This is a genomic window from Rhizobium favelukesii, from assembly GCF_000577275.2.
Taxonomy (GTDB): Bacteria; Pseudomonadota; Alphaproteobacteria; order Rhizobiales; family Rhizobiaceae; genus Rhizobium; species Rhizobium favelukesii.
The window spans coordinates 1,768,396-1,882,064 of record NZ_HG916855.1 but is presented as its reverse complement, the minus strand read 5'-3'; the positions used below and the strand labels follow the sequence as shown (position 1 = coordinate 1,882,064).

Here is a 113,669-nt window from a genome sequence, read left to right as displayed (position 1 = left end):
GGGCTCAGGTCCAGTCCTGCCCGCCAGACGACCTGCGGTGCGGCCGCAGGCATCGGCGTTGTCTCACTGGCGGAACATCGGAAGACAGGCGGCTCCGCGGCCATCGCGGGTGCGCGGATCGCCTTGCGCCCGTAATCGTAGCTGTAGAGGTCGGGCATGAGGCACAGGCCTGCGGAAGTCCCGACCTCCAGGAGGGCCAGCGGCTGCGGCAAGCGCGCCAGTACGGGGAGTAATGTGGCGCACCTTCCCGGCTCGTTGGTTTGCGTCGAGCGCTCGAGCATTAGTGAGCGGATAGCGTCGGCATTAGCCTGAAGCACCTGGCGAAACTCGTTCCATCCTGTCGGCGTGCCGAACAGGTGACGCACCGCGGCGAGCAGAAGGTTCGGTTGCCGCTTCACGTCCGGGAGGGTCGACAGGAAGCCGAGTGTTTCCCGGTCCCCAGCGACCGCACGAGCCAACTCCTCGTATAGCGGCGACCGACCGTGAGCCTCCGTATCGGCGAAGCGAATATATCGGGCTGAGATTTCAGCCAAGCCCTCCTCGCCCATATCCGCTGATCTCCGATCCCGACGTCTCGTCACAGTACACGATCCACGGATCAGATTGGAGCCAGGCGCGGCGTTTTTACACAAGTTCGACCCATTCCGGTCGTCAAGACGGCGGGTGTTACGCTTTTGCGGCAGCCCAATGCCTCGTCACTTCCGGCTGCCCCTCGAAAGAGGCCTCGAAGGTTGGCGCGGCCAGTATGGCCTGCATGTGCAATGTCGCGCTTCCGGTATTACGAAAGCCATGCCAGCTGCCGGCCGGCACGATGACTGATTGTCCCGTCGATACTGTTTCTCGTTCATCATCCAACCACAGCTCGGCTTGGCCTTCCAGAACGGTCAAGACTTCCTCGACGGGATGGGTGTGAGTACGTGTGCCACTTCCTGGTGCGACCCACTGTTCGAATATGCAGAGCGTGGCTGCCTCGGTGACCGCAGAAACGCGCATTCTGGTCAACACGCCGGGACGCCACTCCTCTGTCGGCTGAAGGTTATGATCGATAATCTGCATGATTCCCTCTGTTGGCAGAGTAGCACGCCGCGTCCGCATGAAGCCGGCAACCGGTGGTTCATCAAGTTAGTAGAGCCGGTTACCCGTGTCGATGATCTTCCGCTTAGGGTCACGACTGCTGGTTCCGGCCCATGTCGGCTTCCCAGAAGAGAATTCGGCTCCGGAAGGTCTTGAAAGGGTCAGGTCACGACTATGCAAGCGGGGTGCCTCAAAAAACCGGCCGACCCATTAAATAACTATTTAGATACAAGTGTTTACTAAGCAATATCATTATCTTAAGAGGAATAACCGGGTATACAGCCATCCATCCAAGCTTGACAGCCTCCAGGTTTCGCTGTCTGTTCGACATCAGGAGATCGCCCAAAGACTCAAACGCGGGCGCGAGGAACTTCCGAGGAGGCATTGCTGTTATGTTGAGATTTGCGGTCGTCGGGATCGATCATGGACACACGTTCGATCACGTGAAGGGCCTGCTCGCGGCCGGTGCAGAATTCGTCGGCTATTGCCCGCAGACATCCGTGCCGGCGCTGTTGGAAGCTTTCCAGAGAACCTATCCGGGTGCGCCACAGATCGACCGCGAGACGATTTTCGCCGATCCGTCGATCGACGTCATCTGCATTGCTGCGATCCCTCGTGACCGCGCAGGCCTGGCCATTCGCGCCATGAAGGCCGGCAAGGACGTGATGACCGACAAGCCCGGTGTGACGACGTTTGCTCAGCTCGAAGAGGTGAAGCGGACTGTCACCGAGACCGGCCGCATCTTTTCGATCTGCTTTTCCGAGCGTCATTGCGTGCGGTCAGCCGTCAAGGCTGGCAAGCTCGTCAACGCCGGGGCGATCGGCACGGTCATCCAGACGCTCGGCATCGGACCCCACAGGCTGCAACTGCCGACGCGGCCGGACTGGTTCTTCGATCCGGAAAAATTCGGCGGCATCATTGTCGACATCGCTTCGCACCAGGTTGACCAGTTTCTCTTCTATACGGGTTCGACGAGCGGCGAGGTCGTGGCAAGCTCGGTCGGCAATTTCGGGATGCCCGACAGGCCCGCCTTCCAGGACTTCGGCGAAGTCCTGCTGCGTTCGGACAAGGCCTCGGGCTACGTGCGCGTCGACTGGTTCACGCCGGAAGCGCTGCCGACCTGGGGCGATGGCCGCCTGACTATTCTCGGTACCGACGGCTATATCGAATTGCGCAAGTATATCGACATCGCCGGACGCCCCGGCAAGGACCACCTGTTCCTCGTCAACGGCAAGGAGATGACGCACATCGATTGCAGCGGCGAGAGGCTCGACTATTTCGATGCCTTTGCTGCCGACGTGCGCGAGCGCAGCCAGACGGCGATGACCCAGGCTCATGTCTACGAGGTCTGCCGCCTTTCGCTCGCAGCACAATCAAGGGCCGCGCGCCTGGGTCATCGCTGAGGAAGCCACCATGTCCAAGAAGTTTCGCGTCGGCGTCATCGGAGCGGGAATCGCCTCGCGCCACCTGTCTGGCTTTTCCTGGAACAAGGAAATGTTTGACGTTGCTGTTGTCTGCTCTTTGGACGAGGACCGCGGCGCTGCGCTTTGCGAAGAGTTCGGTGTTCCAGAATACACGCAGGATGCCGAGACGATGATTGCTCGCTCCGATCTCGACATCATCGACATCTGCACGCCGCCAGGTTCGCACTTCGCACTGTGCCGCAAGGCGATCGAGGCCGGAAAGCACGTCATCTGCGAAAAGCCGCTGTTCGGTTCGATCGCCGAAGTGGACGAGATGGCCCGTATCGTCGCGCGCGCCGAGGGCCCCAGGCTCATGCCGATCTTCCAGTATCGCTATGGTTCCGGACTCCAGAAACTGAAGATGCTGATCGATCTCGGCCTAACCGGCACTCCGTTCCTGACCACGATCGAGACCCACTGGTGGCGCGGCGCGGATTATTATGCCGTCCCGTGGCGGGGAAAATGGGCGACCGAGTTCGGTGGCGGCCTGCTTGGCCACGCAATCCACGCGCACGACATGCTGAACTATGTGCATGGCGCATGTGCCGAGATCTTCTCCTACGGGGCGACGCTGGTAAATCCGATCCAGGTCGAGGATACGGCGGCATTGTCGGTGAAGATGAAGAACGGTTCGCTGGCGACGCTGTCGATGACGCTCGGCTCCCGCAAGGAGATCTCTCGTCTGCGGTTCTGCTTCTCCGATCTCGTCGTCGAGAGTATTGTCGAGCCCTACACGATGGGTCGCGACCCTTGGACCTTCATTGCCGGCACGGAGGCACATCAGAAGCGCGTGGATGACGCACTTGCCGGCTATGTCGTCAAGGAAGACGGCTATACCAGACAGTTCGAACTCTTCCACCATGCGCTGACGACCGGCGGCCAGCCGCCGGTGACGTTGGAAGATGCCCGCAACTCGCTTGAGCTTGTCACTGCCGCCTATCATTCGCAGCGCACCGGCGTGCCGACGAAACTGCCGATCCTCTCGGATCATCCGCTCTACCATTCCTGGCTGCCGGAAGAAGAGCGACGCCAGGCCGCTGGGGCCTGAGGCGAAAATGGTGAAAGGCTTCGAGCATGTCGGCATGGTGACCGGCGACATGGAGCGGTCGCTTGCCTTCTATTGCGACCTTCTCGGCCTGCGCCTTCATCTGCGCAAGACCATGGCCAATGGCACGGAAGTGGCTTTCCTCGATGCCGGCGGCGGCATGCTGGAGATCTTCGCCCCGCCCGCAGGCGCGGCGCGTGCCCCTGACCTGCCGCCGGCCACATCAGGCGTCCTGCATGTTACCTTCCTTGTCGAAAGCGTCGACGAAAGCTTTGCGACGTTGAAAGCGGCAGGCGTCGAGATCAGGGAGAGGCCACGCCCTGCGGTCAACTCGGAAATGCTTGACAGGGTCGCATTCCTTCGCGACCCCGACGGGATCATTGTCGAGATCGCCGAACGCCGCCGCGCGTTGAAGCGGTCCTGATCGGCGGAAAATATATCGAACAGCAGATCAAAATTTCCGCACTGCGGTAACCACTCGGTAATGCCGATTTGTCAGCCTGAAGAAGACGATACATTCCTTCACGGCTGGGGGTTGGCATGTCACGCAATAAGGACGACTGGATCAATCAGCGCGCTTATGGGCTCTGGGAAGCCGAAGGGCGGCCGGAGGGTCGCAGCGGCGACCATTGGCAGCAAGCGGCACGCGAATATCAGCAACTCGAGCTTGCCCGCGCCTCCGTTGACGGCAGCGACCTTGTCGAGCGCCTCCGGGCGATGGGCAAACTGATGCGTTCGATAGACGTTGAGGACGGCAACGATGTTGCCGCTGACAAACGAAAAGCGTCTGATCATTCCCGGACGAGAACCTTGTCTGACTGCAGCCAGAATGGTGGCAGATAAAGCGGCGTGGAAGAGAGCGGCAGGATGTCGTCGGAGAGCGCCACACCGAGCTTGTCTGACATGAAACGGCGCCGCGCGGCAATGCGCGCATGCATATCAGGATAGCGTTGGCGTATCTCTTCGCGCAGCTTGGCGTCCGCAAAGGCCACCATGTCTTCGCAGTTGAGGGCCCAACCGGCTGGCATCGGCACCGGGATGACATCGACCTGGAACGGCATGCCGGATCGCAAGCGCTCGATCGAGCCGGGCCGTACTGGCGAATGCAGCCATTCCTCGTGACTGCCAAGGTGGCCGGGGTTCAGCGCTGACTTGAGGCCCGCCGATTTCAGCTTCTCGGTGACCGCGGAAAACAGATCGCCGCCGGTCACGCCAATATGTGCCGTCTCATACCAGGTGATCAAGGCTTCGAAATAGGCCTTTGCGGGCGTCAGGAATGCCTCGTCATGATCGGTGAGGAGGCCGGCGCGGGAAGACAGCGCTCCCCAATAGCCGAGTGCCGTCGTTACGCCATCTCCCTTCTTCAGGCGGCGCGCGGTCGGGCTCCGCAGACCGATGATGTTCTCGCCTTCGCTGACGGAGGCAAACATCGTGTGGACGTTTACCGGGTCCCCTTCATAGCCGAGGCGACCCAGAGCCTCGAATTCCGTATCTCCCACCCGAACACCGGCAACGACCCTGAAGAGCGCCTGCGAGCAGCGCACGGCGGCCCATTCGAAGGCCGCGAGTTGATCGACGTCGACGATCGCGCGATGGCCGGTCTCCGGATGCATGAGCACGGGCGTCGCGTCGATCAGTTGCGCTGAATGACCAATCGATCGGCCCAGTGCGTTAACGATGAAATGCGGAACGAAGAAGCTCTGGGCGCACTCGTCGTCCTCCTCAGCCGAGAGATATTTCCAGCCGACCAGGCCGATAGAATCCCCGGCCTTGATTCCCGCATCGCGCAGCCGATCGCTTAGCCGCGGGTTTTGGCTGCGGTCCTGTCCCATGAGGCTGAAAGTCTGCGCGCGCAGCACCTCGATGCCGCCAAGACCGGCAATCGCCGTATAGCTCTCGGATTCGTTTCCGGTGATGATCACGCGACGACCGCCCGGACCAAGAAGCAGGAGGGCCTCCTCGAAACGCGGCTCGAAGCCGGAGAGATGCATGATGTTTCCGAAGTGCTCGCGATCGGCATAGACAACCAGCCAGTCGGTGCCGGCAGCTTGCAAGGCTGCGTCTGCTCGCGCTGCGTACGTCGCCGACGGGATTTGCGGCTGCGTCAAGAGGGGGCCTAAATCCGGCAAGGCAACAGGCGCAAGGGTGATGGGCATGCGGTTCCTCCAACCGAACGAAAGTCAAACAAAGATGAAAAGCACAAAAACCGTGTGTGGTAGTGGGCCAGCGGCCAGGAAGCGAAAGATTAGCATAGCCGAAAGACACGACACTGCGGTATCACACCTTCGAAGGTGGAAAGCTCACGATCATGAATCACGACCAAAGCAGCGGTGGTCCTCCCACGATTGCCGACGTGGCGCGCTTGGCCGGTGTCTCGCGCGCCGTCGCAAGCCGGGCGCTTTCCAACGAACCGCGCCCGGTGTCGTCCGAGAAGCGGGAGCGCGTGATCGCCGCCGCGACAAGCCTCGGCTACAAGCCGAACCTCTTGGCGCAGAGCCTGACCACCAAGACGGTCAATCTCGTCGCCGTCGTCGTCAACCACATTCACGATCTCTCAGACCTCGATCTTTTTGACCGGCTCATTGATCAAGTCCAGACGATCGGCAAGCAGGTCATCCTGATCCGCATTGGCTCGGTCGCACGCGTGGAGGAGTTCCTGCGCAATGGTGTCGCCTACCATGTGGATGCCGCGCTGGTGTTTTCCGATTTTGCCGACGCACCCACCGTCCGTCGCATGTTCCGCTCGGATCATGTGATCATGCTGAACGGCCTTCACGACGAGTTCTCGCCAGTGATCATCCCGGACGAGCATGCCGGCATCGCCGAAGCCGTCGCCGATGCCGCGTCGAAGACCGTGCGGACCGCCGGGCTCGTCACAGGGCGCGCGTCGTCTCTGGTCGAGCAGGCACGCATCCGCTCGTTTCACGAAGCCTTTTCGCGTTACGGGATCAATCTGCTTAAAACGGTCCAGGGTGATTATTCCTATGAAAGCGGACATGCCGCAGCCAAGGCGGTTGCCGATGCCGATTGTCCCGACGCCGTCTTCTGCACATCCGATGCGATGGCGATGGGCATTCTTGACGTATGCCGGACCGATTTTCCCGGCGGCCGGCCGTCGCGGTTCCGGCTCTATGGCTTTGACAATCTGTCGCTGACCGATTTCGACGCCTATCCGATATCGTCGATCGGCTACGATAAATCGCTCTATGTCCGATATATCGTCGAATCCGTTGCCAGTCCCGGCAATTTCAGGCCGGGTCAGCCGCCTGTCACCGTGCCGACGCGTTTCGTTCCACGCCTGACGGCCTAATGAAAACGGGCCGCCCGAAGGCAGCCCGCAATCATGTTACCACTGAGGGTTCAGGGCAGGGGGATTGGAGCCCGCACCCCACCACTTCGTGTAATTTGCGGCATAGGCCCCAGACTGGATGTAGTCGGAAACGAACATATCGAGCCAGCGCACGAATTCCGGGTCGCCCTTGGCAACGGCAATGCCGATCGGATCGTTGGAATAGAGGCCCGGCAGGGTGACAAGTGACGGGTTCTTGGTTGCGAGATAGTCGAGCAGTGACGAATCTTCGATTGCCGCGTCGACGCGCTTCTGCTGCAACTGCAGCACGCCATCGGGCGCAAACTGATCGACGTAGACGAGTTGCGCATCGGGAACTGCGATCTTCAGGAAGCTCTCACCCGTCGTGCCGCGACCGACGACGACCTTCTTTTCCTTCAGGTCCTTGATGCCTGCATTCTTTTGGACGATGACGCGCAGGCCGGCGCGATTGTAGGGAATGGTGAAGTTCACCGTCTTGGCACGCTCGAGCGTTGCCGAAGTGTTGGCGACGGCGACGTCGATCTGGCCCGAAACCAGCATCGAGATCCGGGCGTCACCCGACACGTCGACGAATTCGACCGGCACACCGAGCTTCTGGGCAAGCATCGTCGCGACATCGACGTCGTAACCGACTGGATTGTTCTGCGCGTCACGGAAGCCAATCGGCTCGCCACCGAGCGACACGCCGATGCGAACGGTGCCCCGCAAGCGGATATCGTCGATCATCCCGGCGAAGGACGGAAGTGCTGAGCCAGCCGTAATGGCCAAGGGTCACTAGAATGCGCTTCATGGTTCATTCCCTCTTTTGATTATGCCAGCTTCGCTGTCCGCAATTCCGGTTCGGGCATCGAGTCCTCCCAGAGCCAGTAGCGAATCTCGCCCTCGCATCTGAAATTCACGACCTCATGGTTTCCCTTGGCGTCGACCGCATGGATGACGACGCCGGCCAGGAACCCAGCGGAGAGTTCATTAAGCTCATCAACGGCGAGTTTCACCGCATCGCAGAGCGAATAGCCGAGCTTCATCGCCAGTACGACGGTACGCGCTGTCGAGCAGCGCATCGTCATCTCGCCGGTATGCGTGCAGGCGGCTGCGCCATAGCGGCTGTCGGCATAGAAGCCGGCGCCCGGGATCGGGCTGTCGCCAAGGCGACCCGGATATTTCCACGCCCAGCCTGACGTGGATGTCGCCGCATGGGTGCCGCGTCTCGGATCGGCTGACAGGAAGACGGTGGTATCGCGTACGCGCTCCGGATCGGTGATGGCGCGGCTGAGCGGTGCAAGCGCAATGTCAGGGAATTTCGCGAGGTCCTCCGGCGACAGCTCCTCTTCCAGCCGTTTCCACCAGACCCGCCTGCTGTCTTCGAACAGCACGTCATCCTCATCGAAACCGATTTCAGTGGCAAAACGGCGAGCGCCGTCACCAGTCAGCATGACGTGTGGAAGGCGTTTCATGACTTCGTGGGCAAGGCGTGCGACCGACAGTGTATTCGGAACGGCACCAACGGTACCGACCTCACGCGTGTTGCCGTCCATGACGGCGGCATCAAGCTCCATATTGCCAAGCATGTTCGGCCAGCCGCCATAACCGACGCTGCGCACCTTGACTTCCCTCTCCACCTTGCTGATCCCGGCGACCATCGCGTCAAGGCTGATTGCACCGTCGCGCAGCATCTCCACGCATGTCGGAAAGCCCGGCCAGGCTTCTTTATTGGCCAATAGCAGCATCTAGACCTCTATTCTTTGCGCATCTTGGAAAGGAACTGGGCAACGCGCGGGCGCGCCATGCCGCCTTCGGCGGCGAAGAATTCTTTGGTTGGCAGATCGACCAGCAACCTGCCGTTGTCGAGAAAGACAATGCGATCGGAAATCTGCCTGGCGAACTCGACCTCGTGCGTGACGAACAACATCGTCGTGCCGTCCTGCGCGAGCTTGGCAAGGATCGCCAGCACCTCCGCCGTCATCTCCGGGTCAAGCGCGCTGGTCACTTCGTCCAGCAGCAGATAGCGCGGCTGCATGGCAAGCGCCCGGCAGATGCCGACGCGCTGGCGCTGACCACCCGAGAGCTGCGCCGGATAGGCGTCGGCCCTGGAACCGAGACCAACGGACTTTAGCAGGGCACGCGCCGTCGCTTCCGCCTCGGCGCGTGGTTTCTTCAACACCTCGATCGGTGCGAGCGTGATGTTGCCGAGCACCGTCATGTGTGGATAGAGGTTGAAGAGCTGGAAGACCGTGCCGGAGCGCTTGCGAGCCTCCGCGAGCTCGCGAGGCTTGCCGACATCGAACTCGTCGACCATGATCCGGCCACTGTTCAGCTTCTCCAGGCCGTTGATGCACCGGATCAGCGTCGATTTGCCGGAGCCCGAGGAGCCGAGGATCGAGACGACCTCACCGGGCGCGATCGTCAGATCGACGCCGTCAAGCACAGTGGTATGGCCGAAGGCCTTTTTTACGTTTTCAACTTTGATCATGTCAGAGCCCCCTCCAGGCGCTGTGGGCGCGAAGGCGATTTTCGAAGCGCGACCCCAGCGAGGCGACCAGCTTGGCGGCGGCGTAATAGAGCAGACCGACGGCCACGTAGAGGAACGCAATCCGCCACAGGAGTGCAGACGAGGATGTTCGCGCGATCGCCACGAAAGCGCCCATGATGCCGCCGCCGGCGAGCGCAAGGGCACATGTCTCTGCCGTCAAAAGGGCGCCCTGCGCGAGAAGGCCGAGATGGGGCAAGAGAATCGACAGGTCGAGCCGCACGATCTCTCCAAAAATGAGAGTGAAACCGGTTTCATCATCTCCTCGTGACCCCTTATTGTCAAGAACGCAGCTGGGATCTCCTGATATATCTGGTCCGCATCGAGCCGATGGGTTAGCAAGCTTGTGCAAGAATTCTTGAAGACGGCTTCGAGCTGGAGTCGGCCAAGCCTCCGTATCTCGCAGACGCCGGTTAGCCCTAGCCACATCGAACGAGCATGCCATGAGCCATATCCCGCAGATCGACTACGCCACTGCTTCAGAAGAGATCCGTGCCGCACATGACGAGGAGGTGAGGGTACGCGGGCGCATGACGAACATGAAGCGGACGTTATTGCATTCACCCGCAGCCCATCGCATCTACGCCGAATGGTTCACGCTGCGCGCCGAACTCTCGGCAATCGCGGATCGGCCGATCTGGATCTTCTCGCATGCCATTTCGAAAGCGGCAAAATCGAAGATCGCCATCACCTTCTTTCGCCGGGCGCTGATCAATGCCGGGTTCAACCCGGACGCGATGCTGTACTCCGAAGAAGAGGCGCTGCTCGATGCCTTCGGCAAGGCAATCGTTGCCGATTCCAACGCGATTCCCGCCGAGATCTGGAAGAAGCTGAAGGAACGCTATGATGGCAAGACGCTCGTCGATCTCGTCGCCTTTGCAGGCATCATGCTCGCGACAGCCGTCTTCAACAATGTCGTCGAGGTCGACTTTGATCCCGAGCTCGAAGCCTTCGCCGAAAATGCCGGCCTGTCAGATGCGTGAGGTCAATCATGGCGCCAGCCCCAGCGGGCCTTCGCCCCTGCGGCGAAAGAAGTGATATGACTAAGCGCAGCGGCTCAGGGTCGCTACCTGCGCAGCTAGCTCGCCTGCCACGAAGACTGCATGTTCGGTGATCTGTGGCAGCCCCATGAGCTCTCCAAAGGTTCCGCGCGCCAGCGGGCCAGAAATCAGCAACGACGGGTCGGGCCGGCCATCGGCTGCGATCGCCTCTGCGCGCTCCGAACAAGCGATGCCGAGACCGGTCGGGTCAAGTTGCAAATGTGACTGATCGCGCAGAGCGGCTAGCCATGCCTGGCTTTCGAGAATGCCACCATGCGCGGGACCCGTTGTGACCACGACTGCATCATAGCTCTTCTTAAGCGGCAAGGCATGTCGGCGTTGCAGCTCCACGTGGATGGCCTCACCCTCGCGCTGCACCCGACCGACGGAGGCCGCCAGCACTTCCATCCTGCCCTGCGCGATCGCCCGCTCCAACACGTCTTCTACCTGCGGCGCGATGCGGAACCGATGAACGTCCCAGTAGGGCCTGATGTGGCGCACGATCCGGCAACGTTCGGCAATCGGCAGGTTCTGCCAGATCGCATGGCCGTGGCCGCGCACCTGGTCAATCACGGCGTGCCACGTCAACCCCGCCGTCTTGGCTTGCGCAATGGCGTGCCGAACGCTCTGCAGCAGTGCCGTCGCACTATGAGCCGGGGCCGTGTCAAACTCGCCGAACGGGTCCTGCGGGAAAGGCGCATGTCCCGTCGACCTCAGCCCGCGGCGCGAAATCGACGTGATCGGCCCGCGATGGCCAGTGCGCGCCAGCGAGGCGACGATGTCGGCTGCGGTCAGACCATTGCCGACAATCAGCAGCCGGTCGTCGGGACGCACGACGTCGAGCGCACCGGCAACGGTGGAATCGGCCACAAACCGGGGATGTCCTTCAAGAGCTCGCAGAGCCCCGGGCGCCGAGGGCGCGGGATGACTGGTGGCGATCACCAGGAAATCGGCAAATATCTGTCCGCCCTGGCTGTCGAAGATCTCCCAGAGCGCGCCGTCCCGGCACACAGCCGTAACGACCGCGCGACGATGGCGCACGGTGCCGCTTTGCACGAGAGGCGTGAGCGCCGAGGCGATGTAAGAGCCGAAGACATGGCGTCGGGGAAAGAGGCTGCCATCAAGCCGATGTGCTTCCGGATCGTCCGCAACGGCATCATTGCGCCCAATCCATTCCAGAAAATCCTCAGGCTGATCCGGAAGTAGGCTCATGCGGGCGGCGGGAACATTGATGCGATGCGCCGGATCAGTGGTATCATAGGCAAGCCCTCTGCCGAGCTCGCGCCGTGGCTCAAAAACGACGATTGCTGGCGGTCGGTCCGTGATGGAACGCGCCAGGTGGTACGCGACGCCCGCTCCGGAAACGCCCCCACCGATAATCGCCACCAGGGGTCGCCGCGTCCGGCGATCGGTGTCATGTCGTGATTTCGCGCTGTCCTGCTTCAATGCCCGCGGTCCAGATCACCTTGCTTGCGAGCGCAGGTTTGGTCTTCGCGCTCGGATGGTTTAGTTTAGGGTCAGGCAAGCATGCCGGCAACGCCAATATTCTACAAAATCAGTAGAATTTTTATCCCGCTATTGTGTTCAGGCGCCGAACAGTTTTTCCGTGCTGCAGCGCAATAGAGATCGGCTTGCTTGGTTTACCATCGGCAGTTTTGAAATTATCTGACCGTTCGAGGCAAGCCTCATCAATTCAAGACGGGAAACACCACAATGAACAAGAAGACGTCCGCCACATCAAGCCTGACGCGTCGTGCAAGCCTTGCCGCTATCGTCGCCTCGGCAATTGCCCTGGTTGCATTCACAGCGCCTGTTGCCTCCTTCGCGGACGACAAGTCGATCAAGGTCGGCATCATGAGCGGCGAGGATGAAGACGTGTGGCGCGTCGTGACCGCGGAAGCCGCCAAGAAGGGCCTGACGATCGAGACGGTCGTCTTCAACGATTACACACAGCCGAACGAGGCGCTTGAACGCGGCGAAATCGACGCCAACGCCTTCCAGCACAAGCCCTATCTCGACAATCAGGTCGAGCAGCACGGCTATCATATCGTGCCGGTCGGATATACCGCCGTCTGGCCGATCGGCCTTTATTCCAAGAAGCACAAGGCAGTCTCGGAAATCGCCGAAGGGGCCACCATCGGGGTTCCCAATGACCCCTCGAACGAGGGCCGCGCACTACGCGTTTTGCAGAACGAGGGCATCATCAAGCTCAAGGTCGGCACGGGCATTCTCGCCACCGTGACCGACATCTCGGACAATCCGAAGAATGTCGAGATCAAGGAACTGGACGCTGGCGTCGTCGGACGCGCTATCGAGGATCTGGACGCGGCCGTCGTCAACACCGACTGGGCCTTGAAAAGCGGACTGTCGGCCGCCGACCGCATTGCGCAGGAGCCGATCGCCGACAATCCCTATCGCAACTTCATCGCCGTCAAGCAGGGCAGCGAGAATGAGGCCTGGGTCAAGACCCTCGTCTCCTCCTACCAGAACGATGCGGTTAAGGCCGAGTTCGACAAGGTGTATAAGGGAACCGGCGTCAGCGCTTACTGATCGACATTCGCGCCACGCATTGGGCGCGGTTGAACAAGGCGGTCCGGGCGTTCCTTGCCCGGGCCGCCTTGGACGTTTCCGAAGGGAAAGAACATGAATTCAATCATATCGGCCTCGGCCATCGAGGCTCCGCCGCAGGCCACGGCACAAGAGGTGGTGCGCCTCGTCGACGTGCATCGGCATTTCGGTGCCACTGCCGCTCTCGACGGCACATCGCTCACCGTCCACAAAGGCGAGATCCTCGGCATTATCGGGCGCAGCGGCGCCGGCAAATCCACGCTGATCCGCTGTCTGAACGGCTTGGAGCGCCCCGATCGCGGCGAGATCGAAATCGAGGGCCGCAGCATTGTCGGTCTCGACGAACAGGAGCTGCAGCCGCTTCGCCGCCGCGTCGGCATGATCTTTCAGCACTTCAACCTACTGGCGTCGAAGACGGTCGAAGAAAATGTCGCACTGCCGCTGAAGATCGCCGGCGTCGCAAAGGCGGAACGCCTGAAGCGCGCGCATGAATTGCTGGAGCTTGTCGGCCTCGCTGGCAAGGCAAAAGCCTATCCATCGTCTCTGTCCGGTGGCCAGAAGCAACGGGTTGGCATTGCTAGAGCGCTCGCGGCGCGCCCGGCATTGCTGCTCTCGGATGAAGCGACATCGGCGCTCGATCCCGAAACGACCCGTTCGATCCTGACCCTTCTGAAGGACATCAACCGCAAGCTTGGCCTGACGATCCTGCTCATCACGCATGAGATGGAAGTCGTGCGCAACATTGCCGATCGCGTTGCCGTCATCGATGCCGGTCGTATTGTCGAGGAAGGACAGGTCTGGTCGGTGTTTGCCGATCCGCAGGCGCAGATCACCCAGAGCCTGCTTTCCGGAAGCCGCCCGCAATTGCCTGAGCACATCGCCGCCCGGCTGTCTCCCACCTCCGGCCAGGAGGCGATCCTGAGCATCGACATGGCGGGACCGGCCGCACAGGGGGCGGTTTTTGCCGACCTATCCACGGCGCTGCCGCAATCCTTCCGGCTTGTACACGGTGGTATCGACCATATCCAGAACCAGCCGGTGGCGCGGTTCTTCATTGCCGTCCCGATGCGCGATCCCGCCCTGAAGGACAAGGTTCTGCAATTTCTGAAGGCTCGCTCGGCGCGGGTGGAGGTTCTTGGCTATGACACCGATCATGTTTAATCTCTTGCTTCGCTCCTTGTGGGAGACGATCCTGATGACCGGCGCCTCAGGCCTGATCTCGCTCGTCTTCGGCCTGCCGCTCGGTCTCGCACTGGTGCTTACCAACAAGGGCGGTATCGCCGAGAATGCCTGGGTGAACGGCATCCTCGGTGCCATCATCAACGGCTTCCGCTCAGTCCCCTTCATCATCTTGCTGGTCGCTCTGATCCCGCTGACGCGCCTCATCGTCGGCACCGCGCTTGGCACGTGGGCGGCCATCGTGCCGCTCGCCATTGCCGCAACGCCCTACTATGCGCGCATCGCCGAAGTGTCGCTGCGCGAAGTAGACCGCGGCTTGATCGATGCCGTGCGCGCCATGGGTGGCGACCGCTGGACAATCATTCGCGAAGTGCTCGTTCCCGAAGCATTGCCCGGCATCGTCGCCGGATTCACGGTGACGCTGGTGACGCTGATCGGCGCATCTGCGATGGCCGGCGCGATCGGCGCAGGCGGTCTGGGCGACCTTGCCATCCGCTATGGCTACCAGCGCTTCGAGACGACCGTCATGGTGGCGGTCGTTGCCGTGCTGATCGTGCTGGTTTGTGGCATCCAGTGGCTCGGCGACCGGCTGGTCGCCAGGCTTGACCACAAGTAATCAATAACGAAACGCGGCGGCAGGGTGCGAGGATGGCAGCCTGCCGCTGCCGCCGAACAGCTTTTGCCTGAGCGGTCCCTCGGCGTAGTCCGCCTTAAACAGGCCGCGCTCCTGCAGCACCGGCACGACGAGGTCGACAAAGTCGCGCAGGCTTTCGGGTGCCACCGTGCGCGCCAGATTGAAGCCGTCCACACCAGCATCCAAGACCCATGCCCCCAGACGATCCGCCACCTGCTCGGCCGAGCCGACAATCGGCTGCATGCGACTGCCAAGCACCATCTGGTCGATGATCTGGCGGAGTGTGACCGGCTCACGAGCCTCCCTTGTGATTGCGGCGAGCGCAGACTGATTGGCATTGGTGGATTTCTGCTCGATCGGATCATCGAGGCCATATCTGGAGAGGTCGATGCCCGTTGAGGCGGAATAGTGCGCCAAGCAGGCCTCGACGCTTGCATGCCTGCGATAGTCCTCGAGCTTGTCTTTCGCCTCCTTCTGCGTGCGCCCAACGACCACCGTGACGAGACCGAGAACGCGCAAGGCATCGGCACCGCGCCCAACCAACAAGGCTTTGCGTCGCAGTGCCTCCACAGTCGGCCGTGCCGCCTGTGGGGTCGGCGCTGCGATGAAGACGCATTCGGCGTGGCGGGCCGCAAAAGCCTGTCCACGCGCAGAGGCCCCTGCCTGGAAGAGCAGCGGCGTGCGCTGCGGCGAGGGCTGTGCAAGGTGGATTGCCTCCATCTTGTAGTATGGACCCTCATGCCTGACGGCGCGCACTTTCGACGCGTCGGCGAAGACGGCCCGAGACTTGTCGCGAAGCACAGCCTCGTCGTCCCAGCTTCCCTCCCAAAGCTTGTAGAGGATTTCGAGGTATTCATCGGCCGCATCGTAACGCGCGTCATGCTCGGGCAACGCTTCAAAGCCCATCGCACGCGCGGCACTGTCAAGATAGCCGGTAACGATGTTCCAGCCAATCCGGCCCTTGGTCAGGTGATCGAGCGTCGACATCCGTCGCGCCAACAGAAAGGGCGGCTCGTAAGTCGTGTTAACTGTGACCCCGAAGCCGAGATGCTTGGTGACATAGGCCATTGCCGAGATCGGCATCAACGGATCGTTGACCGGAATCTGCGCGCCTGCCTCGATGACTGGCGCGGGGCTGCCCTTGTAGACATCATAGACACCAACGATATCGGCGAGGAATATCCCGTCCAGCTTGCCGCGCTCGGCGGTACGGGCAAGGTCAACCCAGTAGTCGAGGTCCGTGTAATGAAGGGACGTATCGCGCGGATGCGTCCACATTCCGTGGTTGATATGGCCGACGCTGTTCATGTCGAATGCGTAGATCTGCATCTGCTTCATGCCATCGTTCCCTATGCCGGCGGGCTGAAGCGTCGTGGACCCCGTGAAGGCACTTGTGCGTTAGCTCTTACCTTTCCACGGAACGAGGGTAGCTTCCAAGAGCCGAACGGCAGCGCTAAAGGCAAATGCACAGGCGGCGATAATGCCGATGCCGACGAAGACCACGTCCGTTGCCAGAAACTGGGAGGCGGACATGATCATGTAACCGATGCCGCGATTGGAAGCGATCAGCTCGGCAGCGACGAGCGTGCCCCAACCGATACCAAGCGCGATGCGGATACCCGTCAGAATTTCCGGCAAGGCCGATGGCAAAACGATACTGAGAAGAAGTTGCCAGGGTCTTCCACCAAGCGATCGCGCCGCATTGACACGCTCGATCGGCAGTGAGCGCACGCCAGCCTGGGCCGAAAGGCAGATCGGCGCGAACATGGCGAGGACGAGAAGCGTCACCTTCGAGGTTTCGCCGATACCGAGCCAGATGATCATCAACGGCAGATAGGCGAGCGGTGGCAGCGGCCAGTAGAATTCGATCGGTGTATCGAGTATCCCCTTTGCCCAGCGGTTGAGCCCCATGAGCAAGCCGAGCGGGATACCAACCGCGATAGCGATCGCTGCGGCCGTCGCGATCCTGAACAGACTTGCCGAGACGTGTTCGCCAAGCGAGGCCCCGGCATAGCCATCGCGATAGACGGCGACGATCTGTGTGACAACCTCCTGGGGTGTCGGCAGGAAGAGGCGCGGCACCACTCCCAGCTTGGCAACCAGCCACCAGGTGGCAATCAACACGACGGCTGTCGCGAGACTGATGACAAGCGTATTGCTTTGCCCGGCGCCATAACCCTGCAGGGAAACGGTCTTCGGCTGGTCGGCTTCGGTCTTGACGACAATGTCCCTCGTTTCGATGACGTCACTCATTCCGCCGCATCCCTGAACCCGTCGGAACCATGCAGAATGGTCCGGATTTCCTCACGTAAACTGCCGAACTCCGGCGCCGTCTTGATCGATCGCGCATTACTGGTCCGGGCGAACTCACGGACGAAATCGAGATCGAAGCGCGCAACGATGCGGCCGGGACGCGGCGACATCACCACGACCTGCGTGCCGAGGAAGAGAGCCTCCTCTATCGAGTGGGTAATGAAGAAGATGCGTTTGCCTGTCTCCTTCCAGATCGATACGAGCAATTCCTGCATCTGCTCGCGCGTCAAGCTGTCCAGGGCCCCGAACGGCTCGTCCATCAAAAGCACGTCGGGCTCGGCTGCGAGTGCCCGGGCAATGCCTACCCGCTGGCGCATGCCGCCCGACAATTCGTAGGGAAAGGCCCGCGCAAAGTCTTTGAGACCGACGAGGCAGAGAAGCTCCTCGGCGCGGGCGCGCCGCACCACTTTTGGAGTTCCGGCAAACTGCAATCCAAGCGCGACATTGTCGACAACCGTCTTCCACGGCAGCAGCGTGTCCTTCTGGAATACGACACCGCGATCGGCGCCGGGACCCCTAACCGCTCGGCCGTCCAGCGTGATCGTGCCTGCCGACAGCGGCAGGAAACCCGCAATCGCGTTGAGCAACGTCGACTTGCCACAACCCGAGGCACCGAGTGCGACGACGAAGCCGCTGTCGGGAATATCGAGGGAAACGCGATCGAGGGCCTGAACCGTTTGGCCGTCGCGCGTCCTGAAATAGACGCTTGCGTGATCGACTTTGAGCATGTGTCGTCTCTTCGTATTGTGACGCTGGCGCGATATCGCACCAGCGTGCCAGGATGGGAGGATTGTCGTGGTATTTCAGTTGCTTGCGTTGACGAGCGCATCCGGTGTCACAAAAGCCGCGTAGCTCGGCAGCACTTCGCTCACCTTGCCCTGGTCCTTCAGGAAGGCGGCGGTATCCTTGAGAATCTTAGCCGCGCCGGACTTTTCGCCACCGCCGAGCCAGGCTTCGGACGCCTGGACCTCAGGCGTCAGCAGGGTGAGGTTCTTGAGCGCGCCAGCCTGCTGCTCAGACGTTCCGCCAAGTGCCTTGGCAAGGAGCTTGGCATTGTCGCTGTCGGCGGCCCAAGCCTTCTTATCTGCTGCGAAGGAGGCGTAGTACTTGCTGATGACGCCGGCAAAGCTCTTCAGGAACGCCGGGTTTTCGTCGGCAAACTTCGATGCGGCGACCCAGGCGGAGAAGGTCGGAGCGCCTTTGTCCGCCACATCCTTGGAGGTGACGAGCACCTTGCCGTTCTTCTTGAGCTCGGTCAGCGCCGGATCCCAGACAAAGCCGCCATCGATGTCACCGCGATTGTAGCTGGCAACGATCTCTGGCTGCGGAATTGCAAAGACCTGAACCTCCTTTTCCGTCAGCCCCAGCGACTTTATCAGCGCCAGAAGCTGGTAGTGGTCGGTGGAAACGGGTGCCGCAGCAAGCTTCTTGCCCTTGAGGTCAGAGAGAGCCGCAATGCCGGAGCCGTTGCGAACGACGAGCGCCTCGTCGATGCCGGAGATCGAAGAGAGGTAGAAGGCCTTGACCTCCAATCCGCGCGAAGTCGCCGCGGCAAAGGGACTCGAACCGACATAGCCGACCTGCACATCGCCCGACGCGATGGCCGCGAAGATCTCGGCCCCGGAGTTGAACTTGCGGAAATCAATGTCATAGCCGGTTGCCTTGGCAAATTCGCCATTAGCGATCGCGACCGACGACGGCAGTGCATCGGTTTGATAGGCAACAACCACCTTCTTGTCGGCTGCCTGGGCAACAAAAGGTGCCAGCAGGCTGGCGGAACTGAGCGTAATCGCCGCCAATAGTGTTCTGATATTCATGTTTTGCCCCCTTGCGACTGAGCTTCAGCTGCAGCGCTTGAATGTGTTTCGACAGGAAAACACTAGGGCGGACAATCGTTCTCAGATAGGTAAAACCATCTATTTTATAGACTACAGTGATAATATTGTTTTGGACCTGATTTCCAGAACGCACGCTCTGGCGCCAGATCGCCGACCGCGAGGTTCAGGTGCTTTCGATGGTAATGAGATAGCAGAGCGCCCGGCCGCTCAGGACAACATCTGCACCTTCGCCACCCTCCAGCAAAAATGCATCGCCCGGCCCAAGATCGGTGCGATTGCCACCGCATTCGAGGATGACGTCGCCGCGATGGCACAACCCAACCCACGTCGTTGCATGCACTTTTAGCGTTGACGTAGCATCGACATCGATCCGCTCGACCCTATGGCGCAGGCTGGCGCGACGGCTCATGACATTCAGGTCCGTAATGGTTCCATCGGCAAGCGTTGCCGAAACCGAGACATCCGCGGGGAAGGCGAGGGGATCGCTGTCCTGCGTCAGCAGCACCGGCGCGCCGCCGTCGATTGAAAGCGACATACCGTTGCCTTCCAGGATCGAAAGCGTGCGGTCGATACCGGGAAAGACGGAGAACGGCCCATCCGTCGCCACCGTTGCCATGCTGACGCGCCAGTCGAAATCCGACAGTACCGCGCCCTTGGGCGAGACCGCAATTTCGACGGTCTCACCGCCACCGTTCTTCCATGGCATACGGCGATAGGTGCTGGCTCTAAGGACGGTGGCAAGGGTCATTTTGGTTCCATCTACGTTAGTGGATTAAGTCCATCGAGGCAGCCATGCAGACCGTAAACATTCACGAAGCAAGACGCATCCGTCGCGGCTCATCGAAAACGCTGCGAAAGGCGAGGCTTTCATCACAGCCAAGGCTGGAAAGCCCCTGGTGAAAGTCGTTCCCCTCGACGACACCGATGCCTTTCTCAGTCCCGCCAGCATCTGGGAAACCGCCATCAAGCATGCGCAGGCACGCCCAGATTTTCGCGCCGATCCCTCGATATTGAGAGAACGTCTCCTTCAAAACGGCTATATCGACATGCCCGTCAACGAAAGCACGCACTTGCTATCGCAGCACTCCCGCCCGTTCACAAAGATCCCTTCGACCGGATTCTGATTGCCCAGTCAAAGATCGAATGCATTCCTCTGGTTACGGTCGATAAGGCTGCGCTGCAGTATCCGGGCCTCATGGGATTTTGAGGCCCGGTCCAAGGGATCAATTCCCGAGGATCGCCGGAAGGCGCAGGCCCTGTTCCTTGGCGCAGTCGATGGCGATCTCGTAGCCGGCATCGGCATGCCGCATGACGCCGGTCGCCGGGTCGTTCCAGAGAACGCGCTCCAGCCTCCTTGCTGCGTCGTCCGTGCCATCAGCGCAAACCACCATGCCGGAGTGCTGGGAGAAGCCCATGCCGACGCCGCCGCCGTGATGGAGCGACACCCAGGTCGCGCCCGACGCAGTGTTGAGGAGCGCGTTCAGGAGCGGCCAGTCGGAGACGGCATCCGAGCCATCCTTCATCGCTTCGGTTTCGCGGTTCGGCGAGGCGACCGAGCCGGAGTCGAGGTGGTCGCGGCCGATGACGACCGGGGCCTTCAGCTCGCCGTTCTTCACCATCTCGTTGAAGGCAAGCCCGAGGCGATGACGATCCCCGAGACCGACCCAGCAAATGCGCGCCGGCAGGCCCTGGAAGGAGATGCGCTCGCGTGCCATGTCCAACCAGTTGTGCAGGTGCTTGTTGTCGGGCAGCAGTTCCTTCACCTTGGCGTCGGTCTTGTAGATATCCTCCGGATCCCCCGAAAGTGCTGCCCAGCGGAAGGGACCGATGCCGCGGCAGAAGAGCGGACGAATATAGGCCGGCACGAAGCCCGGGAAAGCGAAGGCGTTTTCGAGGCCTTCATCCTTGGCCACCTGGCGGATGTTGTTGCCGTAGTCGAAGGTCGGGATGCCCATGTCCTGGAAGGCGATCATCGCCTCGACATGTTCACGCATCGAGGCGCGGGCGGCCTTCTCGACCGCCTTCGGATCGGAAACGCGCTTGTCCTTCCACTCGCCCATCGTCCAACCCTTCGGCAGGTAGCCGTTGACCGGGTCGTGCGCGGAGGTCTGGTCGGTGACCATATCGGGGCGGATGCCGCGGCGGACCATCTCGGGTAGGATCTCGGCGGTGTTACCGAGCAGGCCGACCGACTTCGCCTCGCCGTTCTTGGTCCAGCGGGCGATCATCTCCATTGCCTCGTCCAGCGTCTCCGCCTTTTCGTCGACATAGCGGGTGCGCAGACGGAAATCGATCGAGTCCGGGTTGCACTCGACGGCAAGGCACGACGCGCCGGCCATGACGGCGGCCAGCGGCTGGGCGCCGCCCATGCCGCCGAGACCGCCGGTCAGCACCCACTTGCCCTTGAGGTTGCCGCCGTAGTGCTGGCGTCCGGCCTCGACGAAGGTCTCGTAGGTGCCCTGGACGATGCCCTGCGTGCCTATATAGATCCAAGAGCCAGCCGTCATCTGGCCGTACATGGCAAGGCCCTTCTTATCCAGCTCGTTGAAGTGATCCCACGTCGCCCAGTGCGGCACGAGGTTCGAGTTGGCGATCAAGACGCGCGGCGCATCCTTATGCGTGCGGAACACGCCGACCGGCTTGCCGGACTGCACGAGCAGCGTCTCATCCTCGTTCAGCGTCTTGAGCGTCGCGGCGATGCGGTCGAAGTCGTCCCAGGTGCGGGCGGCACGACCGATGCCACCATAGACCACGAGCTCGTTCGGGTTCTCGGCGACGTCCGGGTCGAGGTTGTTCATCAGCATACGCAACGGCGCTTCGGTCATCCAGCTCTTGGCATTGAGCTCGTTGCCGCGCGGTGCGCGGATCTCGCGAATGTTGTGGCGTGGGTTTGCGGTCATGCGGGTTCCCCCTGTCGAGTGATCGTTATCGTTTCAGGCCCGGTGCGATCTGCTCGATGCGCACCAGAATGTCTTTAAGATGGACGCGAAGGCGCTCTGCCTTGGCGGTGTCGTAGGCAAAAGGCGGCGCCTCGGTTTGAAGATGCGTCGATTGCGCAAGCTCCATCTGGACGGCATGCACACCCGTTTCCGGGCGGCCATAGTGGCGCGTTGTCCAGCCGCCCTTGAAGCGACCGTTGAGCACACTGTCGTAGCCCTCGGCGGCTTCGACGACGGTGAGTGTCGCCTGCTCGATAGCGCTGTCGCAGGTCTTGCCCATGTCCGTGCCGATATTGAAATCCGGTAACTTGCCTTCGAAGAGGAAAGGAATGTGTGAGCGGATCGAGTGGCAGTCGTAGAGGATCGCCACGCCGTGGATTGCTCTCACACGCTCGATCTCGGCTGCAAGTGCGGCGTGATAAGGCGCGTGAAAGTCCCGCAGCCGCGCTGCGATGTCGGCTTCACCAGGCGCCTGCCCATCCTTCCAGATCGCCTTTCCATCGAAATCCGTTTCCGGAATAAGACCGGTAGTGTTCTGGCCGGGATAGAGGCTGACGCCTGCTGGATCGCGGTTCGCATCGATGACGTAGCGGTGGAACGTCGCGCGCACCGTCGTTGGATCGGAAAGCAGGCCGTCATAGAGGTGATGGATATGCCAGTCGGTATCGGCAAGAATCTTGCCGTAGTCGTTCAGGCGCTCCCAGATGTCGGTGGGAACCTCGGTGCCGGTGTGCGGGAAGCCGAGGATAATGGGCGATGTGCCCTGCTTGACGTCGAAAACAGCCATGTCAGCCCTCCAGAACCGGCAAGATGCCGCGTGAGACGGATGCGTTCAGCGCGCCCGTGGCAACGAGGTCGCTTGCCGCCTTGAGGTCGTTTGCCATGTAGCGGTCAAGCTCCAGCGTCGGCACCGCATCGCGAATGGTGGTAATCGCCTTTTGCAGCTCGGGACTTGTTGTGAGCGGTGCGCGGAATTCCACACCCTGGGCCGCCGTCAGTGCTTCGATGCCGATAATGCTGAAGAGATTGTCAGTCATCTGCAGCAGCCGCCGGGCGCCGTGGCAGGCCATGGAGACGTGATCTTCCTGGTTGGCCGATGTTGGTGTCGAATCGACGGAAGCCGGATGTGACATCTGCTTGTTTTCCGACATCAGCGCCGCGGACGTGACTTCCGCGATCATCAGGCCGGAGTTAAGACCGGGCTTCTTTGCCAGGAAGGCCGGCAGTCCGTAGGAGAGCGCGGGATCGACAAGCAGGGCAATGCGCCGCTGGGCGATCGCGCCGATTTCACAGACGGCAAGGGCGAGCTGGTCGGCTGCGAAGGCAACCGGTTCGGCATGGAAGTTGCCGCCCGAGACAACGGAGTTGTCCGACAGCACCAACGGGTTGTCGGTAACGGCGTTCGCCTCGATCTCCAGCGTGCGTGCGACCGAACGCAGGAGGTCCAGGCAAGCGCCATCGACCTGCGGCTGACAACGAATGCAATAGGGATCCTGGACGCGCTCGTCGCCTTCGATATGGCTCTGGCGGATAACCGAGCTTTCGAGCAACGCGCGAAGCGCGGCTGCCGTATCGATCTGGCCCCTGTGGCCGCGCAGTGTGTGAATATCGGGATGGAAGGGGGCAGACGAGCCCATTGCCGCGTCCGTCGACATGGCGCCGGTGATCAGTGCCGCCTGTGCGGCCCGGTGTGCCCGGAAGAGGCCGGCGAGTGCCAGCGCCGTCGAGGTTTGCGTGCCGTTGATGAGCGCCAGGCCCTCCTTGGCAGCGAGCACGATCGGCTTCAAACCGGCTTTCGCAAGGGCTGTCGCGCCCGACAGGCGCTCGCCATCGAAGAAGGCTTCGGCTTCGCCCATCATCACGGCGGCCATATGGGCAAGTGGCGCGAGATCACCGGAGGCGCCGACGGAGCCCTTTTCCGGGATAACCGGGATCACACCTTTTTCCAGCATGCCTTCGATCAGCCGCACCAGCTCCAGCCGCACGCCCGACGCACCGCGGCCGAGCGAGACCAGCTTCAAGGCCATGATCAGGCGAACAACATTTTCGGCAAGCGGCGCGCCGACGCCGCAGCAGTGCGAAAGGATCAGATTGCGCTGCAGGGTTGCGACGTCGGCCGCGTCGATCTTGATCGAGGCGAGCTTTCCGAAGCCGGTATTGATGCCGTAGACGGGCGCGTTGCCAGCCGCGATCTCGGCGATGCGAGCAGCGGCCTTGGCGATGCCGGCATCGAAGGATGCATCGAGTTTCGCCGGCGTGCCGGTCCAGTAGATCGTCTCCAGATCCTTGAGCGAAACGGAGCCGGGATGAAGGATAATGGTCAACGGTCGATCCTTTCGCCCTTGAAGACATGTGCATGAAGCGGGTTGAAGCCGATGCGGTAGACGAGTTCAGCCAGGCTCTCGACGTCCCAGATCGCGAAATCGGCGCACTTGCCGTTCTCAAGCGTCCCGGTCTCGTCCAGCAGACCAAGGGCGCGCGCACCTTCACGCGTCGCACCGGCAATGCATTCCTCGACGGTCAGGCCGAAGAGGGTCGCAGACATGTTCATCGTCAGAAGCAGCGATGTCAGCGGCGAGGTGCCGGGATTGCAGTCGGTCGCAATGGCAATCCACGTGCCGGCCTCACGCAGTGCCTGGACGGGCGGCTTCTGCTTTTCATTGATGGCGTAGAAGGCGCCCGGCAACAAAACCGCGACCGTACCGGCCGCGGCCATGGCTGCGGCACCTTCGGCATCCAGATATTCGAGATGATCGGCAGAGAGCGCATCGTAGGAGGCGGCAAGTTTCGCGCCGCCGAGATTGGAGAGCTGCTCGGCATGCAGCTTGACTGGCAGACCGAGGGCTTCGGCCTTGTCGAAGACGCGGGCGATCTCGGCGGTCGAAAAGGCAATTCCCTCACAGAACCCATCGACGGCATCGACCAGGCCCTCGGCGTGGGCGTATTCAAGCCCCGGAATGACCACGTCGGTGATGTAGTCACCGTTGCGGCCCTTGTATTCGACCGGCGTTGCATGGGCGCCGAGATAGGAGGTGACGACGCGAACCGGGCGGACGCGCTCGAGCTGACGGGCAGCGCGCAGCATCTTCAATTCGCCGCCGACATTCAGGCCGTAGCCAGACTTGACCTCGATCGTCGTCACGCCTTCGCAAATAAGGGTATCCAGGCGGGGAAGGGCTGCTTCGACAAGGCCTTCAACCGAAAGCGCATTTGTCGCCTTGACGGAGGAGACGATGCCGCCACCGGCACGCGCAATCTCTTCATAGGTCGCGCCTTCGAGGCGCATTTCGAATTCGCGGGCGCGATTGCCGCCGTAGACGATGTGGGTGTGGCAATCGACGAGACCCGGGGTAACCCAGCGACCTTCGAGGTCCGTGATCTCTGCGCGCTCGATTGCGGACACCGGCAGTTCGGCCTCCGGGCCGACGAAGCGGATGCGGCCACCCTCGGTGACGATTGCGCCTTTGTCGACGATGCCGAGACCGCGCTTCTGCGGATCGAGTGTTGCCAGGCGCGCATTCCGCCAGAGATGCGGAGGCACGTCGCCAGGTCCCTCTTCGCTTGAAAATTTGTTCCCATTCATCAGCTTTGCGCCTTTCCTTATACGGAAACATGTATATACATAATAAACGGGTGACAAGTGGAATTTTGTGCGTCTCCATGGAAAAGAAAGATGCGCGGCGCCAAACAGGAGAAAAAGCGTTATGGCTCAGACGGCAGCGATCAGACTTCATGCGAGCGTGGCGCTCTTGCCGCAGGGTTGGCAACAGGATGTGCGCCTGACGATCGCGGACGGCCTTATCACAAACGTCGAAACAGGCGTCGCCGCTGAGGCGGCAGACGAGCATCATGATACGCTCGTCCCAGCGATAGGTAATCTGCATAGCCACGCTTTCCAGCGCGCCATGGCTGGCCTTGCCGAAGTGAGGGGCCCAGCAAACGACAGTTTCTGGAGCTGGCGCACCGTCATGTACAAGTTCGCATTGTCGATGACGCCCGACCATGTCGAGGCTGTCGCCGCCCAGCTCTACATGGAGATGCTGGAGGCCGGATTTTCCCGGGTCGGCGAGTTTCATTATTTGCACCACGACAGGGACGGCACGCCCTATGCCAATATTGCCGAACTGGCCGAGCGTATCGGCGCGGCAGCAAACACCAGCGGCATCGGCTTGACGCTGCTTCCGGTATTCTATGCCCATTCCGGATTCGGCGGTGCGGCGCCAATCGAGGGCCAGCGCCGCTTCATCAACACGCTGGACAGCTTCGCCAACCTGATGGACGGCTGCCGCAAGGTGACAGGCGCGCTTCGAGGTGCTGAGCTCGGCCTTGCCCCGCACAGCCTGCGTGCCGCAACACCCGAGGAACTGGCCAACGTCGTGCCGCTGGCCGGTGAGGGGCCGATCCATATCCACGTCGCCGAGCAGGCCAAAGAAGTCGAGGATTGCATCGCCTGGTCGCGCGCGCGCCCTGTCGAATGGTTGCTTGCCAATGCGCCCGTTGATAACCGCTGGTGCTTGATCCATGCGACGCATATGACGGACGAGGAAACACGCGGCATGGCGCGCAGCGGGGCAATCGCCGGCCTTTGCCCGATCACCGAAGCCAACCTCGGCGACGGCACCTTCCAGGCGCCACTCTTCATCGAAGAAGGCGGCCGTTTCGGCGTCGGCTCAGATTCCAACGTGCAAATCTCGCTTCCAGGCGAACTGCGCCAACTCGAATACTCCGAGCGTCTGGCGCTAGGGGCCCGCAATGTCCTTGCCACATCAGGCGGTTCGACCGCGCGCAGCCTTTTTGATCATGCGATCACCGGTGGCGGCGCCGCGCTGAAGGCGCCGGCGGGCATCGCAGTCGGCCATCACGCGGATCTCATCTCGCTCGACACGACAGTCGTGCCCTACCTTTCGGGCGACCAGTTGCTCGATCACTGGATCTTTGCCGGTGGCGTTGCCGTCGACAGCGTCTGGGCGCTCGGCCGCAAGCAAGTGGAAGGCGGCCGCCACGTGGCGCGCGATGCGATCAACCGCCGGTTCCTGAAGGCGATGGGCGAGCTTCTTTCGGCATAGGGCTTTCCAGGTCGCGACATTCACATTAGAGCGGGAGGAATTAACCGGAGCGTGACGATGAACCAAAGCAAGGATACAACCTTGCACCAGCGGATCGTGAGCGACATCGAAGGCCGCATCGTCTCGGGCGAGTGGCCGCCGGGTCATCGCATCCCGTTCGAAGTGGATCTCTCCAAGGAATACGACTGTTCGCGTATGACCGTGAACAAGGCGCTGACCCAGCTCGCCAAGGCGGGCCTCATCGAGCGCCGCAAGAAGTCCGGCAGCTTCGTCACGCAGCCGCAGGCGCAATCGGCCGTTCTTGAGATCCACGACATCAGGGCTGAGGTACAGTCACTCAATCTTGCCTATTCCTTCGCCGTGTCGAGACGCGAGCAACGCAAGGCGAAGCCCGACGACATCAGACGCCTCGATGTCGCGCCAGGATCTTCAGTTGTCGATTTGGCCTGCATCCATCAGGCAGGCGGACGACCGTTCTGCCTGGAGGAACGGCTAATCAGCCTGTCCACCGTACCCGAGGCGGCCGACGCCAATTTCTCAGAAACGGCGCCTGGCGCCTGGCTGATCAATCAGATCCCCTGGAGCAGCGCCGAGCACCGCATCCAAGCCGTCTCGGCCGGTTCGGACGAGGCCGCCGCCCTCGACATCCCGCGCAACACCGCCTGCCTGGTCGTCGAGCGCCGCACCTGGAGCAATGTCGGGCCGGTCACGCATGTGCGCTTCACCTATCCCGGCGACCGGCACGCGCTGGTGGCGCGCTTCACCCCCGCGTCGCAATAGCGGTCCTTGGCTTATCGGGCGGTCCAACTCACAAATCCGGTTCGCTCCCACATCCTGCCGCCGATCTGGGTGACATGGACATGATCTAGCTGGTGAACTCCACCACGAAACTTTAACGAAAGGCGTCTCGTTCTGGGAAAGAGAGGGCGCGCGAGGTCCGGATGCGGGAAGGCCCGAAAAGAACGCGCGTCATCGACATTCTCGGAGGCTACTTTGCAGATATCTCAATGGTCAAGGATGACTTTCGGTCGCTAGCAGGCGGCGTCGGTCGAAAAGGTGGAGGCCTCGACTGTAACCGGGTTGTCGGTCCTTAAGCTTCGGCCGGTCCACACCCACCAGCTTGCGTCGGGAGGGAGGTGTGCGGCCGACGCCAGCCCTTCATATGCAGCGGGTTCGGACGGCGAGACATGCGCCTCGCGGCAATGCTAATCGGTTGATTTACACATAGATATTCGCTTCGTGCATAGCGCATGGCTGACTTGCGCAAAATCGCATTCATTTTAGGCGAAATTCGAGTATCGTCTGTCGCAAGCTGCCAAACAAGGAGCCTTGAGACGAACTGAGATGCGGGCGTCCTTCCGTTCCTCCCGATGGGCGCTCGCGGGATGGTCATCCCCCATCAATGTGCGTGAGTGAAATGGCAGCCCCAAGCCTTAAAGCGCGATGAGGACGCTGCGAGCAGCAACGCGAGATTCACGAAGGGAATAACCTTGAGACAGGACGACCTTCAGCCGCTGCCAACTGGCGCTATTCTTGTGGTCGAGCCCGACGGCGATCTTTGTTCTCGCGTGTCCAGCCAAATTATATGCGCTGGCCTCTCTTCTATTTCTGCAACAAACGCCGAACAGGCCCTTACCGTCCTCGGCCAGCGAACCGATATCGCGCTCGTGTTCACGGCTGTAAACATGCCCGATGCCCGGTCCACTTGACGGCGTTGCGCTCGCTCTGCGCATTCATCGCGAGCGACCCGATCTAGCTATCGTCACAACATCAGCGGACGTAAGTCTGCGGCAGTCCTCGCTTCCCCGACGCTGTCGTTTCCTCAAGAAGCCCTATGAGCCCGAAGAAGCAATTAGATGCTTCAGGTTTCTGTTGGAACTAGAGGCGACATGATGGCCTTCGCAATACGAACGAAGGCCCGCTCAAATCACCGAACGATCTTAACCGTGATCCCCACGGGATGGGCACAGCATGAGCCTCATCACCAAGTCTTGAACTCCGCGTCCAGCCTGTGCCGGCGCGCCAATAGCGAACGGTGCCTGTGCACCACCTAAGCGATCACCCGGATTTGCGCTCGTAAACCTCGACGACGCCAGAGGAAATGACTGTGACTTCGTCGGGTTGGATGTTCTGATAGTTGCGCCGGGTACCGCAAACCGCACCGTCTTCTGCGAACACTTCAACAATCCCAGCGTCATGAATGATGCGCAAATTGCTGTCGGTGGCAATATCGTTGCGGTAATGGATTGAGCCATTGTCTTGAGGCAGGATGATCGAGAGAATGCCAGCCTCCACACTTACATCAAAGGCGGGCGAGCCTCCAGACGTTGCTTTGACGCGCGCTCCCTCAAGTTGTCCGTTGATTCTAATCTCAAATGGCGTACCGCTGAGCGCAAAGGCACCACTCGATCTGCCGGGGATAACAGTGCTGCCATAAGCGGCGTCGAATTCCGAGACCGGCAGCATCGTCAGGCGATTGCGTTCGTCCAGCCCGATTTCGCGAGGGAGAGCCAGCTCGCCGCTATATACGGAATTTCCGGGCTTTCGGGTTTCCCAGTTGAACACCCATGCCATAGCGAGCTGCCTTTCACCCGCCCTGAAGCTCTGCATCGCATAAAAATCGCTGCCGAAGTCGAGAAGTTGCAGCTGATCGGAGATGGGACGAAAGCAGTCATTCTCGAAGTCGCCGACAAGGGCGTAGAGCAAGTTGTGCCGTCCCGTGCCTGGTTCTGTATATCCGACAAAGCCCATTACCAGTGCCCACCGACCTTCGAGAGGGAAGAAATCCGGGCATTCCACGGCCCGCGCACCGCACTCCTGAAAATGTGCGGGCGCGTGGTAAAGCGGACCAATGTAGTTCCATGAAATACCATCGGGCGAACCGTAGAGTAGCACGGCAGGGCAGCCGTCGATGGACGCGCCAAGCACCATGCGAAACGCGTCTGCGGCATCATCCCACCAGACCTTCGGGTCGCGAAAATCGTGCTGCACGCCAGGTGGACGCTTTTCGAGGATTTCAGTTATGGTCTCGGCCTTTACCAAGCCACGACCGGGTACGGCGATCTTCTGAACCTCACGATATCCCTCAAACAGATCGTAGGCGGGCAGTCGCTCGGTGTAGTAAAGCTTCAGGCTGCCATCGCGGTCAAAAAACGCGTTGCCCGAGAACGCGCCTCCGGTCGCCCCAAGCCGCCAAAGGTTTTGTTCGGGGTGGAGAAAGACCGGCAGATGTGTCCAGTGGAAGAGATCCTTGCTGCTTGCATGACCCCAATGCATTGGACCCCAGTCAGTGCCGGCCGGATGAAACTGGTAGAACAGATGCCATGTGTCGCCAATTATGCACAGACCGTTGGGGTCGTTCATCCAGTTCCTGATCGGGGAGAAGTGCAGCTTCGGCCGGGCAGGATCGCTGCTGCACCAGGCATCGATTTCGAACCCGGTCATCCTTGAAAGCTGCTCGCCGAACGTCCAGATCGTGATACCCGTCTCCGCGACCGTTTCGGGCACGTAGCTGTATGCCCATGTGAACTCCGTAGTTCGCGGATCCCAACTGACCATTACCTCACAGGTCTCCCTGTGGTGGTAGCTGTAGTACTCCGGATGCTGCGAGAAGCAATCCACCGCCCAGAGGATCTTGCCATCCTTTTCAATCTGGAACTCGCGGGGTTGGTCGGAGTTCTCGATGACCTTGGCCCAGAACTCGAGTCGGGTCCCGGTGTCCAGTTCAATACGGCAACTCTGCATTCGTTTTTCCTCCAAAGCGGCTCAATCGTCCTCGCATCCGTTCCAGATAGCATTACTTGATGTCGACGTCGACATTACTTGTTGACAATAATGTCGACGTCGACATAGTGTCGCATCACGAAGCGATACAGGATGCGCTCTATGGGAGGGGACGCTGATGGCGCGGCTTACGCTGCATGAGATTCGAAAGTCATACGGTGCCGTCGAAGTGATCAAAGGGATCAATCTTGACGTGCCTGATGGTGAATTCGTTGTATTCGTCGGCCCCTCCGGGTGCGGAAAGTCCACGTTGCTGCGCATGGTCGCCGGGCTCGAGACCATCACCGGCGGTGAACTCGCGCTGGACGGGCGCGCGATGACCACTGCCAGTCCCTTCGAAAGGGGCGTCGCAATGGTTTTTCAAAGCTACGCGCTCTATCCTCACATGACAGTCGCGCAGAACCTGAGCTACGGCCTGCGTGTTGCCGGGACCCCTCGGGCTAGCATTGATCTGCGAGTACAAGAGGTCGCACGGTCCTTGCAGATTGGGCACCTTCTAGGTCGCCATCCGAAGGACCTCTCCGGCGGGCAGCGGCAGCGTGTCGCCATAGGTCGCGCGATCGTGCGCGAACCCAGAATATTCCTGTTCGATGAACCGCTTTCCAATCTTGATGCCGCGCTGCGTGTCCAAACCCGGATCGAGATCGCCAGACTTCAACAACGATTGAAGTCAACGACCATCTACGTGACGCACGATCAGACAGAAGCGATGACGCTCGCCGACAGGATCGTCGTACTGAACGCGGGCCGCATTGAGCAGGTCGGAACGCCCCTTGAACTCTACGGGAACCCGCAGAACATGTTCGTTGCCGGATTTATCGGCTCTCCAAAAATGAATTTTCTAAAAGTTCACGCCCGAGGAACCGAGGCCGGCGCAGAAATCCGGACAAGCCGGCACCTGGGCACGATCCCCTTCCACGTCCGAGGGGAGGCGGATCTAACGCTGGGAATCCGACCCGAAGACCTCATGCTCACGACCGACGGATCAGGGCCTTTGTCATTCCGACTCGACATCGAAGAGCACCTGGGGGAGTTCCGGCTTCTTTATCTTACTGCCGAGGATGGCAGTCCCGTCATCGCGAAGACCACGCTGCAGGACCGCTTCGCTGAGGGCGACGTCCTCCGTTTCACGTTCGACCCCGCAACAGCCCATCTCTTCGATGCGCAAGAGCGGCGTCTCGCCAACCTTAACAACAAAGTTGCCGCCTGAAAGGACGCACTAGATGAGTAATCCAGGTCATTCCATGCTTGCCGATCTGACCAGAACGAAGAGGGCCCGGACCCGCCGGCTCTCGAGTTGGGACCAGGAAGGGCGAAATCAGGACTATTGGCTGATCGGCCCCGGTGAAACGGTAACCCTTGCCGACATAACTGGGCCGGGGTGCATTACCCATATCTGGACAACCCAGTTCTGCCGCCGCACGCTCGGCCCAAGTGTAATCGATCCGGTGTTGGGGCAGTACATTGCCCCAGTCAACGAGATCCACAATGCGCTGGGCGTGACCTGGGAAGAAGCTGACCCGCACTATTACCGAAAGGTTCTGGTGCGGATCACCTGGGACAATGCGGATCGTCCAGCCGTCCTCGTACCGCTTGGCGACTTTTTCGGCGTTGGCCATTCAATGCCAGCGAGCTTCTCTTCCCTTCCGCTGTCGGTGTCGGCAAAGCCCGAAGAAAGCTACGTCCACGGCGGATCCGCATCGTTCAACAGCTACTTCCAGATGCCGTTTAACAAACGCGCTGTGATCGAACTCATCAACGAAAACGACGTGCCATACGGCCAGTACTTCTATGTCGACTACGAACTTTACGACCAGCCACTCGACGAGGATATCGCATACTTTCATGCAACGTGGCGGCGTGAGAACCCTTGCGACGGCTGGGGACCGCAGATCCAGACGAACTCGCCGGAGGCGAATACTGTCAACCTTGACGGCAAGGGGAACTACACCGTGCTCGAAACGCAGGGCCGCGGACAATATGTCGGATGCCTACTTTCAGTCGCCCATTTCCAGGGTAGCTGGTGGGGCGAAGGCGACGACATGATCTGGATCGACGATGATCCCGAGTGGCCTCCTTCCATTCACGGCACGGGTACGGAGGACTACTTCAATCATGCTTGGGGAATGCAGGACAAGAAGGATCTCTATAATGGAGCGCCGATCCATGAGAGCATCGTGCCGGGCTACGCGGTGTCCTACCGCTTTCATCTGACGGATCCGGTGCGCTTCGACAAGAAGATCAAGGTCACGATCGAACACGGCCATAATAATCATCTCAGCGACGACTGGGCCTCCACAGCGTACTGGTACCAGACGCTCCCGTCGCCCAAGTTGTCGGTGCCCACGCTAGAGGACCGAATTCCGACACCGCCTGGACGACGCAAGCCCATGGCCGTAGCTCGAGAGACGCTGACCGAGGAACAGAAGGCGATGGTCGATCGATCCGCCGTACGCCTCGAGGAGTATCTCCACCTGCGGAACCTGGAAATCCAAAAGAAGCTTGATCGTACCCGCAAGCGTGAGGCTTCCAACAAGGAATTCGGAAGACTCAAATAGTATCCACTGACGGAGGGAGGACACTGTCATGCAAATATCGAGACGTCGACTGCTTCAGACTTCGGCTATTTCCGCGGCGATCGTGACGTTGCCGCAATGGGCTCTTGCGCAAAGCCAGACCCTGACCACCTACAACTGGGGAACGCCGGAGGAGGGGGCCGCATATGCCAAGGCTTTTGCTCGCTTCAGCTCCCAATTTCCCGACGTAAAGGTGATCGACAACCTGATCCCGCTGACGACCTGGTCCGACTACGCGGACGGCCTCGTCACCCAGATAGCCGGAGGAAACGTTCCTGACATCATCAATATCGCCATTGAAGGCGTTCGGCTCGCGGTAAGCCGCGGCTTGCTGGAGCCACTCGACGACTACATTGCCGCCAGCCCGAAGGCGCAGGAACTCCTGGCGAAGATCCCGAAAGAGTTGAAAGATGCGCTGACGGTCGACGGCAAGCTTTACGAGATACCAAACGGTTGGCAGTGTATGGTCATCTACTACAATAAGCTCATCTTCGATGCCGCGGGAGTTAAATATCCCAGGGAAGATTGGACTTGGGACGACTTCTTGGAAACGAGCAAAGCACTAACCTCGGGAGAGGGTGCCAAGAAAGTCTACGGCTACGGTATGCCCTGGTTTAACTTCGCGCACTACCCGTGGTTTCTGACCAACGGTACATACCCGATCAGTAAGGACGGATCAGCGTCCAATCTCACGGATCCGAAACTGATAGAAGCGACCACGTTCCTGCATGATCTCGTGCATGTCCACAAGGTCTCGCCTGACCCGATCGGATTGACCGTCTATGACAAGTTTGCAGGCGGCGCGCTCGCGATGACTTCGGCTGGACGTTGGCCTGTGCCGGGATGGGTAAAATCGGGCTTCACCTCCTTCGATGTCGTCTCGTGGCCCAAAAAGAACGGTGGGGAGACGGTCTTTGGATGCGCTGGCTGGGGCATTTCGCCGGAGTCTAAAAACAAGCAGGCGGCATTCGATGCAATTCTTGAACTGATCAGCCTCGAAACGGTGACCGAGATCGTGGAAATCGGGCAACAGATCCCGATATACAAGGAGGCCGCTGAAAGCCCGACGTTCCGCTCCGCGCCGGCAAACGCAGCACTGTTCTACAACGTGATTGATGACACGCGTCCGGTTGCCGCTCCAACCTACTTTAGCGAACTTGACCGCATCCTCTCAAGGACCATGGACAGCATCATCACTCAGGCGGAGACGCCTGAGGATGCGCTCGCCAAGGCCGACAAGGAATTGAAGCGAGCAATCCGCAAGGGGTAACTGAAATGGCGCAGCGCCAATCCTTCACGCAAAAATGGTTCTCCCTGCAAACGCGCCAGGAAACATTTGCTGGTTTCCTCCTGATAGCCCCAGTGCTTTGCGGCTTTCTGTTTTTCATCGCTGCGCCAATGCTGAGCACGTTCTGGCTCAGCTTCCAGTATTACGACTTATTGTCCCCGCCAAAGTGGGCGGGGCTCGACAACTTTCTCTGGATGCTTGATGACGATCGCCTCCATACCGTACTTCGAAACACATTGTTCTTCGCCGTCTTCGCGGTATTGGGGAATACGGTTCTGGCAGTGGTGCTTGCGGCGATCCTTAATCAAAAGATGCCCAAGGCACTCCAGACAGTTTTCCGCGCGGCCTTCTTCTTTCCCTCACTGGTTGGCTTGGTCTTCGTCGCCGTGGTCTGGCAGTTCTTTTATCACAAGGATCTCGGCATCATTAACTACTACCTGTCGAAACTTGGGATAGGGAAGATTCCCTGGCTTTCGAGCGCCAGTACAGTTCTCTACTCCGTCATCATTCTGGATATCTGGAAGAACGTCGGCTTCGGAATGCTTATTGCTCTTGCCGGACTGCAGGGCATTTCGCCTGAATACTACGAGGCAGCGAAAATCGACAACGCCGGCAAGATACGTCAGTTCCTCGATATTACCCTGCCGCTCCTTTCCCCAACGATCCTTTTCCTCCTGGTGATGAATTCGATTGGAGCTTTCCGGGTGTTCGACTCGATTGTGGTTCTGACCAAAGGAGGTCCCGGCGACGCCTCGCGATCTATCGTCATGTACATACAGGAAGTCGGCTTCCGAGATTTGGAGATGGGCTATGCCTCTGCCGTTTCACTCTTACTCCTCGCCCTGGTCGGCATCGTTACGATCATCAACTTCGTGGCTTCGAAGTACTGGACCTTCTATGAATAACGCAGCCACGTCACGTTCCTCGCTACAAGGTGTCATCCGGACTCAGTTGGCGACTTATCTGCTGTGGGGGGTGCTTGCACTAGGCTCGCTGCTGATGGCTGCGCCGTTCATCTGGATGTTCACTGCAACGCTGTCGCCGCTGTCGGAAGCATTCACGCTACCCCCTCGGTGGTTACCGGGAAGCGACGTCACTATTGAGAGCTACCTTCGTGCAGTAAGGGACTACCCGCAGCTTATCCGGTATTTCTGGAATTCGGTTTATATCTCGACGCTGGTGACGGTCGGTTACGTCGCTGTCACGACAATGGCGGGCTACGCCTTTGCCCGCCTGGAGTTTCCGTTCAAGAAATTGCTGTTCGGGATGCTGCTCGTTTCCCTGATGGTGCCCATACAGACGATGATCGTTCCCCTATATATCATCATGCGGTCGATTGGACTCCTTGGAATGCCGGGCGCAATCATTCTGCCGGGCATGATCGGGGCTTTCGCTCCAGGGCTGTCGGGGGTTTTTGGAGTATTCCTGATGCGCCAGTTTTTCCTGACGGTCCCGAAAGACCTGATCGAAGCAGGAAAAGTTGATGGTGCCGGGCCCATCAGGATCTTTTGGACGATTGCTGCGCCCCTCGCAAAGCCGCAAATGGCCGCTCTCGCTATCATCGTTTTCACAACGACTTGGAACGACTACTTTATTCCACTGGTATTCATGCTTACGGGAAACAACCAAGTCCTTCCGCTGGCCGTTGTCGGGATCAGCGGCGGGCGCGGGGGCGAAGTGCCCGCAGCAGTCATTCTGGCTGCGGTTTCGATTTCCATACTTCCAATTTTGATCGCATTTGTGGCAATGCAGCGCTTGATTGTTGAAAGCTTCATGCGCGCCGGAGTTAAATGAGGACGCGATGGTCACCATAAAAGATATTGCTCTGCATGCGGGCGTGTCGGATCAGACTGTCAGTCGTGTGGTCCGCAATGACAAGCGTGTAGACGAACGCACGCGGGCTCGTGTCAACGAAGCCATTGACCGCCTCGGCTACGTTCCGAACCGGGCCGCCCTCATGATGCGCCAGAACAAGTCCGGTATCATCGGTGTCATGACCGATGTTATATCGACTACGCCCGACTCCACCGAGATCATCCGTGGCATTCAATCGGCAGTGGAGGGCGCTGGCTACTCGATGCTGATGGTGAATACGGGCGGCGACCTCGAGCGGACAAGGCAGTGTTGGCGCGAACTCAAGGGGCATCGTGTGGATGGTGTGATCTACGGCACCATGTTCCAACGTGGACTGGGGCCGGACGAACTTGATCCGGAGGTCAAGACGGTTCTGGTCAACTGCCACGAGCCACCAGGCCTGGAAGTGTCGAAAATCGTTCCGGGCGAGCCTCACGGCATGAGAGAAGCAATCGACGCGGCGATCGCCGAAGGTCATCGAAACTTTGGATACGTTCGTCTCAACCCGCTTATAATGGCTGCCGATATCCGGGAGGCCGCATTGCGGCTACGATTAAGTGAACATGGGTTGGCGTTACGGGACGAGTGGTGTGTTGCCGGGGTGACGGGCCCGATCTTCGGAGACAAGTTTGTGGCGTTTGAAAATGCGAGAGCATTGCTTGCAAATCTCGAACGCCCGAGCATCCTGTTTTGTGGAAACGACGAAATAGCTCTTCAGGTTTTCTGCGCCGCAAGCTCGCTGGGCATTCGCATTCCTAACGAGTTGAGCATTGTCGGCTTCGATGATTTCAAGGTTGTCACCGAAGTGATGAGGCCGAGTCTGACCACCGTCGCCTTGCCCTATTTCGAAATGGGGCAGGCAGCTGTCGCCGCCTTGGCGTCGATAATCAGCAGCGAGCCTGTTCCCCGTGTTCAGTCGGTGGCCTGCAGACTAATAAACCGTGAGTCCGTCGGAAAGGCTGGTTGATGGAATAAGCGCCGTCTCCGGAGACGATCGCGGCATCGGCGTAGAGACCACAACGAGTTCCGGCCACATAGCGCCATCGGCAACAAGGTGCGGATTTCGCTCATGAACGGCTCATCGGCCCCATGGCCGGGTTGAGCCACAACCCCGGAAAATTCCAGCTCCCGCTGGCCCAAAATCGGTTAGCACTTCAAAAAACCGTTGGAGCGAACTCAAAATTGGATAGAACTTGGGGGCAAGGTCATAGTCCCTGACAAACGAGCGATTTCCATTAAGCGGGCTCACCATCTAGCGTTCCGCTTGCCTCGCGCTCTAATTCGTAATAATTGAAGTTACATGAAACGCGATAGCCGACTCTCCTCAGTCCTTCACGCGCTGCTCCACATGACAGAGCATGGTGGCACCATGACGTCAGAAGCCCTCGCGCTCTGCATGAACACCAATCCCGTTGTCGTGCGACGGACGATGGCGCTCTTGCGCGACGCCGGGATCGTGGCTTCGGCGCGCGGACATTCCGGCGGCTGGAGCATCACGAAAGACCTGGGCGCCGTCACCCTTTTCCAGTTGCACGAGGTGTTGGGGGAACCCGCGATCTTCGCCATTGGCAATCGAAACGAAATGCCGGAGTGCCTCGTCGAGCAGTCGGTCAACGCTGCGCTGGACCAGGCCTTCGCCGAGGCTGAAGCGCTCCTGCTGGAACGTTTCGCCAGCGTCACCATTGCCGACCTCGCCACTGACTTCGCCCGTCGGCACACGCAGGTTCGCGCAGAAAGGAATGCGCCATGAAATATGACGTCATCATTGTCGGCGGCAGCTATGCTGGGATGGCTGCCGCGCTCCAGCTCATCCGTGCCCGCCGCTCCGTCCTCGTGATCGACGCCGGCCTGAGGCGCAACCGATCTGCCAGCCATTCGCACGGCTTTCTTGGGCAGGATGGTGCGGACCCGGCCGAAATCGCTGCGACGGCGAGGGCCCAATTGCACGCCTATCCGACACTGACGTGGATCGACGAAACCGCGCAGGCCGTAGCCGGCGTCAAGGACGCATTCGTCGTCACCACCGCGGACGGTCGTCGACATGAAGGACGACGACTTTTGTTCGCCGTCGGCGTGACAGACACACTGCCTGAAATCGAAGGAATGACTGAACGTTGGGGCAAGAGCATCTTTCATTGCCCCTACTGCCATGGCTACGAATTGAGCCAGGGCACGATCGGGGTGATTGCAGCAGGGCCGATGTCGATTCACCAGGCGCAACTGATCCCGGAATGGGGTGCCGTTACCTTCCTCACCAATGCTGCAGTGGCACTCGATGCCGACAGCCGCGCTGATCTCACTGCACGAGGAGTGACGACGGAGGCGACGCCAATCGCACGCATCGAGGGACATGCCGACGTCGTTCTCGTCGATGGGCGCACGCTGTCCTTCGCCGGTCTTTTCACTGTTTCGCGCAACGCCCCCGCCACACCGATCGCGGGCCTTCTGGGCTGCGAGCTGGAAGAGACGCCGTTCGGCAGCCAGATCCGCACCGACGCCACCAAGGAAACGACAGCACCCGGTGCCTTTGCTTGCGGCGACGCTGCGCGCGTGCCGCATTCGGTTTCGCTGGCTGTGGCCGATGGAGCGTGGGCAGGCGCACAGTTGCATCGATCACTGGTCTTTTAGCACCAGGTGCCCTGCTGCGGGCTAATTCACCACCTCTATGATCCTAGCGCCGGCAAACCGCTTCTTCTCGATACTCGTATATTCGATCCTGACCAGCTTTCCCGCGAGCGGCTTTAGAGGCACATTCTTGCCGTCGGGTCCAGTAGCATCCGCCAGAATCAGGTGGTGGCCGCGCAGAACAACGTCGCTTGCATCAACGATCTTGATTCTGTTGCGATCGTCGCCTTCGAGGCGCCCGATCACACAGCCGGCCACGGAGGAGCCACAGCTCAAAGGTTTGTCCCCCTTCTCGACCTTCTTCGCCATCTTGGTCTGATTTGTAGCGACCATCGATTTGGTCCGCAGGTCTGCCGTTGGCTTTGGTCCGTCGCATGGTCCGGTTGGGTGGAGCGTCTTCCCGATCGAATTGGTGCTGATCACCTTGTTGTCCTGAGAAATGTTTTCGCAGATTTTGCCCTGAGGCGCCCTTTGTGCCCGGATCAGCCCGACACCCACGTTGCGGAAGGTATTTCCGTAGACGTCATTGTTGATGCCGTCAGTCTCCTCATCGCCGCCGAGACGCACGCCTGCTCCGACCACGTCGTAGACCAGGTTGTAACGGAAGACGTTGCCGTTGCCGCGCGAGTCAAAGCCGCCAGAGTTGGGGTCTTTCTGTCCCGTGCAACTGTTCTTCTCGACGATGTTGCCGCTTGAGCCTTCCTTGATGTCGACGCATTCGTTGCCGGCGGTCGCGATGACATTGTCGTGGATACGATTCCCATCGGAGTGGTCGATCGCGCCGTCTGGCGCGCCACGCCCGCCCAACTGCTCCGGCGCGGTCCCTATATAAATACCCTCGCCATTCTTGCCGCCGTCATTAAAGGAGAAGTCGAAGCGGCCGCACGAACTTATTCTGGAATAAGCGATTTCATTCTGCCTCGCCTGATAGCGCAGGCGAACACACTCGCCGCCCGCGTTGCGGATATTCATCCCCAGCACTCGAAGGCCGGTCAACGCCTTTCCCGGCGTGTTTCCGATCACGTAGAGCAGTTTGTCCCGATAGCTCTTTTTGGTGTTCGCGCTCTCGAAATGGCCGTCGATGGTGAAATTCCGTAGCTCGATATAGCTGTGGTTGACTTCGACGATCCTTGCTTGACCACCGCCTTTGACGACAGATGCCAGCGATCCCTCGATCGTGATCGGATTTCCGAGTTCGCCATCGCGGACCGAGCGGAAATCCTGCATATAGGTTCCAGGCGCAAGCGCGATCGTGTCGCCCGGCCGTGCCAGACGGAGTGCTTGCTGGATTGTGAGCCCTTCATCTCGGCCCTCATTTTTCGGCGCAACGTTTATTGTTGCGCTGAAGGCCAGGCTGACAGTGCCGAGGAACCCGGCAAACCCCAGCATGATCGCCATCAGACGACGAGACACGCATGCCTTCCAGATCAAGCAGGTCATGGGAATCCCCCTGGTGGACGCAAGGTGCAATAAAAGCATGCCCTAATATTTGATTCAATTGCTGCATTTGACTTCGCCGGCTCCCTGATTTTCAAAACGCTCATGAGCTTCCGGCGCGAGGCACGTTGCAGCCAGCCCGCTCTCACTCCATGATGGTCCCCATCTGTTACCGGAAACCGCGGCGACCAATGCGTATCTTTCTCATCCGACATGGCGAATCGCTGGGCAATATCAATGAACAGGCATACCGGCAGTTCGGCGACCACAACGTTCCGTTGACCCTGTGGGGATATCGACAGACGCTGGCGGCTGCACGAGCGATCGCCGCTTATCTCTTCGAATTGCCACGCCCAGAGATCGAGCAACTTGACATCTGGTATTCGCCCTATCTGCGGACGCGGCAAAGCAAGGACGCATTGGTGGAGGTCCTGCCTCCTCACATGGTGGCGGCTGTCCGGGAAGACTATTTGTTGCGCGAGCAGGATTTCGGCCTCTTTACCGACATCTACGACCACGCCGAGCGCAAACAGAAATTTCCCGATGAGTTCGAGAAATGGGCAAGACTGCGCAGCAACAGTGGCAAATTCTATGCAAGGCCGCCGGATGGAGAGAGCAGGGCGGATGTGGCTCAGCGGCTTCGTTTGTTCCTACAAACCGTGACGCATGGCGATGGCAACAACGACCTCGTCATCGTCGGCCATGGCGTCACCAACAGAGCGTTCGAAATGAACTTTCTCCACCACGCCGTCGATTGGTTCGAGCGCTCCGACAATCCTGGAAATTCGGACGTGACATTGATCGAAGGAACGCGCCTCCAAGGCTATAGATCAATTCTCCTCCACAAGGCTGGCGATCGCAGGGCCGGGGAGGATGAGCTGCGCGATGCCTATGGGTCTGAACTCACATTCACATCGAAGGCCGAGACATAGCCAAACGCGCGTGCGGCACTTGCGAAATATCGGCTATTGCTGGACAGGCGCCAGACCGCACTCCATGACCTCCGGCTCGTCCTTGATGCTCGCCTTGATGCGAAGCGCCCAGTTCGGCCCCAGTTGGAAACCATGTGCCCGCAACATATCGACGACCTTTGGACAGTCGGCCGGACTGTCATACTGTCCGGCCAGAGAAACCTCGATGATCGTCTGGCCGGCATCGACGGAGCAATTGCCGTTCAAGCCAGTATTCTCGAGAAACGAACACACAGCCTGTGCGCGCTCAAAGCCCTTGCCATCGTCAGAAGCGACGGGTGACCCGGCCGCGACGACGGCTGCCTCGATCAGGGATATGAAGGATCTCATTACTTCCTCCATGGAGGGAGGCTCGCAACACCGGTTGCCACGATGCCTTAAAGCCTCCCTCGTCCTTCCAGGAGATGAAGGATGAAGGGGACATAGGTCTGAAATCGGGTCAGGAAAGAGGGGTAGAAGTCTGAGGTGAACGATTATCCAAGTGGCTGCAACGGGCGATAGCGATGCCTGAAAATATGCGCCCGCAAGGTGCCGCAGTCGTATTTTTTTGGCCATCGTGTCGAATTTCCCGGTCGTCAAACGTTCCTTGTCTGAGTGGCGGACATCTTCACGCATGCCGCCGCAAGTCCGATCAACAACGCTTCAGAGGAGGATCCTGCGATGGACGCAAATAACCTTGTTTCTGCAAGGGAACTGGCCAGAAGAAACGGCCTCAGTTTTCCGAACGAAAGTCCCGAGTACCGACAGGCACGCGATGATCTCCTCGCCGAGGAAATCGAATTGCGCCGGCATATCGAGCGCGTTGCCAAGCAACGCCGGGCATTGCCGCTTGGTGGCCCGGTGACGAAGGACTACCGCCTTCAGGGGCCGGACGGCCAGATGACGTTGAAAGACCTGTTTGCGGACAAGCCGACACTGGTGATCTACAATTACATGTACGGGCCACAGCGTGAGCGACCATGCCCGATGTGCACCTCAATGCTGTCGGCACTTGACGGTGAGATCCCTGATATTCGCCAGCAGGTCGCCTTCGCCGTCGTTGCGCGCTCGCCGATCGAGCGGCTATTGGCTTTCAAGAAGGAGCGCGGCTGGCATCATTTGCCGCTCTACTGCGATACGACCGACGAGTTTAGCCGCGACTACCATGCCATCGGCGCTGATGGCAGTGATGATGCCGCCTACAACGTCTTCACGATCCGGGATGGTCGTATCCATCACTTCTGGAACCCGGAAATGGGGCCCGCAACCGCCGATCCCGGCCAGGATCCACGCGGCGCGCCGGACTTCATGCCGCTCTGGACCGTGCTCGACACGACGCCTGAAGGGCGACCGCCGACCTGGTACCCAAGCCTCACCTACAACACCACGCGGTAGGGTATGGCCGGCCTTGGACGCGAGCGTTAGCGTTGCCTGCCAACGCTCGCATACATGCCTGTGGTGCGGAATTCGGTCGGATTCGTGCCGTAGACGCGCCGGAACACCTTCGAGAAATAGTTGGCGTCCGCAAAGCCGGAGCGGATAGCCACCTCCTTGACGGGCATGTTGTCCGTCTTGGTCAGAAGCTTCACGGCGCGTTTGAGCCGCTTTTCCAACACGAACTCTGCCGGCGGCAGCCCTTCATTGGCGGCAAACATCCGCGAAAAATGCGCTCGGCTGAGACCGGCGATCTTCGCCAGATCCTCCACCGGCAGCGGGTGTTCAAGATTGCTCATGATGTAATCGATCACATGCTGCATCGTCCGGTACTCCTCGCTGAAGACCGGATGAGACCCAAAGACATCGTCATAAAGCGCCATGGCCGCTTCGTAGGCGATTGCCGAGGCAAGTCCCGGCGTCTCGGCGCCGTTGATCAGTCGCAGGCTGCAATCGGCCAGATGCGCGATCGTCCTTGGCTGCAGCTTCAGGACCGGACCAGTCACCGAAAGGATCGACCGGTGGATGCGCAGTGCTTCCTCGCCATTCATCGAGATCCAAAAGAATTCCCAGCGCTCGCCATCCTCGAGCCAGTAGCGGTGATTGTGCGGTACCAGAACCAGCAGCGTCTCGCCCTCCTTCACCCGAAGCTGGCGATTCTCATATCGCAAATTCCCTGCACCGCTGATCGTATGCTGCAGGACGGTAAAGGGCGTTTGCCCGCGCTTGCGGCCATCCCAGTCATATGTCGCATTCTCGCGGATCTCGTAGCCAGTGCTGGTCGGCATAGTGTGCAGGCTCTGGCGGCCGCGCGGCAGCGAGACCGTCCGCATGACCGGGCCGTTGTCAATCAAATTCTGCAGCACAATATTACCCATCAAAGCATAATCCTTCTCTGGCGGCGTCGCCGAATTTGCGCATAATCCTGCCTCAAGAGAGAGAACACCGCCAGCACCGAGGAGCGGCGGGGAGGGGAATAGGCAGAGTTTTTGGCCTTTTTTGACGTCGTGCGCAAGCCCGCGTGCTATTCTTCTTCTCATCGTTCAGCGCCGGCAATTTGATCGCATTGAGGCAAGGATCATGAGTTTCAAAATCGCTATCATCGGCGCGGGCAGCGTCGGCTTCACGAAAAAACTGTTCACCGACATCCTCTGCGTTCCGGAGTTCAGGGATGTGGAATTCGCTCTTACGGACATGAGCGATCACAATCTTCAGATGATCAAGCAGATCCTCGACACCATCGTCTCCTCCAACAAGCTGCCGACCAAGGTGACGGCGACAACCAACCGTCGCGAAGCGTTGACGGGTGCGCGCTACATCATCAGCTGCGTGCGCGTTGGTGGTCTGGAAGCCTATGCGGACGACATCCGCATTCCGCTCAAGTATGGTATCGACCAGTGCGTCGGCGACACGATCTGCGCCGGCGGCATTCTCTACGGACAGCGAAACATTCCCGTCATCCTCGACTTCTGCAAGGACATCCGCGAGGTTGCCGAGCCGGGTGCCAAGTTCCTGAATTATGCCAACCCGATGGCGATGAACACCTGGGCCGCGATTGAATATGGCAAGGTCGACACGGTCGGTCTTTGCCACGGCGTTCAGCATGGGGCCGAACAGATCGCCGAAGTGCTTGGCGCAAAGTCGCCTTCCGAACTCGACTATGTCTGCTCGGGCATCAACCACCAGACCTGGTTCGTCGATCTGCGCTTGAACGGCCGCAAGATCGGCAAGGACGAGCTCGTCGCAGCCTTCGAGGCGCATCCGGTCTTCTCGCAGCAGGAAAAGCTGCGCATCGACGTGCTGAAGCGCTTCGGGGTCTACTCGACAGAAAGCAACGGCCACCTGTCGGAATACCTGCCCTGGTATCGCAAGCGGCCGGATGAGATTACCAAGTGGATCGACATGTCCGACTGGATCCACGGCGAAACCGGCGGCTATCTGCGCCACTCCACCGAAACCCGCAACTGGTTCGAGACCGAGTTCCCGCAATTCCTGGAATCGGCATCCAAGCCGATCGATCCGGCCAAGCGTTCGAACGAGCATGCGAGCCATATCCTCGAGGCCCTGGAAACGGGGCGTGTCTACCGCGGCCACTTCAACCTCAAGAACAATGGGGTGATCACCAACCTGCCGTCGGATGCGATCATAGAATCGCCCGGCTTCGTCGATCGCTTCGGCATCAACATGGTCTCCGGCATCACCATTCCGGAAGCCTGCGCTGCCACCTGCATTGCGTCGATCAACGTGCAGCGCATGTCGGTACATGCAGCCCTCAGCGGTGATATCGACCTCCTGAAGCTTGCCGTGCTGCATGACCCGCTGGTCGGGGCTGTCGCAACCCCAGAAGAGGTCTGGCAGATGGTCGACGAAATGGTCATCGCCCAGGCGCGCTGGTTGCCGCAATATGCTGATGCGGTTCCCGCCGCCAAGGAGCGGCTGGCGAAATCGACCGTCAAGACCCGCGAGTGGGCCGGGGCGGCTCGCCGCAACGTGCGCTCGATTGACGAGTTGCGTGCCGAAAAGGCGGCGCTCAAGCAGGCCGTCTGAGTTCCCCGGAGAACGGGTGGTGATGGGGCTCCGGGAGGGACCCCATCGCCGCAAGCCCGTCGCCGGGTCGTTTGAGGAGAACCGGGGCAGCCGCAAGCGCCTCGAAACAAAAAGGGAGAGACGATGAGAAATTACCGCAACCTTGGCATCCTTGCCGGACTGGCGCTGAGCGTCTCGGTCTCGGGTTTGAGCGCCTATGCTTCCGAGCCGACAGCACCGCCTGTTCCACCGCAGTTCCCGGCGGAAGGCAAGATCAAATACGTCGCGAGAGATTCGATCGAAGAGTTCAAGGCGCTGCCTGAATATCACGAGCCAGACTGGGTGACGAAGAAATTTGTCGGTACCGGCAAGCTGCCGCCCGTCAAGGATCGCCTGCCCAAGGAACCTCTTGTCTTCAAGACGGGAAACATGGTGGATGGCCCCGGCGTCTACGGCGACACTCTTCGGCACGTCATCGGCGGCCGGCCAGAAGGCTGGAACTATGGTGCTGGCCAGACACAGGGCTGGGGCGGCATCGATATCGGCCTTTCCGAATGCCTGACGCGCACCGCACCACTCTTCCAGGTTCAGGCAAAGGACACCGAGCCGCTTCCGAACCTCGCCAAGAGCTGGGATTGGTCCGAGGACGGCCACAAGCTGACCATGCACCTGATCGAAGGCGCGAAATGGTCGGATGGCGTGCCCTTCAACGCTGACGACATTATGTTCTATTGGGACGATGAGGTCATCGACCCGAATGTCTCACCGCTCGGCGGCGGCGCATCGCCGGAAGCCTTCGGTGTCGGAACGACGCTGAAGAAGATCGACGATTACACCGTCGAATGGACCTTCAAGGACGCCTTCCCGAAGCAATATCTCTATACGATGTCCTACCCGAGCTTCTGCCCCGGTCCGGCGCATATCCTGAAGCCGCAGCATCCGAAGTACTCGAAAAACACCTACGACCAGTTCAAGAATGCCTTCCCTCCGGAATTCATGAACATACCCGTCATGGGTGCATGGGTGCCGGTCGAGTACCGCCCGGATGACATCATCGTGCTGCGCCGTAATCCCTATTACTGGAAGGTCGACGAGAAGGGCAACCAACTGCCTTACCTCAACGAGCTGCACTACAAGCTGTCGACCTGGGCCGACCGTGACGTGCAGGCAGTTGCCGGTTCCGGCGACTTTTCCAACCTGGAGCAGCCCGAAAACTTCGTGGCGTCGCTGAAGCGCGCTGCCGAAAAGACGGCACCGGCGCGTCTGGCCTTCGGACCGCGCCTGATCGGCTACAATATGCGCATGAACCTGTCTGCCAACGGCTGGGGCGATCCCGATGCCCGCGGTCAGGCGATCCGTGAACTGAACCGCAATGAAGACTTCCGCAAGGCGATCACCATGGGTCTCGACCGCAAGGCGATCGGTGACTCGCTCGTCAAGGGTCCGTTCACGGCGATTTATCCCGGTGGCCTGTCGTCGGGCACAAGCTTCTACGATCGCAAGTCCGTCGTCTACTATCCTTTCGACCTCAAGGGTGCCAAGGAACTGCTTGCCAAGGTTGGCTTGAAGGACACGGATGGTGACGGCTTCGTCAATTTCCCCGCCGGCACCGAAGGCGGCAAGAACGTTGAGATCGTCCTTCTCGTCAACAACCAGTATACGACCGACAAGAGCCTTGCCGAAGGCGTCGTCGGACAAATGGAAAAGCTTGGCTTGAAGGTCATCCTCAATGCTTTGGACGGTACAAAGCGTGACGATGCCCATTACAGCGGCCGCTTCGACTGGCTGATCCAGCGCAGCTCGCCGGAGCTTGCATCAGTGGTGCAAAATACCGAGCAGCTTGCGCCCGTGGGCCCACGTACGAGCTGGCAGCATCGCGCTGGCACCGACGGCAAGGTTGACCTGATGCCCTACGAAGAAAAGCTCGTGGACATCGTCACGAAGTTCCAGACGAGCCAGGACAACAACGAGCGTGTCGATCTTATGAAGCAGTACCAGAAGGTAGCGACCGAGAATGTCGATACGGTCGGGCTCACGGAATATCCAGGTGCGCTGATCATCAACAAGCGCTTCTCGAACGTGCCGGAAGGGACCCCGATCTTCATGTTCAATTGGGCCGAAGACTCCGTCATCCGCGAACGTCTGTGGGTGGCTGCCGACAAGCAGGGCAAGTACGAGCTGTTCCCCGAGCAGCTGCCTGGCAAGCCCGGTGACAAGGGCCCGGTCAACTAAGAGTTCCCTCCCAACCGAGGACTCCGGTCGCGCGTGAAGCGCGGCCGGGCAACGTCAACAAGCCGGCCGCACCGACAGGCGCGACTTGCGGCAAGGAGAGCGAACCGTCCGATGTTACGATTCCTGCTCGTGCGCATAGCCTCTGCGATACCCGTCCTCATCATTTTGAGCGTCGTGACCTTCGCGATCATCCAGGCGCCGCCCGGTGACTATGCCGACTACATCCGTTCGCAGCTGATCAATCAGAGTGGGGCCTCTTTTGCCCAGGCTGAGGAACAGGCTCAAGCCTATCGCGTCGAGCACGGCCTCGATCAGCCGATGGTCGTCCAGTATTTCAACTGGATCAAGGGTATCGTGACCAAAGGGGATTTCGGCTACAGCATGTTCTATAACAAGCCGGTCGCTGATGTCGTCAGCGAACGCCTGCCGCGCACTCTGGCGCTTGCCCTGGTTTGCCACATCTTTGCATCCGTGCTTGGCATCGGTTTTGGTATCTGGGCGGCAACCCGGCAATATTCCTGGATCGACAGCATGCTCTCGGGCGTCTCCTTCCTCGGCATGACGGTGCCGCGCTTCCTGATGGCGCTGATCATAGTCTACCTGCTCGTGTTCCAGTTCAACGTCTCGGAGATCGGCAGCTTCTTCTCGCCGCAGTATGGCGGAGCGCCGTGGTCCTGGGCGAAATTCGTCGATCTCGTCAGCCATGTGTGGCCAGTCGTCGCCATCGCCACCTTCGGCGGGCTCGCCTACAACATGCGCGTCATGCGCGGCAATCTGCTCGATACGCTGAATGCGCAATATGTTGAGACGGCCCGCGCCAAAGGTCTGTCCGGCGCCGCGGTCGTCATGCGTCATGCGGTGCCGAACGCGCTCCATCCACTCGTCATGTACCAGGGCGTCGTTCTTCCCTACATGCTGACCGGGGAAATCGAGACCGCGATCATCTTCTCGCTTCCAACCGTCGGACCGGCGATCGTCGGCTCCATGGCGATCGGCGACGTCTACGTGACGGCCACCTTCATGATGGTGCTCTCTGCCACACTGATCGTCGGCAACATCATCGCCGACATGCTGCTTGCCATGCTGGACCCACGCGTCCGCCAGTACGGAGGAGCCTGATATGCTCGCCTTCGATTCCGCTCCCCCGCCGCCGCGTGAAGAAGCCGTCAACAATGCGCCGCACGGCAATGAGAGCTACCTGGCGCTCGTCTGGCGGCGGTTAAGACGCTCCTGGACGGGAGTGATGGGCCTCGTCCTCGTTGGCTTGTTGCTCATCATGGCGATCTTTGCCGATTTCTTTGCGCCCATGGACCCGAAGGCCACCGATGTTGGCTTCGCGCCGCCGCAGGTCATGAGCTTCCATGACAGGGACGGCAATCTCACCTATCCGCCGCGTGTCTATGCGCTTGGTGAATCCGAAGAGCTCGATCCCGTCACCTTCCAGCCAATCGTCGGTCCTGACTACGACAATCCGCGCCTCCTCGGCTTTTTCGTGAAGGGTGCGGAATACAGGCTCTTTGGTCTCATCCCGGCGAGCCGCCACTTCTTCGGTTCAGTGGACGGCCAGCCGGTGCACTTTCTCGGAACCGACAAGTTCGGCCGTGACGTCCTCTCACGCGCCATCATCGGTTCGCGCATTTCACTGACGATCGCGCTTACCGTCGTCTTCATCGTGACGATGATCGGCACGACGGTCGGCATGGTATCAGGCTATTTCGGCGGCACCTTCGACACCTGGGTTCAGCGCTTCGTCGAAGTGGTGCTCGCCTTCCCGCAGCTGCCTCTTTATCTCGCCCTGACCTCGCTGATCCCGGTGACGGCGCCGACCAATGTCTTCCTCGGCTTCGTGATCATCGTCATGTCGGCGCTCGGCTGGGCACAGATGTCGCGCGAAGTGCGCGGCAAGACACTGGCGCTCGCCCGCATCGATTATGTGCGTGCCGCCATGGCGGTTGGCGCCACCGACCGGCGCATCATCTTCCAGCACATATTCCCGAACGTGATGAGCCACGTCATCGTCGCTGTCACGCTGCATATCCCGAGCGTCGTGCTGCTCGAGTCCTTCCTCGGCTTCCTTGGTTTTGCCGTGAAGCCGCCGCTGATCTCCTGGGGCTTGATGCTGCAGGACACCGCGAATTACTCGGTGATCGGCACCTATCCCTGGATCCTGGCGCCCGTCGGTTTCGTGCTGATCACCGTCTTTGCCTTCAATGCGCTGGGCGATGGTCTGCGCGACGCCGTCGATCCTTATTGAGGTAAAGAACATGGCCCTTGCACTCGTCAACTCCTTCGCGCCGCCCGTTCGCCTCGATCACGAGGGCCGCACTGAAAGCCCGATCATCGACGCCCGCAACATCGCCGTGAATTTCAAGGTCGAGCATGGCACGGTCGAGGCCGTGAAGGATATCTCCTTTCAGCTTTATCGTGGCGAAACGATTGCGATCGTCGGTGAATCCGGTTCGGGTAAATCCGTGACGGCCCGCACCGTCATGGGGCTGTTATCCAAGCGGGCGGTGGTCGCGCCGAAATCGACCGTCGAATATGACGGTGCCAATATCCTTCAGTTTTCCGAGCGCCAACGCCGCAAGCTACGCGGTGACCGTATCTCGATGATCTTTCAGGAACCGATGAGCTCGTTGAACCCGATCTACACGATCGGCAGCCAGATCGTCGAGGCAATCCGTGTTCATCGCAGGATGAGCAAGAAGCAGGCGCAAGCCCGCGCCTTGGAACTGCTGAAGCACGTTCAGATCCCGGATCCGGAGGCACGGCTCAACCAGTATCCGCATCAGCTTTCCGGCGGCCAGCGTCAGCGCGTGATGATCGCCATGGCACTTGCCAACGACCCCGATGTGCTGATCGCCGACGAGCCGACCACGGCGCTCGACGTTACTGTGCAGGCACAGATCCTCAACCTCATCCGCAACCTCCAGCAAGAGCTGCGCATGGCGGTGATCCTGATCACCCACGACCTGACGGTGGTGCGGCAGTTCTCCGACTATGTCTACGTGATGCAGCATGGCGAGATGCGCGAGCACAACACCACGGAAAAGCTCTTTGCCAATCCTCAGCACGCCTATACCAAGCACCTCCTCGGCTCCGAGCCTCGCGGTCAGGCCAATCCACTGCCGGAAGGATCGGATGTCATCCTGGAGGCCAGGGACGTGCGCGTCTCCTTCATGATGCGCCACGGCAGCTTCTTCAAACCACAGTTGAAGGAACTCGTTGCCGTCGATAGCCTGAACCTCACGCTTCGTCGCCATGAGACGCTGGGTCTGGTCGGTGAATCCGGTTCCGGCAAGACCACGTTCGGCCAGGCACTGCTCAGGCTGAACGATCCGGATGGTGGCGAAATCTTCTTCGACAAGCTGCCGATCCATGGCAAGTCGCGTTCGCAAATGCGACCGCTACGCTCGCGCATGCAGGTCGTCTTTCAGGATCCGTTCTCCTCGCTCAATCCGCGCATGACGATCGGGCAGATCATCGAAGAAGGGCTTGTCGTCAACAAGCTCGGTGCAACCAAGGCCGAACGGCTCGATCGCGTCCGCCAGGCGCTGATTGCGGCGGGCATGCCCGGCAATATCCTATCTCGCTTTCCGCACGAGTTTTCCGGCGGCCAGCGTCAGCGAATCGCCATTGCCCGCGCCATCGCGCTCGAGCCGGAATTCATCCTGCTCGACGAGCCGACCTCGGCACTCGATCTGTCGGTCCAGGCGCAGATCATCGAACTGCTGCGCAGGCTGCAGGACGAACGGGGTCTCAGCTACCTCTTCATTTCGCACGATCTCAAGGTCGTGCGTGCCCTCTGCCACCGGGTGATTGTCATGCAGAATGGCAAGATCATGGAAGAGGGACCCGTCAACGACGTTCTCACCAATCCCAAGACCGCCTACACGGAACGGCTCGTCAAAGCCGCTTTCGAGGTCTCCTGATTGCACATGCCGGAGGTTATAATGGCAAGAAATCCCAAGATCACATTCATCGGCGCTGGCTCCACTGTCTTCATGAAGAACATCATCGGCGACGTGCTGCAGCGCCAGGCGCTGTCGGGTGCGACGATCGCACTGATGGACATCAATCCGCAGCGGCTTGACGAAAGCGCCATCGTCGTCAACAAGCTGATCTCGACGCTTGGGGCAAAGGCGAAGGCCGAGACCTATTCGGACCAGCGCAAGGCGCTTGCCGGTGCCGACTTCGTGGTCGTCGCCTTCCAGATCGGCGGCTACGAACCCTGCACCGTTACCGATTTCGAGATCCCGAAGAAGTACGGCCTGCGCCAGACGATCGCCGACACGCTCGGCGTCGGCGGCATCATGCGCGGCCTTCGCACCGTGCCGCATCTGTGGAAGATCTGCGAGGACATGCTTGCCGTCTGCCCTGAGGCGATCATGCTGCAATATGTCAATCCAATGGCGATCAACACATGGGCGATTGCGCAGAAGTATCCTGATATCAAGCAGGTTGGCCTTTGCCACTCGGTGCAGGGCACTGCGATGGAACTGGCGCACGACCTCGACATTCCCTACGAGGACATCCGTTACCGTTCCGCCGGCATCAACCACATGGCCTTCTACTTGAAGTTCGAACATCGCCAGCCGGATGGTTCCTACAAGGATCTTTATCCAGATCTGGTGCGCGCCTATCGCGACGGCCGCGCGCCGAAACCCGGCTGGAACCCGCGCTGCCCGAACAAGGTGCGCTACGAGATGTTGACGCGGCTTGGCTATTTCGTCACCGAGAGCTCGGAGCATTTTGCCGAGTACACGCCGTACTTCATCAAGGACGGGCGCGAGGATCTGATCGAGAAGTTCGGCATTCCGCTCGATGAATATCCAAAGCGCTGCATCGAACAGATCGAGCGCTGGAAGGGGCAGGCGGAAGCCTATCGTTCGGCCGACAAGATCGAGGTCAAGCAGTCGAAGGAATATGCCTCCTCGATCATCAACTCGGTCTGGACCGGCGAGCCCTCGGTGATCTATGGCAACGTCCGCAACAATGGCTGCATCACCTCGCTGCCCTACAACTGCGCCGCCGAAGTGCCGTGCCTGGTCGACGCGTCGGGCATCCAGCCAACCTTTATCGGCGACCTGCCGCCGCAGCTGACGGCGCTCATGCGCACCAACATCAACGTCCAGGAACTGACGGTCCAGGCGCTGATGACCGAGAACCGCGAGCATATCTACCACGCCGCAATGATGGACCCGCACACCGCAGCCGAACTCGACCTCGACCAGATCTGGTCCATGGTGGACGATCTGCTCGCCGCCCACGGCGACTGGTTGCCGGCATGGGCACGCACCGGCAAAAAGGTTCAGGCCGCCTGACCATCTCTCTCCCGGTCACGGCCCCAAGAGGTCCCGCGGCATCGTCGCGGGACTTTTGACGTCCGGGCGTCCCAGCGCTCAACGACCGTTGGTTCGCCGCGCAATTGATTAAATCAATATCTCTGATATAGAACGAGATTGTTCATTCTTAATCTTTGCCGATCGGAACCCCATGAGCCGCAATTTTCTTGTCGTCGACCCCGAAGAAGGTATGCCCATTCTCAAGGGCCTAGCCTCGCCGGCGCGGGTGGCGGTGCTGAAGCTTTTGCATGAGAAGGGGGCGCTTAACGTCAACGAAATCGCTGATATCCTTGATCTGCCGCAGTCCAGCGTCTCGACCAACGTGCAGATGCTGGAAGAGGCGGGGCTGATCCACACGGAAACCCTAAAGGCCCGCAAGGGCAATCAGAAGGTCTGCCGTAGCGTTTACGATGAAATCCTCGTCGTCTTCAAGAATGAAATCAAGGAAACCGAACCGGACGGGATCGAGGTGTCGATGCCGCTCGGGCTATATACGAGCTTCGAGGTGACGGCGCCTTGCGGGCTCTGTTCAGCCGATGGCATCATTGGGCTGCTCGATGTTCCCAATACCTTCCTTGATCCGGACCGCATGAAGACCGGGCTCATCTGGTTCACGCGGGGCTATGTCGAGTATCAGTTTCCCAACAATGCGCGACTGACGAATACCAGCATTCGTGAGATCGAATTCGTCATGGAGTTGAGCTCCGAAGTTCCTGGCACCAGTGCCGACTGGCCCTCCGACATCACGCTTTCGGTCAATGGTGCCGAGATTGGAACTTGGACATCTCCCGGCGATTTTGGCGACAAACGCGGGGTCTTCACCCCCGACTGGTGGAAGCTGAAGGGCTCACAATACGGCAAGCTGAAGAACTTTCGCATCAATGACGAGGGCGCTTTCGTTGACGGTTTGCGCATCTCCAACACGACGCTGAACGCTCTCAGACTATCGGAACATCACTCGATCCGGCTGCGCATCGGCGTCCACGACGACGCCAAACATCCGGGCGGCATCAACATCTTTGGCCGTGGCTTTGGCAACTACGATCAGGACATCGTGATGCGTCTCAAGACGCGGTGAACCTATTCGATATGAATTTTACGCTTGACCGCGCATCAGGCTTCCGCTTTATTCATCTTAAATTGTGATACAAATCACAAATAGCGATATAGTGGAGGATAGCATGAAGGCCGCGGTCACAGCGCACAGCAAATACACGATCTCTGACATCGATCCGCGCCTCTATGGTTCGTTCATCGAGCACCTCGGTCGCGCCGTCTACACCGGCATCTATGAACCCGACCACCCGACCGCCGACGAAAACGGCATGCGCAAGGACGTCATCGAGCTCGTTAAGGAGCTGAACGTCCCGATCGTACGTTATCCCGGCGGCAACTTCGTTTCTGCCTACAATTGGGAAGACGGCATCGGCCCGAAGGAGAGCCGCCCGACGCGCCTCGATCTTGCCTGGCATACCTGCGAAAGCAACAAGGTCGGCATCCATGAATTCGCCGATTGGTGCACCGCGGCCAACACCGAGATGATGCTTGCCGTCAACCTCGGTTCGCGTGGCCTCGATGAGGCGCGCAACTTCCTCGAATATGTCAATCATTCCGGCGGCAGCGAATGGAGCGACAAGCGCATCGCCAACGGCCGCGCCGAGCCTTGGGATGTCAAGCTATGGTGCCTCGGCAACGAGATGGACGGACCCTGGCAAATTGGCCACAAGACAGCCGACGAATATGGCCGGCTGGCGCATGAAACCGCCAAGGCCATGCGTGCCTTCGACAGCTCGCTCGAACTCGTCGTCTGCGGCTCGTCCAATGCTCATATGCCGACCTATCCGGAATGGGAAGCGACCGTCCTCGATCATACCTACAACGAGGTCGATTACATCTCGCTCCACATGTATTTCGAAAACCGCGCCAAGAACACGGCCAACTATCTCGCCCGCAGCATCGAACTCGACAATTACATCGGGACGGTCGCAGGTGTGATCGACTACATCAAGGCGAAGAAGCGCTCCTCCAAGAACGTCTACATCTCCTTCGATGAGTGGAATGTCTGGTATCACTCCAAGGAGCGCGACAAGGCGACGCTCGCCGGCGCGAACGGCTGGCCGCATGCGCCGGCACTGCTGGAAGACGACTACAATTTCGAGGACGTTCTGCAGGTCGGCTGCATCCTCAATACCTTCATCAATCGTGCCGATGTCGTGAAGATCGCCTGCCTGGCGCAGCTCATCAACGTGATTGCGCCGATCATGACGGTTCCGGGCGGTCCGGCGTGGCGCCAGACGATATTCTATCCCTACTATTTCGCCTCCGTCTACGGACGCGGCACAGCGCTGAAGCTGATGGTCGACAGCCCGACCTACAGGGTCGACGACCTCGGTGACGTTCCCTACCTTGACGTCTCAGCCGTGCATGATGCGGACAAGAAGACGGTGACCTTCTTCATCGTCAACCGCCATGGCGCCGAAACACTCGATCTCGACGTGAGCCTGCTCGAATTCGGCGCCTTGCGGGTCATCGACGATCAGGTCGTCTCTCATAGTGATCTTAACATCACCAACACCGCCGACGCGCCCGATAATGTGGTGGCGAAGGCGGTTACGGGGACGAGTGTCGTGGATGGCAAGCTCAGCGCAAGGATCGCGCCGCTCTCCTACCGGATGATCCGGCTTCACGCCTATTTCAAACCCGTATTTCCGATACATATCAAAAGATATGTTGACAATACAATTGTATGATTTAACGTCAGCGCACCGGTTTTGACGTGCCACTGGGAGGAAGAGATGGAAGCGAGCGCTTCTGTTTTGGCACTATCACTGACTGAGGGCAGCCCGTTTCTCAAGGCGGGCGCATTCTCGGCAGAAACATGCCAGCCACGTTTTCATATCGGCTTTTCGGGTCCTGACTGCACAGGAGCAGTCCGATGACGGCCAATATCGAAATTCAGAATGTGAGCAAGCGATACGGCTCGATAACTGTCCTTGATGGCTTGTCGCTGTCGATCAAGGCGAATGAGTTCATGGTCTTCCTCGGTCCATCCGGCTGCGGAAAGTCGACGCTACTGCGCATGATCGCAGGGCTGGAAAGCGTCGACGAGGGCACGATCTCGATCAATGGCGAGCGCATCGATACGCTGCCGCCTGGGCAGCGCGACATTGCCATGGTTTTCCAGTCCTACGCGCTCTATCCGCACATGACGGTGGCTGACAACATGGCCTTCGGACTACGCAACATCAACGTGTCTAGCGATGTGATCTCGGCACGCATTGCTGAAGCCGCCCGGATGCTGGAGATCAGCCACTTGCTCGAGCGCAAGCCGGGCCAGCTTTCCGGCGGTCAGCGCCAGCGCGTTGCCATCGGCCGCGCCATCGTCAAGGAACCGAAGGCGTTTCTCTTCGACGAGCCGCTGTCGAACCTTGATGCGGCGTTGCGCGTTCGTACCCGTGTCGAGCTCGCGCAGCTTCGCAATCGCGTCAGATCGACGATGATTTTCGTCACGCATGATCAGATCGAGGCGATGACGCTCGCCGACCGCATTGTCGTCATGAACAATCGCAAGATCGAGCAGATCGGCACGCCGATGGAGATCTATTCGCGTCCGGCAAGCCGTTTCGTCGCCACCTTCGTCGGATCCCCGACGATGAACTTCCTGTCGGCTGGCCTGTCGGAAGAGAACGGCTTCGTGCGCGCCAAGCTGGCTGATGGTAGCGAACTGCAGACAGCGATCCGTGCCAATGGGGTGAAGGCGGGCGAATATAGCCTCGGCATCCGCGCCGAAGCCGTCAAGCTTGCAAACGGCATCGCTGCGACGACGACTGGCAAGGTGGATGTACTCGAACGCCTTGGCGACCGCACGCTTCTCTATACCCGTCTCAAGGATGGCAGCGTCATCGTTGCCGAGGATATCGGCAACAGCCGCGTCGCGATCGGCGACGAGGTGGCACTGACGCTCGACGGGACGCGCACGCATCTCTTCGACGACGCCGGTCACGCCTGGCACAACGAGGAGGCTGGTCATGGCTGAGGCGGCGCTTTCCTCCGCCCGGCCTGCCGCCGGCATCGCCGCCCGGCAGACGGTGCAGAATATCAATGCGCCGCTCTGGCGCAACACTCTCTTCGTCGCGCCCTACCTCTGCTTTTTCGTGACCCTGCTTGTCGTGCCACTGTTCTGGGGCATCTGGCTCAGCCTCCACAAGGCGGATGCCTTCGGCATCGGCCGGTTTGTCGGGATTGATAACTATGCCAGGCTCTTCAGGGACAAGATCTTCATCCAGGCGGTCGGCAATACCTTCTACTTCGTGCTTTTGACGGTCCCGACGCTCGCCATCATCGGCCTGCTTCTGGCGCTTGCCCTGAACCGCAAGACGAAGGTGGCAGCGGCGCTGCGCGCCGTCTATTTCTCGTCTTCCGTCTTGTCAGTGACGATCGTCACGCTGATATGGCGCATCGTCTTCATCGGCAATTTCGGCCTGCTTGCCACCATCTATGGCTGGTTCGGCCTGCCGGCCCCCGCCTTCCTCTCCAATCCGAACCTTGCGATGATCGGCATCGCGGTTGCGACCGTCTGGTGGTGCATCGGCCTGCCGATGATGCTGTTCCTGTCGGCACTGCAGCAGGTGCCGGCCGAAATCTATGAAGCCGCTGCCCTCGACAATGCCAGCCGCTGGCGCACGCTGTGGTACATCACGCTGCCATCGATCCGGCGCACCTTCGTGCTCGTGCTCATCATTCAGGTCGTGCTGCAATTCCAACTGTTTGGCCAGGCGAAGCTGATGACACTCGGCGGCCCAAACAATGTGTCGAAGCCGATCGTGCTCTACATCTATGAAGCCGCCTTTACCAAGTGGGACCTCGGCCTCGGGGCCGCCGCCTCCGAAATTCTCTTCATACTGATCCTGATTGCTGCGATGGCGCAGTACTTCATTTCGCGCCGCAAAGGAGAGGAAGGATGAGTGCTGTTTCCGGTGGCAGCATGGTCGGTCGCTCGACCGGCGATCGCGTGATCCTCATCCTGGCAGTCGTCTGCGCGCTGATCATGATGGCGCCGGTGCTGTGGGTGATTGCGCTCTCGCTCAAGGACAACAAGGAACTGATGGCGGACATGAATTCCGTCTTCCGTGCGCCTTACACGATCAAAAACTATATCAATATCCTGGCGACTTCGTCGGTATTCCGCTGGATCTTGAACAGCGTCATCGTCGCCGGCGGCTTGACGATCTTCACACTGATCTTGTCGTCGCTTGCCGGCTACGGCTTCGCACGTCTGAACTTTCCGTTCCGCAACACGCTCTTCATCATCGTGTTGCTCGGCCTTGCGATCCCCGAGCAGGCGGTCCTCATCGCTCGCCACCAGATCTTCAGCTGGCTGAAGTTCCACAACACCTATCACGGGCTGATCCTCCCAGGATTGTCGGCGCCCTTCGGCGTGTTCTTAATGACGCAGTACTTCCGCGCCATCCCCAAGGAACTCGACGAGGCGGCGCTCTTGGACAATGCCAGCCGCTTCAAGATCTTCTGGAAAGTGCTCCTGCCGCTGACGATTCCCGCCCAGGCGACGCTTGGCATCTTCACCTTCCTCGGCGCCTGGAACGATTACTTCTGGCCGCTGATCTCCGGCACCAAGAAGGAAATGTATACGCTGACGATCGGGATCGCTTCATCGCAGACCAACTTTGCACAGTCGGAAGGTCTCGGCTTCCTGATGTCGCAGGCTGTCTTTGCCGGTGCCCCGGTCCTCGTTTTCTACCTGTTCTTCCAGAAATACATCGTGACGGCAGTGTCTGGCGCCGCCGTGCGCTGACGCTGACCTTGCGATGACGTCGCAACCGGCTCCCGGGGAGGGGGCTTAGCCAAGGGTCGAAGACCCAATGAGGAGGAGATGGAAATGACGCATACCTTGAGAAAATACATGCTGGCGGCGGCCTCGGTGATTGCCCTTGCCGGCACAAGCCCGGCTTATGCTGCCACCGAACTCACCGTGCAGCGCTTCTTCGGCGCCTGCGATGCAGATTTCGGCACCAATACCGACGTCAGCAAGGCGGTCGGCGAATGCGGCATCATCACCTCGCTCATCAACAAGTTCAACGCGGACAATCCGGATGTGCATGTGACGGTGACGACCGTCGAATGGCCGGGCTACGATCAGCTGACGGCGCAGTTCGCCGCCGGCGATCCGCCTGACATTGTCACCGTCCACCAGTCGGTGCTTGCCGATTATCAGTCCAAGGGCCTGCTGATGCCACTCGACGACGTGATGAAGTCTGTTGGTGTCGCCTCCACCGACTTTACCGACGCCAGCTTGAACGGCGTCACCAAGGACGGCAAGATCTACGGCCTGCCCATCGACAGCTGGACCATGCTGTACCACATTAATATGGACCTCTTCAAAAAGGCCGATCTGGTCAATGCCGACGGCACGCCGAAGTTGCCGACCAGCGTCGACGAGCTCTTGGCGCAGGCCAAGCAGTTCAAGGAAAAGACCGGCAAGCCTTACTTCGTCCAGAACCTGGCGAATGAAGTCGCGCTCTATACCCGCAATCTCTATACGTATCTGTTCCAGCAGGATTCCAACTTCTTTGCCGATCCGAAGCAGGTCAAGATCAATACGCCCGAGGCCAAGAAGGTCCTCGAGATGTACAAGGCGATCTACGACAACGGCTACACCACCAAGGATCTGGACTATGCGGCCGGCATCAATGCCTTTCTCGCAGGCGAGGGCGGTGTTCACCTGAACGGCACCTGGGTCATCGGTGACTACACGGCATCGTCCGAAAAGTCCGGTACCGCGCTCAACGCCGGCGGCTATGCCGTCTATCCCTATCCGCAGCTCTTCCCGGGCAAGAAGGCGCAATACGCCGACGGCCACAGCTGGGCCGTCTCGCAAAAGGACCGATCCGAGGATGAGACCGCGGCCATCGGGAAGTTCTTGAAGTTTTTCCATGACAACGATTTCGACTGGTCGCGCACCGGCCATTTGCCAGCTGTCAAGGCGGTGTTGGATTCCGATCAGTTCAAGGCCCTGCCGCATCGCGACACGATTTCGGCGATCGCCACGCTCGGCACGCCGCTTCCGTCTACCGTCCAGCGCCAGTTCGCGATCCAGGACATTATTGGCCAGGAAATGAGCGCGGCGATCACCGGCCAGAAGGAGATCGATGCAGCCCTTACCGACATGGAACAGCGCATCAACGAGCTGCTCGCCAACATCTGAGGCTCACACTCTCTCCCGAGCCTTTGAGCAGATGCCCGCCGCCGGTCTCGCGGCGGGCATTTTCGGTTACGTGGCTCGCCGTGAAAACATTGACCGTCTCAGCGCCGTCGTTTGGCGCCATCGAAGAAGAGCAGCAGGAAAAGACCCGAGAGGCCCGCCACAGCACCGATGATTGCCGTTCCGGAATAGCCGCTGACGCCGGTGCCGATCGCAAACAGAAGCGCGCTCAGTCCCGCACTCAGGAAAATGTTGACGGATATCAGCGCACTGCCGAGACCCGGCCGCTCGGCTATCAGATCCTGCAGATAGGTGATTGGGATGCTGATGAGGGCCGCGGCGCCGATTCCACTGATGAGGGTCAAGGCATAGACATGCCACGGCGCGGAGGCAAAGCCGAGCAACACGAGGTACACAACGTAGATGATCGTGCCGATCGCCAGGGCCGCGACGTGGTTCATGATCCGTTGGACACGCCCCCAGACGACGATAAAGACCACTTCGAGGAAAGCGACGATGCCGACCAGGATCCCGACATCGCCGACCGTGCCGTGCGCGGATCCAGTCACGATCAGCGGCAGGATGGCGCCGTTCACGTGAAGAGTACTGCTGATCAGCGACACTGCAATCACGCGGATGAAGACGCGCGGCGAGATGACTTCTGCAAGCGCGGCGAGATAGGAAAGATGGCGCGTTGCCGCCTTGTCGGTGCCGCTTTGGCGCGGCAGGAATGCCGCGATCAGGCCAAGACACACCATGCAGGCGAGGGTGGCCAAGAGATAGGCCGGCAGCATGCTGGTCGAGCGCGCCAGGAGGACACCGACAAACCCGGGCACGAGCACCCAGGAAAGCGAGATCATCGCCCTCACGCCTGAGTTGACCGTGGCAACGTCACCGCGCGGCATGCCGATGGTGGTCGCGCGCACATTGGCGAAGAGCAAGGAATTCAGTGCGTTATAGATCGGCAGCAGCACTAGCGCACTGAAGATGAACGTTGCCTGCGCGGGAAAGAGATAGACCGCGCCGTAACCGAAGATGCCAAAAACGGCAACCGAAAGCATCAGCGGACGATACTCGCCAAGTCGGTCGGCAAGATTGCCAAGCAGGATGCTGATGGTGACGTTGACGGCTGCAGCTGCGAATATCAGCGCCGAGTACAGGCTGTTGCTCAAACCGAGTTCGCGAATGCCAATGACGGATTGATATGGCGAGGTCGCCGCCCCCGCAAAGCCAAAGGCGAAGATCGCAAGCATGCTGACCCGGATTGTCGGGTTGCGGAATACATCAGGCAGGAATCGGGTCATGATTGGGATCAGGGTGGCAAACACCCGGTGGTGCGGATGAAGGGCGCCTTAGCAGGTTCGGCGCAACGCCGAAACCTGCCGGGACAAAAAATCAGTCTTGCCAGCGCGCAGAAAGGCGCGCCCGCGGTGCGTAGTCAAAGTCGCGATCGAACGGGAAGGCCGGTCGGGTGCGTCGCCTGCTGACCAGACCTTCGATATCCTGGTTGACGACGCCCTGCGTCAAAGCCATCAGGTTCGGATTGGCAATTGGCGCCAGCTCCGGAGAAAGATAGCCGGACTTCACCACCAGCATGCGCACCGATTTCGGATCGAGGCCAAGGCGTGTGAAATCGGTGATATTGTGATAGGGGCGCCGTCGCGCTGCGAGCACGACCGTAATGCCTGAAGTCCTCACCACTGCCTGGCGCTCGGCCGCAGCGCCAGGGTCGTCGAGGAAGACGACATCGGCTTCAATGTGGACAGGCACGCTCGACGGGTCGAGGGTTGCGCCGATGTCCAGCTCGATCCTTGCGCCCTTGCCGACGGCAAAGCATGCCGCGACGGCCGGCCGGTCGACAATGCCGGCAAGCAGCGCTCCGTCAAATCTACGGGCCAGCAATGCCTTGAGGACGTCAGCCCGATCGCCAACGCCGCCGCCGGTCGGATTGTCAGCAGAATCGGCAAGGACCACGGGCGCCGTCGACGCGTTCTCGGCAATGTCGAGCATGGCGTCAAGCACACCGGTCACTGGACCAAAGGCGAAGTCATCGCGCGCATTCCAGTAAGAAAGCGCGAGCTCTTCTGCAGCTTGCGCTGCCGCCCGCTTGTCGGTCGCTGTGACGATCGCGCAGGCAGTCGCCCGAGGCTCGTCCGCCCACACATAGCCGATCATCAGATTGGCATCGAGGATGCCGTCACGCTGATCGACGTCGGGCAACATCCCGTAGAGGCGCTTTGCAGGCTCGACCTCGGTTGATGTTCGCTCCCCCGGCCAGAGAACGGGCACTGGCGCCCAAGCTACACCCGGCCGCTTGCCTGTCCTCAAGGCGTCGACCAGCATCGACCAGGCACGCACCATCGTATCCCGAACATCGATATGCGGGGCGGTGCGATAGGCCGCGAATATGTCGAGTTGGTCGACGATCTTCTGGCTGACATTGCCGTGCAGATCGTAGCTTGCTGCGATCATGCAGTCCGGACCAACGACCAAACGGGCGGCCGCAATCCAGTCTCCCTCGGCGTCGTCCATTCCCTCGACATTGATGGCGCCATGCATGGCAAGGTAGAGACCGTCGACTGGCAAGGCACCTTGCAGACGATCGAGAAACTCCGCCTTGAATGTCTCGTAGGCGGCCCGTGACACCGGGCCACCGGGCACGCGCGTGCATGCAGAAGCGGAAGATGCTCAATCTCGTGCGCATTGAGAAAGCTGAAATAGTCCGAGCCAAGAAGGTCCTCTGCGCGAAGGACGCGGAAATCCTCGATTGTCACTAGCACCGGCGAATAAGTGCTGCATTCCGTGTGAATTCCGCCGACCGCGATCCGCATCGCCGACCTCACAGTTTCGGGCTCAGGGGCACGATTGCGGCGAAGCGATGCCAGTCCTTCATCGCCCGCGGCGTCCATGCGGCTTCCGCAATCGCAGGAAGGCGGGGGAAGACCAGCCGGTTGAAATAGCCGCGCGACAGGAAGTGCTCCGACCAGATGCAGGCCTGGACACCCTTCATCTTGTCCTTCAATTCCTCCGGAAAGTCGCCCTCCGCCTCATAGGCATAGGTGTGGGCCGGGGGCACGGTTCCGGCCCAGCTTGCGCCCGGCTCCTGAAACGCTTCCGCTTGGACCATATCGAGGTAATAGGCCTGGCCAGGGGTCATGACGACCTCGTAGCCTTGCTTGGCAAGATCGATGCCAACCTGCGGGTTCTCCCACGCCATGAGCAGCGTGTCCCTGGCGGCAACACCGCCGCCATGCGCCACCTCGTTCCAGCCCGCCAGCTTGCGGCCGCGCGCCGTCAGCATTTCCTTGACGCGCTTCAAGAAATAGGACTGCAACGCGAACGTGCCCGAAATTCCCTCCTTCTCCATCAGCGTCTTGGCAAGCGGAGACGCAAGCCACGAGCCATTCGCCACCTCATCGCCACCGATGTGCAGGTAGGACGAGGGGAAAAGTTCGACCATCTCGTCGAATAGTTTCTCGAGGAATTCATAGGTCAGTGGCACCGCCGGATTGAGGGCATTGTTCGGATATCCTTGCACCGAATGGTAGCTCTCCGGCGCCTCCTGGCCGTCTGCCAGATCAGGCAGCGCCGTCAAGGTCGCCGTGCTGTGGCCTGGAATATCGATCTCGGGGATGATCTCGACACTCAATTTCGCCGCGTGAGCGACGATCTCACGCACATCGTCCTGAGAGTAAAAGCCGCCAACCGGTTCGGCACTGTTGCCGAGTTGCGGCAGGAGTGGCTCATCGGGACCGCGCAGGACGCCTGTTGCCGTCAATTCCGGATACGCCTTGATCTCAAGGCGCCATGCCTCGTCGTCGGTCAGATGCCAATGGAAGATGTTGAGCTTCAACCAAGCGAGGATGTCGATCAGCCGCTTGATATCAGCTGTCGGATAGAACTGCCGCGAAACGTCGAGATGGCAGCCCCGCCAGCCATATCGGGGCCTGTCCGAAATCGAGCCGGCAACGGGGAAGCAAAACGTCTGCGGCTGACTGCGGGCGCCGTGCAGCAGCTGCGCAAGCGACGTCAGTCCATATTGGCGCCCGGCCGCATCAGCAAAGGACAATGTGATCTGCGAGGCAAAGAAGGCGAGCGTGTAGCCTTCCGGGGCGATCGTCGCGTCAACCAAGAATTGCAGGGCCCGGCCCTGCGGCGAGGCGACGAGATTGAAGGGCGTATGATCGCTTTCGAAGAGGCGCCGGCAGAGCGAAAGGACAGTCGAGACGGCACGCAGGTCGTCTCCCGATGATCCTTCCGCCGGATAGAGAACAACGGGAAAGTCATCACCTGGTTTGGCATCGATCTCTGCCGGCCAGGGCTGCAGCGAGAATGGAAGCTCGAGCCTGCCTTCCGGCAGAAGTACCGGCGGCGGTTCGTTGACGCGGCCTTCGAGGAGCAGATCGGAAACACCAATCGTCACATGCTTCCCATCCGCCAACGTCACGTAAGCTGACTTTGCGCCATCCGTGCAGTGGCGAGCGGGCCTGTGAAGGCCGCTGACGGTGAAGGTCCAGCTTTTGCCGGGTTCGAGGGAAAAGCCTTTTGGCGGAGCAAACTCATGGAAATTGGCATTGCGGCGCAGAAACGTTGCGTTCTCGCAGGCCTTCGGGTCGATGACGCGCGTCAGCGACGTATAGACCAGCGTAAAACCGGAAAGCGCGACGTCGCAGAGATTGAAAAGGGAAAAGGTAAAGCGGCCGTTCGGGCCGCCAAGAGGATGCCACGAGCTCTCCAGGCGATAAGGCGCCACAGTCATATCTGTTCCTCTCTAAGCGTGTCTTTCAATAGTGCTCGGACTGCGAAAAAGTGCGGGCAAGTTCCGCCTGGCCGGCGGTCAGACCACAATCCACCGGCAGGCAGACGCCGGTGATGGCCGCAGCCTGCGGTCCGGCCAGAAATGCGACGGCATTTGCAACATCCGCGGGGTCGACGACGCGCTGCAGCGGATACCAGCGGCGAGCTTCCTCGAAGACGTTCGGGTTGGCGGCAGCGCGCGCCTCCCATGCCTGCGTGCGCACCGTGCCGGGCGCAACAGCATTCGAACGAATACCGAACTTGCCATATTCCACCGCCACCAGTTTGGTGAGATGAAGCAGTCCCGCTTTTGCAGCGCTATAGGCCGGGTGGCCGAAGACGTTCATGGCATTGACGGATGCGATGTTGACGACAGAGCCTTTCGACGCCGCGAGCAGATCCTCCACGGCCCGGAAGCACAGGAAGGGAGCCTCGAGATTGAGGGCATTGTCCATGCGCCAGATTTCCGGGGTCGTATCATGCAGGCTGACGGCGCGCGCTGCACCGGCATTGTTGACCAGCGTCCTGACGGAACCGAGCGAGGCGGCCCGCTTTGCCATTTCGGCGACGCTTGTTTCGCTGGTCACATCGCAGCCGTAGGCGACAAAACGATCGGCCGAGCCCAGCGCGCGTGCCGCCTTCTCGGCGGCGGCAACGTCGATGTCGACCAAAAGTATGATGTCGTGATCCTGTGCCAGGCGCCCAGCAATGGTGCGCCCTATATCGCCCGCAGCACCGGTCACGATCGCTACCGTCTGTGTCATTGCGCATCCCCTTTTGGCATGGAATTCTCTAGTCCCCGAGCAATTGCCGGTCATCGCCATCGCGGTGGGCGACAAGCTGCTGCTTGATGCGGCGCAGGACCACTGCCGCCTTTGGCTGGATCGCGTAGGCAACAAGGCTGGCGAGAATATCGATGGCCGCCAGATAGGCGATGCGCGTCGAGGTCGGCCGGAAGATATTGTTTCCTTCCTGCAGATCGATCGGCACGACGATCTCTGCCACTTGCGCGACCGGGCTATTACTCTGGGTGAGCGCGATCGTCGTCACGCTGGACGCGCGCGCCAGGGTGAAGGCGCGCACGAGCTCGGCGTTGCGCCCGCTAAAGGACGAACCAATCAGCACGTCGGTCGGTTTGGCGGCGGCGGCCATCATCAACTGCATGCCGTGATCGGAACTTGCAGTCACATGCAGGCCGAAGCGAAACAGACGGTTCTGCAATTCGTTGGCAATCATCGACGAATTGCCGCCGGAGCCGAAGGCATAAATCATGTCGGCGCGCGAAAGCCGCTCGGCCGCAAGCTCGATTGCCGCAAGGTCAAGGGAACGATGAAGCAGGAAAAGCGCGTTCTGCGCCTTGGTGATGATATCCTGCGCGACATCCCCCGGATTGGTGCTTTTCGGCTCCGGTTTCAGGTAGCGCATCCCGACATAGGCTGTCCTGGCGAGCTGCACCTTGAAATCGGAAAAGCTCTCGCAACCGAGCCGGCGGCAGAAGCGGGTGACCGTGGGCGGTGATACATCTGCTTTTTCGGCAAGCTCGATGATCGAGGCATTCACCGCAAACTCGAAGTCGTTGAGAAGGATGTCGGCGATACGGTTTTCCGAGGGCGAAAGCCGGGCCTTTTCTTCCTGCAGTGTCGAGAAAATATCCATCCCACCCGCCGTCGTTTGCGCTATCGATCCTTCGGCTTAAATGCGACGCAGTCGATTTCAACCTTGCAGTCGACCATCATCGACGATTGCACGCAGGCCCGCGCCGGCGGGTGGTCGCCGAAATACTGCTGATAGATACCATTGAATGTCCAAAAATCGCGCGGATCATCGAGCCACACACCGCAACGAACCACGTTCTCGACGCCGTAGCCGGCCTCTTTGAGAATAGCCAGCACGTTCTCGATCGTCTTATGCGTCTGGGCGACAATATTTCCATCGATGATTTCGCCATTTTCCATGGCGACCTGGCCCGAGACATAAAGCCAGCCGTCGGCCTCGACGGCGCGCGCAAAGGGCAGGGGCTTGCCCCCGGCACCCTTTTGAACCGTGCCATAACGCTTGATGGACATTGATCGATCCTTGCAAATTATTTTCGTATTAAGTTGACAAGTGACCATAGAAAGCGGAATTTGACCAGTGAAAAACACCAATCATGAAAAGAATTTCAATCCGGGGGAGAGATAATGCGTAATCCTTTCAAAAACCCCTTTCCGGCCTCCGACGTTGCCCGGCATTCGATCTGGGAGATGCTGGTTCCCCGCGACATCGATGCATTCCTCGCCGCCGACTGGTCGATGGTCAAGCATGATTTCGTCGAAGACGGCTTCATCGGCATAGACGGGCGCAAGCAGGTGAGCCCCGACAACTGGCGTCTGGCATTTCCGACGCTATCGGCCTATCGCGACGAGTGGCTGCGCCAGGCGAAGGACTTTGCAACGCAATCTTTCGCTGAAGATGCCCGCACCGCGATCTTCACGACCACCACGCTTGAGGACATCGAGGTTGAGGGTGACATGGCGCTCGTGCGCAAGAAGTTCGACGGCGGGCTCGCCAAAGCTGATGGCACGCGTGATGTCATGCAGTGGCAAACGCTTTATTATTGCCGCCTGCATGAAGGCCGCTGGAAGATATGCGGCTTTACCGGCTACCTGCCGAACCCGATGGGCTGATCAACCACAAAGGCTGAACCCTTGCGCATTTTCACGGCGGCGCTCGCAACCGAGACGAATACCTTTTCTCCCATCTGCGTCGACCGGCGCGCCTTCGAGGCATCTCTTTATGCGCCCCCTGGCCAGCACCCGCAAACCCCGACACTCTGCTCGGCACCCATCACGGTTGGACGCCGCGTCTGCGCCGAGAAGGGATGGGTGTTGATCGAAGGAACGGCCGCCTGGGCCGATCCGGCCGGACTTGTGAGCCGCTCGACCTATGAAGGGCTGCGCGACGAGGTGCTGACCCAGCTCGAGGCTGCGATGCCGGTCGACGCCGTTGTCCTCGGCCTGCATGGCGCCATGGTCGCGGCCGGCTACGAGGATACGGAGGGTGACATACTCGTGCGCGTGCGCGAGATCGTTGGGCCGGACGTCCTTGTCTGTGCCGAGCTTGATCCGCATAGCCATCTGACCGCGAAGCGGCTAGGGGCAGCAGACTTCTTCATCTACTTCAAGGAGTTCCCGCACACGGACTTCGTCGATCGCGCCGAGGATCTCTGGCGGATTGCCGTAGAGACGCTGGAAGGTAGAGTGGCACCTGTCATGTCTGTCTTTGACTGCCGCATGATCGACGTTTATCCCACCTCGCGCGACCCGATGCGCTCCTTCGTCGACAAGATCATGCGCATGGAAAAGGACGATGCTGATATCCTGTCGATCTCGGTGATCCATGGGTTCATGGCGGGCGACGTACCGGAAATGGGCACCAAGATGCTTGTTGTCACCAACGACGAGCTGGAGAAGGGCAATACCTTGGCGCGCGAACTCGGCCTTGAGCTGTTTTCCAAGCGCGGCACCTTCATCATGCCACAGATCGACGAGATTGAGGCTGTTGGGCAGGCAATGGCAGCACAGTCATGGCCCGTCGTCATCGCCGACGTCTGGGACAATCCTGGCGGCGGTACCGCGGGAGATGCCACCGTTGTCTTGCAGGAACTCCTCGCCCGGGGCGCAACAGGTGTCGCGATCGGTACGATCTGGGATCCGATGGCCGTACAGATCTGCATGGCGGCCGGCGAGGGGGCCGAGATCCCACTGCGCTTCGGCGCCAAGTCCGCGCCCGGCACCGGCAATCCGGTCGATGGCGTCGTCAAGATCGTCAAGCTCGTCACCAATGCACAGATGCGTTTTGGGGAAAGCTTTGCGCCATTCGGGGACGCAGCCCATATCGTGCTTGACGGCATCGATATCATCCTGAATTCGACGCGCGCGCAAAGTTTCGATCCAAGCCTGTTTTCCGCAATGGGCATCGATCCGCTGTCGAAGAAGGTCCTGGTCATCAAATCGACCAATCATTTCTTCGCATCGTTCTCCAAAATCGCCGCGCAGATCATCTACTGCTCGGCCGGAACGCCTTATCCCAACAATCCGGCCAAGACACCCTATCGTTGGGCGCCGAAGAACATCTGGCCGATGGTCGAAAATCCCCACGGCCGCTAACGCGGAGCAGCGTCACACATGCAGGAAAATCCGTACGCCGTCGTCGCCAAACCGGGCGACAGGGTCGCTGATCTTGCGACGCCGCGGCCCATCATCGACGAGGATCGCCTGGCGGCGAACATTGCCCGCACGCAGGCCTACATGGACAAGCACAGGCTGAACTTTCGACCGCATATCAAGACGCATAAGATCCCAGCGCTTGCTGCCGAGCAGATCGCGGCGGGTGCGAAAGGCATCAACTGCCAGAAGATCAGCGAGGCGGAGGTTTTTGCTGCCGCTGGCTTCGACGATATCCTGATCACCTTCAACATTGTCGGCCCGCAAAAGCTCGAGGCCCTTGGCGCGCTCAACGACCGGATCTCTGCTCTCAAAGTCGTTGCCGACAGCACGGTGACCACCGATGGCCTGTCCTCCTACTTCGCATCCCGCAAACCGTTGACTGTTCTGGTTGAATGCGACACCGGCGGCGGACGCTGCGGCGTTCAGACACCTGAAGCAGCACGAAGCTTGGCAAAGCGGATTAACGATGCCCCCGGCCTTTCGTTCGGTGGTCTCCTCAACTACCCGAAGCCCGGCGCGGCCGATGCGGTGCAAGCCTTCCTCAGCGAAGCACTATTGCTCTTAGAGACTGATGGGATCGCTTGCCCGATCGTCAGCAACGGCGGCACGCCAAGCCTCTTCGAGGCGCATCTCGTCGGCGCCGCGACCGAGCACCGCGCAGGTACGTATATCTATAACGATCGCTCCATGGTCCGCGCTGGCCACTGCAGCGAAGCCGACTGCGCCATGCATGTGCTGGCAACGGTCGTGTCCCGCCCGACGGCGGATCGCGCCGTCATCGACGCCGGATCAAAGGCCCTGACCTCCGATCTGCTCGGCTTTACCGACTTCGGAACGGTGGTCGGTTACCCCGAGGCGGTGATCACCGGATTGTCTGAGGAGCACGGCGTCATTGACCTGGCGAAATGTGGCGATCGGCGCCCTGAGATCGGAGAGAAGATCCGGATCATTCCCAACCACACATGCGTTGTTTCCAATCTGTTTGACACGATGGTTTTTCATCGTAATGGCGTGGTAACGCGCGTCGAGGATGTAACCGCACGTGGCCTAGTGTGGTAGGGCCCCGTCGCCCTTAGCACCTTCCTTTGATGTACGCCTCTTGACCTTACGCGATTGAAAAGCATCTTCTTTTGCGCGGGCATTAGGCGCGCGGGAGGTCAAGTCGATGAGAGTCTCTGTTGCAATGGGAATAGCAGCAAGCCTATTGGCGATCTCGGCGGCTGAACCGCCGGCGCAATGGCAGACCTATCATGGCGTACGGATGGATTCCGATCCCGTGCTTCTAGCGCGGTTTGACAGGGCTTATCGCTATTGCGAGCCCGAGGCCGTCCACCGCGGCTCACCCTATCCGGCAAATCCTTGGCACGTCACAGCGCTCAGAAGCTGCATGTACCGGTTGGGGATCGTCGACCGCGGCGCCTATTCCTACCCCGCCAACAGGCTCTTCTATCCTCTGTATTGAGGCGGCGGCGCCGCTGATCAAGCGGCGGCTGTGGGATCGAGCAGGTTCATGTCGATGTCGGTCAGCTCGACATGGCGTTCAAACGATATGCCCGTCTGATCGAACAAATGGCAGTCGGCGACGTTGATCCCAGCTACAATCGGCTGATCTGGGCGCACGCCGGCGCTGCCCGGCAGCGTCGCACAGAAATTCTCGCCTTCGCCGTCAAGCGATGCGTATGCCACGGTCTGTGCGCCAAGTCGTTCGATGACCGTTGGCACAACGGTAAGCGCGATGTCGCCGGAACCGATCTGGATGTGCTCAGGACGCACGCCGAGCGTCAGCGCCTTGCCAACAGCGCCCTGACGGGGGGTGACCGGGATCACCGCCTTTTGCCCCTCATAGGCGACTTCGACACCGGCATCGCTGACAGAGGTGCAGGTGACGGGCAGGAAGTTCATCTTCGGATTGCCGATGAAGCTTGCGACGAAAATATTGGCGGGCTTGTGATAAAGCTCCAGGGGAGCGCCGGTCTGCGCGATCTCGCCGGCGTTCAGCACGACGATCCGGTCGGCCATGGTCATCGCCTCAATCTGGTCATGGGTGACGTAGATCATCGTCGCTTTCAGCTGCCGATGCAGCTTGGCAAGCTCAATACGCATGTCAGCGCGCAGCGCCGCGTCGAGGTTGGACAGCGGTTCGTCGAACAGGAAGATCTTCGGCTCGCGCACAATCGCACGACCGATTGCCACACGCTGGCGTTGACCTCCCGAGAGCATTCCAGGCCGCTGTTGCAGACGCTGATCGAGGTGAAGGATGCGCGCGACGTGCTCGACCTTGGCCTTTAGCTTCGCCTCTTCCATCTTTTCCACGCGCAGCGGGAAAGCGATGTTTTCAAAAACGCTCATGTGCGGGTAGAGCGCGTAGGACTGGAACACCATGGCGATACCGCGCTTAACCGGGGGCAGGTCATTGACCCTGAGGCGGTCGATGACGATGTCGCCCGCCGTCGTGGCATCGAGGCCGGCAATCATCCGCAGCAACGTTGACTTGCCGCAGCCGGACGGCCCGACGAAGACCACGAACTCGCCGTTTTTCACTTCGAGGTGGATGCCCTTGAGAACCTCGAAGTCGCCGTAGAACTTCTGAACATTGTTGAGAAGAAGCTGTCCCAAAACCTGTCTCCGGTCGCCGCCCCTGCGGCATGCATACTGTAAGTGGGGGATCGCGGTTGTTGCGCCCGCGATCCCGACAAAGGCTTACTTGAACGCTTCGATCTCGCCAGCAGCCTTCTTGATGGCATCGGCCGGCTGGGCCTTGCCCGTCACGACGGATTGGACCATCTCGATCATCGAATTCTGGAAGCCCTTGTAGTCGGTAAAGAGGGGCTCGGGGCCGCCAAAAGCGATTCCATCGATGAACGGCTTCCACGACGGATCAGCCTTGACGAACTCGTCAACCTTCGCAGACGGACGCAGCGGCGTGAGGCCTGCACCGCCCTGAAGCTCGTATTCGCCCTGCGGGCCCGGTGAGGTGATGAACTTGGCGAATTCGATTGCCTTGTCTTCCACACCCGTGCCCTTGAAGACGGCCAGGCTGTCGGTGATGAGCAGCGTACCTTCACCCTTGGCCGAAGGGCCGAGCGGCAACGGTGCAACGCCCCAGTTGATCTTGGTGTCCTTGAGGCGGGCAGCGGCACCCGAGCCTGCCTGGATCATGCCGACCTTGCCGTCGAGAAAGATGGCGCGGATTTCGTTCTGCTCGTAGGCGGTTGCGCCTTCGACGGAATAAGGCGTGATGTCCTTGTAGGCCTGGAGCGCTGCCAGCACTTCCGGGCTGTCGATAACGATCTTGTCGCCGTCGATGACCTTGCCGTTATTGGTGTAAACCCAATGCATAAACTGGTGCATCGTGTTGTCGAAAGTCTTTGCCGGGAGACCGTATCCAGCGATGCCGGTCTTTTCCTTGATCTGCTTGGCGGCGGCGATTTCTTCAGCCCAGGTCTTCGGCGGTGTTTCCGGGTCGAGGCCGGCCTGCTTGAAGATATCCTTGTTCCAGTAGAGAGCCTTGGTCGAGAAGGCGACCGGCACGCCCCACTGGGTGTTTTCGAAGGTGACGGTATCAACGATGTTCGGATAGTAGCTCTTCTTCTCCTCGTCGGTCATCGGCACCGGCACGATAAGGTCGTTCTGGGCAAATTCCTTGAGCGTGCGCGAGCCGACATAGGCCATGCCGACAGGCGTGCCCGCGGCGGCAAGCGTCGTGGCTTTGTCCTGGCACTGCTCCCAGCCGACGACCTCAGGCGTGACCTTCCAGCCTGGGTTCTTGCCTTCCCACTCCTTGATGTACTTCTCATGGATGGGGTCGATCTTGTCGCCGCAATAGATCCAGCTGATCTCCTGGTCAGCGGCGTGCGCGGTCATGGCGCCGAGCGCGGTGGAGCCGAGCAGGGCAAGGGCCATCAGCCCGGTCTTGAATTGAATCGTCACTTTGTTAGCTCCCGTTTTTTCTCTGGTGGTTGACTTACTGTTTCACCGCGCCCGCGGTTAGCCCGCTGACGAGATACCGTTGAAGGAAGAAAATCACGATCATGGCCGGCGCGATGCCGACGAAGCTGGCGGCCATCAGCTCATTCCAGACCACCTCCTGGCGGCCGAAATAGGCAAACAGCCCGACTGGCAAAGGCGCAAATTCGGTTTTGGAATTGAAGGTGAGCGCAAAGATGAACTGCTGGGCATAGGAGCCGATGAAGGTGGTGATTGCAACGACCATGATCCCGGGCATCGCGATCGGCAAGATGACGCGGCGAAGCGTGTAGAATTGGCTGGCGCCGTCGACAAAGGCCGCCTCATCCAACTCCCTGGGAATGCGCATCATGTAGGTTCTGAGCAGCCAGATCGCGGACGGAATGAGGAAGGCGACACCCGGAACCATGATGGCAAAATAGGTATTGAGCAGGCCGAGCGAGCGCATCAACCGGAAGAGCGGAATGAGCAGCACCGCTCCCGAAAACATGTTGACCGCCAGGAACGCAGCGAGCAACAGCCCAGCGCCTCTGAATTCAAACCGTGCGAACGCATAGGAGGCAGGGATGACGAGAACCAGAACGACAGCGGTCACGACCGTCGAGATGAAGAAGGAATTGAAGATGTAGCGGGCAAAGCCCGGCACGCTGATCCACATCGTCCGGTACGCCTCGAAGGAACCGTTCTCGGGAATGAAACGATAAGGCGAGGAGAAAAGCTGGCTGAGCGGTTTCAGCGAGACAAGGAAGCCCTCAACGAAGGGAGCGAGCACGAAGGTGAGGAACACCAGGATGCCGGCATAGATGCCGATGATCTCATACCATTTGTACCGATTGATCAGCAGATGGGGTTGTTTCATCGCTTGTCTCCGGAAGCAAGACGGCTGGTCAGTCGGAAGTAGCAAACACAGAAGATCGACAGGAAGATGCAGATCAGCACGGCGCGTGCAGCCCCTTCACCGTATTTGTTCGAACCAATCGCCGTGCGGTACGTGTCGATGATCATCGTCGTCGTTTCGCCGCTCGGACCGCCGCGCGTCAGGATCCAGATGATATCGAAGGAGTTGAAGGTGGCGATGAGTGACAGCATCGACATGGTAATCAGCGAAGGGACGATCAACGGCAGGGTAATGCGCCGGAAGCGGTAGAAACGGCCGGCTCCGTCCGTCCAGGCGGCCTCGTAAAGATCCTGCGGAATCGCCTGCATGGCCGCTAGCATATAGAGAGTGACGAGTGGGACGCCGATCCAGACGTCAGTGATAATCGTCGCCCAGAACGCCGTGGAACCCTGTGCGAGGAACGCAACCGGAGCGTCCACCAGACCAAAGCGCTGCAGCATGCCGGAAATCATCCCGAACTGGCCGTTATACATCCAGCCCCACATGAAGATGCCGATCGCCATGGGGACAATCCAGGGCGGCATAGTCAGCACGCGAAAGAGCGCCCTGCCTGGTACCGCCGAATTCAGCATCGTCGCGCCGAAGACGCCAATGATCATCTTGATGGAGACGGAAAAGAACGTCCAGATGAACGTCCGCAGGATGACTTCGGCGAAGGTCGCATTGAAGATCTTGCTGTAGTTGACCCAGCCGACCCAATTCGTCGTCTTTTTCAAAGACGCATCGGTGAAGGACAGGATAAAGGTATCGACCAGGGGATAGGCGACGATCGCCGCCACGTAGAGCACTGCCGGAAGGAGAAGGATCCAGGCGAAGATGACTGCGTTGCGTTGGACGCTCATCTTGCCGCCCTCCTCAAGCCGCTCTTGCGTGCAGGGCTTCGTCAAACCTGTCCCACACCGGGCGCAGATCGACCACCGCCTTCGTCATGCGCGCCTCGTCCATGGACAGGGCGAGAATACCGGCTTCGAGGGCGTTCAGTGTAGAGACGGGAAGCTCGGTGCCGGTGCGCACGCTGTCGAGCAGGTCGGCGGCCATCTGTTCGTCGGCACCGTAATGCTGCGACAGCTCGGTCGCCGCGTACTTGTTCTCGATGACCTTCTTGCCTGTCAGCTGCTCATGAACGTCGAGATAGCCGCGGACGAAATCGCCCTCGGCCATGCCCCGCGATCCCATGATCGCAAAGCGGCGAAACTGGTCGGGAACATTGAGGTTGGTATGGAAGTTCATGCCGACGCCATTGGCGTATTCGACGATCGCCACCTGATAGTCGATAATGTCGGCGTCGCTATCAAACACCTTGTCGGAGCCCATCCAGCCGCTCGGTTTGCGATGGAACAGCTCCAGGTCGTTGATGCCTTCGCGAGCGGGATCGTTGGCCGGCGTGAAGCTCTTGCGACCGCCGAAGCTTGCAACGCGCTCAGGCCGGGCACCGACGACGCCGTTGTAGAGATCGAGGTCATGGCAGCACTTTTCCAGCATGAAGCTGCCGGAATAACGCTCGTAGCGGCGCCAGTCGCGCATGAAGAAGGCGCCGTGATAAGGCTCGATGTGCTCCGAGGCTTCGATCGAGACGATCTGGCCGAGCTTGCCTGCCGCCTGAATCGCGCGCAGGTCCTTGTAGAGTGGGGAGTAACGAAGCACAAGGCCGACCATCAGGCGCTCGTGACAGAACTTTGCCATCAGCCGAGCCAGTTCGATGCTCTCTGCGATCGTCGTGACGATCGGCTTTTCGCAGAAGACCTTCAGGCCACTTTCGAGGCCAAGTCTGATATGATCGAGATGCAAGTGGTTCGGGGAACCGATCATCAAAAGATCGAGCTTTTCGTTGGCGATCAGCTCTTTGGGGGAAGCATAAGCGGTGCCGGCGGAAATGTCTTTTTCAGCAAGCCCCGGAAGGCCTGCGGGATCGGGGTCGACGTAACCCACGATCTCGAAGCTTTCATCCACGGACTTGAAGACGTAGCCAAGATAGCCGAGCCGGAAACCTAGCCCGATAATTCCCACTCTCATGCTGTTCTCGTTCCCATTACGTAATTTATTTTCGTCAAGTTGAGACAAAAATTCGAACTCGTCAACACGAATCCCGCGAAAAGTTGTAACTATGAAATTAATTTTCATAGCGGCTCGATTTCGAGGCTCCTGAGTTTTCAGCCGAGAATAGGGAATCGATTTCGCGGCACATGAGCAGCAGCCGCCGGTCTCCGTTCACGCAGAACGGAACAGCGACGGCGAACAGCTTGGCCGCGAACCGTTGTCACACCGCGCGAAATCTAGTGGTTTCGCCGCTTGCCCTCGAGCAGGTCGAGAACCGAATTTGCCGCATCCAGAACATTCGTGCCAGGCCCGAATACGGCGGCGATCCCGTGGTCCATCAGAAACTTGTAATCCTGCCGCGGAATGACGCCACCGACCACCACGATGACATCGCCAGCGCCTTGCGCCTTGAGCTCGTCGATCAGTTGCGGCGCCAGCGTCTTGTGGCCGGCAGCCAGCGACGACATGCCAACTACGTGTACCTTGTTTGCGACGGCGAGCTCGGCTGCCTCCTTCGGCGTCTGAAAGAGCGGCCCGGCCAACACGTCGAAGCCGATGTCACCAAACGCGGAGGCGATCACTTTCGCGCCGCGGTCGTGGCCGTCCTGACCCAGCTTGGCAACCATGATCTTCGGCCTATGACCGAGAATCTTGCCGATATCGCTCATGCGATCTTTCAGTACTGCCAGCTCGGGTTCGTCACGATAGGCTTGACCATAGACGTCCTTGATGACCTCTGGCTCGGCCGCGTGATCACCGAAGGCGCGACGCATGGCATCCGATATCTCGCCAATGGTCGCACGCGCGCGCGCCGCGTCGATCGCCGCCGCAAGCAGGTTCCCCTTGCCGCTATCTGCAACCTGCGCAAGAAAGTCGAGGGCAGCTCGTACGGCGGTGCCGTCGCGGCGACGTTTCGTCTCTTCGATACGCTTGATCTGGGCAGTGCGCACGGCGGCATTGTCGATCGCCAAGGTCTCGATCTCTTCCTCTGTCTCGAGCCGGTACTTATTGACGCCGACAATGACCTCGTCACCCTTGTCGACCGCCGCCTGGCGGCGCGTCGCCGCTTCCTCGATGAGCCGCTTGGGCAAGCCCTCGTTGACGGCCTTCGTCATCCCGCCGAGCGCCTCGACCTCCTCGATCAAGGCCCAGGCTTTATCGGCGAGTTCATTTGTCAGGCTCTCGACATAGTAGGAGCCGGCAAGTGGGTCGACGACCTTCGTCACGCCCGTCTCGTGCTGAAGGATAAGCTGCGTGTTGCGGGCGATGCGTGCCGAAAACTCCGTCGGCAGCGCGATCGCCTCGTCGAAGGAGTTGGTATGGAGCGACTGCGTGCCGCCCAGCACTGCCGACATCGCCTCGAAGGCAGTGCGAATGATATTATTGTAGGGATCTTGCTCCTGCAGCGACACGCCAGAGGTCTGACAATGGGTGCGCAGCATCAGCGACGAAGCCTTTGCCGGCTTGAACTCTTCCATGATCCGCGTCCAGAGGAGCCGCGCGGCGCGCAGTTTTGCTGCCTCCATGAAGAAGTTCATGCCGATGGCAAAGAAGAAGGAGAGGCGGCCGGCAAAATCGTCGACGTTCAATCCCTTGGCGAGCGCAGCACGAACATATTCGCGCCCGTCGGCGAGCGTGAAGGCCAGTTCCTGCACCAGCGTCGCGCCGGCTTCCTGCATGTGATAGCCGGAGATCGAGATCGAGTTGAACTTCGGCATCTCTCTTGCGGTATATTCGATGATATCGGCAACGATCCGCATCGACGGTTCGGGTGGATAGATATAGGTGTTGCGGACCATGAACTCCTTGAGGATGTCGTTCTGGATGGTCCCGGAAAGCTGAGCCCGCGGCACGCCCTGTTCCTCGCCGGCGACGATGAAGCTCGCCAATATCGGGATAACCGCACCGTTCATCGTCATGGAGACAGAGATCTTCTCCAACGGGATGCCATCGAAGAGGATCTTCATGTCTTCGACGCTGTCGATCGCAACTCCTGCCTTACCGACGTCGCCGACGACGCGCGGATGATCGCTGTCATAGCCGCGGTGGGTTGCAAGGTCGAAGGCAACCGAAACGCCCTGCTGCCCGGCGCCGAGCGCCTTGCGGTAGAAGGCATTGGAGGCCTCCGCAGTGGAGAAGCCGGCATATTGGCGTATTGTCCAAGGGCGGCCTGCATACATCGTCGCGCGCGGGCCGCGGGTAAAGGGTGCAAAGCCAGGAAGCGATCCGAGGTGTTGAGCACCCGCTATGTCGCCCTCGGTATAGAGCGGCTTGACGGCGATCCCTTCTGGCGTGTTCCAGACGAGCGTCTCCGGCGAGGACTTCAGCTCTTTCTCGGCAAGAGCCCGCCAGTCGCCAAGCGTTTTCTTCGTCATTTTATCCTCCGGCATTCTTCTTTTGCCTCAGGCTAGCATTTTAACCGCCTGCGGCGCGATAGAGCGCCAAGATAATTCATTGATGAATTTCTGAGCGTCCGCGGCATCGACGGGACTCGTCACAAGAGGGCGGCCAGTTCACCGATCAACTGACCGATGCGGGCTTGCGCTGCCGCTGAGGCGCATGGCCGGCGGTTTAGGAAACACTGACCGGCTTGGAACGCAACCGGTTTGCCGTCGCCGGATCCGCCCTTCGGCAAAGCTGCGGCGGCAGGCCTTTCATGATGAGCTCCGCATCAGCGACAGCCATCGAGCCAAGCGCGTAGAAGGCATCTCGCGTACCGCCGGTGCGATGTGCAGATAGCAACAACCCCTCCACCTTGCGGACGGGATCGTCGGGAGCGACCGGCTCATCTGGAAAGACATCCGTCGCGGCGCGGATATGGCCAGATCTCACTGCGTCGAGCATGGCAGGAAAATCGACGACGGCCGCACGGCTCATCAGCAGGAAGGCGGAGCCCGGTTGCATCATTGCGAATTCACGCCGGCCGATGAACCCTTCGTTCTCGCTGGTTACACCGGCAAAGACGAAGACGACGCGGCTTTCGCAAAGTACTTCATCCAGTGATGCCGGCGTGCAGTCGAGCCGCTCGACGATCTCGGCCGGCAGCCAAGGATCAAAGACGCGCACGGTATTGCGAAACGGCCGGATAAGATCCCGCAACTGGCGCCCCAGATCTCCAAAACCGATCAGGCCGACCGGTGCGCCGGAAAAACGAAATGTCTCGTCGTTTCCGGCAAGGCCGTACTCTTCGGCGCCCGCTCGCGACTGCCTATCGGCCTTGGTGATGCCACGGGCAAGATCAATTGCCATGCCAAGCGCGGCTTCGGCCACCGGCGACGCAAAGGCCGATGCCGGCGTGATCACCCAGATACCACGCTCGACACAGGCCTGGTAATCGATATTCGGCAGGAAGTTCGACTCGACATTGATGATGGCCTTTAGCCGAGGGGCGCGATCCAGGCGCTCCTTCGGCATGTCGGTCTGGCCGAAGATCAGCACCGTGTCCGGCAACAGGGCTTCGACCTGTTCTGCCGGCATCTGGCGATCTTCGCGGACGACGACCTCTCCCAGCTGTGCCAGACGGCGGCGAACATCCGGCGTCATGATGAGATCGAGCGTCCGCGGAAGCGGATCGACAAGGATAATGTTGCGGCTCATGGCTCCTCCCAAGTTGCCCGCAGGATGATGATGCGCGCAGATTTTAGCAAGTGCTTTGTGCTCTAGGATGCCATCAATGGGTCCTCCTTGACCACCTGTGCCAGGAAATCGAGGACTGTGCGGACCCGCAACGGCAGGCTCTTGCGCGACGGATAGACGACATTGATTGGCAGGCGCGCGGGCGGAAATTCTGGCATCACCTTCATGAGCCTGCCAGCCTCGATGTCTGGGCTGGCAAGGAGATGCGAAAGCACGGCAAGACCGCCCCCCGTCAACACTGCGCGATGTACCGCCACGGCATTGTTGGCCACCAGACGCGGTGCGATGCGCACGGAAATCTCGTCCGACCCATCGGAAAACGACCACGACCGTCCATCTCCGGCGCGGCTGTAGCAGATGCATTGATGGTCACCAATGTCATCCGGCGCTTTGGGCATACTGTGTCGTTCCAGGTAGCACGGCGCCGCGACGAGAAAGGCGGTCGTCCAGCCGATCCGCCGGCACATTAAGGTACTGTCCGAGACCGCGCCAAGCCGCACTTCGAGATCGATGCCATCGCCGATCAAATCGGACGGCTCCTCGCGAAAAATCAGTTCGACCGACAGTGCGGGATGGCGTTCGAGCAGTCCCGGGAGGCGGTCGCTGACATAAAGACCAAGGGGCGCGGGCAGGGTAAGCCGCACTCGGCCGGACGCCATGGCTGTCTCGACGCAGGAGGCTTCGTTGAGAGCGTCCACTGCCTCGACCACCCGTAGCGCCATCGCGATCATTTGTTCACCTTCGACGGTCAGGGCAAGCGCACTTGTCGTACGATGCAGCAGGCGCGTGTTGAGATGTCCTTCCAGTGCGGAAACCTGCCGGGAGACTGCTGGCTGTGTGAGATCGAGATCGATTGCCGCTGCAGAAAACGAGCCTGTCTCTGCAACGCGCAGAAAGGCTCTCAGCGCAGATACGATGTCCATCTGTCCCCCATACGTTTTGACATAAGCCTTATGTCGCAGTTTAGGTCGGAAGAGCTTTACTGTCCAGACATTACGGATATCATATGTCCATAAGGAGACATGATATCCTTAATAGGAGAAAGACATGACACAGCGCCTCAATTACGCACAGCAATCACCCGAGTTCTTCAAGAAGCTCTCAGACCTCAGCTTGGGCCTGAAGGACAGCGTCATAGAACAGAAAATTCGTGACCTCGTGAACATCCGCGCTTCACAGATTAACGGTTGCGGCTTCTGCCTCGACATGTATGTCAAGGAAGCCAAGATCCATGGCGAGAGCGAACTGCGCCTCTATCACGTGGCGATCTGGCGTGAATCCAACCTCTTTGTCCCGCGCGAGCGGGCTGCACTTGCCTGGACCGAAGCAGTCACGAACCTTCCTGAAGGCGGCATCCCCGACGAACTCTACGAGCGGGTCCGCAGCCAGCTCTCGGAGAAGGACATTTCCGACCTGACATTCTCGATCATGGTGATCAATGCCTGGAACCGCGCCAGCATCGCGTTCAAGGCAGTCCCCGGTTCTGCAGACAAGGCCTACGGCCTCGACAAGGCCGGCCTCAACTGAGCTTGCGACCTCAAAGCCATCAATAGCGGCCGATGGCCGCCCTGAAGGGAGAAGTCCGATGAAAATCGTCATCATTGGCGGGACCGGCCTTATTGGGTCCAAGACGGTCGAGCGCCTGCGCAAGCAAGGTCATGAGGTGATTGCCGCCTCTCCGAATACCGGCGTCAACACGATCACCGGTGAAGGGCTGGCCGAGGCGCTCGCCGGCGCCGAGGTCGTTGTCGACCTCGCCAACTCGCCCTCTTTCGAGGACAAGGCGGTGCTGGAATTCTTCGAAACCTCGGGCCGCAATCTGTTCGCGGCAGAGAGGTCTGCCGGCGTCAAACACCATATCGCGCTTTCGGTGGTCGGGACCGAACGGCTGCAGGAGAGCGGCTACTTCCGCGGCAAGCTAGCCCAGGAAAAGCTGATCAAGGCCTCGGGCGTTCCTTACACGATCGTTCATTCGACGCAGTTCATGGAGTTCTTGAGCGGCATCGCGCAATCCGGCACGGTCGGCGATACGGTTCACCTGTCACCGGCCCATGTGCAGCCGATCGCTTCCGATGACGTCGCCGATGCCATGGCCGACGTTGCGCTCGCTCCACCGGTCAATGGCACGATCGAGATCGCCGGCCCGGAGCGCTTCCGGCTCAACGAACTCGTTGCTCGCTACCTCAAGGCCACGGGTGATGCCCGCAAGGTCGAGCCGGATCCCGAGGCGCGTTACTTTGGCGCCCGGCTGGCGGATGGTTCGCTGGTCTCGGACAACAATCCACGCCTGGGACGGATCACCTTCGAGCAATGGTTCCCAACCTCCGCGCGGAAATAACGGAACGCCGCTGCGCCATAATTCTTAAGGCGCAGCGGCCAACTATGAAAGGAACCTCGATTATGATGAAGTCGATCTTCGTCGCAGCTGCCCTCGCAGCGCTATCATTCAACGCAGCTTTTGCCGATGACGCCGGCGGCAAGGCTTCCAAGGTCACGCTCGTCTATGAGCACGAACTGCCGAACGTTCCGGGCAAGAGCATCAAGGGTGTCCTGGTCGAATATGGTCCAGGTGGCTTTTCCGAGGGCCACACCCATCCGAATTCCGCCTTCATCTATGCAATGGTGCTGGAAGGCTCCATCCGTAGCCAGGTCAATGATGGGCCGGTGAAAACCTATCGTGCGGGAGAGAGCTTTTCGGAGATGCCCGGCGACCGTCATGGCGTCAGCGCAAACGGCAGCAAGACAAAGCCTGCAAAGCTGCTTGCGGTCTTCGTGGTTGACACCGGCGAGAAGGAACTGACCTATCCCTTAAAGAAGTAAGTCAGGGCGGGCCGGGTGTTGATCGCACACACGGCCCCGCCGCACAGGGCCAACCTCGCGATCGGAGCCTGCCATGTTCAACGAACAACTCTCGTTGCCGCTTGTTCTGATCAATCTTCTGGGCGTTGCCGGCATTATCGTATGGCATCTCCAGGGTCGTGGCCGCCCGACCGCCAGGCTGGTCGTTCAGATCCTGTTTTTCGCACGCATGACCGCTGTCCTCGCCCTTGCAGGCATCCTGCCGCATCGCGTCGAGGAGACACATCTGACAGGCACGACGGCATTTCTGTCCATCAGCGCCCGGGTCTTATGGTGGACACACCTTGCATGGACCCTGATCGGCTTCGTGCGCATCTATATCGTTCTGGAGCGACGGCCGCGAGAAGCCCGGCTGCTGCAGGATCTGATCGTTGCCGTTGTCTATCTCGCAGTCGCCCTGTCCATCCTCGGCTTCGTCTTCAAAGCGCCCATCGGCACCCTGGTCGCGACCTCCGGCGTGGTCGCCATCATCTTCGGCCTTGCGCTGCAGAATACGCTCGGCGACGTCTTCTCAGGCATCGCCCTGACATTGGGGCGGCCCTTTGTCATTGGCGACTGGATCGTGCTTAGCGATGGGACCGAGGGACGTGTCATCGAGAACAACTGGCGCTCCACATTTCTGCTCACCGGCGCTCATAACGTTGTTGTTCTGCCCAATAGCGCCCTGGCGAAAGTGGGGCTGACGAATCTCAGCCGTCCCGACGAGACGCATCAGATCACGCTGCTCGTCCGCATCGCCGCAACCCACAGGCCGCAACTCGTCGAGGAGGCGATGCGAACCGCCCTGCAAGACTGCACGCGGATCGTGCAGGACCCACCGCCGATCGTCGCCCTCAAGGGGATCGACGCTGTCGCAGTAGAGACCGAACTTCAGTTTCGCGTGACCAGTCCGGCAGATAGAACGCCGGCGAGGAACGAAGTGATCGATCTTGTCCATCGTCACTGCCGGGAAAGCGGCCTATCCCTTGCAATGCCGCCGCAGAGCTACCTCTACGCAATGCCCGGCGTGGGCGAGGTCAAGCTACGCTCATCCGGCTCTCTCTAGGACCCACTCGAAGCTGCTCTTCCAAAGATCGGCGGGAATATCCTTGGACAAGGTCTCTATCAGATCGGATAATCTGACGCTGCGCAGCTTCTGCCGCCACGCTTCGTCGGCTTCCCACATGATGCCTGCTACGGCGCAAGGACCGCTTTCGCAATAGCCAAGCGGCCGACAAGGATTGTTGGCTCTGATATTGTTGCAGATAAAGGTTCGCGCCTTACCCTCCACGGCCTCGACGATGTCAAGAAAGGTCAGCTCGGCCGGTGCTTTCGCCAATCGGTAGCCGCCCGATGGACCGAGCGTCGTATGGACGAGACCTGCTTGGGAAAGGCTCTGCAGCGCCTTCGAAAGATATTCCTTCGGAAGCCCGTGGAACTCCGCCAATGCCTTGGTTGACAGGTAACGGCCTTCAGGCAGACCGGCTAGTATGGCACAACAATGCAGCGCCCATTCGACTTGGCTTTTCAGGATCATCAATTCAGTCCGGGTTCGACGCCTGATAGCATCAATTAAGGATATAAAGTATCCCTATTTGGCGACGATGTAAACAGACCGACCATTGCCCAGTCAAGCGCCGCCCGATCGCTTGCAGTCACGAACGGGAGCTAAAGCGCGGGATAGACTGGACCCGACCGTGTCCTCACGCCGAGGGCAATCAGCACCCGGCGAATGGCGCCTTCGTGCTGCGTCCAGTCGATCTTGCCTGCAGCCCTTGGCCACGGCTGGATCGGCTTTGTCAATGGCGAACTTGGATGGATGCGGCGATCGATTGCCTCCAGGGCTGCAAGCAGGCACTCGCCACCGTCGACGTCCGTAACGAGGGTCAGGCAACCGGCCGAGGCGGCCCCGCCCCAGGCGCATCGCCCTCAAAGGATGTCAGCCAAGCTCTCACATCGCAACCGCGCACGGGTCGAGACCCTTCTATGCCGCAACTCGGACCGGAAGGTAGAGCAGAGCCCTTGTCAGATCATGTCGCGAAGATTTCGACCGGTCTCCTGAAGCAGCTTGAAGGCCGCATATCGTCGATCATGTCTTTCGCGCATCGCACCTGAGGCTGGGCGATAGACCCTGGCGATGCGCGACATGACACCCATTGCGCTGGAAATGTCGGCGTGACAGCCACCGGCAACGGCCCCTAGCATCGCAGCACCAAGCAGCACTGGCTCCGGGCTGGTTACGCTGGCGACCTGCCTCGCCGTGGTATCGGCGATCATCTGCAGCACGAGGGAGCTGTTTGCCGCGCCGCCGCTGGCCACGATCAGGTCGATGTCGATCGCTTTACCAGCCAACGTGTCGAGCAACTGCCGCAGACCGTAGCCGAGACCGGCAAGCCCTGCCACATAAAGCGAAACAAGCGAACCCTCGTTTTCATCAAGCGTCAGTCCGGCGATCAGTGCGCGTGCATCCGGATCGGCAAAGGGCGCTCGATTGCCGAGGAACTCTGGCACCACGACGATACCGTCGGCGAGATCGGCGGCGGTGTCGCCGGCGCAAGCAGCTGCCCGCTCCAGATAGCCGACGAGTGACAGACCCACTGCCTTTGCACGGACCTCGATGTCGCCGGAGGCCGGATGCATACGCACCAGATGGTCGATTGCGGCACCTGCCGCCGACTGCCCACCTTCGTTCAACCACAGACCCGGGACCATCGCTGAGAAATAGGGACCCCAGACGCCGTCAACAAAAGTTGGTTGCTGTGTCGTTGCCATCGAGCAGGCCGAGGTTCCGAAAATATAGGCCAGGCGGCGGGCGATGTCGGCGCCACCTGACGTTCCAGCCTCAACTGCGCCAAGTGTCCCGATGCCGCCCGCGTGCGCATCGATGAGGGCCGCACCAACAGGCGTGCCGACCAGAAGGCCGAGATCGGCGGCCGCTTGAGCGGAAAGCCCGGTGCCAAGTGCCGTTCCCGGAGCGACAATCTCGTTACCAATCCGCGCGAAACCATCAACAGTGAGGTCTTCAAGTCCGATGGCCCGAAAATAGTCGGCGTCCCAGCGCCCCTCATGGGCGAGATAGGTCCACTTGCACGTCACCGTGCAGACTGATCGCGCCTGACTTCCCGTGGCGCGCCATGTCAAATAGTCGGAGAGGTCGAAGAAGTGGGTCGCTGCCCGGTATTGCTGGGGCAGGTGCCTCTTCAGCCAAAGGAGCTTCGGCGTTTCCATCTCGGGCGAGATGCGGCCACCGACATAACGCAGGACGGCGTGCCCGCCGCCGTTGATCTCGTCGGCTTCGGCGGCGGCCCGGTGATCCATCCAGACGATGATGTTCCTGTTGGCATCGCCTGAACCGCTGACGCTGGTCGGGCGCCAATCCGCGCCGAGAGCAACCAGCGAACAGGTGGCGTCGAAGCCGATGCCGGCGATGGAGGCCGGATCGATTGCCGCATCCTCGACCGCCTTGCGAACAGTGCTGGAAACCGCCAGCCAGATATCCTCGCTCGACTGCTCGACAACGCCGCCAGCCTCGTGCCAGATGGCAATGGGTTGTTTTGCCGATGCCAGCAGATCACCGCTCTGGTTAAAAACCCCCGTGCGGGCGCTGCCGGTGCCGACATCGATTCCGAGAAAGTGACGTGCCATGTCTAAAGATCCGTACTATGCGGCAAAATGACGAGGTCGCGGATTGTCACATTGCGCGGCCGCGAGAGCATGAACATGACGGCATCGGCCACTTCGCTTGCCTCCATCAACCCGCCTGCTGCGATGGTTTCTTCGAGCTTCGCCTTCGGCCAATCGCTGATCAGGGCAGTGACGACGGGTCCCGGCGCGACGGCACCGACGCGAATACCATGCTTCATCACCTGTCGCCGAACCGTGTGAACGAAAGCCTGCACCGCAAATTTGGAGGCAGTGTATATCGGCTCCCAAACGACGGGAACCAGACCTGCAATGGAACTGGTCATGATGATGTCGCCGGTCTGCCGTTCAACCATGTGCGGCAACACGGCCTGAACAGAGCGGAAGGCAGCATTGACGTTGAGGTTCAGCATGCGGTCCCAGGCATCGGGATCTCCCTCCACGACGTCTCCGCCGATATAGGCACCGGCATTGGCGTGGAAGATGTCGAGCTTGCCGAACTTTTGCAGAATCTGCGGCATCATCGTCGCAACGCTTTCCGGGCTGGTCAGATCGACAACCAGAGGAAATGCCTGCGGTCCGAGTTCGGAGCAAATTCGTTTCAATGACGCCTCTGCCCGATCGATGAGGGCGACGCTGACGCCCTCACGGAGCAGCGCCCTTGCGCATTCAAGGCCGATCCCCGAGGCCGCGCCGGTGATTGCAGCGACCTTTCCAGAAAGTTCCTGTCTCATAGCATTCCTTACCTTTTGTCTGGGTTTTACGCGCGTCCGTGGGACACTCTCGAACGGCGTGCGAGCGAGTCGACAATGACGGCAATGGCAAGAACGGCGCCGGTTATCATGTAGCGAAGCGACGATGACAGATCGAGCAAGGTCAGGCCGTTGGCAATTGACTGGATGACAATGATGCCGAGCAAGGCCGAATAGGCGCTGCCGCGTCCGCCAAACAGGCTCGTACCGCCGATGACGGCAGCCGCGATGGCATTGAGGTTGACATCTCCGGTGCCGGCCTGCTGGCTTGCCGACGCAAGACGCGCCGCCGACAGAACGCCACCAAGTGCAGCCAGCATCGAGCAAAGCATGAAGGCGGACGCATAAATCATGCGAACATTGATGCCGGCGCGGCGTGCGGCCTCGCGATTGCCGCCAACCGCCGTCATCGAGCGGCCCCACTTGGTGCGGGTCAGCGCGTAGCTCATGGCCACGGCCAGGCCGACAAACAGACCGAACATCCACGGAACGCCGCGGTCCTGGTTGAGATAAAACACGATCAGCTCTAGCACCAAGGTGATTACAACAGCACGGAAAATCAGGCTGCCAAGCGACTGCGAGGACAAGCTTGCCGCGCGGCGGCGAACGACGGCGCGATAACCGCTCACCAACAGCACGAACCCCGGAATGGCAGCGAGGACATAGGAAACGGGATCGGGCATGACCAGCAGCTGTCCGAAGTTCACGACCGCAGAGCCGTAGGGCAGGTTGATCGACCCGGTCGCGCCAAGCAGGTAGAGTTGCATGCCGAGAACGGCGAGTAGGCCGGCCAGCGTCGAAACGAAGCTCGGCATTCCCAGTCGATTGAACAGCAATGCATAGAGCGCACCGATGATACCACCCGCTGCAAGGGCGGCGGCGATCGCCAGGGCGACCGGCCAGCCTTCGTTAACCCACAGCATTCCGACGAGCGCCGAGGCGAAGCCACTGATCGAGCCAACAGACAGGTCGATCTCGCCGACCATCAGGATACAGACGATACCAAGCGAGATAACACCGACCGTTGACGCATCGAAGAGCAGGTTGACGAGGTTGTTGGCCGAAAGGAAGACCGGATTGAGCGACGCAAACACCGTCCAGATGAGAACGAGGCCGACGACGACCGGCAACGAACCGAGATCGCCCGATCGCACGCGATCGGCAAAGGCCCGGATGGCGCCGCTGACGCCGGTTTCATGCTTGACGCGAACGTCGCTTCGATCGAGCAGGGGTGCGGATGGGGCGTTCTGATTGGCGTTGGTGCTCATAGGTTTCCGCCCTCTGTGATATCGTGCGACGCCTGGCGTCGGCTTGCCCTGCGGGATACGGAATTGTCCGCGGCTCCGGTGATGGCGCTGACGAGTTCCTGGTTGGTTGCGTCGGGATAGAATATCCCGTTGTTGCGGCCGAGCCGCAGGACCACGATGCGGTCTGCCACGGCCCGCACATCCTCCATATTGTGGCTGATCATGATGACGGCGAGGCCGCGATCGCGGACCCGTTCGATGAGGTTCAAGACCTCCGCCGTCTGGGCCACGCCGAGTGCGGCCGTCGGCTCGTCGAGCATGATGAGCTTCGGCTCCAGCAGCAGCGATCTGGCGATCGCCACCGTTTGACGCTGCCCACCGGAAAGCGACGCGATCGGAATGCGAACGCTGGGAATGCGCGCTGAGAGCTCATTCAGGAGCTTCCATGAGCGCACCTCCATCGACACTTCGTCGAGCTTCAGAGGACTGGTCTCCCGGCCAAGGAAGATATTGGCCACCACATCAAGATTTTCGCAAAGCGCGAGATCCTGGAAAACCGTTGCAATGCCGAGATTAAGTGCCGTGCTTGGGTCAGCGAGCGTCACTGGTTTGCCCGCGAAGGTGATCGTGCCCGATGTCGGCTGGTGCACGCCGGCAAGAATTTTGACGAGTGTCGACTTTCCCGCGCCATTGTCACCGACCAGCGCCACGACTTCACCCGCATGCACATCGAGATCGATATCCGTCAGGGCCGATACGGCGCCGAAATTCTTGGAAACGCCACGCAGGCTGAGAACGAGCTCGCCGATCGGAGGCGTATCGTGTTGAGTGTCCATCATCGAGGCAAGCCTTTCCGTGTGACCTCATGCGATCTGCAATGAGCCCCCCGACGACACGCGCCGGAGGGCCCCCGGGGAGGAGCGCTTAGCTGCCGATACCAAGCTTCTTGCAACCGTCCGCGTAGCGGTCGCCGCAAAGTTGCTGAGGCGTCTGGATCGGCTTGCCGTTGACCGTCTTGTCGATGATTTCGGCCTTCAGGTTCTCCGCAGTCACGAGCGCCGGCGTGAAGAGCTGCGTCGGCGTGTCGAACAGCTTCGTATCCGCCTTCGGCGTTTCACCGGAAAGCAGCTGCAGTGCGACGTTGGCGGCGGCGGCAGCCACGATCTCGCTCGGCTTGGAGATCGTGTTGTACTGATCGCCGGCGATAATCAGCTGCAGGCCGGCTATCGTTGCGTCATTGCCTGTCACCGGCGGGACGGGATCGATGCCGGCAGCCTTGAAGGCGGCGACGGCTGCACCGCCGGTACCGTCATTGGCGGCCACGACGCCAATGATCTTCTTGCCGAAGCGGGTGATCTGCCCACTTGCCCATTGCTGTGCCTTCGGCGGCGCCCATTCCGGCGTGTCGTATTCGGCCAGCACCTGATATCCGCCTTCAGCGATGCCGGCATGGATGCCCTTCTTGATAAGGCCGGCGGCCGCATCGGTCGGCGAGCCGTTGATCTCCAGCAGACCGCCGTCTTCTGGCTTGACATTGTTCTTCTTCAAATGTTCGACGAGCGATATGGCAATCATCTTGCCGATCTCTTCATTGTTGAAAGAGACGTAGTAGTCAGCGGCGGCAGACGGGATCGGGCGGTCATAGGCGATGACCTTGACGCCCTGGCTCTGGGCCATCTTCACCAGTGAGGCAGCGGCGGTGGAATCGACCGGGTCGAGGACGATCGCCTTGGCACCCTGCGAGATCGCCGAGTTGAATTGCTGTTGCTGGCGGGATGCGTCGCCATTGGCATTCTGGTATATCACCTTGCAGCCGGCGCAGAGTTTTGCCATTTCAGCCTGGAAGCCTGGGTAATCATGCTCTTCATAACGCGTCGAGCTCTGGTCGGGCATCAGGAAGGCGACCGTTGCGTCGGTGACCTTGGCCGATTGTGCAAAAACGGACGTTCCGTTAAGAAAGCCGACAGCCAGTACGGCAGCGCCTGCGAGTTTCATTGAGAATTGCGTCATTTCGGTTTCTCCATTGAAGAGATCGATTGTTGCGGTTACCGTCTCAGGCGTGTGGCTGGCCTGAGTTAATGTGCACGAAAGCGCGCGCCGAAACTCACGGTCAAAGACCACCCTCGGCCGCACCGCTAAGGCGCATCTGTTCCAAGTTTGACGACACGCGATCCCACACGGAGACCCGCCACGGTCTCCGGTTCGCACTTGCCACCAATGTTTCCTGTCTCCTCCCTGTCCTCCCTGGTTAGGCGGCCTCCACCGCTTTTTCATTTTGTGCCCTCAAGGCTCGGAACCTGGAGGGCGGCATGCCTTTTTGCGCGAGAAAGTGTCTGTTGAAATTCGAAAGGTTGTTAAACCCGGATGCGTAGCAGATATCGATCACAGGCGTGTCCTCGCTGCTCATCAGCAACTGGCAGGCAAGATTGATGCGTAAGCGGTTGACATACTGAATCACCGAGAAGCCGGTATGTTTGCGAAACGACCGGGAAAACGCACTTGGCGTTTGACCGGCAATCGCCGAAAGATCGGTCTCCGAAAACGGCTCCGTCAGTCGCTCGCGGATAAATGCCAACGCCTTGTTGGTGCCGATCGACATATAACCGGAGGGATCGGGCTGATAATCGGATGTGGTCAGAGCCACGTGATCGTTTGCACCGGTCAAAAGTTCGACGAGCCGCATGAAAAGCGCGATGCGACGCGCACCCGTGGCGTCCAGCATCTCCTGCATGATCGGCTTTGCGAGCGCCGCTGCCTCGAGCGAAAAGAGGACGCCTCTACGACTATCGGCCAGCACCGAGCGGAAACCCTTGAGCTCCGGAAGGATGGCAAGCAGGCCATCGATAAACGCCTCGGAGAATTGCAAAACGAGGCAGCGTTGCTCGATGCGCCTGTTGTCGACGACCTCGCTCACCCAGTTGTGCGGCAGGTTCGGGCCGGTCATGACAAAATTGCCCGGCTGAAAATCGCCGATGAAGTCGCCGACAAAATAGCAGCCGGAGGTTTCGGTGATGAGGTGGATCTCGTACTCGGGATGAAAGTGCCAACGCACCGTATGATAGGGATATCCGTGCGACCACATCTTGAAGGACTCGCCGGATCGTATCTGGACGACTTCCAGATCGGGCTCTGATACATCCCGCATAGGACTACCCCTCCCAGGGATACACTCTGCTCCTCGGCCATCCGCGGAGGAGCTCTCCCGGTTCCATCGCGCGACCATGAAAGAAGTTTAGCCGGATCTGACACGCCGCTCCACCACATTTGCCCCCGCAGACCGATACTTTTTTGTCATCCGATTGATGATTGCCTAGATGCCCAGCAGCGCATTTGCGGGTAGGTCCATGGTCAGCGGCACATTTCGCCGAGGGAATGAAAATGGACTGGAATGGGGAAACGCGTTCTTATCACCGGGGCAGGCAAGGGGATCGGGCAGGCAACGGCAGTCATGCTGGCGAGCCGAGGCGCTAGGTTGAGCGATGAAGCCTTCCTGATCAACGGCATATCGCTTCCCGTGGACGGCGGTCTTGCCAGCTCCTGATCGGCACGCCCATTTTCGCAGGCGGATCGCGATGATCCACGCGCATTTCTCCTGGGCAACACGCAAGCCGAAGACCTAAGCCTCGACCCCCTGCAGGGTGGGGGAAACATTTGTCGCCCTGATGCCCTCAAGCAGTCGGTCAACGATCATGCGTCCGATCGGGATGGCGGAGGTCGCCGCCGGTGAGGGGGCATTGCAGACATGCAGCATTCGTTCGGTCTGCTTGAACAGAAAGTCATGAACCAGGCTTCCGTCGGCCATCACCGCCTGCGCCCGAATGCCGGCTTGCGGGCGTTGCAGATCATCGATCGTCAGCGCAGGGCAGTATTTCCGGCACTCCTTGAGATAGCGTGCGCGCGACGCGGAATTGGCAAACTCTGAAATTGCCGAACGCCAGTTCCTCCGAGCCATTTTCCAAAAGCCAGGAAACGTCGCCATGCTGCCGACGTCCGCGATCGCAAAACTGCCCTTGGCATAGCCTTCGCGCGCGAAACCAAGCACCGCATTGGGACCCACAGTCATGCCGCCATCAATCGTTCGCGTCAGGTGAATTCCGAGAAACGGCAAGTCGGGATTGGGGATCGGATAGATGAGGCGCTGCGTGACCTTCGCCTTAGATGCCGGCAATGCGTAGTATTCCCCACGGAACGGAACGATCCGATGATTGATCTTCAAGCCGGCCATCAAAGCGATTCGGTCCGACTGGAGACCGGCGCAGGCAACCAATTTGCCGGCGTCGACGCAACCGGACGGACTTTCGATGCGCACGCTCTTTTCCTGTTCGTGAATGGCTGTGACCGCAACTCCGCGCCTGATCTCGCCGCCCCGCGCTTCGATCTTTTGTGCCATGGCGCGGCATACCACCGCGTAGTCGACAATTCCGGTGGAGTGGACCAGAAGAGCGCCGAGACCGGCGATACCAGGCTCGGCGGTTCTCAATCGCGCGCTCGTCAGCCGCGTATAGTCGATGCCGTTCTGCCGGGCCCTTCCCTCGAGCGCATCCATGCGCTCAGTCTCCGCATCGTTGGTGGCGACCAATAACTTTCCGCAGGTTTCGAATGGGATGCGATTGTCAGTACAGAAGCGCTTTGTCGCCGCCGCACCCTCGCGGCAGAGCTTTGCCTTCAGGGAGTCGGGAGCATAATAGATTCCGGCGTGGATGACGCCGCTATTGCGACCCGTCTGGTGTCTGGCAAGCTCTGGCTCTTTCTCCAAGACAACGATTCTGGCGCCAGGTGTCCTTTCCTGCAACGCCATGGCGACCGCCAAGCCGACGATACCCCCTCCAATGATGCAATGGTCATACATGTCGCTATCCGGTCGTGAGTGATCCCCACTGTCAAGGTTAGCATTGGCCCGGCTCGCCGTCTTGCGATCCTTATGGCGTAATTCGCTCCAAGTGCCGTCTTCAAACGCCGTCGCTGAGTACTCCGCGCATCTATTTCTGGCGCACTGACAAAACGTTGCGGATGGAAAAGCTGGAATTGATCCGCAGCACACCCGGCAGGACAGAAAGTATCTCCTTGTGGATTCGTTCGAAAGCACTGGCGCTTTCGACGTCTACGCGAAGCAGATAATCCGATCCACCCGTCATCAGAAAGCACTCGCGAATCTCCGGATATTTGCGAACGGCGGTTTCAAAGCGGTTCAGGTATTCCTCCGTCTGGCGTTCGAGAGTGATCTGGATGATGACGGCAATTGCGTCCTCGCCGAGCATGTCAACGAGTGCGGTGTAACCCCTGATGATGCCCGCCCGTTCCATGAGTGCGATGCGGCGCAAACAGGCGGAGGCGGACAGACCAATTACCTTGCCGAGGTCGACATTGGAGATCCGGGAGTTCAGGCGCAATTGCCGGATGATTTTCCTATCGATCGCATCGATCTCATACATTATCGCCTCATCTATTCGCGCTTCGGCTGCCGTGTCATCCGGCATCGATTGCGTCGGCCACCCATCGCATAGGATGCTCACCTCGAATAGAAGAGAATCGCTTCGTCTGGCAACGGCAAGAAAAACCTGAGACCATAGCCTGCTTCTCACCCCGCAGCTGCCCGGTCCAGGAAAGATCAAAAATGTGCTTGCTGAGATCCTGGTGACGCTGCTGATGGCCGAACAAGCCAGCCATGCCGCAGCAGCCGGTTGCGGCAATTTCAACCGACGCGCCGAGAGCAGCAAACACCTTTTTCCATGCCGTTGCTCCGGCGCCGGCGCTTTCACTGCAATGAAGGAACAGTTTGCGCGGCAATCGCTCCCTGTTCAATCTTGGCAAACCGCGTCCGCAGGCGATTTCCTCGCTCAGAAATTCCTGGACGAGGAGGATATTCTGGCCCGCCAGGCCGGCGTTCACATAGTCCTGGCGGATCATCATGACGAAGGCAGGATCGACCCCCACCATCGGTCTTCCGGATGCCGCGACTTTGTCGATCGCCGATCGAAGCTTCCGGGCCTGCCTGATAAAACGAGGTCGGTCGCCGAGCACGTGGGCCGCTTTTCCGCCCGGACGCATGGCGACGAAAACAGGGCGATAGCCAAAGCCACGAAGGCCGTCGGCGAGCGCCAACGCGGCCTGCGTATCGAAAAGGGCTGTAAACGGATCCCGCCAGACGAAGACCGTAGCCTCATGCCATTGCCGCTGCGCGATCACCTCGACGGAAAACGTCTTGTAGCCACCTTTGCCCACATCGTGAAAGGCGATGAACGGAAGGTCATGCAGACCCGAGGCTTTCTCCATCAACGGGTTGAATACCCTCGCAAAGACAGCCATCAGTTTTCTATACCGGATCAAAAACGGGGAATATTCCTCCAGCAGCAGCGCCGCCTTGTCTGCCAGTGAGCGCCGGCGCGTCCGGTGGAGCTGGTCGAGGAAATGCGATTTCATCTCCGGTATGTCGACCTGCACGGGACAACTCGTGGCGCAGGCCTTGCAGCCAAGGCATCCGTCGAGCGCGGCCAGAACATCGCTCTCCAACTCTTCGGTTGCATCACCTCTGTGTTTTGCCTGGTGCCAATGCCTCAACGCGTCGGCGCGGCCCTTCGGTGAATGGCGAAGGTCGCGGGTGGCCTTGAATGACGGACACATGACATTGCTGCGTTGATAACTCAGACACTGAGCATTGCCGTTACACCTGAAGGCAAGGCCGAGAGGGTCATTTTCATCGGTGTTGACGCTACGAAACGGGGTTGTCGCAACGCCCATGAGAGATCGCGGATCACCGACGAGCTTTCCCGGATTGAAACGATGCGCTGGATCGAATGCCCGCTTGACGCGACGAAACGCGTCATAGGCGGTCTCGCCGACGAACTCCGCAAGGTAAGCGCCGCGCACGCCCTTGCCGTGCTCCCCCAGAAGATACCGCCGTGCCGGCGGGTCAAGTCGAAGACGCGGTCCGAAATCGCTTTCATGATGGTCCGGTCCTCGTCGGAATCGATATCGAGGGCAGGGCGGATGTGAAGACAGCCGACATCGACATGCCCATACATGCCGTAGCTCAAGCCGTTGCTGCTCAACAGTCCCGTGAATTCCTTTACAAAGGCGGCAAGGTTTTCGACAGGCACCACGCAGTCCTCGACAAAGGCAATCGGCCGGCGAGTGCCACTGACCTTGCCGAGCAAGCCAACGCTTGCCGCTCGAACCTGCCAGAGCGCTGCCATTTCGATGTCGTCGACGGCCACGTGGCTTGCGATTGCGCCGGCAAGCCTCAGCGCGCTCTCGCGCAAAGCTTCAACGTGGCGTGCGAGATCTGCCTCGTCGTCCCCAACGAACTCGACGAAATTGTAGGCGATCGGCTGGCCGTCACGAGCGCGTAGCCCGACGGGCAGCGCGTGCAGAATTCCGGCCCTTTCGGCCAGGCCCTGCACCCATTCGTCCATCACTTCGATTGCTAGCGGATCATGCGCAAGCAGCGCACTGCCGGCATCGAGTGCCGCGGCGAACGTCTCGAAGCCGATGACAACCAATCGCTTGAATTTCGGTTTGCGCATGAGATGCAGTCGTATGCGCGTAACGAGGCCCAGCGTCCCCTCCGCGCCGATCGGCAAGCGCCACCATTCGAGATCGCCTCCAGGCGGCCTCGCCCGTTCGAGATCATAGCCTGTAAACCGCCGCGAAAGCGCCGGCACCTGGCCGAGCAGCGCATCGCGACCCGACGCACAAGCCGCTTCGATCTCTAAGAGCATTGCGTTGGCCCAGTCGGGCGTCGGCGGATCGCTATCCAGTGTCCGGCCGCCATCGACAACGATTTCCATCCCAAGGACGTTGTCGCTGGTCTTGCCGTAGCGCCTCGATCCCTTGCCGGATGCATCGGTACTTACCATGCCGCCGATCGTGCAGCGGCTCGCCGTCGAGGTGGTCGGCGCGAAGAACAGGCCAGTCGCGGCCAGTTGCGCGTTCAACTCGTCGAGCACGATGCCAGGCTCTACCTCCGCCCACTGCTCCTTTACGTTCACCTGCAGGAGGCGGTTCATGTATTTCTGAAAATCGACGATGATGCCGGCGTTCAGGCTCTGACCGTTGGTGCCGGTGCCGCCACCGCGTGCGGTGACGGGAACGCCACGCAGATCCTCGGCCTCGAGGACGCGCATCAAGCGCCGAACATCCTCAGCATCGCGCGGCGCAACGACGATATCCGGGGTCACCGTGTAAATACTGTTGTCCGTCGACATCGCCGCCAGGAGTGCGGCGTCGTTTGCGATGTCGCCACGAAATCCTGCGTCAGCGAGCAAGGAAGGGAGCCTTTGCAACACAACATGATAGGACATTTTCTTTACGCTCTGGTGCAGCATCACCGTCCATCCGGAGAAATCGAGGAACCGACATTGAACCACAAACGCACCTTTCGTATAATTAGAAAGATATGAAGGTTTTTTCGGAAAATACGAACATAGGTCTACGCCATCTTCGCGCCGCATTGACGGTCACGGAGGAGGGATCCTTCAGCAGGGCAGCGCAGCGGCTTGGCGTCGTGCCTTCCGCCCTGACCGAAACGATCCGCACGCTCGAACTGGAATGTGGAACGGCGATCTTCGACCGGAAGACGCGTCCCGTAAGGACGACAGAAGCGGGCGAGGCGTTCCTCGAGGGCGCGCGCGATCTTCTCGATCGTTTCGAGCTTTCGCTGACGAACCTGCGACAGGTCGGCGGCCTCAAACGTGGCCGGGTAGCGATTGGCGCAGCGCCATCGGCAGTCCTGAGCCCGCTATCGGACGCTATCATGACGTTTCGTGCCGACCATCCGGGAATTGATATCATCGTCCATGATGACGTGGCCGAGCGGTTGGCCGGCATGGTGGTGAACAGAACGCTTGATTTCGCGCTGGCTGGGCCCGGCTTTGAATCGGCGGAATTGGACGGAAGGAAAATCAGCGAAGACCCGTTTGGTCTCGTCTGCCATAGAGATCATCACCTTGCACGGTCGAAGCGTCCGATTGTCTTGGCCGATATCAATCCGGAGGATGTGATCGCGCTCGACGGACAGGCCGGCATTGCAAGAATGCTTGCCGATTGCCCCGAGTTGCCGCCGAGGCTGACAATGGGCCGTATCCAAACTTTCAGCACCATTGCGCAGTTGACCTTGATCAGTCGCAACGCCGGCGTGGCACTGCTGCCGCAGCAGGCTGCGAAGGTCATCCAAAGTGACGACATTGTCTTTCGCGCGATCGCCGATTTTCGGCTCATCCGCTCGCTCTTTTTGCTGACACGCAACCGCTCGAGTCTGCCCCCAGCGGCGGAGCGCTTTGTCAGCTACCTCTTCTAGTCGAATGTGCACGAAACATTGAATGAGTTGACGAAAGCTGCGGAAACCTGATCTCAATTGCTCGTATTGGCGAAGGATTGAGCGAAAAAGTCGTTCAACCGACGATATCCTTACAGCAGGTAAATCGGGACAGCAGGTAAATCGGGGCCAATTATGAACAGCAGCACCGACAACGTTATGCTCGCAGCCGACCGATGCGGCGTGCTTGCAATCGACCTTGGCGCCCTTGGCGAGAACTACCGCCGATTGGCCAAGAATGTTGCTCCCGCAGCGCTTGCCGCGGTTGTGAAGGCCGACGCTTATGGCCTTGGCGCCGTTCAGGTCAGCCAGAGACTGTACCAGGAGGGATGCCGGACATTCTTTGTCGCGCATTTCATCGAGGCCGTGCAGCTGCGTCCGTCGCTCCCGCAAGACGCTGCCATCTATGTGCTGAACGGTCTTCAGCCTGGCAACGAGGAACGTGCGGCCGCCATCGGTGTTGTACCCCTGTTGAACTCCATCGGTCAGATCAAGGCATGGTCGCAGACAGCCGGCAGGGTGGGCCGGACGCTTGAGGCTGCGCTCCAGGTCGATAGCGGGATGTCAAGGCTTGGCCTTTCACCGGATGAAGTGTGTGAGCTGCTGGTCAACCCAGGCCTGATTTCGAACATCGAGGTCACGACGCTCGTCAGCCATCTCGCCTGCGCCGACGAACCGGCAAACCCGGCAAGTGCAAGGCAGTTGGCGGCCTTCCGGGCGATATCGACCGCCTTTCCGACCCTGCCCGTCTCATTGGCGAATTCCGGCGGCATCTTTCTGGGGGGCGAGTTCCATGGCTCGCTGGCACGACCGGGCATTGCCCTTTATGGTGGCGCGCCGGTCTCAGACCGCGACAACCCCATGCTGCCGGTTGTCCGGCTTGAGGTCCCCGTCATTCAGACGCGCACCGTGCCTCCGGGCACCCAGATCGGTTATGGCGGAACGTTCACAGCGAAAACATCCATACGCCTCGCAACAATTGCAGCGGGTTATGCCGACGGATTGCCACGCAGCTTGAGCGGGCGAGGCGCCCTCTACTTCGAGGGGCAGCGCCTGCCGATCGCCGGGCGCGTGTCGATGGACAGCATAACGGTCGATATCAGCGCTTTGGCAGAAGGCGCACTCGATCTCGGCACGCCGGTGGAGGTCGTTGGCAAACACCAAACCTTGGAGATGATGGCTGCAGACGCCGATACCATCTCCTACGAAATTCTCACCCGATTGGGCCACCGATACCAACGCCGCTACATCTGATCTGATGTCGTTCTTTTCTGGAGTTCATAATGAAGATTACTGTGCTTGGCGCCGGCGTCATCGGCGTCACCACGGCCTACTATCTGGCGAAATCGGGACACGAGGTCACGGTGTTGGAGCGCCAGAGCGGACCGGCGCTGGAGACGAGCTATGCCAATGCCGGCGAGATCTCGCCCGGCTATGCATCGCCCTGGGCGGCACCCGGCATTCCTCAGAAGGCCGTCAAATGGCTCTTCATGAAACACGCGCCGCTGATCATTCGCCCGACATTCGACCCGGCCACCTGGGCCTGGGTGACGGCGATGCTGCGCAACTGCACCTCCACGCGCTATGCGATCAACAAGAGCCGCATGGTTCGCCTTGCCGAATACAGCCGCGATTGTCTGATCGAGCTGCGCGCCGAGACCGACATCCCGTATGATGCGCGGACGCAAGGAACACTGCAGCTCTTTCGCACGCAAAAACAGCTCGGCTCGATCACAAAGGACATCGAGGTCCTCGCAAAGGACGGCGTGCCGTTCCAGGTCCTCGATCCGGCACAATGCGTCGCGGCTGAGCCTGGGCTAGCGCCGGTCAAGCACAAGATCGTCGGCGGATTGCGCCTGCCCAACGACGAGACCGGCGACTGTTTCAAGTTCACCAACGAGCTCGCCAAGCGTGCGGAGGCATTGGGCGTGCAGTTCATCTATGAAGCCGATGTCCATAAGCTGCGCATCGAGACCAACAGGATCAGCGCGGTCGAAACCGCGCAGGGCACGTTTGGCGCCGACATCGTGGTGGCCGCCTTCGGCAGCTTCACGCCAGCCCTTCTGAAGCCCCTCGGGCTGAAGGTCCCAATATACCCGGTGAAGGGATACTCGATCACGGTTCCAATCGTTGACGAGAGCCGAGCGCCCGTCTCGACAATCATGGACGAGACCTTCAAGATTGCAATCACCCGTCTCGGCGACCGAATCCGCGTCGGCGGCATGGCCGAAATCGCGCGCTTCAACAAGGACTTGCCGATCTCCCGTAAGGCAACACTTGTCCATTCGGTCGAGGATCTGTTCGGCGGAGCAGGCGACCAGCGCAAAGCACAGTTCTGGTGCGGACTACGGCCGATGACGCCCGATGGAACGCCGATCATCGGCAAGACTGCCTACGACAACCTGTATTTGAACGCCGGGCACGGCACGCTTGGCTGGACCATGGCCTGCGGCTCCGGCCGCGTACTCACAGATCTCATCAACAGGGCGAAACCGCAGATATCGACCGAGGGTTTCGATCTCAGCCGCTACGGCTGATGAGTGCCGCAGAATTCGTACGCTATCCTGATAAAATGCCGGCGCCGTAAAATGCGGCGCCGGTATTTATTCAGCGCGCTGCCCAGTTCGCTCCACGCCGGAAGATGGTCTTCATCTCAGGCACCGAAAATTCCTTGGCCTGATGGCCAAGCGAAGAATAGAAGACACGCCCTTTGCCGTATTTGCGCTTCCAGGCGACGGGCATCACCACGCCGTCGATCCAGTAGGCGTGGTCGCCGGTAAACCGGGTCGTCGCCAGCACCTCGTTCGAAGGATCGACGTGCATGTAGTATTGTTCGGAGGTGTAGGCGAAGTCGACGATGCCTTCCATGACGGGATCATCCGGCCGGGTGATGTTGACCGTATAGTCGATGATGTTGCCGGGATGCGCGACCCACTGGCCGCCGATGATGAACTGGTATTCGACGCATTCACGGAAGCTGTCGCCAGCGCCACCATGGTAGCCGGCAATTCCGACACCACCCTCGATCGCGGCCGCAAGGTTCTTGATCTCTTCCTTTTCGATCTTCGACATCGTAACGATCGGCACGACGAGGCTTAGATCGTGGACGGATGGATCCGCAAAGGCCTCGGTGGTGTGCTCGACGTAGACCTTGAAGCCATCCTCCTCCAGCATGTCCTTGATAATTGAGGCGCATTCCTGCGGCTCATGGCCGCTCCATCCACCCCAGACGATCAGTGCTTCACGCATACTCTTCCTCCTGATGATTACTTGCCCAAGCGCCCGTCGACGAGCGACAGCGAAAGCGGCATCGGCCGCTCGGTTTGAGTAGTGATAGCGACCGTACGCCCGCTGTCAGAGGCCGTATGGAAGGCTTCCATGACCTCAAGGACATGCAGAGCAAGATCGCCGTTGGCACGATGCGGGCGGTTGGATCGAATGGCATGGGCCAGATCAGCGACACCGATCGAGCGATAGTTGCCGTCGCCATAAGGTGCCGTGAGGGCATGCTTTTCGAATGCCCCGCCCTTTCTCAGCAGTTCTACGTCGCCGCCGAAGTGGTTGGGATCGGGAACGATCAGCGTGCCTTCGGTGCCGTAGATTTCGAGTGGCACGTGCTGGTGGCCGGCGACATCAAAACTCATGCCGATCTGAACGACGGCACCGTTGGCAAAAGCCATGAGACCGGCAACGTGGGTCGCGACATGCACCGGAATGCGCTCGCCGTTTCTCGGCTCACTGGTGATGACGCGCTCCTTGCGGGGGCTGACGGCAAAACCGGCCACCTGGGCAACGGGTCCAAAAAGATTGACGAGATCTGTGATGTAATATGGCCCCATGTCGAGCATCGGTCCGCCGCCGACCTCGTAGTAGAAGGCCGGATTTGGATGCCAGCGTTCGTGCCCTGGGCACATGAAGGTCGCCGTGCCGCCGACCGGCTTGCCGATCACGCCCTGATCGATGAGGGTACGTGCGCTCTGGTGACCCCCACCAAGAAAAGTGTCGGGGGCCGCGCCAATGCGAAGGCCCTTGCCTTTCGCGGCGTCGGCGAGCTTCTTGCCCTCCGCGAAGGTGATGCCGAGGGGCTTTTCCGAATAGGCGTGCTTGCCGGCCTCTAGCGCCTGCAGACCAACCGCCACATGGGCCTTCGGCACAGTCAGATTGACGATGATCTCGACCTTGGGGTCGGCAAGGAGTTCGTCGATCCGCTTTGCGGGCACATTGAATTCGCCGGCCTTAGCTTCTGCCAGCGCGTGATTGAGGTCGGCCACGCCGCGAACGTCAAGGATGGGGAAGGACGCCATCGCTTTCAGATAGGCGCCGGAGATATTGCCGCATCCAATGATGCCAATACCGACTCGTTCCATGATTTCCTCCCGTTAGATGTCGTGATTTTTCTATTCAGAGCGCCGGCCCGGTGGTGTTCCAGGGCGACTCATAGAGTTCGTAGAGCGCCACCGCAGCTGCTCCTTGCGCCCAGAAGTCGTCCGTCGAATCGTCGAAGACGAGTTCGGCAACACCCTTCAGAGACGGTGGAATGGCGAGCGCATAGGCGTTGCGCAGGCTGTCGAGAAAGGGTTCGCCTAGAGCAAGGCTCGAACCGACGAGAATGACACGCGGCGGCGCAAACAAAGTGACGATATTGGCGATCGCAACGCCGACGGCTTCGCCGGCGCGGATCGCCGCGCCGATCAGCGTGTTATCCTCAGCCTTGATGAGCGCTTGGGCATGCGTCATGCCGCGTCCAAGCCGGATGGCCTCGGCAAAGCGGCCGCTGGCCGGCTGCTCACCGAGGATCTCGCTTTCGCCGGCCTGGCTCGACAGCCGCACGATGCCGCGCGGTCCCATCCCAAGCACCAGGTCGCCGAGATTGTGGCTGAGGCCGCCGGCGCCGCGGAAAAGCTGATTGTCGTGGAGCACCCCGAGCCCAAGCGTCTGCTCAAGCGAAATCAATACCATGTCCTCCAGATCGCGGGCCTTGCCAAACCAGTGGTGGGCAAGCGTGATCGCATGCGCGTCGCTTTCCACGATCGTCGGGGTATTCAGCCGAGCCGTCATTTCGCTGGCGAAATCGACATTCGTGTCGCGAAAGATCGGGCTGCTGCGGATATGGCCGGTGCGGTGTTCGATCACGCCGGGAAGGCCAAGGCACACGGTGTCGACGTCCTCGAGCGAAAGGCCGGCATCGACGACGCAGCGCCGTACCCCGTCCTCGACGAGGTCGGCGATGACGCCGATGGGCTGGCGATCGATGCGAATCGGCAGCGTCAGTTTCGACAGCACGTCGCCGCGAAAGTCGGTCACCACGAAAACGAGGCGGTTGGCCGCGATTTTGGCACCGACAACGCGCGCCGCGTCCGGGTTGAGCTCGAGCATGACACGCGGGCGCCCACGGGCCGCCTCATTGCGAATGTCGCCCTCATGACGCGGCAGGATTAGCCCGTCATCAAGCAGCGAAGCGGTGATGGCGGAGACCGTCGTGGTCGACAGCTGCGTGCGTTCACTGATCTCGACACGCGCTATCGGTCCATGACGGCGGATCGTATCCAGCACGTTCAAGCGGTTGATCGCGCGCATCAATTCCGGATCTGCTGTCTTCATGGGGTCTTGCCGGCTCTTCAATGTTGCGCGGTGCGCTTATATTTTCAACGGTATGCGAATTAAATAGCGCGGCAGCGGCCCCGTCTGTCAAGGCAAATCTACCAATTTCAACGAGGGGAGTTGACATTCGCCAAAACCTCCCGATGATTTAATCCGCATAAGGGAAAAATTGAAGAGGACGATTTTTGCCCTTCTTGGAGGAGACATCATGTTTGATCATATGAGGGCCAAGGCCCTATTTCGCAACCGTTTCATTGCCCGCTCGGCAGCCACGGGGCTGGCACTCCTGATCGCTGCGGGAAGTGCTGCAGCCGACACGACCGTCAAGTGGCTGCATCTTGAAATCGACCCGAACTATCTGGCGGTCTGGAAGAAGATCGCAGCCAAGTACGAGGCCGAGCATCCCGGCGTAAAGATCGAAATGCAGTTCCTGGAAAACGAGGCCTTCAAAGCGAAGCTTCCGACGCTGCTGCAATCGAGTGATGCGCCGGACCTGTTTTTCAGCTGGGGCGGTGGGGTGTTGAAGCAGCAACTTGCCACAGGCACGCTGATGGACCTGACCGAGGCTATGAATGCCAAGGACGGCGCCTGGCTGAAGAGCTACAATCCGGCGTCCGTCAACGGCTTGACCTTCGATGGCAAGATTGGTGCCGTCCCCTACAAGATGGGTACGGTTTCCTTCTTCTACAACAAGCAGATGTTTGCAAAGGCGGGTGTCGACGCGGCATCCATCAAGTCCTGGGACGACTATCTCGGCGCGGTCAAGAAGCTCAAGGATGCCGGCATCGTGCCGATTGCCGGCGGTGGCGGCGAAAAATGGCCGATCCACTTCTACTGGAGCTATCTCGTCATGCGCGACGGCGGTCAGAAGGTTTTCGACGCCGCCAAGAACGGGCAGGGCGAGGGCTTCAACGATCCGGCCATCATCAAGGCCGGCGAACAGCTCGCCGAGCTCGGCAAACTGCAACCCTTCCAGCCCGGATATCTCGGCGCGACCTGGCCGCAGGCGCTTGGCGTTTTCGGTGACGGCAAGGCGGCGATGATCCTCGGCTTCGAGAACACCGCCGCCAACCAGCGGACCAACTCCGGCGACGGCAAGGGCGTCGACCCTGACAATATCGGTCGCTTCGCCTTTCCGGCCGTCTCGGGCGGTGCCGGTGCCGTCACCGACACGCTCGGTGGGCTGAACGGTTGGGCAGTGACGAAGACGGCTCCGCCTGAAACGCTTGATTTCCTCGCCTACCTGACGAACGCCGAAAACGAGCGCGAAATGGCCAAGGCCGGCATGCTCATTCCGGTCGCCGTCGGTGCTGAGGATGGGGTCACCAATCCGCTGATGCATCAGGCTGCTGAACAGCTGGCGCACTCGACATGGCACCAGAACTTCTTTGATCAGGATCTCGGTCCGTCCGTCGGCCGCGTGGTCAACGATGTCTCCGTTGCCATCGTGTCGGGACAGATGAGCCCATCCGATGGGGCTCAGCAGATCCAGGAAGCTTTTGAGCAGGATCAGCTCTGAACAAGACGATTGCGGCGCGACGCATCACTCGCGCCGCGCTTCCGTGTGACGTAAGAGGGACCGGCCTTTATGACCACTATCAGCGTAACGGGCGCCATCCGACCTCGCTCGGCTGTCAGATCGTCGGTGCGCAGCAAAGATCCGAGCCTGGCGCGGCGCCTGCCGGTCCTGCTTCTGTTTCTGCCGCCAGCGCTGCTGCTGTTTACGATTTTCGTGATCCTGCCCATGGGGGAGGCGGCATGGTACAGTCTCTACAAATGGGACGGTTACGGATTGCCGACGCAGTTCGTGGGAATGAGGAATTTCGAGGTACTATTCAAGAACAGCGCCTTCCTGACGGCGTTGAAGAACAATGCCCTGATCATCGTCATTTCAATCCTGATCCAGATTCCGCTCGCCATTTGGCTGGCGATGATGCTGGCGCACCGGATCGCTGGCGTGGTCATCTTCCGCTTAATCTTCTTCCTGCCCTACGTCTTGGCGGAGGTCGCAGCCGGTCTCATCTGGCGCTTCGTCTACGATGGCGACTATGGCCTGTTTGCCTCGGCCGCCCACCTCATCGGCGTCGAGACACCCTATGTGCTGGCAGACAAGGACCTGGCGATCTATGCGGTGCTGGCAGTTGTCGTCTGGAAGTATTTTGGGTTCCACATGATGCTCTTCATTGCGGGGCTGCAGTCGCTCGACAAAAGCGTGCTGGAAGCCGCAGAAATCGACGGCGCCAGCGGCTGGCAGCGGTTCCGTTACATCACGCTGCCGCTTCTCGGCTCGACCGTTCGCCTGTCCGTCTTCTTTGCTGTCGTCGGCTCGCTGCAGCTCTTCGACCTCATCATGCCGCTGACGGGCGGCGGGCCGTTCAACGCGACGCAGACCATGGTCACCTTCCTTTTCAACTTTGGCGTCACGCGCATGCAGGTCGGCCTCGGCAGTGCCGTGGGCGTCGTCCTGTTCGTCATCTGCGTGACGCTTGCCTTCGGCTACAAACGGATATTCATGCGCAATGACTGACATGGCCTCATCCGCCCGGATCGCGACCGGCACGAAGATCTATCTATATGTCTCGCTGACGATCATCGCAGCGATCGTACTGGTGCCGCTGCTGACGACGGCGCTTGGCGGCTTCAAGGATCTCGGCGACCTACGCACCAACCCCTTCGGGCTACCGGTCGCATGGCATCCGGAAAACTATACCGACATTCTCTTTGGGGACCGCTACTGGCGGCAAATGATGAATTCGCTGATCATCGCCACGCTAACGGTCTGTTTGACGGTTTCGGTCTCGGCCATGGCCGCCTTTACCTTCGCGCATGTGAAGTTCTTCGGCGCGGGTTTCCTGCTCAATTACTTCCTGATCGGCCTGATGTTTCCGGCTGCGACCGCCATCCTGCCCCTGTTCATCCGGATCCGTGACCTCGGCCTGTTGAATTCCTACTGGGGCGTTGTCCTGCCGCAAGTCTCCTTCGGCCTGGGCATGAGCATACTTCTGTTCCGGAACTATTTTCGCAACCTTCCGGAAGAATTGTTCCAGGCAGCAATCGTCGACGGCTGTGGCTACATCCGCTTCTTCTGGCATATCTCGCTGCCGCTCTCGCGGCCGATCATCGCAACTGTCAGCATCATCTCCTTCGTCGGCAGCTGGAACAGCTACATCCTGCCGCTGATCATGCTGAATTCTGAGACGATGTACCCATGGCCGCTTGGCATCATGGTCTATCGCGGTGAGTTCGGCACCGCCTGGCAGCTGGTGCTCGCCTTCATCACGCTGACAATCATGCCGACGATCATCGTCTTCTTCCTGGCACAAAAGCACATCATCGCAGGCCTGACTGCTGGTGCTGTCAAATCCTGATCGGGCGTGGAACGATGGCGCGTCGTCCCGGCGCCCCTTTGGCTACTGGGTCGGCAGGCTGATCGTTCGTGCTATGCCGACGCCGCCGACCACAGTGCGTGAAAGTGGTGCACGGGTCCGTGGCCAGACCCGACGCTCAGCCCGTCGGCATGGCCGACGGCGCCAGCAAGGTAGGCCTTGGCACGCGTGACCGCCTCGTGAACTGATGCTCCTTTCGCCAGTTCCGCGGCCAGCGCGCTGGAAAGGGTGCAGCCGGTGCCATGCGTGTTTGCGGTCGGAATGCGTTTTGCCTCAAACCATGTCGGCCCGGAGGCTGTCGAGAGCACATCCGGGCTTTCGTCGCCGGCCAGATGTCCGCCCTTGACGAGGACAGCCTCCGGGCCGAGTTGGCGAAGACTGTCTGCCTGCTCGGCCATGTCGCTGCGTGTGGCGGCGGCATAGACATGAAGCAGTGCAGCCGCTTCCGGCAGGTTTGGCGTCAGCAAGGTTGCAAGCGGCGACAGACGCTTGATCAGAACGTCGACAGCGGAGGGGTCGAGGAGGGCAGCTCCGCCCTTGGCGACCATGACGGGGTCGAGAACGATCGGGATACCCTGGTGGGGCACAAGCGCATCGGCGACGGCGTCGGCGATCTCGGCCGTCGCAATCATGCCGATTTTGATGGCGTCGACCCGCACGTCGGCAAGAACCGCCGCAATCTGATCCGCAACGAAGGCAGCAGGGACCAGATGGACGCCGCAAACGCCTTGCGTGTTCTGGGCGGTCAGCGCCGTCATCACTGCCATGCCATAGACGCCGCGCGCGGAAAATGCCTTGAGATCGGCCTGGATACCGGCCCCGCCGGAGGGATCGGAGCCTGCAATGGACAGCACATTTCGGATCATGTTCTTGCCTTTATCATGTTCTCGGCGATCTCTCGTGCCGCAAGCTGTGGATCGGGCGTCCCGCAAATCGCCGAGACAACCGCAAGCCCATCGGCCCCGGCGGCAAGCACGTCACCGACGTGGGCGGATTTCAGGCCACCTATGGCGACGACCGGTACGGGACAAACCTTGACGAGGCGGGAAAGCCCTTCAAAGCCCAGCGCGGGTTTGTGGTCAGGCTTCGTCGCTGTCGCAAAAACCGGCCCCAATCCAGCATAGTCGACAGCCGCGGGATCGATTGCTGCCGCCAGCGCCGCCGTTTCGGCCGAGAGGCCGAGGATCATGTCCGGGCCAATCAATTGCCGCGCCGTGATCGCATCGATGTCGTCCTGGCCAATATGCAGCCCATCGGCGCCAATCGCGATAGCCGCCTCCACGTCGTCATTGACGATGAGCACAGCGCCGGTGCCAGACAATGCCACCTTCAGTGCCCGCCCAGTCTCGATCATCCGTGCGGTATCCGCATGCTTGTCGCGCAGCTGCACCACGGTTGCTCCCCCGGCGACCGCCGCGCGCGCGGTCTCCACCATGCCGAGGGTGGCGCAAAGGCCCGGATCGAGGACGAGGTAAAGAGAAAGATCGAGGTTTCTCATGCGGCGCGCACCCTGGCATCGCGATCGAGCGTAGCAGCGTCAAGCGCAGCAAGTGCATCGAGGAAACACCAGGAAAACGAACCTGGGCCATCCGCCTTGCTGGCTGCCATTTCGCCGGCAACAGAGAAGGTAGCAAGGGCTGCAACCGTTGCCTCGAATGGTGCGCCGGGCCGAATAGCCGAAAATGCGCCAATAAGGCAGGTCAGCGAGCAGCCAAGCGCCGTGACCTGAGGCATCAACGCCGAGCCACCCTCGATACGCGCCGCCCGGTCGCCATCGGTGACGAAATCGACAGCGCCGGTTACTGCAATTGTCGCTCCGTGTTCCCTGGCTAGTAGCCGGGCAGCGTCCTCAGCCTGCTCGACGTGATCGCGGCTATCCACGCCCTGACCACGGCTCGCCCCGCCGGCAAGCGCGATGATTTCGGAGGCGTTACCGCGAATGACGGTGGGGCCGAGTTCCAGCAGCCGGTCCACCGCCGCACGACGAAAACCGGTGGCGTAGTGGGCGACCGGATCGAGAACAAAGGGTTTGCCGGCCCGGCCGGCTGCGATGGCGGCGGCCTGCATGCCGCGCAGCCATGCTGACGAGAGTGTGCCGATGTTGATCGTCAAGGCGCCGGCGATCGCGGCAAATTCGCCAGCCTCTTCTTCCGCATGCACCATGGCCGGCGAAGCGCCAGCTGCCAGAAGCACATTGGCTGCGATGTTCATGGCAACGAAATTCGTGATGCAGTGGACGAGCGGTGGCTGGGCGCGCAATTCGCCCAGCAGCGTTCCCGGCGAAGTCTGATCTTGCATGGTGTGCCTTTCGACCGGGGAGAAAGGCGCAGGGACAGACGCGGGAAGCCGACAGTCCCGAGCGACTCCCTCCGCCGGCATTATCCAGTTCAGGTTCAAAGGGTGCTTCTCAGCCCTCCAAACGGAGGGCGCCCCTGTCTCTCATCGCCTTCTTGTCGCAGAGAAGCCGGCGACTGTCATCCATAAAATGGACATGGCCGGATGTGGCCGGCGATGTCGGCGCGAAAGCAGGTCCCGGCTATTCCGCCGCCTGATAGATGTTCCGGTCAACGACAGAGGCTCTCGGACCGAGTGCGGCCGCAAGCGTGACGAGGACCGCAAGGACCGCGACAAACGTGATGCCGGCGAAATACGGATCCCAGCCGAAGCCGGAAGCCGCACCGAATATGGCTGAGGCTGCCGCAAGCACAATGCCGCCACCGATCTGGAAGGAGGCAAACAATAGCCCCGATGCGAGCCCGGACTGATCCTCGCCAACGTCGGAGAGTGCCGCAACCTGCACGGAGGGGTAGGTCATGGCGTAGCCGACACCGAGCGGGAGCTGTGACAGGGCGACCAGCCAGACAGGGTCGATGTGGCTAACGCTCAGGATCCAGAAGATGTAGCTGAGCGCCTGTAGTGCTACGCCAAGCGTCATCAGCCCGGTCGTGCCACGATTTTGCGCGATCGTCGCAAAACGTGGCGCCAGGAACATGACGCAGACGCCGCCGAAGGCAAAGGAGAACCCGGTCGCGAAGGCCGACCAGCCAACGACTGTCTGATAAAAGAGCGTCGCGATGAACTGGAAGCCGACATAGACGCCCTGGAACAGCGCAGCAATGGCATTGGCGTGGGAGAGCTTTGCCCGCCGGAATATCGCAAGCGGCACCATCGGATCAGCGTGACGGGATTCGACGATGAGAAAGAGGCCGATCAAAACGGCAGCCGCCACGAGCGCGCCCCAGGTCGGCACCGCCTGCCAGCCATCGGCCGCAGCATTGGTGATGCCAAAGACGAAGAGCAAGAGTCCCGGCGTGATTGTCATCGCGCCAGCCCAGTCGAACTTGGCCCGCGGCCCGCTGCGCTGCTGGTCTGCCGGCAGCACGAAAGGAGCAATCGCCAGTGCGATAATTGCGACCGGCGCACCCATGACAAGAGTTGCCCGCCAGCTGAAGACCGTCGCGGCACCACCCAGCACCATGCCAAGGACAAAGCCGGTCGCGCCAGTCGAGGCAAATACCCCAAGCGCTTTGGCCCGCGCCGATCCTTCGCCGAACACCGACAGAAGGAGGGCAAGGGCAGCGGGTGCCGTAAACGCAGCGGCGATGCCCTTTATCAGGCGTGCGGCGATCAGCGTCGGGCCGCTATCGACAAAGCCGCCGGCGATGCTGGCGGCAGCGAAAATGGCGAGCGACCAGAGGAAGACGCGACGGTGGCCGAAAGCGTCCGCGACGCGCCCGCCCAGCAACAGGAAACCGCCATAGCCAAGCACATAGGCGCTGACGGCCCACTGAAGGGACGTAGCCTTCATGCCAAGCTCGGCCTGTATCGCCGGAAGCGCGACGCCAATCGTGGACACATCCATTGCATCAAGAAAGTTGGCAGCGCAGAGCAACAGCAATGCCAGGCCGGCTCCGCCTTGAGATCTCGAAATGGTCATGAGTGATCGTTCCTTTCTGCCGACGCCCCGGGAGGAAGCTTTGAGCGTCAGGGAACGAGAAAATGTACACCTCCCGAACCTATTGCAAATTGATAGTAACCATGGCAGGTATTACTGATAATGATAAATGACACGATCCTCAGAAAGATAGACCTCAACCTGCTGCTTGCCTTCTCGGTGCTGATGCAGGAGCGCAATGTCTCTCGTGCTGCCGAGCGGCTTCTGCTTGGCCAGCCAGGCTTGTCGGCGGCGCTAAAGCGGCTGCGCGAGACGCTCGACGACGAGCTGTTCGTGCGGGTCGGGCGCGGCCTGCAGCCGACCCCACGCGCGCTTGCAATCGCCCCGGCGATTGAGGATGCGCTATCGGGCATCGAGCGCGCCATTCGGCCGCCGGCCGCCTTCGATCCAAAGATCTGGCAGGGCGAGTTCAGGATCGGCATGTGCGACAATCTGGAATCGGCGTTCTTCGGGCCGCTGGTGGCGCGTCTGCGTGCACTGTCCCCGGGTGCACGTCTGATCGGGGTCGCCGCCGACAAGCGTGATGCTGCCCGCATGCTCGACGACGGTGCTTATGATTTCAGCGTCGCGGTCCACGAGGAACCGGCGTCCTGGCATGTCCGGGCGCCGCTCTTCAGCCAGTGTTCGGTCTGCGTCTATGACCCCGCCCAGCTGAAGCGCAAAGCGCCGCTGACCTTGGAAGACTTCGTCAATGCCGCGCATGTCACCGTGTCCTTTGAGGGCAACAGTGCGACAAATGTCGACACAGTCCTTGCCAAGGCCGGTCTGCGCCGACAGGTCGTGGCCACCGTACCGCGCTTTTCAGCGCTGCCACCGGCGCTGAGAGCGATGCCGGCAATCGCGACCATTCCGGAATCGATCGCTCGCTGCATCGCGCAGTTGCACGGGCTGGAGATCTCGGCGCCGCCGATCGATCTTCCCGCCGATCCTGTTACGATGCTGTACCGCCGCGTCGATCGGGCGGACGGTCGCTCGTTATGGTTCCGCAAGCTTTTCGTTGACGTCGTCGAAGCCGCGCTCAAGGCGTCCGGCTGCTCCATGACGATCTCGAAGGCAGCTTGACGTTCAAAGGGCCTGCGCCGGCGCGTTTCGCGCGGTGATATCGACGGCCTTGGCTGGCCAACTCATCAGAGCTTCATCAAGCTCTGCGCGAGCCGGCGCGCCGATGCGGCCTCCGAATGTCTGGCATTTAATTGCCGCCGCCATCGACGAGGCGCGCATCACATCCTCGATCGCCATGCCCTCGGACAGCGCGAGCGCGAAGGTTCCATGGAAGATGTCGCCTGCCGCCAGCGTATCCGTGGCCGTGATGCTCGGTGCTTCGAGATGGCGAATGCGACCGCTGTCGTCATCGAACCAGTATGAGCCTTTTTCTCCGAATGTCACGCTAACGAAGGCATGGCTGAAACGCTCCTTCAGTCGGCGAACCATCGATGGGGGCTGGGCCGTTCCTGCCAGACGTTCAGCAGCCGGCTGCGAAAAAACAATATGGCTTGCCGCCGGTGCCAACATCTCGATCACCCCCTCAGCCGCCACGTCACCATCAAGGATGGCCGGCAACTTCGCTTCCCGGGCAGCGAGCAGTGTCTGCAGTGCAAGTGATGGCCAGCGCACATCGACCAAAACCGCGTCGAATGGCGCGATATCGTCCGCTGTGACCGATTGGACGAGCTGATGCAGACGCGGGTCGTAGAAGGGGATGATCAGGCGTTCGCCCGCATCGTCGATTAGGATCGTCGATATGGCCGAGCGGGCACCCGCCACGCGCCGCATGCCGCGGGTGTCTATGCCGCTTTCTGCCAGGTCGCCGATGATGCGCTCGCCGGTTTGGTCGTCTCCGACCGCACTCCAGAGGCTGGCGTCCCCACCAAGCTTTGTGACCGCAAAAGCAGCACTCGAGGCCATACCTTCTGCGATCTGCAGCATGTCATATGGTAGAACTTTGCCCTGTCCGGTAGGCATGGTGCGGACCCTGAAGAGCGTATCGAGAACAGCGGCTCCAACGCACAGAACGTGTCGCTTCGCACGCTTATCCGTTGCGGTCGTCAGCGTCACTTCACGGCACCCGCCGTAAGCCCGGCTACAATCTGCCGTTGTGCAAAGACGGTCAGGATCAACACCGGCAGCGTAACGATCAAGGCGGCGGCCGCAAGCGGCCCCCAGCTGACCTGCTCGAACGACAGCATGTTGTAGACCGCGACAGGCAGGGTACGGGTCTCACGGCTTGCAAGGACGATGCCGAAGACAAAATTGTTCCAGGAGAAGATGACCGATAGGATGAAGGCCACGACGATTCCCGGCCGTGCGATCGGCAGCGCCACGAGGCGGAAAACCTGCCAGGGAGTTGCCCCGTCGATGCTTGCGGCCTCTTCCAGTTCCATCGGTGTCGTTTCGAAATATCCGATCATGATCCAGACAACGATCGGAACGGTCACGACGAGATGGATGATAATCTGCGGCCAAAGCGTGCCGAGTAGGTTCAGCCATTGGAACAGCAGGAAGAGCGGGATCAAGAAGGAAAGGCCAGGCGTCATCCGGGCAATCATGATGACGACAGCCGACTTTTCGGCCTTCAGACGCGCAATGCCGTAACCCGCCGGCACCCCGATGACGAGCGCCAAGAGGGTCGCCGCACCCGTGACAAGAACCGAATTCCAAAGGTAAAGGAAGAAGTTGTTCTCCTCGAACACCTTTGCGTAGTTCGACCAGGCAAAGCGCTCAGGAATGAAGATCGGCGGATAGGCGCCGTTGTCGATCTCGTACTTCAGAGATAGCGAGATCATCCAGAGGAAGAACAGGATGACAGGCGATACCATCACCAGCGCCACGAACAGAAGTCCGATGCGATCGACTGCCTTGCGCTTCATCAGCGTGCCTCCCAATCGGACCAGTTGGCGCGCTGCTTGACCATCAAAAGGACGAAAGAGAGCGCCACGATCAGCACGAAGAAAATCACCGCCATCGCCGAGCCGTATCCAATGTCGTAGTAGGAAAACGCGGTGTTATAGAGATAGATGTTGATCGTTTCCGACGCAGTGCCAGGCCCCCCTTGCGTCATCGCGTAGATGATGTCGAAGCTCTTGACCGCATCGATGCTGCGAATGATG

At 60.1% G+C, this 113,669-nt stretch carries 104 protein-coding genes, 3 pseudogenes and 1 riboswitch (2 of these 108 only partly in view); of the genes and pseudogenes, 51 read left to right on the top strand and 56 right to left on the bottom strand.

The features are described from left to right. Both LPU83_RS72465 and LPU83_RS72460 read right to left on the bottom strand, forming a co-directional pair. Window positions 1-533, bottom strand: partial view of a DUF2332 domain-containing protein gene (locus LPU83_RS72465; RefSeq protein WP_331000932.1) — the 5' portion only. Its footprint begins 442 nt before the window's first position; the window shows 533 of its 975 coding nt (coding positions 1-533); the start codon lies at window positions 531-533; the stop codon falls past the left edge of the window. A gap of 133 nt (window positions 534-666) precedes the next feature. After that, window positions 667-1,056, bottom strand: coding sequence for a cupin domain-containing protein (locus LPU83_RS72460; protein WP_024314566.1), 390 nt, complete (start codon window positions 1,054-1,056; stop codon window positions 667-669). A 410-nt stretch (window positions 1,057-1,466) separates the two neighbouring features. Here LPU83_RS72460 and LPU83_RS72455 point away from each other — a divergent pair, with 410 nt between their 5' ends. The 4 genes from LPU83_RS72455 (at window position 1,467) to LPU83_RS72440 (ending at window position 4,425) form a co-directional block, all read left to right on the top strand. After that, complete coding sequence (locus LPU83_RS72455; RefSeq protein WP_024314567.1) at window positions 1,467-2,477, top strand: Gfo/Idh/MocA family protein; 1,011 nt, start codon at window positions 1,467-1,469, stop codon at window positions 2,475-2,477. Between the two features lie 10 nt (window positions 2,478-2,487). Further along, on the top strand, window positions 2,488-3,585 hold the full coding sequence (locus LPU83_RS72450) for a Gfo/Idh/MocA family protein (protein WP_024314568.1): 1,098 nt from the start codon (window positions 2,488-2,490) through the stop codon (window positions 3,583-3,585). A gap of 7 nt (window positions 3,586-3,592) precedes the next feature. Then, on the top strand, window positions 3,593-4,006 hold the full coding sequence (locus LPU83_RS72445; protein WP_024314569.1) for a VOC family protein: 414 nt from the start codon (window positions 3,593-3,595) through the stop codon (window positions 4,004-4,006). A gap of 116 nt (window positions 4,007-4,122) precedes the next feature. Beyond that, the gene (locus tag LPU83_RS72440) at window positions 4,123-4,425 is read left to right on the top strand and encodes a DUF2934 domain-containing protein (RefSeq protein WP_082321376.1); all 303 of its coding nucleotides are present in this window, start codon (window positions 4,123-4,125) and stop codon (window positions 4,423-4,425) included. Here LPU83_RS72440 and LPU83_RS72435 read toward each other — a convergent pair. Continuing rightward, a complete protein-coding gene (locus LPU83_RS72435; protein ID WP_024314571.1) occupies window positions 4,374-5,738 on the bottom strand; it encodes a M24 family metallopeptidase in 1,365 nt (454 codons plus the stop codon). The genes LPU83_RS72440 and LPU83_RS72435 overlap by 52 nt on opposite strands. A gap of 152 nt (window positions 5,739-5,890) precedes the next feature. Between LPU83_RS72435 and LPU83_RS72430 the strand changes: the two genes are divergently transcribed. Continuing rightward, window positions 5,891-6,892, top strand: coding sequence for a LacI family DNA-binding transcriptional regulator (locus LPU83_RS72430; RefSeq protein ID WP_024314572.1), 1,002 nt, complete (start codon window positions 5,891-5,893; stop codon window positions 6,890-6,892). A 36-nt stretch (window positions 6,893-6,928) separates the two neighbouring features. Here LPU83_RS72430 and LPU83_RS72425 read toward each other — a convergent pair whose 3' ends face one another. The 4 genes from LPU83_RS72425 to LPU83_RS72410 all read right to left on the bottom strand — a co-directional run bounded on the left by LPU83_RS72425 (window position 6,929) and on the right by LPU83_RS72410 (window position 9,663). After that, window positions 6,929-7,639 (bottom strand): transporter substrate-binding domain-containing protein, encoded by a 711-nt coding sequence (locus LPU83_RS72425; protein WP_374046185.1) that lies wholly within the window; start codon window positions 7,637-7,639, stop codon window positions 6,929-6,931. A gap of 83 nt (window positions 7,640-7,722) precedes the next feature. After that, window positions 7,723-8,640: an isoaspartyl peptidase/L-asparaginase gene (locus LPU83_RS72420; protein ID WP_024314573.1), complete on the bottom strand. Its 918-nt coding sequence runs from the start codon at window positions 8,638-8,640 to the stop codon at window positions 7,723-7,725. A gap of 8 nt (window positions 8,641-8,648) precedes the next feature. After that, window positions 8,649-9,383, bottom strand: a complete 735-nt coding sequence (locus tag LPU83_RS72415; RefSeq protein WP_024314574.1) for an amino acid ABC transporter ATP-binding protein — start codon at window positions 9,381-9,383, stop codon at window positions 8,649-8,651. 1 nt (window position 9,384) lies between these two features. Beyond that, window positions 9,385-9,663 carry a hypothetical protein gene (locus tag LPU83_RS72410; RefSeq protein WP_024314575.1) on the bottom strand — a complete coding sequence of 93 codons (279 nt, stop codon included), beginning with the start codon at window positions 9,661-9,663 and terminating at the stop codon, window positions 9,385-9,387. 220 nt (window positions 9,664-9,883) lie between these two features. Here LPU83_RS72410 and LPU83_RS72405 point away from each other — a divergent pair, with 220 nt between their 5' ends. Next, window positions 9,884-10,423 carry a carboxymuconolactone decarboxylase family protein gene (locus LPU83_RS72405; protein ID WP_024314576.1) on the top strand — a complete coding sequence of 180 codons (540 nt, stop codon included), beginning with the start codon at window positions 9,884-9,886 and terminating at the stop codon, window positions 10,421-10,423. A gap of 60 nt (window positions 10,424-10,483) precedes the next feature. Here the strand turns inward: LPU83_RS72405 and LPU83_RS72400 are convergent, their stop codons facing one another. Then, window positions 10,484-11,926 (bottom strand): FAD/NAD(P)-binding protein, encoded by a 1,443-nt coding sequence (locus LPU83_RS72400; RefSeq protein WP_231052111.1) that lies wholly within the window; start codon window positions 11,924-11,926, stop codon window positions 10,484-10,486. A 267-nt stretch (window positions 11,927-12,193) separates the two neighbouring features. On the opposite strand from LPU83_RS72400, the gene LPU83_RS72395 reads away from it, so the two are divergent. The 3 genes from LPU83_RS72395 (at window position 12,194) to LPU83_RS72385 (ending at window position 14,843) form a co-directional block, all read left to right on the top strand. Continuing rightward, window positions 12,194-13,030, top strand: coding sequence for a MetQ/NlpA family ABC transporter substrate-binding protein (locus LPU83_RS72395; protein ID WP_024314578.1), 837 nt, complete (start codon window positions 12,194-12,196; stop codon window positions 13,028-13,030). A 93-nt stretch (window positions 13,031-13,123) separates the two neighbouring features. Then, complete coding sequence (locus LPU83_RS72390) at window positions 13,124-14,209, top strand: methionine ABC transporter ATP-binding protein (RefSeq protein WP_024314579.1); 1,086 nt, start codon at window positions 13,124-13,126, stop codon at window positions 14,207-14,209. Next, a complete protein-coding gene (locus tag LPU83_RS72385; protein ID WP_024314580.1) occupies window positions 14,190-14,843 on the top strand; it encodes a methionine ABC transporter permease in 654 nt (217 codons plus the stop codon). The genes LPU83_RS72390 and LPU83_RS72385 overlap by 20 nt, the downstream gene beginning before the upstream one ends. Here the strand turns inward: LPU83_RS72385 and LPU83_RS72380 are convergent, their stop codons facing one another. From LPU83_RS72380 to LPU83_RS72360, 5 genes are all read right to left on the bottom strand, one after another. Continuing rightward, window positions 14,844-16,199 (bottom strand): LLM class flavin-dependent oxidoreductase, encoded by a 1,356-nt coding sequence (locus LPU83_RS72380; protein WP_024314581.1) that lies wholly within the window; start codon window positions 16,197-16,199, stop codon window positions 14,844-14,846. It abuts the gene before it with no gap. A 60-nt stretch (window positions 16,200-16,259) separates the two neighbouring features. Then, on the bottom strand, window positions 16,260-17,114 hold the full coding sequence (locus tag LPU83_RS72375) for an ABC transporter permease subunit (protein ID WP_024314582.1): 855 nt from the start codon (window positions 17,112-17,114) through the stop codon (window positions 16,260-16,262). Then, window positions 17,111-17,902, bottom strand: coding sequence for a taurine ABC transporter ATP-binding protein (locus LPU83_RS72370; RefSeq protein ID WP_024314583.1), 792 nt, complete (start codon window positions 17,900-17,902; stop codon window positions 17,111-17,113). Before LPU83_RS72370 ends, LPU83_RS72375 begins: the two co-directional genes overlap by 4 nt. Window positions 17,903-17,977: 75 nt before the next feature. Continuing rightward, entirely contained in the window at window positions 17,978-18,991 is a 1,014-nt protein-coding gene (tauA, locus tag LPU83_RS72365) for a taurine ABC transporter substrate-binding protein (protein ID WP_024314584.1), read from the bottom strand. Between the two features lie 184 nt (window positions 18,992-19,175). Further along, complete coding sequence (locus LPU83_RS72360; RefSeq protein WP_024314585.1) at window positions 19,176-19,760, bottom strand: HutD/Ves family protein; 585 nt, start codon at window positions 19,758-19,760, stop codon at window positions 19,176-19,178. Between the two features lie 44 nt (window positions 19,761-19,804). On the opposite strand from LPU83_RS72360, the pseudogene LPU83_RS72355 reads away from it, so the two are divergent. Further along, window positions 19,805-19,935: pseudogene (locus LPU83_RS72355) on the top strand (type II toxin-antitoxin system Phd/YefM family antitoxin); the annotation flags it as partial. Next, the gene (locus LPU83_RS75040) at window positions 19,909-20,136 is read left to right on the top strand and encodes a PIN domain-containing protein (protein WP_051166651.1); all 228 of its coding nucleotides are present in this window, start codon (window positions 19,909-19,911) and stop codon (window positions 20,134-20,136) included. The pseudogene LPU83_RS72355 and the gene LPU83_RS75040, both read left to right, overlap by 27 nt. 99 nt (window positions 20,137-20,235) lie before the next feature. Here LPU83_RS75040 and hutU read toward each other — a convergent pair whose 3' ends face one another. The 4 genes from hutU to hutI are packed head-to-tail and all read right to left on the bottom strand — an operon-like array spanning window position 20,236 to window position 25,534. Beyond that, window positions 20,236-21,912, bottom strand: coding sequence for a urocanate hydratase (gene hutU / locus LPU83_RS72345; RefSeq protein WP_024314586.1), 1,677 nt, complete (start codon window positions 21,910-21,912; stop codon window positions 20,236-20,238). 25 nt (window positions 21,913-21,937) lie between these two features. After that, window positions 21,938-22,738, bottom strand: coding sequence for an N-formylglutamate deformylase (gene hutG, locus LPU83_RS72340; protein WP_024314587.1), 801 nt, complete (start codon window positions 22,736-22,738; stop codon window positions 21,938-21,940). A gap of 1 nt (window position 22,739) precedes the next feature. Beyond that, a complete protein-coding gene (gene hutH, locus LPU83_RS72335) occupies window positions 22,740-24,275 on the bottom strand; it encodes a histidine ammonia-lyase (protein ID WP_024314588.1) in 1,536 nt (511 codons plus the stop codon). Continuing rightward, entirely contained in the window at window positions 24,272-25,534 is a 1,263-nt protein-coding gene (gene hutI, locus LPU83_RS72330; RefSeq protein ID WP_024314589.1) for an imidazolonepropionase, read from the bottom strand. The genes hutH and hutI overlap by 4 nt, the downstream gene beginning before the upstream one ends. Before the next feature lie 121 nt (window positions 25,535-25,655). Here hutI and LPU83_RS72325 point away from each other — a divergent pair, with 121 nt between their 5' ends. Beyond that, complete coding sequence (locus tag LPU83_RS72325) at window positions 25,656-27,017, top strand: formimidoylglutamate deiminase (RefSeq protein ID WP_024314590.1); 1,362 nt, start codon at window positions 25,656-25,658, stop codon at window positions 27,015-27,017. Window positions 27,018-27,074: 57 nt separating this feature from the next. Next, a complete protein-coding gene (gene hutC / locus LPU83_RS72320) occupies window positions 27,075-27,797 on the top strand; it encodes a histidine utilization transcriptional repressor HutC (protein WP_024314591.1) in 723 nt (240 codons plus the stop codon). A gap of 1,278 nt (window positions 27,798-29,075) precedes the next feature. Here the strand turns inward: hutC and LPU83_RS72315 are convergent. After that, entirely contained in the window at window positions 29,076-30,761 is a 1,686-nt protein-coding gene (locus tag LPU83_RS72315; protein WP_024314592.1) for a GH32 C-terminal domain-containing protein, read from the bottom strand. Window positions 30,762-30,918: 157 nt separating this feature from the next. On the opposite strand from LPU83_RS72315, the gene LPU83_RS72310 reads away from it, so the two are divergent. From LPU83_RS72310 to LPU83_RS72275, 8 genes are all read left to right on the top strand, one after another. Beyond that, window positions 30,919-32,010 (top strand): ABC transporter ATP-binding protein, encoded by a 1,092-nt coding sequence (locus tag LPU83_RS72310; protein ID WP_024314593.1) that lies wholly within the window; start codon window positions 30,919-30,921, stop codon window positions 32,008-32,010. Window positions 32,011-32,023: 13 nt separating this feature from the next. Continuing rightward, window positions 32,024-33,358: a glycoside hydrolase family 172 protein gene (locus LPU83_RS72305; protein WP_024314594.1), complete on the top strand. Its 1,335-nt coding sequence runs from the start codon at window positions 32,024-32,026 to the stop codon at window positions 33,356-33,358. A 28-nt stretch (window positions 33,359-33,386) separates the two neighbouring features. After that, a complete protein-coding gene (locus tag LPU83_RS72300) occupies window positions 33,387-34,646 on the top strand; it encodes an ABC transporter substrate-binding protein (protein ID WP_024314595.1) in 1,260 nt (419 codons plus the stop codon). Between the two features lie 5 nt (window positions 34,647-34,651). Next, window positions 34,652-35,569 (top strand): carbohydrate ABC transporter permease, encoded by a 918-nt coding sequence (locus LPU83_RS72295; protein WP_024314596.1) that lies wholly within the window; start codon window positions 34,652-34,654, stop codon window positions 35,567-35,569. Further along, entirely contained in the window at window positions 35,562-36,458 is an 897-nt protein-coding gene (locus LPU83_RS72290; RefSeq protein ID WP_157997415.1) for a carbohydrate ABC transporter permease, read from the top strand. Before LPU83_RS72295 ends, LPU83_RS72290 begins: the two co-directional genes overlap by 8 nt. Next, the gene (locus LPU83_RS72285) at window positions 36,424-37,485 is read left to right on the top strand and encodes a LacI family DNA-binding transcriptional regulator (RefSeq protein ID WP_141652552.1); all 1,062 of its coding nucleotides are present in this window, start codon (window positions 36,424-36,426) and stop codon (window positions 37,483-37,485) included. The genes LPU83_RS72290 and LPU83_RS72285 overlap by 35 nt, the downstream gene beginning before the upstream one ends. A 333-nt stretch (window positions 37,486-37,818) precedes the next feature. Further along, window positions 37,819-38,268 carry an RrF2 family transcriptional regulator gene (locus LPU83_RS72280; protein ID WP_024314599.1) on the top strand — a complete coding sequence of 150 codons (450 nt, stop codon included), beginning with the start codon at window positions 37,819-37,821 and terminating at the stop codon, window positions 38,266-38,268. Next, a complete protein-coding gene (locus LPU83_RS72275) occupies window positions 38,265-39,146 on the top strand; it encodes an NAD(P)/FAD-dependent oxidoreductase (protein WP_024314600.1) in 882 nt (293 codons plus the stop codon). Before LPU83_RS72280 ends, LPU83_RS72275 begins: the two co-directional genes overlap by 4 nt. Window positions 39,147-39,167: 21 nt before the next feature. Here the strand turns inward: LPU83_RS72275 and LPU83_RS72270 are convergent, their stop codons facing one another. After that, the gene (locus LPU83_RS72270) at window positions 39,168-40,583 is read right to left on the bottom strand and encodes a right-handed parallel beta-helix repeat-containing protein (protein WP_024314601.1); all 1,416 of its coding nucleotides are present in this window, start codon (window positions 40,581-40,583) and stop codon (window positions 39,168-39,170) included. 188 nt (window positions 40,584-40,771) lie between these two features. Between LPU83_RS72270 and LPU83_RS72265 the strand changes: the two genes are divergently transcribed. Continuing rightward, the gene (locus LPU83_RS72265) at window positions 40,772-41,512 is read left to right on the top strand and encodes a histidine phosphatase family protein (protein WP_024314602.1); all 741 of its coding nucleotides are present in this window, start codon (window positions 40,772-40,774) and stop codon (window positions 41,510-41,512) included. Window positions 41,513-41,545: 33 nt separating this feature from the next. Here LPU83_RS72265 and LPU83_RS72260 read toward each other — a convergent pair whose 3' ends face one another. Then, entirely contained in the window at window positions 41,546-41,881 is a 336-nt protein-coding gene (locus LPU83_RS72260) for a hypothetical protein (RefSeq protein ID WP_024314603.1), read from the bottom strand. 330 nt (window positions 41,882-42,211) lie between these two features. Between LPU83_RS72260 and LPU83_RS72255 the strand changes: the two genes are divergently transcribed. After that, window positions 42,212-42,925 (top strand): DUF899 family protein, encoded by a 714-nt coding sequence (locus tag LPU83_RS72255; protein ID WP_024314604.1) that lies wholly within the window; start codon window positions 42,212-42,214, stop codon window positions 42,923-42,925. 26 nt (window positions 42,926-42,951) lie between these two features. On the opposite strand, the gene LPU83_RS72250 is transcribed toward LPU83_RS72255, so the two are convergent. Continuing rightward, complete coding sequence (locus tag LPU83_RS72250) at window positions 42,952-43,842, bottom strand: AraC family transcriptional regulator (protein WP_024314605.1); 891 nt, start codon at window positions 43,840-43,842, stop codon at window positions 42,952-42,954. Between the two features lie 202 nt (window positions 43,843-44,044). Between LPU83_RS72250 and melA (LPU83_RS72245) the strand changes: the two genes are divergently transcribed. From melA (LPU83_RS72245) to LPU83_RS72190, 12 genes are all read left to right on the top strand, one after another. Continuing rightward, window positions 44,045-45,511: an alpha-glucosidase/alpha-galactosidase gene (gene melA, locus LPU83_RS72245; RefSeq protein WP_024314606.1), complete on the top strand. Its 1,467-nt coding sequence runs from the start codon at window positions 44,045-44,047 to the stop codon at window positions 45,509-45,511. Window positions 45,512-45,634: 123 nt separating this feature from the next. Next, a complete protein-coding gene (locus LPU83_RS72240) occupies window positions 45,635-47,722 on the top strand; it encodes an ABC transporter substrate-binding protein (RefSeq protein ID WP_024314607.1) in 2,088 nt (695 codons plus the stop codon). Window positions 47,723-47,833: 111 nt separating this feature from the next. Then, window positions 47,834-48,841, top strand: coding sequence for an ABC transporter permease (locus LPU83_RS72235; protein WP_024314608.1), 1,008 nt, complete (start codon window positions 47,834-47,836; stop codon window positions 48,839-48,841). 1 nt (window position 48,842) lies between these two features. Next, window positions 48,843-49,976, top strand: coding sequence for an ABC transporter permease (locus LPU83_RS72230; RefSeq protein ID WP_024314609.1), 1,134 nt, complete (start codon window positions 48,843-48,845; stop codon window positions 49,974-49,976). A gap of 10 nt (window positions 49,977-49,986) precedes the next feature. Then, on the top strand, window positions 49,987-51,654 hold the full coding sequence (locus LPU83_RS72225) for an ABC transporter ATP-binding protein (RefSeq protein ID WP_024314610.1): 1,668 nt from the start codon (window positions 49,987-49,989) through the stop codon (window positions 51,652-51,654). A 21-nt stretch (window positions 51,655-51,675) separates the two neighbouring features. Next, complete coding sequence (melA, locus tag LPU83_RS72220; RefSeq protein ID WP_024314611.1) at window positions 51,676-53,046, top strand: alpha-glucosidase/alpha-galactosidase; 1,371 nt, start codon at window positions 51,676-51,678, stop codon at window positions 53,044-53,046. A 172-nt stretch (window positions 53,047-53,218) separates the two neighbouring features. Next, a complete protein-coding gene (locus LPU83_RS72215) occupies window positions 53,219-54,145 on the top strand; it encodes an ArsR/SmtB family transcription factor (RefSeq protein ID WP_024314612.1) in 927 nt (308 codons plus the stop codon). 103 nt (window positions 54,146-54,248) lie between these two features. Beyond that, complete coding sequence (gene arfA / locus LPU83_RS72210; protein WP_024314613.1) at window positions 54,249-55,817, top strand: arabinosylfuranosidase ArfA; 1,569 nt, start codon at window positions 54,249-54,251, stop codon at window positions 55,815-55,817. A 185-nt stretch (window positions 55,818-56,002) separates the two neighbouring features. Continuing rightward, window positions 56,003-57,103, top strand: coding sequence for an ABC transporter ATP-binding protein (locus tag LPU83_RS72205; RefSeq protein ID WP_024314614.1), 1,101 nt, complete (start codon window positions 56,003-56,005; stop codon window positions 57,101-57,103). After that, on the top strand, window positions 57,096-58,031 hold the full coding sequence (locus tag LPU83_RS72200) for a carbohydrate ABC transporter permease (protein ID WP_024314615.1): 936 nt from the start codon (window positions 57,096-57,098) through the stop codon (window positions 58,029-58,031). The genes LPU83_RS72205 and LPU83_RS72200 overlap by 8 nt, the downstream gene beginning before the upstream one ends. After that, window positions 58,028-58,879: a carbohydrate ABC transporter permease gene (locus tag LPU83_RS72195; protein WP_024314616.1), complete on the top strand. Its 852-nt coding sequence runs from the start codon at window positions 58,028-58,030 to the stop codon at window positions 58,877-58,879. Before LPU83_RS72200 ends, LPU83_RS72195 begins: the two co-directional genes overlap by 4 nt. Before the next feature lie 84 nt (window positions 58,880-58,963). After that, window positions 58,964-60,289: an ABC transporter substrate-binding protein gene (locus tag LPU83_RS72190; RefSeq protein ID WP_024314617.1), complete on the top strand. Its 1,326-nt coding sequence runs from the start codon at window positions 58,964-58,966 to the stop codon at window positions 60,287-60,289. A 98-nt stretch (window positions 60,290-60,387) separates the two neighbouring features. On the opposite strand, the gene LPU83_RS72185 is transcribed toward LPU83_RS72190, so the two are convergent. From LPU83_RS72185 to LPU83_RS72160, 6 genes and pseudogenes are all read right to left on the bottom strand, one after another. After that, on the bottom strand, window positions 60,388-61,590 hold the full coding sequence (locus LPU83_RS72185) for an MFS transporter (RefSeq protein ID WP_024314618.1): 1,203 nt from the start codon (window positions 61,588-61,590) through the stop codon (window positions 60,388-60,390). Window positions 61,591-61,681: 91 nt separating this feature from the next. Next, window positions 61,682-63,117: pseudogene (locus tag LPU83_RS72180) on the bottom strand (M81 family metallopeptidase). A gap of 8 nt (window positions 63,118-63,125) precedes the next feature. Continuing rightward, window positions 63,126-65,045 carry a beta-N-acetylhexosaminidase gene (locus tag LPU83_RS72175; protein WP_024314619.1) on the bottom strand — a complete coding sequence of 640 codons (1,920 nt, stop codon included), beginning with the start codon at window positions 65,043-65,045 and terminating at the stop codon, window positions 63,126-63,128. Window positions 65,046-65,070: 25 nt separating this feature from the next. Next, entirely contained in the window at window positions 65,071-65,847 is a 777-nt protein-coding gene (locus LPU83_RS72170; RefSeq protein ID WP_024314620.1) for an SDR family oxidoreductase, read from the bottom strand. 28 nt (window positions 65,848-65,875) lie between these two features. Then, the gene (locus LPU83_RS72165) at window positions 65,876-66,739 is read right to left on the bottom strand and encodes a MurR/RpiR family transcriptional regulator (RefSeq protein WP_024314621.1); all 864 of its coding nucleotides are present in this window, start codon (window positions 66,737-66,739) and stop codon (window positions 65,876-65,878) included. Between the two features lie 20 nt (window positions 66,740-66,759). After that, a complete protein-coding gene (locus LPU83_RS72160; RefSeq protein ID WP_024314622.1) occupies window positions 66,760-67,149 on the bottom strand; it encodes a RidA family protein in 390 nt (129 codons plus the stop codon). A 114-nt stretch (window positions 67,150-67,263) separates the two neighbouring features. On the opposite strand from LPU83_RS72160, the gene LPU83_RS72155 reads away from it, so the two are divergent. From LPU83_RS72155 to LPU83_RS72140, 4 genes are all read left to right on the top strand, one after another. Further along, complete coding sequence (locus LPU83_RS72155) at window positions 67,264-67,749, top strand: hypothetical protein (protein ID WP_024314623.1); 486 nt, start codon at window positions 67,264-67,266, stop codon at window positions 67,747-67,749. A 21-nt stretch (window positions 67,750-67,770) separates the two neighbouring features. Further along, window positions 67,771-69,231: a M81 family metallopeptidase gene (locus tag LPU83_RS72150; RefSeq protein ID WP_024314624.1), complete on the top strand. Its 1,461-nt coding sequence runs from the start codon at window positions 67,771-67,773 to the stop codon at window positions 69,229-69,231. A gap of 18 nt (window positions 69,232-69,249) precedes the next feature. Next, entirely contained in the window at window positions 69,250-70,350 is a 1,101-nt protein-coding gene (locus LPU83_RS72145) for a D-TA family PLP-dependent enzyme (RefSeq protein ID WP_040681021.1), read from the top strand. 106 nt (window positions 70,351-70,456) lie between these two features. After that, the gene (locus LPU83_RS72140) at window positions 70,457-70,753 is read left to right on the top strand and encodes a hypothetical protein (RefSeq protein ID WP_024314626.1); all 297 of its coding nucleotides are present in this window, start codon (window positions 70,457-70,459) and stop codon (window positions 70,751-70,753) included. 17 nt (window positions 70,754-70,770) lie between these two features. Here the strand turns inward: LPU83_RS72140 and LPU83_RS72135 are convergent, their stop codons facing one another. From LPU83_RS72135 to LPU83_RS72100, 8 genes are all read right to left on the bottom strand, one after another. Beyond that, window positions 70,771-71,907, bottom strand: coding sequence for an ABC transporter ATP-binding protein (locus LPU83_RS72135; RefSeq protein WP_024314627.1), 1,137 nt, complete (start codon window positions 71,905-71,907; stop codon window positions 70,771-70,773). Window positions 71,908-71,991: 84 nt separating this feature from the next. Further along, the gene (locus tag LPU83_RS72130; RefSeq protein ID WP_093041276.1) at window positions 71,992-73,194 is read right to left on the bottom strand and encodes an ABC transporter substrate-binding protein; all 1,203 of its coding nucleotides are present in this window, start codon (window positions 73,192-73,194) and stop codon (window positions 71,992-71,994) included. A 61-nt stretch (window positions 73,195-73,255) separates the two neighbouring features. Beyond that, window positions 73,256-74,116, bottom strand: coding sequence for a carbohydrate ABC transporter permease (locus LPU83_RS72125; protein WP_024314628.1), 861 nt, complete (start codon window positions 74,114-74,116; stop codon window positions 73,256-73,258). After that, complete coding sequence (locus LPU83_RS72120; RefSeq protein ID WP_024314629.1) at window positions 74,113-74,997, bottom strand: carbohydrate ABC transporter permease; 885 nt, start codon at window positions 74,995-74,997, stop codon at window positions 74,113-74,115. Before LPU83_RS72120 ends, LPU83_RS72125 begins: the two co-directional genes overlap by 4 nt. Window positions 74,998-75,010: 13 nt before the next feature. Next, entirely contained in the window at window positions 75,011-76,168 is a 1,158-nt protein-coding gene (locus LPU83_RS72115; protein ID WP_024314630.1) for a Gfo/Idh/MocA family protein, read from the bottom strand. A gap of 260 nt (window positions 76,169-76,428) precedes the next feature. Then, complete coding sequence (gene scpA, locus LPU83_RS72110; RefSeq protein WP_024314631.1) at window positions 76,429-78,567, bottom strand: methylmalonyl-CoA mutase; 2,139 nt, start codon at window positions 78,565-78,567, stop codon at window positions 76,429-76,431. 196 nt (window positions 78,568-78,763) lie between these two features. Further along, window positions 78,764-79,789 (bottom strand): hydroxyacid dehydrogenase, encoded by a 1,026-nt coding sequence (locus LPU83_RS72105; protein ID WP_040681017.1) that lies wholly within the window; start codon window positions 79,787-79,789, stop codon window positions 78,764-78,766. Between the two features lie 62 nt (window positions 79,790-79,851). After that, window positions 79,852-80,751 carry a LysR family transcriptional regulator gene (locus LPU83_RS72100; protein ID WP_024314633.1) on the bottom strand — a complete coding sequence of 300 codons (900 nt, stop codon included), beginning with the start codon at window positions 80,749-80,751 and terminating at the stop codon, window positions 79,852-79,854. A gap of 124 nt (window positions 80,752-80,875) precedes the next feature. On the opposite strand from LPU83_RS72100, the gene LPU83_RS72095 reads away from it, so the two are divergent. The 4 genes from LPU83_RS72095 (at window position 80,876) to LPU83_RS72080 (ending at window position 83,732) form a co-directional block, all read left to right on the top strand. Next, window positions 80,876-81,355, top strand: coding sequence for a carboxymuconolactone decarboxylase family protein (locus LPU83_RS72095; RefSeq protein WP_024314634.1), 480 nt, complete (start codon window positions 80,876-80,878; stop codon window positions 81,353-81,355). A 58-nt stretch (window positions 81,356-81,413) separates the two neighbouring features. Further along, the gene (locus tag LPU83_RS72090; RefSeq protein WP_024314635.1) at window positions 81,414-82,166 is read left to right on the top strand and encodes an SDR family oxidoreductase; all 753 of its coding nucleotides are present in this window, start codon (window positions 81,414-81,416) and stop codon (window positions 82,164-82,166) included. Window positions 82,167-82,228: 62 nt separating this feature from the next. Beyond that, window positions 82,229-82,648 (top strand): cupin domain-containing protein, encoded by a 420-nt coding sequence (locus LPU83_RS72085; protein ID WP_024314636.1) that lies wholly within the window; start codon window positions 82,229-82,231, stop codon window positions 82,646-82,648. A 73-nt stretch (window positions 82,649-82,721) separates the two neighbouring features. Continuing rightward, on the top strand, window positions 82,722-83,732 hold the full coding sequence (locus LPU83_RS72080) for a mechanosensitive ion channel family protein (RefSeq protein ID WP_040681016.1): 1,011 nt from the start codon (window positions 82,722-82,724) through the stop codon (window positions 83,730-83,732). On the opposite strand, the gene LPU83_RS72075 is transcribed toward LPU83_RS72080, so the two are convergent. The 7 genes from LPU83_RS72075 to LPU83_RS72045 all read right to left on the bottom strand — a co-directional run bounded on the left by LPU83_RS72075 (window position 83,715) and on the right by LPU83_RS72045 (window position 91,452). Continuing rightward, window positions 83,715-84,203, bottom strand: coding sequence for an RrF2 family transcriptional regulator (locus tag LPU83_RS72075; protein ID WP_024314638.1), 489 nt, complete (start codon window positions 84,201-84,203; stop codon window positions 83,715-83,717). The two genes, LPU83_RS72080 and LPU83_RS72075, sit on opposite strands and share 18 nt — an antisense overlap. 488 nt (window positions 84,204-84,691) lie before the next feature. Further along, window positions 84,692-86,311: an FGGY-family carbohydrate kinase gene (locus LPU83_RS72070; protein WP_024314639.1), complete on the bottom strand. Its 1,620-nt coding sequence runs from the start codon at window positions 86,309-86,311 to the stop codon at window positions 84,692-84,694. A 2-nt stretch (window positions 86,312-86,313) separates the two neighbouring features. Then, the gene (locus LPU83_RS72065) at window positions 86,314-87,042 is read right to left on the bottom strand and encodes an SDR family oxidoreductase (protein WP_024314640.1); all 729 of its coding nucleotides are present in this window, start codon (window positions 87,040-87,042) and stop codon (window positions 86,314-86,316) included. A gap of 26 nt (window positions 87,043-87,068) precedes the next feature. Next, a complete protein-coding gene (locus LPU83_RS72060) occupies window positions 87,069-88,328 on the bottom strand; it encodes a sugar ABC transporter permease (protein ID WP_024314641.1) in 1,260 nt (419 codons plus the stop codon). Continuing rightward, window positions 88,325-89,146 (bottom strand): ATP-binding cassette domain-containing protein, encoded by an 822-nt coding sequence (locus tag LPU83_RS72055; protein ID WP_024314642.1) that lies wholly within the window; start codon window positions 89,144-89,146, stop codon window positions 88,325-88,327. Before LPU83_RS72055 ends, LPU83_RS72060 begins: the two co-directional genes overlap by 4 nt. 85 nt (window positions 89,147-89,231) lie before the next feature. Continuing rightward, window positions 89,232-90,317: an ABC transporter substrate-binding protein gene (locus tag LPU83_RS72050; protein ID WP_024314643.1), complete on the bottom strand. Its 1,086-nt coding sequence runs from the start codon at window positions 90,315-90,317 to the stop codon at window positions 89,232-89,234. A 238-nt stretch (window positions 90,318-90,555) separates the two neighbouring features. Beyond that, window positions 90,556-91,452, bottom strand: a complete 897-nt coding sequence (locus tag LPU83_RS72045; protein WP_024314644.1) for an AraC family transcriptional regulator — start codon at window positions 91,450-91,452, stop codon at window positions 90,556-90,558. 243 nt (window positions 91,453-91,695) lie between these two features. Here LPU83_RS72045 and LPU83_RS75580 point away from each other — a divergent pair, with 243 nt between their 5' ends. Beyond that, entirely contained in the window at window positions 91,696-91,848 is a 153-nt protein-coding gene (locus LPU83_RS75580; RefSeq protein WP_245272541.1) for a hypothetical protein, read from the top strand. 75 nt (window positions 91,849-91,923) lie between these two features. Here the strand turns inward: LPU83_RS75580 and lhgO are convergent, their stop codons facing one another. The 4 genes and pseudogenes from lhgO to LPU83_RS75030 form a co-directional block, all read right to left on the bottom strand. Continuing rightward, window positions 91,924-93,156, bottom strand: a complete 1,233-nt coding sequence (lhgO, locus tag LPU83_RS72035; protein WP_024314645.1) for an L-2-hydroxyglutarate oxidase — start codon at window positions 93,154-93,156, stop codon at window positions 91,924-91,926. Window positions 93,157-93,286: 130 nt separating this feature from the next. Then, on the bottom strand, window positions 93,287-93,739 hold the full coding sequence (locus LPU83_RS72030; RefSeq protein WP_024314646.1) for an Lrp/AsnC family transcriptional regulator: 453 nt from the start codon (window positions 93,737-93,739) through the stop codon (window positions 93,287-93,289). 34 nt (window positions 93,740-93,773) lie between these two features. Continuing rightward, complete coding sequence (locus tag LPU83_RS75035; protein ID WP_244656175.1) at window positions 93,774-94,928, bottom strand: (Fe-S)-binding protein; 1,155 nt, start codon at window positions 94,926-94,928, stop codon at window positions 93,774-93,776. Window positions 94,929-95,126: 198 nt separating this feature from the next. Further along, window positions 95,127-96,430: pseudogene (locus LPU83_RS75030) on the bottom strand (FAD-binding oxidoreductase); the annotation flags it as partial. A gap of 272 nt (window positions 96,431-96,702) precedes the next feature. On the opposite strand from LPU83_RS75030, the gene LPU83_RS72020 reads away from it, so the two are divergent. The 3 genes from LPU83_RS72020 (at window position 96,703) to LPU83_RS72010 (ending at window position 100,157) form a co-directional block, all read left to right on the top strand. Then, window positions 96,703-97,602 (top strand): LysR family transcriptional regulator, encoded by a 900-nt coding sequence (locus LPU83_RS72020; protein ID WP_024314648.1) that lies wholly within the window; start codon window positions 96,703-96,705, stop codon window positions 97,600-97,602. 153 nt (window positions 97,603-97,755) lie between these two features. Next, window positions 97,756-98,874 carry an alanine racemase gene (gene alr / locus LPU83_RS72015; RefSeq protein ID WP_024314649.1) on the top strand — a complete coding sequence of 373 codons (1,119 nt, stop codon included), beginning with the start codon at window positions 97,756-97,758 and terminating at the stop codon, window positions 98,872-98,874. 29 nt (window positions 98,875-98,903) lie between these two features. Next, window positions 98,904-100,157: a D-amino acid dehydrogenase gene (locus tag LPU83_RS72010; protein WP_024314650.1), complete on the top strand. Its 1,254-nt coding sequence runs from the start codon at window positions 98,904-98,906 to the stop codon at window positions 100,155-100,157. A 70-nt stretch (window positions 100,158-100,227) separates the two neighbouring features. Here the strand turns inward: LPU83_RS72010 and LPU83_RS72005 are convergent, their stop codons facing one another. The 3 genes from LPU83_RS72005 to LPU83_RS71995 are packed head-to-tail and all read right to left on the bottom strand — an operon-like array spanning window position 100,228 to window position 103,221. Then, window positions 100,228-100,869 (bottom strand): ThuA domain-containing protein, encoded by a 642-nt coding sequence (locus LPU83_RS72005; RefSeq protein WP_024314651.1) that lies wholly within the window; start codon window positions 100,867-100,869, stop codon window positions 100,228-100,230. A gap of 17 nt (window positions 100,870-100,886) precedes the next feature. Next, complete coding sequence (locus LPU83_RS72000) at window positions 100,887-101,987, bottom strand: Gfo/Idh/MocA family protein (RefSeq protein ID WP_024314652.1); 1,101 nt, start codon at window positions 101,985-101,987, stop codon at window positions 100,887-100,889. A gap of 34 nt (window positions 101,988-102,021) precedes the next feature. Then, window positions 102,022-103,221 (bottom strand): ROK family transcriptional regulator, encoded by a 1,200-nt coding sequence (locus tag LPU83_RS71995; RefSeq protein ID WP_024314653.1) that lies wholly within the window; start codon window positions 103,219-103,221, stop codon window positions 102,022-102,024. Window positions 103,222-103,429: 208 nt separating this feature from the next. Here LPU83_RS71995 and LPU83_RS71990 point away from each other — a divergent pair, with 208 nt between their 5' ends. From LPU83_RS71990 to LPU83_RS71980, 3 genes are all read left to right on the top strand, one after another. Further along, window positions 103,430-104,740: an ABC transporter substrate-binding protein gene (locus LPU83_RS71990; protein WP_024314654.1), complete on the top strand. Its 1,311-nt coding sequence runs from the start codon at window positions 103,430-103,432 to the stop codon at window positions 104,738-104,740. A 69-nt stretch (window positions 104,741-104,809) separates the two neighbouring features. Next, a complete protein-coding gene (locus LPU83_RS71985) occupies window positions 104,810-105,748 on the top strand; it encodes a carbohydrate ABC transporter permease (RefSeq protein ID WP_024314655.1) in 939 nt (312 codons plus the stop codon). Continuing rightward, entirely contained in the window at window positions 105,741-106,589 is an 849-nt protein-coding gene (locus tag LPU83_RS71980) for a carbohydrate ABC transporter permease (RefSeq protein WP_024314656.1), read from the top strand. Before LPU83_RS71985 ends, LPU83_RS71980 begins: the two co-directional genes overlap by 8 nt. Before the next feature lie 71 nt (window positions 106,590-106,660). Here LPU83_RS71980 and thiD read toward each other — a convergent pair whose 3' ends face one another. The 4 genes from thiD to LPU83_RS71960 all read right to left on the bottom strand — a co-directional run bounded on the left by thiD (window position 106,661) and on the right by LPU83_RS71960 (window position 110,544). Beyond that, on the bottom strand, window positions 106,661-107,473 hold the full coding sequence (gene thiD, locus LPU83_RS71975) for a bifunctional hydroxymethylpyrimidine kinase/phosphomethylpyrimidine kinase (RefSeq protein WP_024314657.1): 813 nt from the start codon (window positions 107,471-107,473) through the stop codon (window positions 106,661-106,663). Beyond that, a complete protein-coding gene (gene thiE / locus LPU83_RS71970; protein ID WP_024314658.1) occupies window positions 107,470-108,105 on the bottom strand; it encodes a thiamine phosphate synthase in 636 nt (211 codons plus the stop codon). The genes thiD and thiE overlap by 4 nt, the downstream gene beginning before the upstream one ends. Next, on the bottom strand, window positions 108,102-108,905 hold the full coding sequence (gene thiM, locus LPU83_RS71965; RefSeq protein ID WP_024314659.1) for a hydroxyethylthiazole kinase: 804 nt from the start codon (window positions 108,903-108,905) through the stop codon (window positions 108,102-108,104). Before thiM ends, thiE begins: the two co-directional genes overlap by 4 nt. 49 nt (window positions 108,906-108,954) lie before the next feature. Then, window positions 108,955-109,051: riboswitch (TPP riboswitch) on the bottom strand. A 92-nt stretch (window positions 109,052-109,143) separates the two neighbouring features. Beyond that, window positions 109,144-110,544, bottom strand: coding sequence for an MFS transporter (locus tag LPU83_RS71960; protein WP_024314660.1), 1,401 nt, complete (start codon window positions 110,542-110,544; stop codon window positions 109,144-109,146). A 120-nt stretch (window positions 110,545-110,664) separates the two neighbouring features. On the opposite strand from LPU83_RS71960, the gene LPU83_RS71955 reads away from it, so the two are divergent. Then, complete coding sequence (locus LPU83_RS71955) at window positions 110,665-111,624, top strand: LysR family transcriptional regulator (RefSeq protein WP_024314661.1); 960 nt, start codon at window positions 110,665-110,667, stop codon at window positions 111,622-111,624. 3 nt (window positions 111,625-111,627) lie between these two features. Here LPU83_RS71955 and LPU83_RS71950 read toward each other — a convergent pair whose 3' ends face one another. From LPU83_RS71950 to LPU83_RS71940, 3 genes are all read right to left on the bottom strand, one after another. Continuing rightward, a complete protein-coding gene (locus tag LPU83_RS71950; RefSeq protein WP_231052110.1) occupies window positions 111,628-112,524 on the bottom strand; it encodes a PfkB family carbohydrate kinase in 897 nt (298 codons plus the stop codon). Between the two features lie 89 nt (window positions 112,525-112,613). After that, the gene (locus LPU83_RS71945) at window positions 112,614-113,429 is read right to left on the bottom strand and encodes a carbohydrate ABC transporter permease (protein WP_024314663.1); all 816 of its coding nucleotides are present in this window, start codon (window positions 113,427-113,429) and stop codon (window positions 112,614-112,616) included. Beyond that, window positions 113,429-113,669, bottom strand: the end of a protein-coding gene (locus tag LPU83_RS71940; RefSeq protein ID WP_024314664.1) for a carbohydrate ABC transporter permease. Its footprint extends 701 nt past the window's final position; the window shows 241 of its 942 coding nt (coding positions 702-942); its start codon lies beyond the right edge, outside the window; the stop codon is at window positions 113,429-113,431. The genes LPU83_RS71945 and LPU83_RS71940 overlap by 1 nt, the downstream gene beginning before the upstream one ends.

What these genes read in the sequence shown, in the direction of transcription:
- LPU83_RS71995 (WP_024314653.1), bottom strand. Translation starts at nt 103,221, where the DNA reads ATGAAGACAGCAGATCCGGAATTGATGCGCGCGATCAACCGCTTGAAC.
- LPU83_RS72310 (WP_024314593.1), top strand. Translation starts at nt 30,919, where the DNA reads ATGGCGCGGCTTACGCTGCATGAGATTCGAAAGTCATACGGTGCCGTC.
- LPU83_RS72360 (WP_024314585.1), bottom strand. Translation starts at nt 19,760, where the DNA reads ATGACCCTTGCCACCGTCCTTAGAGCCAGCACCTATCGCCGTATGCCA.
- LPU83_RS72050 (WP_024314643.1), bottom strand. Translation starts at nt 90,317, where the DNA reads ATGACGCAATTCTCAATGAAACTCGCAGGCGCTGCCGTACTGGCTGTC.
- hutI (WP_024314589.1), bottom strand. Translation starts at nt 25,534, where the DNA reads ATGAATGGGAACAAATTTTCAAGCGAAGAGGGACCTGGCGACGTGCCT.
- LPU83_RS72235 (WP_024314608.1), top strand. Translation starts at nt 47,834, where the DNA reads ATGTTACGATTCCTGCTCGTGCGCATAGCCTCTGCGATACCCGTCCTC.
- LPU83_RS72255 (WP_024314604.1), top strand. Translation starts at nt 42,212, where the DNA reads ATGGACGCAAATAACCTTGTTTCTGCAAGGGAACTGGCCAGAAGAAAC.
- alr (WP_024314649.1), top strand. Translation starts at nt 97,756, where the DNA reads ATGAACAGCAGCACCGACAACGTTATGCTCGCAGCCGACCGATGCGGC.
- LPU83_RS72305 (WP_024314594.1), top strand. Translation starts at nt 32,024, where the DNA reads ATGAGTAATCCAGGTCATTCCATGCTTGCCGATCTGACCAGAACGAAG.
- LPU83_RS72445 (WP_024314569.1), top strand. Translation starts at nt 3,593, where the DNA reads ATGGTGAAAGGCTTCGAGCATGTCGGCATGGTGACCGGCGACATGGAG.
- LPU83_RS72225 (WP_024314610.1), top strand. Translation starts at nt 49,987, where the DNA reads ATGGCCCTTGCACTCGTCAACTCCTTCGCGCCGCCCGTTCGCCTCGAT.
- LPU83_RS72075 (WP_024314638.1), bottom strand. Translation starts at nt 84,203, where the DNA reads ATGATCCTGAAAAGCCAAGTCGAATGGGCGCTGCATTGTTGTGCCATA.
- LPU83_RS72440 (WP_082321376.1), top strand. Translation starts at nt 4,123, where the DNA reads ATGTCACGCAATAAGGACGACTGGATCAATCAGCGCGCTTATGGGCTC.
- LPU83_RS75035 (WP_244656175.1), bottom strand. Translation starts at nt 94,928, where the DNA reads ATGTGTCCGTCATTCAAGGCCACCCGCGACCTTCGCCATTCACCGAAG.
- LPU83_RS72190 (WP_024314617.1), top strand. Translation starts at nt 58,964, where the DNA reads ATGACGCATACCTTGAGAAAATACATGCTGGCGGCGGCCTCGGTGATT.
- LPU83_RS72230 (WP_024314609.1), top strand. Translation starts at nt 48,843, where the DNA reads ATGCTCGCCTTCGATTCCGCTCCCCCGCCGCCGCGTGAAGAAGCCGTC.
- LPU83_RS72405 (WP_024314576.1), top strand. Translation starts at nt 9,884, where the DNA reads ATGAGCCATATCCCGCAGATCGACTACGCCACTGCTTCAGAAGAGATC.
- LPU83_RS72295 (WP_024314596.1), top strand. Translation starts at nt 34,652, where the DNA reads ATGGCGCAGCGCCAATCCTTCACGCAAAAATGGTTCTCCCTGCAAACG.
- LPU83_RS72045 (WP_024314644.1), bottom strand. Translation starts at nt 91,452, where the DNA reads ATGCGGGATGTATCAGAGCCCGATCTGGAAGTCGTCCAGATACGATCC.
- LPU83_RS71945 (WP_024314663.1), bottom strand. Translation starts at nt 113,429, where the DNA reads ATGAAGCGCAAGGCAGTCGATCGCATCGGACTTCTGTTCGTGGCGCTG.
- thiD (WP_024314657.1), bottom strand. Translation starts at nt 107,473, where the DNA reads ATGATCCGAAATGTGCTGTCCATTGCAGGCTCCGATCCCTCCGGCGGG.
- LPU83_RS72170 (WP_024314620.1), bottom strand. Translation starts at nt 65,847, where the DNA reads ATGACACAGACGGTAGCGATCGTGACCGGTGCTGCGGGCGATATAGGG.
- thiE (WP_024314658.1), bottom strand. Translation starts at nt 108,105, where the DNA reads ATGAGAAACCTCGATCTTTCTCTTTACCTCGTCCTCGATCCGGGCCTT.
- LPU83_RS72030 (WP_024314646.1), bottom strand. Translation starts at nt 93,739, where the DNA reads ATGTATGAGATCGATGCGATCGATAGGAAAATCATCCGGCAATTGCGC.
- LPU83_RS72280 (WP_024314599.1), top strand. Translation starts at nt 37,819, where the DNA reads ATGAAACGCGATAGCCGACTCTCCTCAGTCCTTCACGCGCTGCTCCAC.
- LPU83_RS72000 (WP_024314652.1), bottom strand. Translation starts at nt 101,987, where the DNA reads ATGGAACGAGTCGGTATTGGCATCATTGGATGCGGCAATATCTCCGGC.
- LPU83_RS71950 (WP_231052110.1), bottom strand. Translation starts at nt 112,524, where the DNA reads ATGCCTACCGGACAGGGCAAAGTTCTACCATATGACATGCTGCAGATC.
- hutG (WP_024314587.1), bottom strand. Translation starts at nt 22,738, where the DNA reads ATGGCTGTTTTCGACGTCAAGCAGGGCACATCGCCCATTATCCTCGGC.
- LPU83_RS72185 (WP_024314618.1), bottom strand. Translation starts at nt 61,590, where the DNA reads ATGACCCGATTCCTGCCTGATGTATTCCGCAACCCGACAATCCGGGTC.
- LPU83_RS72115 (WP_024314630.1), bottom strand. Translation starts at nt 76,168, where the DNA reads ATGAGAGTGGGAATTATCGGGCTAGGTTTCCGGCTCGGCTATCTTGGC.
- LPU83_RS72265 (WP_024314602.1), top strand. Translation starts at nt 40,772, where the DNA reads ATGCGTATCTTTCTCATCCGACATGGCGAATCGCTGGGCAATATCAAT.
- LPU83_RS72240 (WP_024314607.1), top strand. Translation starts at nt 45,635, where the DNA reads ATGAGAAATTACCGCAACCTTGGCATCCTTGCCGGACTGGCGCTGAGC.
- LPU83_RS72380 (WP_024314581.1), bottom strand. Translation starts at nt 16,199, where the DNA reads ATGAAGCAGATGCAGATCTACGCATTCGACATGAACAGCGTCGGCCAT.
- melA (WP_024314606.1), top strand. Translation starts at nt 44,045, where the DNA reads ATGAGTTTCAAAATCGCTATCATCGGCGCGGGCAGCGTCGGCTTCACG.
- LPU83_RS72090 (WP_024314635.1), top strand. Translation starts at nt 81,414, where the DNA reads ATGAAAATCGTCATCATTGGCGGGACCGGCCTTATTGGGTCCAAGACG.
- LPU83_RS72120 (WP_024314629.1), bottom strand. Translation starts at nt 74,997, where the DNA reads ATGAGCGTCCAACGCAACGCAGTCATCTTCGCCTGGATCCTTCTCCTT.
- LPU83_RS72005 (WP_024314651.1), bottom strand. Translation starts at nt 100,869, where the DNA reads ATGCGTGAAGCACTGATCGTCTGGGGTGGATGGAGCGGCCATGAGCCG.
- LPU83_RS72155 (WP_024314623.1), top strand. Translation starts at nt 67,264, where the DNA reads ATGCGTAATCCTTTCAAAAACCCCTTTCCGGCCTCCGACGTTGCCCGG.
- LPU83_RS72395 (WP_024314578.1), top strand. Translation starts at nt 12,194, where the DNA reads ATGAACAAGAAGACGTCCGCCACATCAAGCCTGACGCGTCGTGCAAGC.
- LPU83_RS72450 (WP_024314568.1), top strand. Translation starts at nt 2,488, where the DNA reads ATGTCCAAGAAGTTTCGCGTCGGCGTCATCGGAGCGGGAATCGCCTCG.
- LPU83_RS72300 (WP_024314595.1), top strand. Translation starts at nt 33,387, where the DNA reads ATGCAAATATCGAGACGTCGACTGCTTCAGACTTCGGCTATTTCCGCG.
- LPU83_RS72175 (WP_024314619.1), bottom strand. Translation starts at nt 65,045, where the DNA reads ATGACTGTGGCGCCTTATCGCCTGGAGAGCTCGTGGCATCCTCTTGGC.
- LPU83_RS72060 (WP_024314641.1), bottom strand. Translation starts at nt 88,328, where the DNA reads ATGAGCACCAACGCCAATCAGAACGCCCCATCCGCACCCCTGCTCGAT.
- LPU83_RS72140 (WP_024314626.1), top strand. Translation starts at nt 70,457, where the DNA reads ATGAGAGTCTCTGTTGCAATGGGAATAGCAGCAAGCCTATTGGCGATC.
- arfA (WP_024314613.1), top strand. Translation starts at nt 54,249, where the DNA reads ATGAAGGCCGCGGTCACAGCGCACAGCAAATACACGATCTCTGACATC.
- LPU83_RS71985 (WP_024314655.1), top strand. Translation starts at nt 104,810, where the DNA reads ATGACCACTATCAGCGTAACGGGCGCCATCCGACCTCGCTCGGCTGTC.
- LPU83_RS72105 (WP_040681017.1), bottom strand. Translation starts at nt 79,789, where the DNA reads ATGAGCCGCAACATTATCCTTGTCGATCCGCTTCCGCGGACGCTCGAT.
- LPU83_RS72370 (WP_024314583.1), bottom strand. Translation starts at nt 17,902, where the DNA reads ATGCTCAAAGTCGATCACGCAAGCGTCTATTTCAGGACGCGCGACGGC.
- LPU83_RS71960 (WP_024314660.1), bottom strand. Translation starts at nt 110,544, where the DNA reads ATGACCATTTCGAGATCTCAAGGCGGAGCCGGCCTGGCATTGCTGTTG.
- LPU83_RS71980 (WP_024314656.1), top strand. Translation starts at nt 105,741, where the DNA reads ATGACTGACATGGCCTCATCCGCCCGGATCGCGACCGGCACGAAGATC.
- LPU83_RS72430 (WP_024314572.1), top strand. Translation starts at nt 5,891, where the DNA reads ATGAATCACGACCAAAGCAGCGGTGGTCCTCCCACGATTGCCGACGTG.
- LPU83_RS72085 (WP_024314636.1), top strand. Translation starts at nt 82,229, where the DNA reads ATGATGAAGTCGATCTTCGTCGCAGCTGCCCTCGCAGCGCTATCATTC.
- LPU83_RS72160 (WP_024314622.1), bottom strand. Translation starts at nt 67,149, where the DNA reads ATGTCCATCAAGCGTTATGGCACGGTTCAAAAGGGTGCCGGGGGCAAG.
- LPU83_RS72165 (WP_024314621.1), bottom strand. Translation starts at nt 66,739, where the DNA reads ATGGATATTTTCTCGACACTGCAGGAAGAAAAGGCCCGGCTTTCGCCC.
- LPU83_RS72215 (WP_024314612.1), top strand. Translation starts at nt 53,219, where the DNA reads ATGAGCCGCAATTTTCTTGTCGTCGACCCCGAAGAAGGTATGCCCATT.
- LPU83_RS71955 (WP_024314661.1), top strand. Translation starts at nt 110,665, where the DNA reads ATGATAAATGACACGATCCTCAGAAAGATAGACCTCAACCTGCTGCTT.
- scpA (WP_024314631.1), bottom strand. Translation starts at nt 78,567, where the DNA reads ATGACGAAGAAAACGCTTGGCGACTGGCGGGCTCTTGCCGAGAAAGAG.
- thiM (WP_024314659.1), bottom strand. Translation starts at nt 108,905, where the DNA reads ATGCAAGATCAGACTTCGCCGGGAACGCTGCTGGGCGAATTGCGCGCC.
- LPU83_RS72270 (WP_024314601.1), bottom strand. Translation starts at nt 40,583, where the DNA reads ATGACCTGCTTGATCTGGAAGGCATGCGTGTCTCGTCGTCTGATGGCG.
- LPU83_RS72415 (WP_024314574.1), bottom strand. Translation starts at nt 9,383, where the DNA reads ATGATCAAAGTTGAAAACGTAAAAAAGGCCTTCGGCCATACCACTGTG.
- LPU83_RS72455 (WP_024314567.1), top strand. Translation starts at nt 1,467, where the DNA reads ATGTTGAGATTTGCGGTCGTCGGGATCGATCATGGACACACGTTCGAT.
- LPU83_RS72065 (WP_024314640.1), bottom strand. Translation starts at nt 87,042, where the DNA reads ATGAGACAGGAACTTTCTGGAAAGGTCGCTGCAATCACCGGCGCGGCC.
- LPU83_RS72130 (WP_093041276.1), bottom strand. Translation starts at nt 73,194, where the DNA reads ATGGCCCTTGCCCTGCTCGGCTCCACCGCGCTCGGCGCCATGACCGCG.
- LPU83_RS72290 (WP_157997415.1), top strand. Translation starts at nt 35,562, where the DNA reads ATGAATAACGCAGCCACGTCACGTTCCTCGCTACAAGGTGTCATCCGG.
- LPU83_RS72145 (WP_040681021.1), top strand. Translation starts at nt 69,250, where the DNA reads ATGCAGGAAAATCCGTACGCCGTCGTCGCCAAACCGGGCGACAGGGTC.
- LPU83_RS72200 (WP_024314615.1), top strand. Translation starts at nt 57,096, where the DNA reads ATGGCTGAGGCGGCGCTTTCCTCCGCCCGGCCTGCCGCCGGCATCGCC.
- tauA (WP_024314584.1), bottom strand. Translation starts at nt 18,991, where the DNA reads ATGAATATCAGAACACTATTGGCGGCGATTACGCTCAGTTCCGCCAGC.
- LPU83_RS72125 (WP_024314628.1), bottom strand. Translation starts at nt 74,116, where the DNA reads ATGAAACAACCCCATCTGCTGATCAATCGGTACAAATGGTATGAGATC.
- LPU83_RS72435 (WP_024314571.1), bottom strand. Translation starts at nt 5,738, where the DNA reads ATGCCCATCACCCTTGCGCCTGTTGCCTTGCCGGATTTAGGCCCCCTC.
- LPU83_RS71990 (WP_024314654.1), top strand. Translation starts at nt 103,430, where the DNA reads ATGTTTGATCATATGAGGGCCAAGGCCCTATTTCGCAACCGTTTCATT.
- LPU83_RS72250 (WP_024314605.1), bottom strand. Translation starts at nt 43,842, where the DNA reads ATGGGTAATATTGTGCTGCAGAATTTGATTGACAACGGCCCGGTCATG.
- LPU83_RS72315 (WP_024314592.1), bottom strand. Translation starts at nt 30,761, where the DNA reads ATGCAGAGTTGCCGTATTGAACTGGACACCGGGACCCGACTCGAGTTC.
- LPU83_RS72010 (WP_024314650.1), top strand. Translation starts at nt 98,904, where the DNA reads ATGAAGATTACTGTGCTTGGCGCCGGCGTCATCGGCGTCACCACGGCC.
- LPU83_RS72205 (WP_024314614.1), top strand. Translation starts at nt 56,003, where the DNA reads ATGACGGCCAATATCGAAATTCAGAATGTGAGCAAGCGATACGGCTCG.
- LPU83_RS72020 (WP_024314648.1), top strand. Translation starts at nt 96,703, where the DNA reads ATGAAGGTTTTTTCGGAAAATACGAACATAGGTCTACGCCATCTTCGC.
- LPU83_RS72385 (WP_024314580.1), top strand. Translation starts at nt 14,190, where the DNA reads ATGACACCGATCATGTTTAATCTCTTGCTTCGCTCCTTGTGGGAGACG.
- LPU83_RS72420 (WP_024314573.1), bottom strand. Translation starts at nt 8,640, where the DNA reads ATGCTGCTATTGGCCAATAAAGAAGCCTGGCCGGGCTTTCCGACATGC.
- LPU83_RS72390 (WP_024314579.1), top strand. Translation starts at nt 13,124, where the DNA reads ATGAATTCAATCATATCGGCCTCGGCCATCGAGGCTCCGCCGCAGGCC.
- hutC (WP_024314591.1), top strand. Translation starts at nt 27,075, where the DNA reads ATGAACCAAAGCAAGGATACAACCTTGCACCAGCGGATCGTGAGCGAC.
- hutU (WP_024314586.1), bottom strand. Translation starts at nt 21,912, where the DNA reads ATGACCGCAAACCCACGCCACAACATTCGCGAGATCCGCGCACCGCGC.
- LPU83_RS72260 (WP_024314603.1), bottom strand. Translation starts at nt 41,881, where the DNA reads ATGAGATCCTTCATATCCCTGATCGAGGCAGCCGTCGTCGCGGCCGGG.
- LPU83_RS72095 (WP_024314634.1), top strand. Translation starts at nt 80,876, where the DNA reads ATGACACAGCGCCTCAATTACGCACAGCAATCACCCGAGTTCTTCAAG.
- LPU83_RS75580 (WP_245272541.1), top strand. Translation starts at nt 91,696, where the DNA reads ATGGGGAAACGCGTTCTTATCACCGGGGCAGGCAAGGGGATCGGGCAG.
- melA (WP_024314611.1), top strand. Translation starts at nt 51,676, where the DNA reads ATGGCAAGAAATCCCAAGATCACATTCATCGGCGCTGGCTCCACTGTC.
- LPU83_RS72425 (WP_374046185.1), bottom strand. Translation starts at nt 7,639, where the DNA reads ATGATCGACGATATCCGCTTGCGGGGCACCGTTCGCATCGGCGTGTCG.
- LPU83_RS72080 (WP_040681016.1), top strand. Translation starts at nt 82,722, where the DNA reads ATGTTCAACGAACAACTCTCGTTGCCGCTTGTTCTGATCAATCTTCTG.
- lhgO (WP_024314645.1), bottom strand. Translation starts at nt 93,156, where the DNA reads ATGTATGACCATTGCATCATTGGAGGGGGTATCGTCGGCTTGGCGGTC.
- LPU83_RS72195 (WP_024314616.1), top strand. Translation starts at nt 58,028, where the DNA reads ATGAGTGCTGTTTCCGGTGGCAGCATGGTCGGTCGCTCGACCGGCGAT.
- LPU83_RS72275 (WP_024314600.1), top strand. Translation starts at nt 38,265, where the DNA reads ATGAAATATGACGTCATCATTGTCGGCGGCAGCTATGCTGGGATGGCT.
- LPU83_RS72055 (WP_024314642.1), bottom strand. Translation starts at nt 89,146, where the DNA reads ATGATGGACACTCAACACGATACGCCTCCGATCGGCGAGCTCGTTCTC.
- LPU83_RS72460 (WP_024314566.1), bottom strand. Translation starts at nt 1,056, where the DNA reads ATGCAGATTATCGATCATAACCTTCAGCCGACAGAGGAGTGGCGTCCC.
- LPU83_RS72325 (WP_024314590.1), top strand. Translation starts at nt 25,656, where the DNA reads ATGGCTCAGACGGCAGCGATCAGACTTCATGCGAGCGTGGCGCTCTTG.
- LPU83_RS72100 (WP_024314633.1), bottom strand. Translation starts at nt 80,751, where the DNA reads ATGGACATCGTATCTGCGCTGAGAGCCTTTCTGCGCGTTGCAGAGACA.
- LPU83_RS72070 (WP_024314639.1), bottom strand. Translation starts at nt 86,311, where the DNA reads ATGGCACGTCACTTTCTCGGAATCGATGTCGGCACCGGCAGCGCCCGC.
- LPU83_RS72375 (WP_024314582.1), bottom strand. Translation starts at nt 17,114, where the DNA reads ATGAGTGACGTCATCGAAACGAGGGACATTGTCGTCAAGACCGAAGCC.